Origin of the sequence: Sphingomonas phyllosphaerae (genome assembly GCF_029623345.1) — a bacterium.
GTDB classification, from domain to species: Bacteria; Pseudomonadota; Alphaproteobacteria; order Sphingomonadales; family Sphingomonadaceae; genus Sphingomonas; species Sphingomonas phyllosphaerae_C.
In genome coordinates this window covers 1-112251 of the sequence record NZ_JAPYKH010000003.1, presented here as the reverse complement: position 1 = coordinate 112251, position 112251 = coordinate 1, and the positions used below count along the sequence as shown (strand labels likewise).

The window sequence follows — 112251 nt, the reverse complement described above, 5'->3', positions numbered from 1 at the left end:
ACGGCCGCGCGGCTGTGGCGCCGCGTCGCCAGCGAGCTGCCGCGTCGCGCCCGCGCCGCCTCGGCCGCACCGCGCGGCGCCGCGACGATCGTCAGCCAGCAGCGCGCGTTGCTCGTCGGACGGCCCGAAGACGTCGAGGTGCTGCTGCGCCAGATCGAGCAGGAGGAAAGCCCCGCCTATCTGCCCGTCGGCATTCTCGACCTCGACAGCCATGACGCCACGCTGCGGCTGCGCGGCGTGCCGATCCTCGGCATGGTCGACGCGATCGACCATGCGGTCGACACGCTCACCGCACGCGATGAGCGCCCCAGTGTCGTGATCATCGCAGAAGGGCGCAACGGCAGCGGTGGGCTACCCGGCGCGCGTCGCGTCCAGCTCGTCAACGCGGCGCAGGCGCTCCACCTGTCGGTGCGCAGCGCGACGCCCGACGCCAGCGTGCGCCAGTCGCTTGACGCCGAGTCGATCGACCTCGCCGACCTGCTGGAGCGCCCCGCCACCGACCTTGACGCCACGGTCGCGGCGCGCGCGATCGAGGGCAAGCGCGTGCTGGTCACCGGCGCGGGCGGCACGATCGGCCGCGAGCTCACTCGCCAGATCGCTGCGATGAAGCCCTCCGACATCGTGCTGGTCGACTGCGGCGAGTATAATCTCTATCTCGTCGAGATGGAGCTGCGGGAGAACTACCCGCAGGTGCCGTGCACCGCGGTGCTCTGCTCGATCCGCCAGCGCCAGCACGTCATGGCGGTGTTCGAGCAGTACATGCCCGATTACGTCTTCCACGCCGCCGCGCTCAAGCACGTGCCGTTGGTCGAGCTGAACGTCTGCGCCGGGATCATGACCAACGTGATCGGCACGCGCAACGTCGCCGACGCGGCACTGCGCTTCGGCGCGCGCGCCTTCGTCCAGGTATCGACCGACAAGGCGGTCAATCCCGTCAGCGTGATGGGCGCGACCAAGCGGCTCGGTGAATTGTACGTCCAGGCGATGGACCTGCAGGGCGCCGGTCGCCCCGACAGCCCGCGCTTCATGACGGTGCGGTTCGGCAACGTGCTGGGCTCGAGCGGATCGCTGATCCCGCTGTTCCAGCGCCAGCTGGCGCGCCGCGCGCCGCTGACCGTCACTCATCCCGAGATCACCCGCTTTTTCATGACCGTCCACGAGGCGGTGCAGCTCGTGCTGCACAGCACCGCGCGCACGATGGAGCGCAACGTGCAGCGCGGGCGGATCGTGGTGCTCGACATGGGCGAGCCGATCCGCATCCTCGACATCGCGCGTCGGATGATCAAGCTGGCCGGGCTGGTGCCCGACCGCGACGTGCCGATCCACATCGTCGGGCTGCGGCCGGGCGAGAAGCTGTACGAGGAGCTGTTCGACGCGCGCGAGCAGCGGCTGCCGTCGGCGATCGAGGGCGTGTTCGAGGCCGAGCCGATCCCGGTTCCCCTGCCCGCGCTCCAGGCGCAGTTCACGCGATTGGCCGAGGCGGTCGGCGAACATGATCAGGACCTCGCGCGCGCCCTGCTGTTCGAGCTGCTCGACCCCGAGCGGATCGTCGCCGCCAAGGCCGCGGACGAGCATGCCGGCGCGGTGGTGCGCTCGCTCCACGGGAACCGCGAGGGGGCGGCGGCATGAGCGTCGGACTTCATCAAGCCGCGGCATCGGCCGCGCTGCTCCCCGCGGCGCCCGCCGTGCTACTCCACGCCGTCCCCGCGCCGATCGCGAGCCGCTGGCCACGCTACGAGGCCGACGAGATCGCCGCGGTCGAGGTGGTGCTGCGCTCGGGCAGGGTCAACGCGCTCCACCACGGTACGCTCAACGCACGGCTGCAGGACGGCTTCGCGGCGCTCTGCGCCATGCCGCACGCGATCGCTGTGGCCAATGGCACGCTCGCGCTGGAACTGGCGCTCTACGCGCTGAAGGTCGGCAGGGGCGATGAGGTGATCGTGCCCGCGCGCAGCTTCGTCGCCTCGGCGAGCTGCGTCGTCACAAGCGGCGCCACCCCGGTATTCGCCGACGTCGATCCCGAGACGCAGGCGCTCTCCGCCGAGACGATCGCGGCGCAGCTCACGCGGCGCACCAAGGCGATCATCGTCGTCCATCTCGGCGGGCGCCCGGCGGACATGGCGCCGATCGTCGCGCTGGCGCGCGCGCACGGGCTCCTGCTGATCGAGGACTGTGCCCAGGCGCACGGCGCGACGATCGACGGCCAGGCGGTCGGCGGCTTCGGCGACGCCGCGGCTTTCTCCTTCTGCACCGACAAGATCATGTCGACCGGCGGCGAGGGCGGGCTGCTGCTGCTGCGCGATGAGGCGGCATGGCGTCGTGCCTGGTCGATGAAGGACCATGGCAAGGACGTGCGCGACCTCGGCGGCGGGGGTGGCAACACCGGCTTCCGCTGGCTCCACCACGAGGTCGGCAGCAATTATCGTCTCACCGAGATGCAGGCGGCGATCGGCGTCGCACAGCTGGCCAAGCTGCCGGCGTGGCTTGACGCGCGCCGGCGCAACGCCGCGGCGATCCTCGCCCCGCTCCGTGGGCTCGACGCCGTCCGACTGGTGGAACCGCCGGCCGAGGTGGGCCACGCCTACTATAAGTTCTATGCCTTCGTCCGGCCCGAGACGCTCGCGCCGGGCTGGACGCGCGATCGGATCGTCGCCGAGGCGATCGCGCGCGGCGTGCCCTGCCTCACCGGCAGCTGCCCCGAGATCTATCGCGAGCGCGCCTTCGTCGAGCGCGGGCTCGGCCGCGACACGCCGTTGCCCGTGGCGAAGCTGCTCGGCGAGACCAGCCTGATGCTGCCGGTCGACCCGACGCTCGACGAGGAGGAATGCCGCTACATGGGCGAGACGGTGCGCGCGATCGCGCTCGAGGCCACGGGACGGACGCATGGTTGAGGGTCTGCCCAGCTTCCTGGTCATCGGCGCGGTCAAGGCCGCGACGACCTGGATCTCGCACCAGCTGCGCTGCCATCCGGAGCTATGGCTGCCCGACGCCGAGCCGCACTTCTTCAGTGACGACTACGAGCGCGGGCTCGACCACTATCGCTCGCTGTTTGCGCCCGCCCCGGCGGGGCGGCGCATCGGCGAGAAATCGGCCGACTATCTCGCGCATCCCGCGGCCGCCGCGCGCATCGCGGCGGTGCTGCCCGGCGTGCCGATGGTGGTGCAGCTGCGCGACCCGGTCGAGCGCGCCTATTCGGACTATTGCATGCTCTTCCGGCATGGTCGCGTCGTCGGCGACCCGCGCCGCTACTTGGAGAAGCTTGATCCGGCCGGCGCGCGCTTCCTCGCCGGCGGGCTCTACGCCCAGCATCTCGCCCGATTCCACGCGCATCACGCGCGCGATCGGATCGCGGTGTTCCTCTACGAGGACGTGATCGAGCAGCCCGAGCATGTCATCACGCGCGTGTGTGAGCATATCGGCGTGGCGCCGCATATCGAGCCCGCCGCGGTGGCGAGCCGCCGCAACGACGGCGCCGCGGCGATGCTGCCGCTGCCCGTCCGCCGCGTGCTGCGCCCGATGCGACCGCTGCTCGACCCGCTGCGGCGCAACCCGCTGCTGGCGCGGCTGCGCGGCACGATGGCGCGACCGGTACGCTACCCGCCGCTGACCGTGGAATTGCGCGCGCTGCTGCGCGACTATTATCGCGAGGATGTGTTACGCCTGGAGGCGATGATCGGGCGCGACCTGTCGCGCTGGCGCATGGGCGCCGCGGCGGGGGCCAATGACGATCGAGTGACGGCGGCGTCCTGACCGGACGAACGGCCGAGTAATGCGTGAGGGGGGATGGATGATGCGGACGTGGCTGGGGCTGGCGGCGGCGGGGCTGTCGCTGGCGGGATGTGCGAGCGAGTATCGTGGGCTGGCGCCGCTGCCCGAGGTGGCGGCGAGCGACTATCGGCTCGGTCCAGGCGACGAGCTGCGCGTCAGCGTCTTCGGGCTCGACGCGGTCAACAACACCTATATCGTCAGCGACTCGGGCGCGATCGCGCTGCCGCTGCTCGAGCCGATCGCAGTGAGCGGCGAGACGGTGCGCGAGGCCGAGCGCGCCATCGCCGCGGAGATCAGCCGGCGCCAGCTCGTCAACCAGCCGCGCGTCAGCGCACAGGTGCAGAGCTATCGCCCCTTCTTCATCACCGGGCAGGTGCAGAAGCCGGGGCAATACGCCTATGTGCCGGGCATGACGCTGATGACCGCGGTGTCGATCGCGGGCGGCTACACCTTCCGCGCCGACACGAACCGTGCGGTGGTGCGCCGCGGCGGCAGCAAGGGCGTGGCGCAGCCCGACGCGCGCATCCTGCCGGGCGACGTCGTCACCGTGGCCGAGAGCACGCTGTGACGGCGTCGTGCGGGGCGGAAAGGCCGCCGTGTCGCTGAAGCTGCTGCGCTGCGTGCTGCTCACCGCGGGTGGGGTGCTATGCTGCGCCCAGTCGCCCGCCGACCCGCAGCGCTCCACCGCCATCGCCGACCTGCCCCGCCCCGGCTACGAGCCGCGCACGCTGACGCTCGGCGGGATCGTGGTGACGCCGCGGGTCGATCTCGGCGCGACCTACAATGACAATATCTTCGCGACCCGGACCGGCGAGATCGGCGACGTCGTGTTCAACCTCCAGCCCGCGCTGGAGGGCCGGCGCCAGACGACGAGCAGCGACCTGCGGCTCGCCGCCAACGCCAACCTCATCCGGTACGCGCGCTACGACCGCGAGAACGTCACCACCTTCCGCGGACTGGCCGACTGGCGCGGCGACGTCGCGCCGCGTCAGTCGATCCGGGCGCGCGCCTCGTTCGACCGCAGCTACCAGCGGCGCAGCGACCCAGAAGCGGACTTCGGCGCCGGCCGCCGGCCGACCTTGATCGATGTCGCCGAGGCCGGGCTCGACTATCGCTTTACGGGCGCGCGGCTCGGCATGCTCGCGAGCGCGACCGCGACCGACTACAACTTCCTCCCCGCCGCCGACGCCGACCGTGACCTCGCGGTCTACCGCGTCGCGCTGCGCGGCTCCTATGCGGTGAGCGGGCGCACCAGCGTGTATTTGCAGGGCTATGCGGTGCGGCGCGACGCGCGGCTGCGGGTCGATCGCTACGGGATCGACCGCGACGCCTCCACCGCGGGCGCGCTCGCCGGCGTTTCCTTCGACGTCAGCTCGCGCGTGCAGGGTGAGCTCGGGATCGGCGCCTTCCGCTCCGACCCGTCCGACCCGACGCTGCGCGCCTTCTCCGGGCTCGCCGCGAGCGGGCAGCTCACCTGGCAGCCACGCGTCCGCACCGCGATCACGCTGGACGCCTTCCGCGGCGACGTGGCGACTATTCGCGCCGGCGCGATCGGGCGGGTCGATACCCGGCTGAGCCTGGCGCTCGACCAAGAGTTGCGCCACGACGTCCTCGCGCGCGCCGCGGTCGGGATCCGCGACATCGCGTATCGCGGCGCGATCAATCGCGATCAGCGCTTCCGCTTCGCCGAGCTGGAAGGCACCTACCTGCTCAACCGTCACCTAGCCGTGCTGGGCAACGGCAGCTTCACCCGCCGCGACGCCGACCAGCCGATCGAGCGGTTCAGCCGCTGGACCGCGACGCTCGGGCTGCGGCTCACCTACTAACGCGCGCACGCCGAGCAGCGAGTCGATCAGCGCGCGCCACTCGGCGGTGATCACGGCAGGAGCGTAGCGCGCCGACGCCGCCCGCGCCGCGGCCCCGATCCGCTCGCGCAGCGCGGCGTCCGCCACCAAGGTCTCCAGCGCGGCGGCGAGCGCGGCGACGTCGCCGGCGGGGACGAGCAACCCGGTCTCACCGTGCGCGATCATCTCGTCCGGACCAAAGGCGCAGGCGAAGGCCGCCGCGGGGACGCCCGCCGCCATCGCCTCGCCGAGCACGTTGGGCATGCCCTCGTAGCGTGACGACAAGCCGAATACCCCCGCCTGGTCGAGCCAGCCGCCCGGTACCGTGCTGTTGCCCGGGAGCGACGCGCGCTCCCCGAGATCGAGCGCGGCGATGCGCGCCTCGAGCGCCGCCCGTTCAGGTCCCTCGCCCCATATCACCAGCGTCCAGTCGGGATGCGAGGGCGCGAGCCGAGCGAAGGCGTCGATCAGCAGGTCGAAGCCCTTCTGGCGGTCGAGCCGCCCGACGCCGACGATCGCTCTGCCCGGCCGGCGCTCGCGCAGGGGCGCCGCCATCGGATTGGCGATCACGCGCGCGCGGCGCCGCGCGCGCGCGTCGAGCAGGCTGAGGCTCGCGCGCGTCTGCATGACGATCGCGTCGGCGCGCGGCAGCAGCGCCCGCAGCATCATGCCCCAGCCGCGGCTCGCCGGCTGCGCGCGCGGGTTGTTGCGCTCGGACACGATCAGCCGGTGCCGCCGCCCGAGTGAGGCGAGCAGAGACACCACGTTGATCTTCGTGAGGAACGACACGACCACGTCGGGGCGGAGCTCGCCTAGCGTGCCGCGCAGCGCGGCGACGCGGCGCGCGACCAGCAGCGGCCCCGGCGCCGCCCCCGGCGGCAGCCCGAGCCGGACCAGCGGCACGCCGGCGGGGAATGGATGGAACACCGGGTCGGCGGGGCGGTCGAAGCTCACCACCGTCACCTCGTCGCCGCCACGCACCATCGCCGCCGCGATCAGGCTGACGACGCGCTCGGCCCCGCCGGCGCCCAGCCCGGCGAGCACGAAGACGATCGAACGCGGCTCAGATGATGTGGAAATCGGTCGCTCCCAGCACTGGCCTGGTCGACAGCAAAGCGATCTGCACCATCGCCGCTCCGCCGGCGCCATCAGCGTCATAGTAGAGCGCGCCGGTGGTCTGGTTGTAGACGAGATGCTGGTCGGCGGTGGTCGCGGCGCCACCGATCGCCAGCTCGGACGCGGCGATCGCGCCGGTGCGCCCGGCGAAGGCGGTGAAGACCGCGCCCGCGAGCACCAGCTTGTCCTCGCCCGCCACGAAGTCCTTGACCGTGTCGCGCTCGCTCGCGGCCCCGAGATAGTCGAACACGAAGCGGTCCGCGCCCGCGCCACCGATCAGCTCGTCGCTTCCCGCGCCGCCGACCAGCGTGTCCGCCCCCGCCCCGCCCTGGAGATAGTCGCCGCCGGCCTCGCCGTAGAGCGTGTCGTTGCCCTCCATGCCGATCAGCAGGTCGCCGCCCAGCCCGCCGCGGATGAGGTTGTCGCCCGCATTGCCGGTCATCGTGTTGGCGAAGTCGTTGCCGGTGGCGCCGAGGTTGGCGCTGCCCAGCATGGTGAGCTGCTCGACATTGGCCTCCAGCGTGAAGTCCACGCTGGTGTAGACCAGGTCGGTACCCTCACCATAATATTCGATCACGCGATCGCCCACGTCATCGACGTAGAAGGTGTCGGATCCGATCCCGCCGTACAGCAGGTCGGCGCCGCCGGCGCCGTCCAATATGTCGTTGTTGGCGTCGCCGTACAGCACGTCGGAGCTGGCGTTGCCGGTCAGCACGTCGTTGCCGCCGAGCCCGTGCATGGTCCACAGGTCGTTGGTCGGCGCGACGAAGGTGTTGGCGCTGTTGCTGCCGGTATAGCTCTTCGGCTCGGGCAGATTGTTGAGCGAGATCGTGAAGCTGGCGTCGAAGGTCGCGCCGGCCCCGTCGGTGACTCGCGCCTGGATCAGGTGCGAGGTGGCGGTCTCATAGTCGAGCAGCGCGCCGTTCGCGACCGTCACCGCGCCGGTCGTCGCGTCGACCGCGAAGCGCCCGCCGGCGTCGTCGAGCAGGCGGTAGCGCAGCGTCTCGTCGTGATCGACGTCATAGCCGCTGAGCGTGCCGACGATCGTCCCCGCCGCGGCATTCTCGTCGACGCGGGCGCGATCCAGCGTCAGCGCCGAGGGCGCGTCGTTGGCGCCGACGAAGGTGAGCGTGACCGAGGCGGTGGCGGTCGCCCCCGCGCGATCGGCGACGGTATAGTCGAAGTGATCCACCACCGTCTCGCCCGCGCGCAGCGCCTGATAGCTTGCCGGGGTCGCCACCTGGATCGTCGTGCCCGCGAGCGTCAGCGCCAGCCCGTTGGCGGTGGTGCCCGCGAGCGCGGCGAGGCGCAGCGTGTCGCCGGGATCGATGTCGCGGTCGTTGGCGAGCAGCGCGGCCGCGGCGATGCTCGTCGCGCCCTCGTCGATCGAGAGCTGGTCCGCCGCTGCCACCGGCGCGTCGTTGACGTTGGCGACCTGGACGTTGACCCGCCCGATCGCGGACTCACCCGCACTGTCGGCGATCGTGTAGGTCAGCAGCGCGGTGCCGGCGAAGTTGGCCAGCGGCGTGAAGACGACGTTGCCGTCGGCGTTGATCGCGGCGGTGCCGCCCGACAGCGCCGCCACCCCGGTCAGCGCGAAGGGCGCGCCGTTGGAATCGGTGTCGTTCGCCAGCAGCGCGGCGGCGGCGATGACCGTGGTCTGGTCCTCGGTGGCAGCGACCGTGTCGGCGCGCGCGATCAGCACCGGCGGCGTGCCCTGCGAGGCGAGCGGGTCGAACAGCCGGTACTTGACGCCGGTCGCCTGATCGTCGCCGCCCTGACCGCCGTAATCGGTCCAGCTCACCAGGAACCCGCCGTCGCCGGTGCCGGTGATCGCCGGATCGACCTGGCTGCCGAGCGTCTGATGATTGACCAGGAACTCGCCACCCACCGCGGAGCCGTCGCCGGCGAACACCTGTGCCTTGATCCCGGCGGTGCCGCCCTCGGCGCCGACGCCGCTGTAATCCGCCCAGCTGATCGCGAAATTGCCGCCGGCGAGCGCGGTGATGGTCGGCGCGAGCTGACCCGCGAGCGTCGTCGTGTTGGCCAGCGTCTCGCCGCCGATTCGACCGCCGGCGGCGTCGTACAGCTGAAAGCGGATGCCGAAATAATCGGCGTCGCCCCCGCGCGAGCTGTTGTCCGCCCAGGCGATCGCGAAGCCGCCGGTCGACAGCGCCGCCACCACGGGTGCCTGCTGCGAGCCCGCGGTCTCGGTGTTGACCAGGAACTCGCCGCCGATCTTGCCGCCGTCGCTGCCGAACAGCTGCGCCTTCACCGCATCCTTGCTGGCGTCGCCGCCCTGCAGGCTGCCGTCGCGCCACGTCACGACGAAGCCGCCACCCTGCAACCCGGTCACCGCCGACGAGTCCTGCGCGCCGTTGGTGGCGGTGTTGACGAGCAGCTCGCCGCCGACATGATTGCCCGCGGCATCGTACACCTGCGCCTTGACGCTGGTGGCGCTGGCGTCGCCGCCCTGCAGGCTCGCGTCCGTCCAGGACACGACAAAGCCGCCGTTGGCCAGCGCGGCGATCACCGGCGCCTTCTGCGCGTTGAGCGTGGCAGTGTTGACGAGCAGCTCGCCGCCGACCGCCGCGCCGCTCGCGTCGAACAGCTGCGCCTTGACCGAGCTGGCCGAGCCGTCGCTGCCGGCGTTGGCGTCGCTCCAGGTCACCGCGAAGCCGCCCGAGGCGAGCGCGGTCACCGCGGGCGCGTCCTGTGCGTTCAGCGTCTGGGCGTTGACGCGGAACTCGCCGCCGATCTTGCTGCCGTCCGCCGCGATCAGCTGCGCCTTGATCCCGAACGAGCTCGTGTCGCCCCCGACGCCGCTGCCATCGGTCCAGACGATCACCGAGCGGCCGTCGGCCAGGGTCGCCACCGCGGGGGCGAGCTGGCTCGCGGCAATATTGGTGTTGGCCAGCACCTCGGGCGCGCCGGAGTAGCGATATTCGTTGACCGCGTCGGTCAGCCCGAAGGTAAAGGTCTTGTCGAAGGTGTCGCCGAACGTGTCCGTGGCGCGCACCGTGATCGAGACGATTGGGTTGGTCTCATAGTCGAGTGCGAGGCTGTCCTCGACGATCAGCTTGTTGCCCTCGATCGCGAAGGCGCCGCCGGTCGAATCGTCCACCAGGCGATAGCTGTAGCTCGCGTTGAGCGCGCCCACGCCCGAGAAGACCGCGACGATGCTGTTCTCCACCTCGGTCTCGGAGAGCGCGTTGCGCGACACCTCGATGTCGGTGATCGCCGGCGTCGTCGGCGCGAACAGCCGCGCCTTGATCCCGCCGTCGACGTCCCCCGAGGCGGTGCTGTAGTCGGTCCAGCCGACCAGCAGCGCGCCCGAGGCGAGCACCGTCACCGCGGGCATCTCCTGGTTGCCGCTCACCACCTCGTTCGCCTGGAACTCGCCGCCCAGTTTCTGCCCGAGCGAGTCGAACAGCTGGGTCTTGATGCCGAAGCCGCTGGCGTCCGCGGCGATGTTGCTGTTGTCGCGCCAGCTCACCGCGAAGCCGCCGTCCGCGGTCGCCGCGATGCTCGGCTGGTCCTGCGCGTTGAAGGTGGTGGTGTTGACGCGGAACTCGCCCCCCGTCTTCGCCCCGGCGGCGTCGTAGATCTGGCCGCGCAGCCCCGAGGCGCTGGTGTCGTCCAGTCCGCTGCTGTCGCGCCACACGATCGCGAAGCCGCCGCCGGCGAGCGCGGTGATCACCGGCTGGTCCTGCGCGCCCAAGGTCGTGCTGTTGACGAGCAACTCGCCGCCCAGCTTCGCGCCGCTGCTGGAGAAAAGCTGCGCCTTGATCGAAGTGCCGCTCGCGTCGCCGCCCAGCCCGCTATAGTCGATCCAGGTCGACACGAACCCGCCCGAGGCCAGCCCGGCGAGCGCCGGTGCGACCTGGCTGCCCGTGATGGTGCTGTTGACCAGGAACTCGCCGCCGATCTTGGCCCCGTTGGCGGAGAACAGCTGCGCGCGCACGCCGCTGCCCTTGGCGTCGGGCGCGGTCGCGCTGGCATCGACCCAGCTGACGATGAAAGCCCCGCCCGCCAGCGCGGTGATCGTCGAGTCCGATTGGCCCGCGACCGTGGTGGTGTTGACGAGGAACTCGCCTCCGACGCGCGCGCCCGCGGTGTCGTAGATCTGCGCCTTGACCGAACCGCGGTCGGCGTCACCGCCGAGCCCGCTGGCGTCGCTCCACGTCACCACGAACCCGCCGGTCTTAAGCGCGGTGACGCTGGCGCGGTCCTGGTTGTTGCCGGTAGCGCTGTTGATGAGGAACTCGGCCCCGACCGCGACCCCGGCCGAGTCGAAGCGCTGCGCCTTGACGCTGGTACCCGACGAGTCGCCGCCGGTGCCGCTCAGGTCGGTCCAGATCGCGACGAAGCCGCCGTCCGCCAGCGCGGCGAAGGACAGGTCGGTCTGCACCCCGGTCCAAGTCGAGTTGACACGAAATTCGCTGCCTGCGCTCGTGAACGCGCCGTTCGCCATACGCCCCTCCCCCGAAAAGCGCCGTCCGCCCCCAGCATGACCGCTGACGAGAGATTAGGTCCGAAGCGGTATCGCGGTAAGTGGGGTATCGGGGCGTCTGATGGCTCCGAAGGAGTAGTCCGCCTAGCGGACCGTCACCAGCGCCGAGTCGATCGCGTCACCGCCGTACCGGCCGATACAGTCGATCTCATAAATGCGCGTCGCCTTGACCCTCACGACGCGCGCGCCCGTCCCGCCCGCGCCGGCGCCGTCGAGCTTGCACGAGCGGATGTTCTCGCCGCTCCACCGCAGCGTCACCGCGCCGCCGGTCGCCAGCTGCGCCGGGTCGGCGCTGAGGGCGATCGAGGGCAGCGGCCCCGGGTCCGCGATCGCGCGACCACAGGCCGGCCGCGGCACCAGCGACGGCTGCACCGCCACCGTCGAACGGTCTCCCGCGAGGTCGGAGAGATAGGCCTCCAATTTTGTATAGCCGTCGCCGCCGAACATGTTGCGATCATTCGGGTCGGTCGGTGAAAGGCCGTGCGCGATCTCCCAATCGTCCGCGATGCCGTCGCCATCGCGGTCCGCGGGCGCGGCCCCGCCGGTGAGCGCCGGCCAACCACCGACCTGCGCCGGGTCGTCGAGCACCGCGCCGCGGCACGTCACCAGCCCGGCGACGACGCGCGCGTCGGCGGAGTCGCGGCGCGGTCGCGTCGCCCCCACCCCGGCAGCGACGCGGCGGTAGGCCGTGCCGGCGTCGTCGATCTCGCCCGCGCTCATCGATAGCGTGCCGATCGGCACGGCCGACACATAGCGCCAGTCGCCGGGCTCGAGCACCAGCCGCTCGTCGCCGCGATCCTCCGGCCGGTGGATGTCGAGGTTGCTGCGCAGGTGGAGACGGAAGCGCGCCGGATAGTCGCGGAAGTAGTTGAACAGGTAGAGCTGCGTCGTCGCCTCGGACGAGGGGCCCATGATCGCGCTGTTGCCGATCGCGTTGACGTCAAGGTCGCCGAAGCGCGTGTACAGCTCGGCGTTGTAGCTCACCGAGTTGAAGATCACGTTGTCGATCATGTCGAACTGCCCGCGCAGGTTAACCAGCGGGTTGCGGCGGACGTTGCTGGCGATGAGATTGTGGTGGAACGTCACGGCGTGCGCGCCATAGCCGAAATAGGTGCCGCGGCTGTGCGGTCCGCGGTTGGCGCGGTTGAGCCCCTCGGCCAGGATCGACCATTGCACCGTCACGTTGCGGGTCTGCCCGCACCGTCCGGTCTCATGTCCGGCGCCGACGATGTTGATCCCTTCGTCGGTCGGCCAGGAGGTCGAGAGGTGATCCAGGATCACGTCGTGCGCGCCACCGCTGATCTGGATCGTGTCGACATTGTCAGACGCGCGCGGCGAGGCGCCGGGGCGCAGGCGGAAGTGACGCAGCACCACGTCGTGCGTGCGCACCAGCATGGGCGCGTTGGCCGAGGCGCCGTTGCGCAGCGCGATGCCGCCCGGCGAGGTCTGGCCGGCGATGGTGAGGAACGGCTGGGTCACCTTGATCCAGTCGCGCAGCACGATCGTACCGCTGACGCGGAAGACGCAGGTGCGCGCGCCGCTGGCCTCGGCGCAGTCCCGCAGCGAGCCCGGCCCCGAGTCGGCGAGCGTCGTCACCGCGATCACGCGCCCGCCGCGCCCGCCGCGCGCGTTTCGGCCGAAGCCCTGCGCGCCGGGAAAGGCAGGAAGCGCGTGCGGCGCATCACTGGTGTCACAATCGACCGGGAAGCTCTCCTCCGCCGCCGCGGGCACCGCGACCCCGCCCTCGATCGCGGGGAGCAGCAGCGCGCCGAGCAGCAGCAGCGCCGCGACCAGCAGGACTCGCATCCGCGTCATCTCACGCCTCGGCGCGGCGCGAGGCCAGCGCCGCCACCGCGCGCGGTATTCGCCGCACCGCGCCGCCGTGCGCCATCGCCAGCGACAGGATCACCGGCACCGACCAGAGCCGCGCGTACATGTGCGGGCTGGCGGCCGAGAAGATCAGGAAGGTCACCAGCACCGCCAGCACCAGCCCGGCGACGTCGCGCTCGCGCCGCAATGTCGACAATGCCACCATCACCAGCACCACCAGCATGCCGAGCCAGCCGAGCAGCGCGACCAGCCCGCCCTCGACCCACACCAGCAGGTACATATTGTGTACCGGCGCCTTCAGCTTGCTGATCACGCGATGCTGGTCGACGCCGACGCCGCTGAAGGGATGCTGCTCGATCATCGACCAGGCGTCGTCGATCAGCGCGACGCGGCCGGTGAAGGTGCCGGCCTCACTGATATCACCGTTCTCGATCGCGCCGGCGACGCGCTTGTTGAAGGTCTCGGGCAGCATCAACCCGGTCTGGCTCACCACCAGCGCGGCGGCGAACAGTCCGCCGACGACCCAGCGCGGCAGCCGGATGCCCGCGATCACGCCGAAGATCGCCAGCCCGATCGCCGCGCTGGAGAAAGCGGTGAAGGAGGCGGTCAGCAGCAGCGACACCAGCAGCACCGCAAAGGCGACCAGCATCGCCGCGGTGCGCAGCCGCCCGGCACGCCACAGGAAGAGGACGAAGGGCAAGGTCATCGCGATCGCGGCGCCGTTCCAATTGGCGTCGGTGGCGAACACGCCGAGCCGGCGGTTGCCCGAGAGAAAGTCGAGCCCCAACACCTTGCGCGCGACCTCGAACGAGGCCTGGAACGAGACGTAGATGAGGATGCCGAACGCCTCCATCGCCACCATCCCCGCCACCAGCGCGCGCGCCAGCGTGGTGGCGTAGGCGCGGCCATGTCCGGCGATCGCGAAGGGCAGCACCACCCAGGCGAAGGCATATTGCATCGCCACGATCAGCCAGCGCGACGGGTCGCGTGCGCCCAGCGAGGCGACCAGCAGCCCCGCCATCATCACCGTGAACGACATCAGCCACGCCGGCTGCAGCGCGCCGAACGGCTGCAGCGGCAGGCGGTGGCGCGAGGCGAGCAGGCCGAGGCCGAGCAGGAACAGCAGGTCGCTCAGCGTGAACATGATGTCGAGCGAGGGCCGCCACGACAGGTAGGAGGACAGCGCCACCGCCAGGATGATCGGCCGCGGCACCTCGGCGCCGGTCGCGGCCCGCGGCCGCGGCATCGGAAGCGCGACGGCGGTCACGCGCGCTGCGCCGTCATGGTGGCGTCGGTCGCGGGGTCACCGCGCGCGATCCGGTCGGCGCGGTAGATGCGCTGGCGGAAGAAGCGCTCGTAGGGCCAGCGCTCGAGCCAGAGATGGACGACATGGCTCGCCACCAGCGACCCGACCGCGACCAACAGCGCGAAGGGCAGCATCGAGTGGAGCAGGTCGTCGGTGAACAGACCATGGCGAACGAACAGCTTGCGCAGCGCGAGATAGATGTAAGGATGGACCAGGTACAGGCTGTAGCTGATCGTGCCGAGATAGGCGAAGACGCGGTTGCCGAGCAGCCGCTCGGTCCAGCTCCCCGGCGCCACCGCGCAGTAGAAATAGGTGGCGGTCGACAGGATCAGCGGCACCACGACGGGGTCGCGGAAATCGCGCCACCAATATTCGTAATGCGCGCGGCTCGCCAGCGCGGTCATGCCGGCGAAGGCGAGCAGCTCGACCCAGCCAGTCGCGCGACTGCCGTCGGGATAGCGCCAGCGCAGCAGCCGGATCGCGACACCGGCAACGAAGTAAAGCGCGATCGGAAAGGCCAGCACGAAGGCCAGCGCCGCCGCGATCGCCAGTGTCCCCGTCAGCCGGTCGCGCCGTTTCACCGCCAAGGTCACCACCGCGCAGGTGAGCGCGTAGAACATCACCTCGTAGCTCAGGCTCCACGCGTTGGGGGTGAGCTGGTCGGTGCCGGTGAAGAGGTTGGTGAAGGTGAAGCCCGAGACGACCGCCAGCGGCGTGTTGATCTTGGGATAGGCGTCGGTCACCGCGTTGAGCGCGACGAACAGCACGGACAGTATTGCAAAGAGCGGGTACAACCGCAGCCCGCGCCGCAGCGCGAACTCGCCGGGGGCGTAGCGCAGCGCGCTCGGCAGGATGACGAAGCCACTGATGACGAAGAACAGCATCACCCCGAAGGTCGCGAGATGCCAGGGCGCGCGGGTGAGCGCGACATAGGCCGCATTGTCGGCATAGACGTGGCGCGCCGGGCCGCCGATGATATGCGCGAACACCACCATCGCCGAGGCCAGCCCGCGCAGCCCGTGCGCGGCGACGACATGCTCGCCGCGTGCTCCTTTACCCACCACCGACGCCGACTTCACGCGCGCGCTCCTAGCTGACACCGCGGCGCGGCGCGGCGAGCGACACCGTCGGGGCGTCGTGCGCGCGCGCGGGCTGCGAGCGGAAATGATGATAGGCGTCGAACAGGATGTCGGCGTCGCGCCGGCTCGGGGACCAGTCGAGCGCCGCGCGGGTCGCCTCGGTGTCGAGCACATAGTCCGCGTCGGCGATCGCGAACTGCTCGGGGTAGAGCAGCGGGACGCCGACCCGATCCATTGTCGCCAGCGTGCGCTGCACCAGCCTCGCCGGCGTCGGCAGCACGACGGAGCGCGAACCCGCGCGCGCGATCAGCGAGCGCAGCAGCTCGCGCACCGTCGGCGGCCCGCTCGAGCCGAGGTTGAACGGCCCGGGCGGCAACCCGCGGTCGGCGGCGCGGATCAGGGCGATGACGCAATCCTCCACCGCGATCATCTGGTAGCGGTTGCGCCCGCTCCCGATCATCGGCACCGGCAGCCCCAGCGCGATCAGCCGGAACAGCTTGGCGAGGATGCCGAGCCGCCCCGCCCCAGCGATCAGGCGCGGGCGGAAGACGGTGGCGCGCAGCCCGAACTCGTCCGCCGCGGCGGCGATCAGCCGCTCAGCCCCCACCTTGCTGCGGCCATAGGGCCCGATCGGCACCTGCTGGTGCGTCGGCGACACCGGCGTATGGACCGGCACGCCATAGGTCATGTCGGTCGAGACGAAGAGCAGCTGGCGCGTTCCGGCCGCGCGCATCGCCGCCAGCAGCGCGCGCGTGCCCTCGACGTTCACCGCGGCGAACCAGCCGTCGCGATCACGCCGCGGTACCGCGCCGTGGAACTGGCGCGCCGCGAGATGGTGCACGACGTCGTCGCGGCCGAGCCGGAGCCGCGCAAGGTCGGCGGCACTGGCGACGTCGCCGAGCACCACCTCGTCGATCGCGGTACGCGGCGCGACCTGGTCGAATACCGTGACCCGCTCGCCCCGCGCCGCGAGTGCGGCGACGAGCCGCTCGCCGAGGAAGCCCGCGCCGCCGGTGATGACGTGGCGGCGGGTCACGCCGTCTTCCCCACGACGAGCACGCCGAGGCAGATCAGCGCGATCCCGGCCGCCCGCGCCGGCCCGACGGTCTCGCTCAGAAAGAGCACGCCCAGCACCGCGGCGAGAACATAGCCCATCGACAGCATCGGATAGGCGACGCTCACCTGGGTCCGGCTCAGCACCACCAGCCACAGGCCGATGCTGGCGACGTAGCAGGCCATGCCTGCCCACAGCCACGGATTGCCGACCAGGCTGGTACCGAGCGCGATCGGCTCGGAGAGAGCGGGGAGCGCGCGGAAGGTCATCGCCTTGCGCAGCGCGACCTGGGCGAGCGCATTGAGCGAGACGCTGACGACGATGAGAGCGAACAGCGCCAGCGTCACGCCACTCGTCCCCCCACCGCGGCGAGCCACAGCCCCGCCACCGCGCCGGCGTGCCACCAGCTCACCTGGTCGCGCAGCGCGAAAATTACCGGGTCGTCGTCGAGCACGCCGCGGTGCGCCAGCAGCCACACGCGCATGACCCAGAGGCAGAGCACCGCCGGGATCACGTACAGCGCGCCATCGAGCACGTAGAGCCCGCTCGGCATCGCGTCGACCGACATGTACATCACCATCACCAGCACCGAGACGATCCCCGCGGCGACGCCGAGCGCGAGCGTCAGCGGCTCGTCGCCCGGGAGATAGCCGCGGCCGTGCACCGGCCTGCCGCTGCGCGCCGCCTGGACCAGCTCGGCCGAGCGCTTGGCCAGCGCGAGCGAAAGGAACAGCGTCGCGGTGAAGGTCGCCAGCCACAGCGACACCGGGTGACCGATCACCACCATGCCGGCGACGACCCGTAGCGTGAACAGCGCGGCGATCGCGCCGACGTCGACGAGCGGCTCGCGCTTGAGCCGGAAGGAATAGAGTAAGGTCAGCACGGCATAGCAGGACAGCGTCGCCCCGAAGGCGGGCGCGAGCAGCCAGCCGCCGATCAGCCCGGCGCCCAGCAGCCCCGCCGCGAGCGGCACCGCGGTGGCGAGCGGGATCAGGCCGGCGGCGAGCGCCCGGTACCGCTTGCTCGGGTGGCGACGATCCGCCGAAAGATCGGCGAGGTCGTTGATCAGATAGGTTGCCGACGCCACCACGCCGAATAGCACGAAAGCCGCGAGCGCCTCGAGCAGCAGCGCGGGCGCGAGGAACTCGTGGCTCAGCACGATCGGCGCGAGCACCAGCAGGTTCTTGCTCCACTGGTGGAGCCGAAGCGCCTTCACCCAGTCGCGCGCGCGGACGGCGCGGCGCGGCAGCAGCTCGGGTAGGATCCGTTCATGCGCGAGCCGCCTCGCCACCCCGCGCCGATCCCCCGCCAACAGCGCGGTCTCGGCGCAGCGCCACACGGGCACGTCGGCGAGGCTGTCGCCGACATAGTCGAAGCCGCCGGGAAAGCGCCGCGCAAGCGCCTCGGCCTTGGCTTCTGCCTTGAGGTTGGCCGTGCCGTCGCTGCCGGTCGCGCTGTCGAACAGCCCGGTCGCGGCCGCGACGCCGTCCGCGATGAGCTGGTCGGCCGCGGTGACGAGATGGACCTCGCCGCCGGACGCGCGCCGACGCGCGATCACCGCGACCACCGCCGGATCGAGCGGCAGCGCCTCGCAGTCGAGCCCGGCGTGGAGCATCGCGGCACGCTTGAAGGCGGCGCGGCCCTGCCCCAGCGCGCCCACCACCGCCGGCATCCGCCCGGGATAGCGGAAGGCGAGCGTGACCAGGCACTCGTGCAGCGTGTCGGTTCGCACCAGGCTGTGGTCGAGATCGACGACGAGCGGGCGGGATCGTGCCGGGGCGTCGCCCCGCACCTCCGCCATCGCCAGAGTCGTCCCGTCGTCCATCGGCTGCCCCCAACCCTTCGTCCCCGCCGCGAGGATGCGAGATCGCGCCGGCGAAGTCGCACGGTCAGGCGGGTAAAGCCCGGCGCAACCGGACTAATGCGATCGACGCCGGCTACCCCCAATGATCGCGCCCCCGCTCCGCCCGCGCGCTTCGTCCCGCGGCGACATCCGATACGATCCCGGCGAACACGGGTCGGGGGTGATGAATGGCGAGTGTGGCTGCGACGGTGGTACCGGCGCGCGCGGGCGGGGCGACGCGATCGCGTGCGCTGCCCGCGGCGATGGTGGCGATCGGGCTGGCGTTGGTCGGGCTGTTCGGCCGGCTGATGACCTATCCGCTGCGCCACGACGAGCAGATGTACCTGCCGGTCGCCACCATGCTGGCGCGCGGCCGGCTCTACGACGATTACGGCTTCAACAACCTGCCCAATCTGCCGCTGCTGATGCACGCGGTGCTGCGCGTGACAGGAGCGGAGCAGGTGCTGCTCGCCGGGCGGCTGACGATCTTCGCCGGCTGGCTGGTGGCGGCGACGGCGATGCTCCTGCTGGTGCGGCGGCTCACCCGCTCCTGGCCGCTCGGGGCGCTGGCCACGCTGCTGCTGCTGACCCATCCGCTGCTGCTCGGCCCGGCGGGGATGCTGGTGACCAACAACTTCCTGCCGCTCGCCGTCGTGCTGATGGCGACCTACCTCATGATCGCCGGCGCCGACCGCGACGTCCCCGCGCCACTGCTGGTGGCAGCGAGCGGGCTGTGCCTCGGGGTCGCCGCGGGCTTCAAGGCCAATTACGTCTTCGCGCTGCCGCCGTTCGCGCTCGCCGCGCTGCTGGCGCCGGCGCGGCTGCCGGCCGCGACGCGGCTACGGCGGGTGACCCTGCCCTTCGTCGCGGGCGGGATCGTCGGCGCGCTGCCGCCGCTGATCTACCTGGCAAGCGACCCCAGCGGCTTCGTCACGCACGTGCTCGGTTATCACAGTGGGCCTCATGTTGCTTACTGGACCGCCAACGCCGACCTCGACGGCGCCAAGATTCTCGACCTGCCGGGCAAGCTCGTGCTCGCCGCCAAGGTATGGCTGATCTCACCCGCCGGACTGATCGCCGCCGCCCTACTGCTCGCGGCGACTTCGGCGTGGCGGCTGCGCGGCTACGGCGCGGCACGGGTGCGCTGGCCGCATCGACTGATCGTCGCGCTGCTGCTGGGGGGAGTACTTGTGTCCTTCGTGCCCAGCCCCGCCTTCCCGCAATATTACGCACCCCCGGTCCCCTTCGCGATCGTGCTGGCGGTGACGCTGGCGGGGCGCATCAAGGGTCGCGCGCGCGCCGCCGCGCTACTGCTGCTGCTCGGCGCGCTGCTGCTGTCGGCGCCGCGGCTGGCGCTCGGCTGGCCCGACGCGGTGCGCAGCGCGCGCTGGACCGGCATCGTGACGCACGACCAGGGGCAGCGCCTCGCCGCCCTGCTCCGCGCCGAACGCCGCGGCAACACGATCGCGACGCTGGCGCCGCTCTACGCGATCGAGGGCGGGTTGACGGTGCCGGCGGCGCTCGCCACTGGGCCGCTGGTGTACCGGGTCGGCGATTTCGTGCCGCTGCGGCAGCGCCGCCACTACGCTCATTGGGTATCGCCGACCACCATCGACGAGCTACTCGCCGCGTCGCCGCCGGCGGCGGTGCTGGTCGGCTTCGAGGGAAAGCTGGACGGGCCACTCGCGTCGTTCGCGCGGTCGCGCCGGTATCGCCGGGTCGTACTGCCGTGGCTTCACGATCGTTACGGCAGCGGCACGCTCTACCTGGCGCCGACGGCTAGCATTTCGTCGTAGACCGCCATGATCGCGTCGGCGTGCGCCTGCTCCCCGAAGCGCGCGCGCGCGTCGGCCGCGGCGTCGTGTGCGATCCGTGCGGCGAGGGCCGCATCGCCCAGCACGCGCGCGCAGCCGTCGGCGAGCGCGTCGGCGTCCTCGGCCGACACCAACAGTCCGGTGCGCTCGTGTGCGATCGCCTCGACGTTGCCGCCCGAGCGGGTCGCCACCACCGGCGTGCCGACCAGCATCGCCTCCACCAGGGTGCGGCCGAACGGCTCGTCGACCGCGGGGACCATCAGCACGTCACTCGCCGCCAGCCAATAGCCGCCCGGGGTACGATGACCGAGTAGGTGGATCCGGTCGGCCACGCCCGCCGCCGCGGCGCGCGCGCGCACCCGCTCGTCCATGCCGTCGAGCGCTTCGCCGAACATCACGCCGGCGATGTCGAGCTCGGGCCGGCGCGCGTGGAGCGCTGCGATCGCGTCGACGAACAGCAGCGGGCGCTTCCGCTCGATCATCACCCCGGCATAAGCGATGTAATGCGTGCCCCCGCCGCGCGGGATCAGCGCGGCCAGGGCGGCGCGCGCCTCGGCGCGGTCGTGGTGCATGTCATGGTCAAACGGGCTGCGGATGACGCGCGTGCGCGCCGCGGCGGAGTAGCGCCCGGGCTTCGGCGCGGAGAAGGACGAGACCGACACGACGCGGTCTGCGAGCAACGGCGCCACCACACGCAGCCCCATCGCGTCCGGCGCCCCGCGGTGATGCCACAGCAGCCGCGCGCGCGCGAGCTTGGCGGCGAGCCCCCAGGTCGCGTGGCTGCGACCGTCGTTGCTGTGGACGATGCCGATCCCGCGCGCGCGCAGAAAGTCGCGCAGCCGCAGCGAGGTGGCGACCAGGCGCGCCGCCCCCGCGGGGGAGACGGCGCGGCCGTGCACCATCGCGGGTGACAGCGGCGCAGGCTCGGTCGCGATCCCGGCCTCGGCGAAGAAGCGCGCCATCGCGCCGTCGGGATGCTGCAACAGCACCAACGGTGTGTAACGCGCGCGATCGAGGCGACGGATCAACCCGGCGGCGGAGACATGGCTGCCGCCGATCAGGTCACCGACGAACGGGAAACAGACCGTCGTCACTCACTTGTCCCAGGCGGGCAGCGGTGCCTCCAGCGCGAGCCACTCGGCCTCGGCGCCGCCGTTAAAGCGATCGGCGATCTCGAGCCGTGCGCCGTCATCGGACACGCGGAACAGCGTCGCGACGTGGCGCCGCTTGAGCGTCCGCGCCAGCAGCAGCCACGCACCCGGGCCGGCGAGATAGCTCACCGTATGCGCGATGCCGAGGCGCAGCTGCTCGACGCTGAAATAGCCCGGGTGGAGCAGGTTGGCGACGCGCACCAGGTCGAAGCGGCGGTGGTAGGCCGCCGTCGGCGCGAAGATGTCGTTGCACTCGATCGTCACGCGCGGGCGTTCGGCCAACCGTGGGCTGACTAACCGCACCGCGCTGGCGCCGGAGGCGCCCGCCGCGACCAGCCGGCGTGCGCGCCCGCCCAGCGTGGCGTTGAGCGCGCTCCGCACCCCGCGCATCCCGGTGTAGCGATCGGCGCGGCGGAACCAGGGGCGCACCGGCAGGCCGAACAGATCGTGCTGGATCGGCGCGCCGCCGTCGTCGAGTAGCGTCCGGACGCCCGGCAGCACGCGGACGAGATGCCCGCTGACCGACCGGTCGGTTCCCGTCACCCGCGCGTCGATGCCCGCCTCGCGCAGCCGGTCGTAGAGCGCCAGCGTCGTCGTGCCGGAGGAGACACCAATGTCGAGCACCTCGCGAATCGGTCGGGCCGATTGCCGCAGCAGCGCGATGCAGGCGGCGTCGAGATCGGCGAAGCGATCGTGCGCCGTCGTCTTGTACGTGGCATTGCTGGTGCGCAGCTCGTTGAAGAAGCTGTCCTCCTGCGCGGGCCAGATCTCCTTTGGATCGGCCGCGAAGAAGCGCGCTGCGGTCATCGACATGTTTCATCCCCCCGGTCGCCGGGATCCTAGCGCAGCCGTCATCGCGACCGGACGGCGATTCGGGATTACGCCCGCGGGACGCCGCCGCGACCGCCCGCTTGCGCTAGAACAGGTCCGCACGAGGGGGCAGATGTGGCGGGTGAGCGGTTGAGGACGGCGGCGACGTGGGCGCTTACACCGGCGCGGTGGCGCGCGCTGCTGGGCGAACGGCGCGTCCGCGCGGTCGGGCATCTGCTCACCGGCACCGCGGCGACGGTGGGGATCACGCTGATCACGGTCGGGCTGGCGGCGCGCGCGCTCGGCCCGGCCGGCTATGGCGTGCTCGCGCTGGTGCTGACGCTCGGCCAGGCGTGCGAGCGACTGCTCAGCTTCCAATCATGGCAGCCGCTGATCCGCTACGGCGCCGCGCTCGACTCGCCGGAGCATGAAGCGGACTATCGCAGCCTGCTCAAGTTCGGGCTGCTGCTCGACCTGGGCGGCGGCGCGCTCGCCTGGGCGGTGGCGAGCCTGCTGGTGCTGGCGGGACGGCTGCTGTTCCACCTCGACGGCGGCACGGTGCTACTCGCGCTCGCCTATATGGTTTCGCTGCTGTTCAACCTGAACGGCATCAGCACCGCCATCTTCCGCCTGACCGGTCAGTTCCGGCTCGTTGCGCGGGTGCAGGTAATCAACGCGATCGTCCGGCTCGCCTGCGTCGCCGCGGCCTATGCGGCCGGCGCCGGGCTGGCGAGCTTCGTGCTGATCTGGGCGGTGACCCAGGCGCTCGGCTCGCTGGCAAATTTCATGACCGCCTGGTGGCTGCTGCGGCGGACCGGACGCCACCGGCTGTGGCGCGCCTCGCTCGCCGGGCTGCGCGAGCGTTTCCCGGGGCTGTGGCGTTTCGCGCTCGGCTCCAACCTGTCGCTCAGTCTCTGGGCCAGCGCGCAGCAGGTCGACACCTTGCTGGTCGGCTGGCTCGCCGACCCGGTCTCCGCGGGGCTCTTCCACATCGCCAAGCGGATCAGCCGCGTCGTCCAGCAGGTCGGCAGCCAGGTCGAATCGGTGGTCTACCCCGATCTGAGCCGGCTTGCGGCGACCGGCGAGCAGCGCCAGTTCAACCGCGTATTGTTGCAGACCGAGGCGATTCTGGCGGCGTTCGGCGGCGCCTGCTTCCTCGGCGCGCTGCTGCTCGCGCCGACGCTGCTGCGGCTCGCCGCCGGCCCCGGATTTGCGGCCGCGGCGCCGCTGCTGACGGTGCAGATCCTGGCGGTGTCGCTGACGATCAGCGGGGCGGCGAGCCGTGCGGCGCTGCTCGCCAAGGGGGCGCAGTCGGCGGTGCTGCGCGTCGTCGGCGCCGCAACTGCGACCTTCTATCTCACCGCGCCCTTCCTGGTGCTGTGGATCGGCGCCATGGGCGCCAATGTCGCGCACGTGCTGTTCGGCACGGTGTGGCTCGCGGGGTTGACGCTGTCGCTACGGCGCCTGCCGCGTCAAACGATCGGGGCGGCGGCGGCGGTATGAGAGGTCGGTCCTGAGCGCTCCCCTCCCCCAAGCCACGGCTCAGTAGGCGCGCGCGACCGCGAACTCGACCGCCTCGATCATCGAGTCTTTCGCGGCGCTCGCCGGAAAGAGCGCGAGCGAGTCGATGGCGAGCTGACCGTAGTGGCGCGCGCGCGCGAAGGTGTCGTCCACCGCGCGCGACTGCCGCACCAGCGCGACCGCCTGGGCGAACTCCTCGTCGCCCGCGCGGCGACCGGATACGGCGTCGCGCCAGAAAGCGCGCTCGTCCTCGCCACCGCGGGCGTAGGCCAGGATCACCGGCAGGGTCATCTTGCCCTCGCGGAAGTCGTCGCCCGCGTCCTTGCCCATCGTTCCCGAATCGCTGGTGTAATCGATCGCGTCGTCAACCAGCTGGAAGGCGATGCCGAGATTACGGCCGTAGGAGTCGAGCGCCGCCTCCTCCACCTCGCCACGATCGGCCACCACCGCGGCGATGCGGCAGGCGGCGGCGAACAGCGCCGCGGTCTTGGCGCCGATGATGTCGAGGTAGCGCTCCTCGCCCAGGTCGATCCGACGCACCGCGGTGAGCTGGTTGACCTCGCCCTCGGCAATCACCGCGCTGGCGTTGGACAGGATCTCGAGCGCGCGCAGGCTGCCGCCCTCGACCATCAGCTCGAACGAGCGCGAGAACAGGAAGTCGCCGACCAGCACGCTGGCAGGATTGCCCCAGATGATATTGGCGGTACGCTTGCCGCGGCGCAGATCGGAGCCGTCGACCACATCGTCGTGGAGCAGGGTGGCGGTGTGGATGAACTCCACCGCCGCGGCGAGCAGATGGTGGCGCGTCCCGCCATAGCCCAGCAGCCGCGCCCCCGCGAGCGTCAGCATCGGCCGCAGCCGCTTGCCGCCGCCTGCGATCAGATGCCCCGCCAGCTCGGGGATCAGCGGGATCTCCGAGCGCATGCGGTCGACGATCACGCGATTGACCGCCGCCATGTCCTCGGCGACCAGATCGATCATCGGATCGAGCGACGGCGACGTGCCGGCGAGACGGTGGAGAGTGGCGCTCATCTACGCTCGCCCTTAGGAGGTCGCACGCGCGCAACGCAAGCGCGGGCTTGCTGTTCGTCATCTCCATCAGCATGGAGACCGCGCACGCGAGGGAGCCAGCGATGACCGACGACGTCCTGAAACGCTACCGCAAGAGCATCGACAATATCGATGCCGCTTTGGTCTGCCTGCTCGCCGAGCGCTTCAAGATCACCCAGGCGGTCGGCGAGCACAAGGCCATCGCGGGCCTGCCCGCGGCCGATCCGGGGCGTGAGGAGGCGCAGATTGCGCGGCTGCGCCGGCTCAGCGAGGAAGCCGAGCTCGATCCCGAATTTTCCGAAAAATTCCTTCGCTTCATCATCGACGAGGTGATCCGCCACCACCGCGCCGCGCAGCAGGGCTGAACCAGCTCAGCGCGCCTGAATGCGCTCCAGGCGCGCCATCACCATGCCGGCCTGGCGGCGGAGATAACCGCGATCGCTGGTGGAGAAACGCTCGCGCGGCGCCCGGTCAAACACACATAGGGTGCCGAGCGGCAAGCCCGCCGCGGCGAGCAGCGGCGCGGCGGCGTAGAAGCGCAGCGAGTCGCGCTCGGTCAGCGCAGGGTTGCCGGCGAAACGCTCGTCCGCGGCGATGTCGGCGACGTGGAACACCTCGCCCGGCGATAGGATGGCGTGACCGCATAGCGAGCTGCGGCGGCTGTAGGCGCCCGGAGCGTATCCCGCCGCGGCGATAATATAATGCCAGTCCTTGTAGACGATCGACACCGCCGCGGCGTGGGTCTGCAGCGTCTCGCGCACGTCCTCGACCAGCGACTGGAGCGCGCCGTCCTCACGGACGCCGAGCGCGCCCGACCCTTCGACCAGGCGTTCGCGCGCCGGCTCGTCGGACGGCACTGACGCCGGCTCGTAGACGGTGATCCCCATGTAATCCTGCTGCCCTACCGCGGAAGGGGGTGTGTAGCGCGGGATTGATGAAGGACGCGCTTACATCGCCTCCGAAACGACAGTGATTACGTCACTTGTCGCTCGGACGTGGCACCTTGTCGCGCTCGCGCGTTGGCGGCATCACCGACGCATCCGGCGCCGGCTCCGAGGAGACTGCATGGTCACGCTTGCCGCGCGGGTGCGCGAGAATATCGTCCTGTACGGCGCGCTCGCCGCCAATGTCGGTATTGCGATCGCCAAGTTTATCGCGGCCGGGATATCGGGCTCGTCGTCGATGCTGACCGAGGGGGTCCACTCGCTGGTCGATAGCGGCAACCAGATCCTGCTGCTCTACGGCCAGAGCAAGGCGCGTCGCGCGCCGGACGCCGCGCACCCGTTCGGCTACGGGCGCGAGCTGTACTTCTGGTCGTTCGTGGTGGCGATCCTGATCTTCGCGGTCGGCGCGGGCGTGTCGATCTACGAGGGCTGGAAGCACTGGCGTGAGCCCGAGCCGCTCGCCGATCCGGTGCTCAACTATATCGTGCTGGCGATCGCCTTCGCGCTGGAGGGCACCTCCTGGTTCATCGCGATGCGTGAATTCGGCGCATCTAAGGGCGACACCGGTTGGTGGCGCGCCATTCGCGAGTCGAAGGATCCGCCGGGCTTCATGGTGCTGTTCGAGGACTCGGCCGCGTTGGCCGGGCTCCTCATCGCCGGGATCGGCGTCTGGGCGAGCCACGCCTATGCCGACCCGCGGATCGACGGCCTCGCCTCGATCGCGATCGGCCTGATTCTGGCTTTGGTCGCGGTGCTGCTCGCGCGCGAGAGCAAGGGCCTGCTGATCGGCGAGCGGGCCGATCCGGCGGTTGTCGCGACGGTGCGCGCCGTGGTGGAACGCCAGCCCGGCGTCACCGCGGTGAACCATGTCCGTACGATCCACACCGCGCCCGACAGCATCTTCGTCGCGATCAGCGCCGACTTCGACGACTCGCTCACCATGGGCGAGGGCGAGCGGATGATCGAAGCGATCGAGGACCAGCTGCGCGCGGCCGAACCGCGGCTCTCCTCGATCTACATTCGGCCGGAGCGGCGCGAGGATGCCGCTGCGCTGTCCGCCGAAGTGCGCCCGTGATCGGCCGGTCGCTCGCCACGCTGGTGGCGCTGCTGCTCGCGCTCGCCGCCTGGCCGGCGCAGGCGGCAGTGACGATGACGTTCTGGAGCCGCGATTTCGGTAACTATTTCCCGCACGCCTTCGTCCAGCTGCGCGGCACGCTCGACGCCGGCGGGGCTCCCGTCGACGCGAGCTACGGCTTCACCGCACGCTCGGTCACGCCTGCGCTGCTGTTCGGCAACGTCGCCGGGCTAATCGAGCGGCCCAAGCTCAGCTACATGGAGGGCAGCAAGGTGCGCTTCGCGGTGACGCTAAGCGACGCGCATTACGCCGCGGTGCTGGCACTGGTGCGCGAATGGGACGCGACGACCGGCGACTCGACCTACAATCTCGGCAAGCGCAACTGCGTCACCTTCGTGCGCGAGGCGGCGCGGCGGGCCGGACTGGCGACGGTCGACTTCCCCAAGCTGATGAAGAAGCCGACGAGCTTTCTCCGCGCCGTAGCGGCGGCCAACGCGGCACACATCCGCGTGATCGAACAGGACGGAAAGGCCTACTTCGCTGAGCACCCGCCGCTGGAGGGCGTCGTGCCGGTTAAGGCGCCCGTGTCGACGCCGGGCACGCTGCCGGGGAAGAAGCCGGACGGGACCGAGAAGTAGCGGCGCCCTATCCCGCGGGCACCAGCTCCACCACGTCGAGCAGCGACTCGAACGCCGGCTGCGGCAGCGCCATGCGCCAGCGGGCGGGGCCGATCCGCTCGACCCAGCCGGCCAGGTCGCGCGCCGGCTCGCGGCCGTAAGGGTAAGGCCTCGCCTCGTCGCCGAGGATCATGACCCCTAAGAAGACCGCGCGCAGCCCGTTGTCGGCGAAGATCACCCCGGTCGGGCGCTGCGAGCCGGACAATTTCTCGAGCCGCAGCAACCCGCCCTCACCGGCCGCGACGCGGCAGGGAAAGGGTGGATAGTCGACATAGTCGCGCTGCCCCGGCTGCCGCGCGCCGAGCTTGTACACGCGGCAGCTGTAATTTCCGGCCGGCGGGATCGGCTGATCCAGCGCGCGGTCATAGTCGAACAACGCGCCCTGCGCGGCAATCGACTCGGGTGCGGCGCGGCGCGCGGCGGTCAGCGCGCGCTGCCAGGTCTGGCGCCACGAGCGCAGCCGCTCGCGGTCGCTCGGCGTCGCGACGCGGCGCCAGTCGCCGCCGACGGCGACCGGGATCAGCAGCGGCGCCGCGCTGTTGCCGCAGCCGAAGAGCACGGCGGCGGCGAGCGCGAGCGCGCTGGTGCGCCTCACGCCGCAGTCCAGCCACCGTCGACCGACAAATTGGCACCCGTCATCGCGCTGGCCGCGTCGCCACACAGGAAGAGGACCAGCGCGGCGACCTGCTCCGAGGTGACGAACTGCTTGGTCGGCTGCGCCGCGAGCAGCACGTCGTCGATCACCTGCTCGCGCGTCAGCCCGCGCGCCGCCATGGTCGCGGGGATCTGCTGCTCCACCAGCGGCGTCCAGACATAGCCGGGCGAGACGCAATTGGCGGTGATGCCGTCGGCCGCGGTTTCCAGCGCGACCGTCTTGGTCAGCCCGACCAGTCCGTGCTTGGCGGCGACATAGGCGGACTTGTTGGGGCTCGCGACTAGACTGTGCGCCGAGCCGGTCGAGACGATGCGACCCCAGCCGCGCGCGCGCATGTACGGCACCGCGGCGCGCATGGCGTGAAAGGCGCTGCTCAGGTTGATCGCGAGGATAGCGTCCCATTTCTCCGCAGGAAAGTCGGCGATCGGCGAGACGAACTGGATCCCGGCGTTGTTAACGAGAATGTCCGGCCCGCCCCAGGCGTCATGAGCGCGCCGGATCATCGCAGCAATCTCCTCGGGACGGGTCATGTCGGCGGGGTCGTGCAGCGCTTGGGCACCGCTCGCCAACGTGAGCTCGGCAAGCGCGGTCGCGATCGCTTCCTCCTCGCCGAAGCCATTGATCATCACCTGAGCACCCTGAGCGGCGAGCGCATGCGCGATCGCGAGGCCGATGCCCGAGGTAGACCCGGTCACCACGGCGCTCTTACCTGTCAGGATCATCCGCTCGTCTCCTCTGACTGCCCCCATCGGTGAGCCGACACGCGCTTGCAACCCGCCAGCCCCTGAACGCATTCATGCCGTGACGGAAACGAAACGCCTGGGGGGACCCGATCGATGCGGCTCGACGATTATGATAACGACATCAATGTCGGCGAGGCGCGCGGCGGCGGTGGGCTCGGCGGCGGCGGCGGTGGCGGTGGCCTGCTCCTCGGCCTGCTGCCGCTGATCGGCAGCCGCTTTGGCTGCGGCGGCATCGTCGTCGTGCTGCTGCTGCTCGCCGTGTTCGGCGGGCTTGGCAACCTCGGCGGTCTGCTCAGCGGGGGCGGCACGACCTCGGCGCCGACCGCGCGGGTCGGCACCTCGGAGGGAGGCGGCGTTCGTCAGATCTGCGACGCCTCGCCGCAGCGGCGCGAGACCTGCCAAGCGTTCAGCAACGCGCAGAACACCTGGGAGCAGATCTTCGCCAAGGTAGGGCAGCGCTTCAGCCCGCCGATGCTGCGCTTCTTCAACGGCAGCGGGCAGTCCGGATGCGGCCAAGCGATGTCGGCAATGGGTCCGTTCTACTGTCCGACCGACAACGGCATCTATCTCGATACCGAATTCTTCGACGAACTCACCAGCCGTTTCAAGGCACCCGGCGATTTCGCGCAATATTACGTAATCGCGCACGAGTTCGGCCATCATATCCAGAAGCTGCTCGGTACCTCCGATCAGGTGCAGAAGGCTCAGGCGCGCGGCGGCGAGCGCGAGGGCAATGCGCTGTCGGTACGGCTCGAACTCCAGGCCGACTGTTACGCCGGCGTGTGGGCGGCGCAGAACCGCCAGCGGCTCGATCCGGGCGACGTCGAAGAGGGCATGCGCGCCGCGCAGGCGATCGGCGACGACACGCTCCAGAAGGAAGCGCAGGGTCGCGTCGTCCCAGACAGCTTCACCCACGGCACCTCGGCGCAGCGCCAGTCGTGGCTGCGACGTGGGATGGAGAGCGGTGATCCGGCACAGTGCGACACCTTCTCGGGAGCGATCTGAGCGAGCGCCGCCCTTCCCTCGGCCCGCCGCTCCTCACCCAGGTTAGTAGCCGCATTTTAAGCATTCTCGATCACGTACCGCGAAGATCGGCGCGCGCGACGCGCCTCCAGCTGAACGAAGATCGGGCGTGTACATGCGAGCAGTGGCGAAGACGCTGGTGGGGCGGAGCCTGTCCGCCAAGGTGACGATGCTGATCGTGCTGTCGCTCGGTCTGCTCGCGCTGGTGACCGCCGGCGTCACCGCGACGATCCTCGGCGCCAACGCCGAGCAGCGCGCCACCGAGCGCCAGGAAGCGAACATGCGCGTCGCATGGGACGTACTCCGCCGCTACGGCCGCGCCGCCCACATCGAGGGCGACGCGCTGATGATGGGCGCGCACGCGCTCAACGGCGACAATGACGCGGTCGACCATGTCAAGTCGCTGGTCGGCGGCACCGCCACGATCTTCCGCGGCGACACACGCGTCGCCACCAACGTCAAGAACCCCGATGGCACCCGCGCGGTCGGCACCACGCTCACCAGCCAGGCGGTACGCGACGCGGTGCTGCGCGACGGCAAGCCCTATCGCGGCCGCGCCGACATCCTCGGCACGCCGTTCTTCACCGCCTATGACCCGATCACCGACGCCGGCGGAAAGGTCATCGGCGTGCTGTACGTCGGGATCCCCGCGGCGCAGTTCCTCGCCGACCTGCACGAGGTGCAGCTCAGCATCGCGCTCGCCGCGCTCCTCGTCACCGTCGCGGCGGCGCTGGCGTGCCTCGCCGTGACGCGGCGCATGTTCCGCCCGCTGGGCGAGATGCGCGGCGCGATGGAGCAGCTCGCGCGCGGGCAGCTTCAGGTCACCGTACCCGGCCTCAATCGCGGCGATGAGATCGGGACCATGGCCAAGTCGGTCAGCGTGTTCCGTGAGGGCGCCTTGGCCAAGGCGCGCGCCGATGCAGAGCAGCGCGAGGTCGTCGAGACGCTCGCGCGCCACCTCGCCGCACTCGCCGCCGGGCAGCTCACCGCGCGGATCGAGGGCACCTTCCCCGACGGCTATGAGCGGCTCCGCGCCGACTATAACAATGCGCTTGACGAGATCCGCGGCGCGATCGGCGCGATCCGCGACGGCAGCGCCGCAGTGCACGGCCACACCGCCGAATTGAGCCAGGCGTCCGACGACCTCTCGCGCCGGACCGAGCACCAAGCCGCCAGTCTCGAGGAAACGTCGGCGGCGATGAGCGAGATCGCCGGCACGATGCGCCAAGCCGCCGACGGCGCGTCCAAGGCGCATGAGGCGATGGAGACGGTCCACGACGAGGCGCAGCGCGGCGGTGCGGTGGTGCGCGACGCGGTCGCGGCGATGGGGCGGCTGGAGCAGGCCTCGGCCGAGATCGGCGCGATCATCGCGGTGATCGACGCGATCGCCTTTCAGACCAATCTGCTGGCGCTCAACGCCGGGGTCGAGGCGGCGCGCGCCGGCGATGCGGGCAAGGGTTTTGCGGTGGTCGCCAGCGAGGTGCGCGCGCTCGCCGCGCGCTGTGCCGATGCCGCGACCGACGTGCGTCAGCGCATCACGCAGAGCGGCGAGCAGGTCGATGCCAGCGTCCGCCTCGTCAACGAGACCGGCGCCGCGCTGGAGCGGATCACCGGGCAGATCGGCGCGATCGGCGGCCTAGTGGCGGAAATCGCGACCTCGGCCCGCGCGCAGGCCAGCGGGCTCGACCAGATCGACGTGGCGCTCAACCAGATCGACGGGGTGACTCAGCAGAACGCCGCGATGGTGGAGGAGATCACCGCGGTCTCGCGCAACCTCGAGAGCGAAGCCGACTCGCTCACGCAAGAAGTGGCGCGCTTCGACCTCGACGCACGCGCGCTCGTCCGTGGCGAGGCACCGCGCCGCGCGCTCGCAGCCTGACCCGATCTGGATGGAATGGTGGTGACGCGCGTCGTGCGCGAGCGCTAGACTGGTCCCTAGCGGGACCAACCCGCACGGGGCGGGGCATGCGGACGATCCGGGGAGTAATGCTGGCGCTGGCGGCGACGATGGCCAGCCCCGCGACCGCCGCGCCGCGGACGCTCGCCGTGCCTGCGGACAAGGGCTGGATGCACGCGCAGACCCGCGTCGTGCTGCGCCCGCAGGTCGCCGGCATGAGCCGCTTGTCGCTGACCGACTCGACCACCACTGAGCACGACGTCACCGCTCAGTTCGCGAGCGCCGACCACGCCACTCTCGCTACCCTGTACCTGTTCCACTCGGCGGTGCCCGAGGTGTCGGTGTGGTTCGATCGCGCCCGCGCCACGCTCGAGGCGCGCGACCTTTTCCGCCACGCCGCGCCGGCGAGTGAGGCGCCGATCGCTTTCGCCGCGAGCGGCACCACAACCGCGGGACTGCGCCAGACGTATGCGATCGTCGACGGCCCCAATCGGAGCACCGCGCTGGCGGTGATGCCGCTCGGCGAGTGGCTCGTGGTGCTGCGGATGACGAGCCGCGGCAACAGCGCCGCGCTCGATCGTCAGCTCACCGACTTTGTCGCCGCGCTCGGCCTTCCCGCGGCGTCCGCAGCGCGTCCCGCCACGCCGATCGCCGCCTGCCCCAGCACACTCGCCTACGGCAAGGCGAAGATGGTCAAGCCGGAGCCCACCGATCTGCTGCTCTCCCTCATCGGTACGATAGCGGCGGAAGAGAAGACGTCTGAGGCCGTGCCTGCCCCCGCTTCCTCACGCCCATGGTGCCGCGAGGGCGAGCCCGGCAACGGCTATGCCGCCTACCGCCATGATGACGAGACCGACGGCTATGCGGTGGCGCTCCACGACGCCGGGCGGATCGCCTGGACGCGGCTGAGCGTCGCCTCCCAGTTCGCCGCACAGCAGACCGCCGGCGAGAAGTTGGTCACATCGGCCCGCTACGCCATAACGCTGAGTGACGTTGACGGGCGCACGCTCACGTTCCCGTCCTTCACCGCGCTGCCATCGCCCAAGCAAGTGTACGAGGATATCGCCAAGCAGCGGCCGCTCGGCAGCGCGCTTGGAAAGCAGGTGACGCTCGATGCCAAGGCGATCCGGTAGAGCGGGTCTTCAGCGCGCCAGCCGTGTCGCGCCACGATCCAAGCCCGACACTCTCGGCGAGCCCGAGCGCGCATAGAGAAGGCCCGGGCGTCGCCGCCCGGGGCCTCCGTGTCGTGCAGGTCACCGACCCGCACGCGCAGCCGTCTCGGTTCAGTAGGTGCCCGAGAAGCTACGGTTGAGATTGGTCGAGCCGGTGTCATCGCCGGTGGTCGCCGATCCCGATGCCGACGAGCCAGTGGTCGAGCCCGCGGCCGCCGCGCCGCTGCTCGACGTCGCGCTGGTGCCCGACGAGGTGCCGCGGCTCAGCGAACTGTCGCGCTGGCGGTCGCCGTTGTTACCGCGATCGCCGTAGCCGAACATCGCCTGGCTCTTCTCCTCGGTGCGCCAGTGCTGCTTGGCCTCGTCCGCCGTCTTGCTCAGCGTGACCTTCTTGTCCTCGACCGACTTGATCCAGCGCGACGGGATCGAGTGGTGCTGCCCACCCGCGTCGGCGTCGTTCTTGGTCAGCAGGATGCGGTCGCCGCGTACCTTGTCGACGGTCCCGACATGGCTGCCGTCCGAGCCGACCACCTCGTCATGCTCCTGCACCTTGTCGAGCGAATCGCGCTGGCCCTGACGCTCGGTCCGCCACGAGGCGAACTCGTTGTGGAACTTCGTCCGATTCTCCTGCCGATACTCGTCATAGTCGCGGTCGAACGACGCGATCTGGCTCGAACGCCAGCTGTGATAATCGCCGTCGCGATGGCGGTCGCCTTCGTCGCGCTGGTTGTCATAGCGCGCGTCGTAGCGGTTGTCGGCCTCGCGGCGGCGCTCGGCGTCCTCGTCGCCGAACCAGCTGCGGACCTCGTCGCCTGCGCGCGCCAGGAAGCCGCGCTCGTCATAGTCATAGCCCTGCGGCTGGCGACCATAATCGCGTCCGCCCTGCTGCCGGCCGCGATAGTTGTCGTCGTCGGCGTGACGGCGCGAGCCGACGTCCTCGAAACGACGCCCGTCCGAGCCATAGCTGCCGTGATACTCGGCGTTCTGACCTTGCTGGCCATAGCCGCGGCCCTGCGCCCGGTCGCCCTGCTGGCCATAACCGCGGCTGCCGTAATCCTGATTACCGTAGTCCTGGCGCTGGAAGCGGTCGCGGTCCTGGCCGTAACCGGACTGGCCGTATTGCTGCGCGCCGTAGCGGCCGCGGTCACCGCTGCCGAAGCCGCCCTCGCCATAGCCGCGATCGCCGTAGCTGCGGTCACCGCGATTGTCGTCGCGATAGCCGCTCGCATAGCCGGCGTTGCCGTACTCGCGGCGGCCATAGGAGCCGCGGTCGTCATCGTCGCGGTCGCGGTCGCGGTCCACCGCGGCGGCCTGGTAGTCGCGCGCACTCGAATAGCTCTGATTGCGGCCCGACCCATAGTCGCGACCATAGTCCTGAGTCTCACTGCGGCCGTAATAGTCGCCCTGAGGATTGGTACCGCGCGGATAGCGTTCGTAACCCATAATGGTTCTCCTGCGTGACACGTCGCGCGGCGCCTTGCGTCGTCGCGAGCGAGCAAACTGACAAGGATCAACCGGGCCGATCGTTCCTATCGTTGCGCCGGCGCAACAGCTTCTCGTCGCAGACGGCCAACGGTTCGCCCGCGCGACAGGATTTCTGAGGCATCGACAATTTCGTGTTGCGCCCCCCGAACACGCCGGCTAAGGGCGGCGCTCCCCGGCGATGCCAGGGAAGCGGGCGGGGCTGTAGCTCAGATGGGAGAGCGCTGCAATCGCACTGCAGAGGTCAGGGGTTCGATTCCCCTCAGCTCCACCACCCGCCCGATCGCTCCCCTGCTCCGCCGCTGAAGCGAACTCGCGGCGATGCGCATGACCGATCCGAACGATGCCGCGACGCTGCCACGGGCGATCCCCGCCGCGACGCTGATCGTGTTCCGCGACCGCGCGGGCTTGCCGCCCGAGCTGCTGCTGGTCGAGCGCTCACCGCGGCTCGCCTTCGCTCCCGGCGCCACCGTCTTCCCCGGCGGGCGGGTCGATCCCGGCGACGTGGCACTCGCCGAGATGCTCGGGCCGATCGCCCCGGTCGACGCCGCCGCGCGCATCGCTGCGATCCGCGAGACGATCGAGGAGACCGGCGTCGCGATCGGCGTGGCGGCGCCGCCGGGCGTCGACGCGATCCGCTCCGCCCTTCGCCATGGCGCGACACTAGGCGAGACGCTGGACGGCACCGCGCTCGACCTCGATCAGCTGGTGCCGTTCGCACACTGGCGTCCGCGCGAGCGCCACGCGCGCATGTTCGACGCGCTCTTCTATCTGGCGCGCCTGCCGGTCGACGCTCCCCCCGCCAGCGTCGACTCGACCGAGAACGTGCGGCTCGACTGGGCCGGCGCGCGCGAGACGCTCGACGCGGCCGCTCGCGGCGAGCGCACGCTGATCTTCCCGACCCGCCGCAACCTCGAGCGGCTGGCGCAGTTTGCCAGCTATGACGAAGCGGTGGCGCACGCGCGCGCCACGCCGGTGCGGCGGATCACGCCGTGGATCGAGCCGCGCGACGGAGTCGATTACCTCTGCATCCCCGACGATCTCGGCTATCCGATCACCGCCGAGCCGGTGGCAGCCGCGCGACGCGGCTGACCGCGGGCGCGCGCCTGCTTCGCGGGACGCGCCGCGCGCTCGCGACGGCGGTGGTGCTGGTGCTGCTCGCAGCGGCGGGGCTGATGGCGTGGAGCTACCTGCGCGGGCGCCCGCAGGACCTGCCCTGGGCACCGCTCGACCTCGGCCAGCCGATCGGCCTGTTCACCGGTCGCAAGCTCGCCGCGCTCGACGGCGAGCCGGCGCGCTGCGCCGCGCTGCTCGACCTGGCGGGCGTGCGGTACGCCACCGTATCGACACGGCGGCCGGCCGAGTCGCAGTGCGGCTATGACTCGGCGGTGCGCCTCGAGCGCGGTGGCGCGCGGCGGATCGCGCTGACCCCCGAAAGCGTCGCCGTCGCCTGCCCGGTCGCCGCGGCGCTGGCGATGTGGGAATGGGACGTGGTCGCGCCCGCCGCACAACGTCACTTCGGCGCGCGCGTCAGCCGGATCGAGCACCTCGGCAGCTACTCGTGCCGTCGCATGTACGGTCGCAGCAGCGGCGGCTGGAGCGAGCATGCCACCGCCAACGCGCTCGACGTCGCCGGCTTTCGACTCGACGACGGCACGCGCGTCAGCGTTCTGCGCGACTGGCGTGGCGGCGATGCCAAAGCGGCCTTCCTGCGCGACGTACGCGACGGCGCCTGTCGCGTGTTCGCAACGGTGCTCTCACCCGATTATAACGCGGCGCATCGTGATCACCTCCACCTTGATCAGGCCGCGCGCGGTGCGACGGGCTGGCGCGCGTGTCGGTAGAGCGGGGATTCCGCGATCGGAGTGGGTCGAGGTCGTCTATCGATCGGCGCGTCGGTTGTGATCGCTCTGCACGCCCGATGGCAGGCGCATGAAGCAATCCCTCACGCTGCGCCTTTATGCGCGCAAATGGGACTCGCGAGAAGCGATGTGGCGCCTGCTGCTCGATGCGCTCGGCGCACCCGAGTGGCACGGTGACAGCCTCGACGCACTGTACGACTCGTTGGTGGCGGGGCTCCATCGCGTGCGCCCGCCCCTGGTCGTGGAACTGGTCGGCGCGGCGCGTTGCCCGGCGGCGCTCGTAGCATATCTGACCCGCGTGCGCGCGGTGTTCGCCGACGCGGGCGCTGCCTTGGGTGCGCCGGTCGAGCTGCGCCTCACGCCCGTCCCGCCGCGATCGCGCCCCCCGACGCGACCACGGCGTTAGCAGGGCTCAGTTGGGCAGCGCGGTGACGTCGACCTTCTCGACCCAGGCCGGGAAGAAAGCGGGCTGCCGCGACGACCAGCCCGAGGCGGTCGCCGCCGCCTCGCTGATCGACTGAAGCAGCGCGCGGCGCAGCTCGGGATGGAGGTGCGGCATCGCGGCCGCCGCGCAGAAGGCAGAGGGCAGCCACGGCCGCACCTGCGCACCGACCAGCCGCTCGTAGAGGAAGCGATAGGCCGAGAAGGTGGTGATCCGTCCCTGCCCGAGATCGAAGGCGGAGAGCGTGACCAGCGGCGCGAGCAACTGCTCCGCCGCCTCGAGCCCGCTGTCGTCGGGCACCAGCGCGCGGATCGCGGGCAGTCGGCGGTAGTGGTGTGCCTGGGCGCGGATGCTCGCCGCCTCGACCACGTCGCGCGACCAGCGAGTCATGGCATCGTCGCGGTCGAGGCCGACGTCGAGGCTGCGCCGCACGTAGCGCTGCGTCGCCGCCGCGAAGCCCGCGAATTCCTTCATCTCGGCCAATGTCATCGAGCCCTCGGCCGGCTTTCTTCTGGCACCCATGATCCGTACCCCGCCCCAGCGTTTCAACCGGGAGGATCATGCGTGAAAAGGGTTAACGCAGCCCTTAACGCGCGTGCCTTCCGATTGTCATCAATCCATCACGATCTGTACCGCACCGCAACATGGATGCGACCAGCGGTTGTATCATGGCGGAAAAGACGCGAGGGGCGCGGCTTTCGAGCAACATTCGATCAGAGAACGTGGTTACCCGAAGTGGCGGGTCGGTCCAGAAAGGCACATGTCGCCAGGTGCGCACGAATGTCGCTTCGTGAAAACAACACGCTGAGTGGGAGGCGACGCGCTTCCCGCGACAGCCTCCCACCCGGGCCCCGGCGTGAGCCGGACCGACAACGATTTACGCGCGGGCGGCGAACGCTACGTCGCGCCCGTTACTTTCTCAAGCGTCGCGCTGACGCTCCGCTTCCTCCGCCTCGTCATAGCCCGACGAGGGCGCGGGATCGTTGCGGCCGGGTTGGGTTGCCGAGACCGGGTCAGAGGCGTCCATCGACTCGTCCAACCCCTGATCGACCTTCGCGTCGGCACTCTCAGGGTGCTTTTGCAGCCGCTTCTCGATCGAGCGATCCTGCCCGGCATCCTGGCGCGGGTCCTTCGATCCGCCCGCGTTACCAGCTTCGGGCGCCACCGAGAGGCTGTCGAGCGCGCGGTCGTCGATCGGGCTCTGGTCGGTCATGTCTCTCTCCTGTGATCCGGGCAACAGTCTGACACGCCCAACGCCGCGCCTACGGTGCGCGTTCCTGCGCGATCAATCCGCCAGCCGCTCGACGCGCACGGTCTGCGTCCACAGGTTGGCGGTGCCGAACACGGTCATGAAGGCGATGTCGGTAGCGTCGCGGCCGACGGTCACCATTGCCATCTCGTCGGCGCGCGCCATGCCGGTGGCATCGACCAGGTGCCAGCTGCCATCGAGCCACAGTTCGGCGACGGCGTGAAAGTCGGGGGGATCGACGCCGGGCGCGTAGACCGCGACGCAGCGCGCCGGGATCTCGGCCGCGCGCGCGAGTGCGACGAGCAGGTGCGCATAGTCGCGGCAGACCCCCCGCCCGGCCGCGAAGGTCTCCATCGCCGAGGTGCGAGAGTCAGTATCGTTGCCGTCGTAGCGTAGGTGCCCACGCACGAAGTCGGCGAGCGCGAGTGCCAGCGCGCCGCCGCTCAGCCCTGCGAAGCGGCGACGGACGAGATGCTCGAAACGGTTCGACTCGCAGTAGCGGCTCGGCAGCAGGTAGGGGATCGTCGCGGCGGGCAGCGACGTGACCGGCGTCGCGGATAGCGCGGCAAGGTCGAGCGCGGCACGGTCGATCGCCACCACCGCCTCGTAGCGCGCCACGAGCCGACCCTCGCCGCGTGCCCAGCAGCGTTGCCCGATCTCCTCCTCGCCTGCCACCGCGCGGATGGGATGATTCGACTCGATCACCAGCGCCTGCGACTCGAGCCGTTGCGCCGGCAGCGCCGCGGCCTCGATCTGGAGCAACACGTCGGCCGGCTCCGGAAAGCCGTAATCGAGTAGAACTTGAATGGAGAGGCGCATGGGACGGGTCTCCGGCCCGCGACCGCGAACCCACAAGAAGAGGGGCCCAGCGGTCGCCCGCCGAGCCCCTTCGTAACGCTGCCGATCGCGGATCGGCTACGCGGCTCAGTCGCGATTGCCGCCGAACAGCCGCAGGATGAAGAGGAACATGTTGATGAAATCGAGATACAGGCTGAGCGCCGACATCACCACCGCTTTGCCGACCATCTCGGGGCCATAGCCCGCGACCTGGTAGTACAGGCTCTTCGTACGCTGCGTGTCATAGGCGGTCAGGCCAGCGAAGAGCAGCACGCCGACGAGCGAGATCATCAGGCCGAGCGGGCCCGAGTTCACGAACAGGTTGATCAGGCTGGCAACGATCAGGCCGACCAGACCGATGATCAGGAACGTGCCGAACGCCGAAAGGTCGCGCTTCGTCGTGTAGCCGTAGAGGCTCAACGCGGCGAAGCCGGCCGCGGTCGCTGCGAACGCCTGCGCGATCGCGACGGGCGAGTAGACGAAAAAGATCGACGAGAGCGACAGACCCATCGCCACCGCGAAGCCCCAGAACATCGCTTTGAGCGTCGGGGTCGAGAATTTGCCCTGCCCGAAGCTCATCGCGAAGACGAAACCGAGCGGCAGCAGCGCGATCACCCAGCGCAACGGCGACTGGAACGCGGCCTGGGCATAGCCCGACAGCGCGAACGCCAGCGCGACGATGCCGGTGAGCAGCACGCCCGACGCCATGTAATTGTACACGGACAGCATGTACGACCGCAGCCCGGCGTCGAACGCCGCGTCGCGGGTGCCCGAAGCGGTTCCGCCGAACGCGGCGGCGGAGGGCCGGGGATCGGACCAGTTGGCCATTGTCTCAAAACTCCTTCGCCCGGCACTCATGCCGGTTGGGACGAATATCGCCGCGCCCTGTTTCCTTTTCAAGGAACGTGCTCCCCATTCCGACGACAGCAACCGTTCGTTACAGAGATTTCATGCACCGCCTGTTCGTCGCTTTGCGCCCTCCGCCGGCGATCCGCGCCGCGCTGCTCGCCACGATGGAGGAGGGCGTCGCGGGCGTGCGCTGGCAGGACGACGAGCAGCTTCATCTCACGCTGCGCTTTATCGGCGAGGTCGCGCGCCCCCAGGCCGAGGACATCGCCACCGCGCTCGCCGGCGTGATGGCGCCGGTGCCGACGGTGCGGGTCGAAGGCGTCGGCGCCTTTGACCAGCGCGGGCGGGTGGACACCTTGTGGGCGCGGATCGTGCCCGCCGAGCCGCTGGCCGCGCTCCACCGCAAGGTCGATCAGGTGCTGAACCGCGCTGCGGTAGCGCCCGACCAGCGCCGCTACCTGCCCCATATCACGCTCGCGCGGCTGGCGCGTCGCGGCGCCCACCCGGCCGCGGTGGCGCGCTGGACCGAGGCGCATGCGGCGCTCAGCACACCCGACTTCCGGCTCGAGCATCTGCTGCTCTGCGAGAGCCATCTCACCGCCGCGGGCGCGCGCTACGAGGCGGTGGCGCGCTGGCCGCTGGGATGAACCACCGCTTTATTCCTGCGCGCTGACCTGCACCTCGACCTCGAGGCACTCGCGCCCCTCGCCGAGTCGCGAGCCCGCCACCGGCGACGAGCCGGTCGCATCGAGCGCGACCGCGACCCGGACATGATGCTCCTCGGGCGACTCGCCCAGCGTCGGATCGAAACCGATCCAGCCGAGATCGTCGACCCAGGCCTCGGCCCATCCGTGCGGCGTGACGCGGCGGCCGTCCTGCAGGTCGCAATAGCCGGTGACGTAGCGCGCCGGCACCGCCAGCGCGCGCGCCGCCGCGACGAACAGCTGCGCCAGGTCGCGCGGCGTCGCGCTCGCGCGCGCGAAGGCGTCGGTCGCGGTGAGGCCGGGATCGGGACGCTCGGACGAGACCGTGAACCGCTCGTGCAGCGCGCGGTTGAGCGCGTGCAGCGCCGGGATCGGCGCGGCGCCGCCGACCGCGGATCGCGCGAAATCCTCGATCGCCGCGTCGGCTACGGTCGTCGGGGTCGCGCGCAGGTACAGCGCGGGCGGGAGCGGCTCGAAGGTGCCGTGGAGCACGCCGCGCGAGCTGCTCGTCACCACCTCGCCCGCCACCGCGATCTCAATGCCGTCGAGCGGCCCCTCGGCGTAGAGCATCGTGGTCCGATTGCCGAAGCCGTCGCGATGCTCGCGCAGCCGCGCGTCGCAGTCGACCGAGATGTGCCACTCGGCGACGGTCTGGTCGTGGCTGTTGCGCGGCGTCATGCGCAGCAGCTGGACGACCCGCGCTTGCGGGGCGGTGAAGCGATAGCTCGTACGATGCTCGATCGAGAGGCGCATCAGGCGAACTTGAACTGCCGGCCGATCGCGACGTGCAGGTGCGCGTTCTCGGTGATCACGGCCTGGAGGTGCTGGTGCAGCCCGGCGCTGATCACGTCGCTGGTGCGCGTGCGCGCGATCCGCGCCGAGCGCGTGCGGGCCATCCGGTCCGCCTCCCCCTGGGTTCCGCTCGAGCGCGCCAGGCCGGTGAGCGCGGTGACGGTCTCCTCGGTCGCGGCGGCGACGCTGCGCGGCAGCTCGCCGCGGCTGAGCAGCAGGTCGATGACGTTCGCCGGCGCGAGCCCGTCGCTGTAGAGCCAGCGGTACGCGGTCACCGCCGAGACGGTCTGAAGGATCGTGGTCCATTGGTCACGGTCGACCGTGCCGCCGACCGGCTCGCCCGCGGGCAGCAGCAGGTGGTATTTGACATCGAGCAGCCGCGCGGTGTTGTCGGTCCGCTCCACCGCCTGGCCGAGCCGGATAAACAGGGTCGTCTGGTTGCGCAGCATACGATGCACCGCCCCCTCGAAGCCGCGCGTCTCCGCCTTGACCGAGTCGACCAGCGCCAGCGTCGTCGCGGGGTCGAGCCGCGCGACGCGCTGGTCGAACAGCAGCCAGGCACCGTTGATCGCCTGCCACGCCTCGCGGCTGAGCGCGGTGCGCACCGCCCGGGCGTTGTCGCGCGCCATGCCGACGCAGCGCAGGATCGAGCCGGGGTGACCGGGATCGGCGAGCAGGAAGCGCGCCACCTCCTCGCGCGTCAGCTCACCCCCGACGGCGACGAAAGCGGGCTCGGTCTCGGTCACCGCCAGCGCCGAGCGCCACGCGTCCTCGCCCGCGGGGCGGGTGGAGAGCACGTCGAGCCGCAGCGTCGCCTCGACGAGCCGCGCGATGAAGTCGGCGCGCTCGACGTAGCGGCCGAGCCAGTAGAGCGAGGCGGCGGTGCGGCTGAGCATCAGCCCTGCCCGCCGAGCGTCTGGGTCATGCCGCCCATCGTCTGGGTGCCGGCCGACTGGGACATTGTCGGCGCCCCGGGCATCAGCACGAAGCTGTCTTTCGTGCCGCCGCCCTGCGACGAGTTGACCACCAGCGAGCCCTCGCGCAGCGCGACGCGGGTGAGCCCGCCGGGCACCACCTGCACCCCGCGCGCGCCGCTCAGCACGAAGGGACGAAAGTCGACGTGGCGCGGCGCGACCCCCTGCTCCACCAAGGTCGGCACGGTGGAGAGCGCCAGCGTCGGCTGCGCGATGTAGCGATGCGGCTCGGCCACCAACGCGGCGCGGAAGCGCTCGATCTCCGCCTTGGAAGCGGTCGGCCCGACCAGCATGCCGTAGCCGCCCGAGCCGTCGACCAGCTTGACGACCAGCTCGTCGAGATGGTCGAGCACGTAGCGGAGCGCCTCGGGCTCGCGGCAGCGCCACGTCTCGACGATCGGCAACTTGGCTTCGCCACCCGAGTAGAAGCGCACGATCTCGGGCATGTAGCTGTAGATCGCCTTGTCGTCCGCGATGCCATTGCCGGGCGCGTTGATGATTGCGACATTGCCCGCGGCATAGGCTGCGATCAGCCCGGGCACGCCGAGGAGCGATTCGGGGCGGAACACCAGCGGATCGAGGAAGTCGTCGTCTACGCGGCGATAGATCACGTCGACCTTCACGCGCCCGGCAATCGTGCGCATGTAGACGAGGTCGTCGTCGACCACGAGGTCGGCCGCCTCGACCAGCTCGATCCCCATCGAGTCGGCGAGAAAGCTGTGCTCGTAATAGGCCGAGTTATAGTGGCCGGGGGTGAGCAGGACGCAATTGGGATGCTGCCCGCTGCCCCGCGGTGCGACTGACTTCATCGTCTCGAGCAGCATGTCGGGGTAGCTGTCGACCGCGGCGACGCGAAATTTGGCAAAGAGTTCGGGGCACAGCCGCACCATCGCCTCACGGTTCTCGAGCATGTAGCTCACCCCCGAGGGTGTGCGCGCATTGTCCTCGAGCACGTAGAATTGATCCGGTCCGGTGCGCACCAGGTCGATGCCGCAGATATGCGCCCAGACGTCGTGCGGCGGGCGGATGCCCGCGATCTCGGGGCGGAACTGCGGGTTGCCGAGGATCAGGTCGGCGGGGAGCACGCCTTCCTTGAGGATGCGGCGCTCGCCATAGATGTCGACCAAGAAGGCGTTGATCGCCTCGACGCGCTGCACCAATCCCTCGGACAGGCGCGCCCATTCGTCAGCAAGGAACACGCGCGGCACGATGTCGAACGGGATGATGCGCTCGCTCGCCTCACTCTCGCCGTAGACCGCGAAGGTGATGCCGAGTTGGCGGAAGGTAACTTCGGCGGAGCGTTGGCGGCGTCGCAACTCATCGGACGGCGTCTCGTCGAGCCAGCGACACAAGTCCGCCAGCTCGGGGCGTGCGCCGTCCCGATCGGCCGCCCCCATGATTTCGTCGAACGCCGCTGTCCCCATCTACCCCCGTCAACGCATGAGCCGAGATTTCGCCCCATGCTGGCGAAGTTGGTTGCGCTGCACAAGCGGCATATCGCAGCCGATCCGGCTCAGCGCTCCACCGGCAGTGAAGCGAGCATCCCGCTCGTGAGCACCTGCGGCAGCACGCGTGGGGTGCCGGTGCCCGGCTTGTACCAGAGGTAAAGCGGCACGCCGGCGCGGTTGTGCGCCTCGATGAAGCGGCCGAGCACCGGGTCGCCGTCGGTCCAGTCACCCACCAGCACCGCCACCCTGCCCGCTTTGAACGCGGCGGCGGTCGTGGCGGTCTCGATCGCGACCTTCTCGTTGACCTTGCAGGTGAGGCACCAGTCGGCGGTGAAGTAGGCGAACACCGGCCTCCCCTCGGCCCGCAGCGCGGCAAGCCGCGCCTCGCTGAACGGCTCCGCGCCGGGCAGCCCCGTCACCGCGCTGGCGCCGCTCGCCGCCGGCCGCACCAGCGCGACACCGCCGAGCGCGAGCAGCAGCGCGAGGCCAGCGGGCCACCACGCTGCGCCGCGGCCGGCGTGCTGGCGCAGTCCGGTCCACCACAGGCCGACCGCGGCGAGCAGGGTCGCGGCAAGCCCCAGCGTCATCCCGTCCACCCCGGCCTGACGCCCCAGCACCCAGGCGAGCGCGAGCGCGGTCAGCCACATCGGCAGCGACAGGATGCGCCGTAGCCGCGTCATCCACGCGCCCGGCCGCGGCAGCCGGGCGCGCAGCGCGGGCACGAAGCCGATCAGCAGGAAGGGCAGCGCGATCCCCAGCCCCAGCCCGGCGAACACCGCCAGCGCCGCCGCGGCGGGCAGCACCAGCGCGGCCCCGAGCGCGGCGCCCATGAACGGTCCGGTGCACGGCGTCGCCACGAAGGCCGCCAGCGCCCCGGTCGCGAACGCCCCCGCCGCCCCACTCTTGGCAGCGAACTGGGGTGTGGGCAGTTCGAACAGCCCGGCGAGATTGAGGGCGACCGCGGTGACGAGCAGCAGCAGCGCGCCGATCACGCGCGGGTCCTGTAACTGGAACGCCCAGCCGGCGCTCGATCCCGCCGCGCGCAGCGCCAGCAGCCCCGCGCCAAGGCCGACGCACACCAGCAGCACGCCCGCAGTATAGGCCAGCGCCTCGTGCCGCGCATGTGCCGCGCTCTCGCCCGAGCGTGCGAGGCCGAGCGCCTTCAGGCTGAGGATGGGGAAGACGCACGGCATCACGTTGAGCAGCAACCCGCCCAGCACCGCCCCAGCGAAGGCGACGAGCGCGGTCGCGAGCATCCCATCGCCGCACGGCGCCGCGACCGTGCCCGGCCGCGCGGTGAGCGCCAGCCCGTCGCTCTCGCCGATCGCCAGCACGCCCGTGATCTCGCCCGTCACCGGCTGGGCCGCAGCCTTGGTCTCCACCGTCAGCGTGTCGCCGTCGCGCGTGACGGTCTGCGGCGCGGCATAATCGACCATGCCGCCACCCGCCGGGTAGAACCAGACGCCGCTCGCGGGCGCGTCCGCCGGCAACGGTACGGCGAGGCGGAAGCGGTCGCCCGTGCGCTGCCACGTCGCGGGCGTCGAGAGCGGACGCGGCAGCGCGCGGCGCCAGCCGTCGAAGGCGGCGCGACGCGCGGGATCGATCGCGCCGTCGCCCACGGTCAGGTCGAGCGTGAGCGTCTGCTTCTCGGGGACGCAGATCTCCGCGGTGCAGACGAGATAGTCGAGCTTGGCGACGAGCGGCAGCCGCGTGCCCGGTGCCAGCCCCGCGGGGACGCGCAGCGTGGTCAGCAGCGCCCAGGGCTTCTCGTAGACATAGTTCATCAGCCCCGCGATCAGCAGCCGCGACGGCACCGGATAGTCGAGCTCGCCCGCGCGCGCGCCCACCGGCAACGTCCAGGTCACTCGAGTCGGTACGCCCGCATCGCCGGGATTGCGCCAATAGCCGTGCCATCCCGGCTGCGGTACGGCGCGGAACGCCAGCGCCACCTCGCTGCCAGCGGCGGGCCGGTCGCTCTCCGCCACCAGCGCCAGCGCGACATGGCGCGCGGGCTGCGCGAACGCACCGCTCCCGGCCAGCAGTGTCACGAGGATGAAAAGCGCCACGCGCACAGCTTGCCTGACCATCGGACGCGGACCATAGCCGCGGTCGCTCCCGCATGCATCAAGGTTGGCCATGAAATCGCTCCTCCTCGCTTTGCTCGCCACCGCCGCCGCCATCCCCGCGACCGCGCAGACCGCCGCCCCAGCCGCGCCGGCGACCACCGCAGTCCCGCGCACGCCGCCCAAGCTGATCGTCGCGATCTCGGTCGACCAATTTTCCGCCGACCTGTTCGCCCAATATCGCAACCATTTCACCGACGGCATGGCGCGGCTGCTGACCGGTGTGGTATTCCCCTCGGGCTATCAGAGCCACGCGGCCACCGAGACCTGCCCGGGCCACTCGACCATCCTGACCGGCATGCGCCCGGCACATACCGGGATCATCGCCAACAACTGGCTCGACCAGAAGGTCGGCCGGGCCGACAAGACGGTCTACTGCGGCGAGGACGAGCGCGCCGGCGGCGACCACGAGCATTACACGCCCTCCGATCTCCACCTGAAGGTGCCGACGCTCGGCGACATGATGAAGCGTGCCAACCCGCAGTCCCGCGTCGTCGCGGTGGCGGGCAAGGATCGCGCAGCGATCATGATGGGCGGCCACACCACCGACCAGATCTGGTTCTGGGGCGGGCAGAAATTCATCTCGCTCGCGGGCCGGCAAGAGCCCGCTGTGGTGACCCGCGCCAATGCCGCGGTGGGTGCGCTGCTCGCGAGGCCGCAGGAGGCGCTGCCGCTGCCCGGATACTGCAAGACGCTGTCGCGCCCGATCGTGGTCGGCGCCCAGACGCTCGGCACCGGACGGTTCGAGCGTGCCGCAGGCGATGCCAAAGCGTTCCGTGCCTCGCCCGCGCTCGACGGCGCGGTGTTCGCGCTCGCAGCCGCGATGATCGAGGACATGAAGCTCGGCCGCGGCCCCGCCACCGACCTGATCGCGGTCGGCGCCTCGGCGACCGACTATGTCGGCCACTCGCTCGGCACGCAGGGTGCGGAGATGTGCATCCAGATGGCGCAGCTCGACGAGTCGATCGGCGGCTTCCTCGCCGAAATCGATCGCACCGGCGTCGACTATGAGGTGGTCCTCACCGCGGACCACGGCGCACACGACATGACCGAGCGCCAGCAGCAGCGCGCGATGCCGATGGAGCAGCATGTCGCACCCGAGGCGTCGGCGACGACGATCGGCGCCGCGATCGGCCGCGATCTCGGCATCTCGGGACCCGTGCTGCTCGGGCCTGAGGGTGACGTCTACCTCGCCGACTCGGTGCCCGCGGCGAAGCGCGCGCAGGTGCTGGCGGAGGCGAAGAAGCGCTTCCTCGCGCAGCCGCAGGTCGCCGCCGCGTTCACGCGCGACGAACTCGCCGCCACCCGCATGGCGACCACCCCGCCCGAGACCTGGACGCTGATCGAGCGCGCGCGCGCCTCGTTCGATCCGGACCGTTCGGGCGACCTGACCGTGCTGCTGCGCCCGCGCGTCACCACGATCAAGGCGCCGGGGCCGGGCTATGTCGAGACTCACGGCAGCCCGTGGGACTATGACCGCCGCGTGCCGATCCTGTTCTGGCGCAAGGGGATGGCCGGGTTCGAGCAGCCGCTCTCGGTGGAGACGGTCGACATCGCGCCGACGCTGGCGGCGACGATCGGCCTGAAGGTGAGCGGCCTCGACGGCCGCTGCCTCGATCTCGACGCGGCTGCGGGCGACACCTGCCCGGCAGGATGAGGTCAGGCGATCGGCTGGAGCGCGATCCCGTTCCGTTGGCGTCATCCTGAGCTCGTCTCAGGATCCACTGTTCCGCGAAGGCCGCACGCTTCGACCTTGCGGCTCAGTGGATCCTGAAACAAATTCAGGATGACGTAGCATGTTGGTGGTGAGAGGGGCGCCGCAGCGGCCAGCCTACCCCTCCTCCTCCCCAAGCCACACCGAGCGATCCCCGCCCGCCGCGACGATCGGCTGCGCCAAAATCTCGAGCACGGCGTAGCTGTGTAGCTCACACATGCACGCCGCGACCGCGTCGAAGCGGCGCGACAGCGTCTTGGCGGTAAGCAGCGACTCGTCGTCGCGCTGGGTCTCGCCCTCCCAACGATAGACGCTCTCCACTGCGCTGAGCTGGACTCATGCGGCGAGGCGGCGATCGACCAGCGCGTTTGGCGATGATCCGCGCCTGGTTACGCCCGGCGCGGGCGCGACTGATGGTGATCGCCCCCGCTCATCGCGTGAACCGCTGCGGCGCATAACGTACCGCGTCGATCGTCGCCGGCGGCGTGTCGCCGAGCAGCAGCGCGGCGCCGACCGCCGCCGCTGCGGGCGCGGTCTGTATGCCGAAGCCGCCTTGCCCGGCGAACCAGAAGAAGCCCGGCTCGGCGAAGCCATACACCGGCAGCCGGTCGGGCGCGAACGAGCGAAGCCCCGCCCAGCTGCGCTCGACGCGGCGGACGCGCCAGTCGACCGCCGCCTCGAAGCGGTCGATCGCCACCGCGACGTCGAGCTCCTCCGCTGCGACGTCGTGCGGGGCGACCGGATGTTCGTCATGGGGGCTCAGCCACAGCCGCCCGCCCGCCTCGGGCTTGAAGTAGAAGCCGCCGCCGGCATGGATCACGAACGGCGTCGCAGCAGGCACCGGCGGGTCGGTGGCGAGCTGCGCGACGGTGCGACGATACGGGCTGATGCCGAGCGGGCGCGCGCCGGCGAGGTGCGCGACCGGATCGGCCCAGGCGCCAGCAGCGTTGACCAAGACCGCGGCGCGCGCCTCGCGCCCGTCGGCGAGCGTCAGTCGCCAGCCGGAACCCAGCCGCTCCGCCGCGGCGAGTCGGGCCGCGGTCAGCAGCGTCGTCCCCGTGCGCCGCGCCGTACCAAGATAATCACCGTGGAGCCGCGCGGCGTCGATATAGGCGCAGCTCGGCTCGCGGACGCCAAGCGACCAGTCGTCGCGCAGCCCCGGCACGAGCGGGCGCGGGTCGACCGCGGTCAGCTCGACGCTGCTGCCATCGAACTCGGCGAGCAGCGCGTCGATCGCGCGCGCGTCCTCGGTCCGCCCGACATGCACCGCGCCGAGCGGGTCGAGGTAGCCGCCCGCACGCAGCGCCGCCTCCGACCCGGTGGTGAGCGGCTGGATCGCGGGGCCACCGTAGGTCTCGGACCAGAAAGCGGCGGAGCGACCGGTGGCGTGATAGCCTGGCTGGTCCTCGCCTTCGAGCAGCAGGACACGCGCCCGATCGCCGATCGCCGCGGCGAGGCTCGCCCCCGCGATTCCCGCGCCGACGATGGCGATGTCCGCGGCGAGAACGTCCGCGCTCACGCGGCATGCTCGGCGAGGAACGAGTCGATCGCGGCGAACGCGCGGTCGCGCACGGCGTCGCGCTCGCGCAGCAGCTCGTGCGCCGCACCGTCGCCGAAGCGTACCAGCGTGGCGCGTTTCAGCCGCGCCGCCACGCGGCGGGACGCGCGCGCATCGACCAGCCGATCGCCGTCGGCGACCAGCAGGAGCACCGGCACGTCGAGCTTGGCCAGCGCCGGGTCCCGCCTTAGCCGCGCGGTGGCGGCGAAGGCCTCGTCGAGCCACGCCCAGCTCGGCGGGCCGAGCCGCAGCGTGGGGTCGTGCTCATACCACCAGGCCTCGTCGGCGTAGCGCGCCTGGTCCCCGGTGAGCAGTCGCTGGCGCTCGGCGAGCCCAGGGCGCTCGTTCTTCCACGCCGCGCGCGCGGGATCGCCGCGCCGCCGCATCAGGTGAGCGACCAACCCGCCGAGCCAAGCCCCAACCGGCGAGGCCAGCCCGAGCATCGGCGCCACCAGCACCGCCGCGCGCGGCCGGATCGCGCCGTCGAGCAGCGCGCGCAGCGCGAGGTAACCCCCCATCGAATGGCCGACGATCACATGCGGCGGCGGCATCGTCGCGACCCAGTCGCGCCACTGATCGGTGAGGTCTGTCAGCCAGGGCGCAAAATCATCGCAATGGCCGACCTGCGCGTCGGCGCTCAGCCGCCCCGAACCGCCCTGCCCGCGCCAGTCGAACGCCGCGACGCTCCATCCCTGTGCGTGCCAGTGAGCGAACGACTCGAGATATTTCTCGAACACGTCGGCCCGCCCCGTCTGGAACAGGATCGTGCCGCGCCCGTCGCCTGGCCACTCGAACCGGCGCAGCGGCCATCCGTCGGCGGCGCGCGCGGTAGCGACTCGCGCCTCGGCGGGGATCAGGCGGCGGTTCATGGTCTCCAGCATCATCCCGATCATGGTTACGGTTTCTCAAACCCTGTCGTCTAGCACCGCCGATATGGGTCAATCTCTCCTCGCCTGGCTGCTCCCCGCGATCATGGGGGCGCTGCTGCTCTCCGCCGGCGTGGAGGATGCGCGCGTGCGCGAGATCGCCAACTGGAAGAACGCGGCGATCGCGCTGCTGGCGCCGGTCTGGTGGTGCATAATCGGGCTCTCTCCGTGGCCCGAGATGGCGCTGCAACTCGGTGTTGCCCTCGTGGTATTCGCGCTGTTCATCGGCGCCTTCGCGATCGGGCAGATGGGCGGCGGCGACGTCAAGCTGATCGGCGCGCTGTCGCTGTGGCTGCCGCCGATGCGCCTGCTGGACACACTTCTGGTCATGTCGGTGCTGGGCGGCGTGCTCACGCTCGTTTTCGTGATCGAGCGTCGCTGGAAGCCGAGCGAGACCGCGGTCGAGGTGCCGTACGGCGTCGCGATCGCAGTGGCGGGACTAATCTCGTTAACCGAACCGCTTCTTAACCAATTCCGCCCATAATTTACATGAAGTTGGCGCCGGTTGGCGCACGCAGAGGATGCTTTCCCCGATGGACAGTCGCAAGCTCATCATGCTGGTCGGCGCGCTCGTGGTCGCAGTGGTGACCGCGGTCGCCGCGCGGACGTTGGTCGCCGGCGCCGCGGCGCCCGAGGCAGCCGCGGTCGCCGCACCGGCCGCGCCCGTGGTCGACGGCCCCGAGGTGCTCGTTGCCACCCGCGCCTTGCCCGTCGGCACCATCCTCGACGCCACCGCGCTGAAGTTCCAGCCCTGGCCCAAGGAGCTGGTGGAAAACGCCTATTTTCAGAAAGACCAGACCGATCTGGCGAAACTGCTCGGCACCGTCGTACGGCTGCCGGTCACCGCCGGCCAGCCGGTGACGCAGGGTCAGTTGGTCAAGCCCGGCGATCGCGGCTTCCTCGCGGCGGCGCTGGGCGCGGGCATGCGCGCGGTCACCGTGCCGGTGTCGGCGCAGACGTCGGTCGCCGGCTTCGTCTTCCCGGGTGACCATATCGACCTGATCCTCACCCAGTCGGTCGACGGCGGCGGCGACGGCCCGCCGCTCAAGGCGAGCGAGACGGTGATCCGCAACCTGCGCGTGCTCGCCACCGACCAGCGCACCGGCGACCAGAAGGACGCGAACGGCAACACGATCGTGCAGACCTTCTCGAACGTGACGGTCGAGGCGACCCCGAAGATTGCCGAGCAGATCGCGGTGGCGCAGACGATCGGCACGCTGTCGCTGTCGCTGCGCTCGATCGCGGACAATGCCTCCGAGCTGGACCAGGCGATCGCCTCGGGCGCGATCAGCCCCGGCGACGCCAAGGACCCGAAGGCCGAGGAGGCGATGCTCAGCCGCCTGGCCAATACGCCGCAGGCGGGCGACAGCACCTATGCGGTCGGCGCCGACGTGTCGCGCTTCCAGCGTCGCACCGTGCCGGCCAAGTCGGCCGCGCCGGCGGGGCCGGTGGTCCCCGGCGCCCCGATCGCCGCCGGCGCCGCGCCGTCGCCCGCCACGCCGATGGTGCGGATCGCACGCGGCAACAACGTCACCGAAGTCTCCGTCGCAGGGAAGAACTGAGATGCGCCTCCACTCCCTCCTCGCGCGCGGTGTCGCGCTGGCCGCGCTGGCCGGCGTCGCGCTGCCCCCGGCGGGCGCCGCCCCCGCGACCCGCCGCAACGTCTCCGCGAGCGCGGCGGCGACCGGCCGGCCGGCGCGCGCCGGCCTTCCCCCCGCGGGCGTCGCCAAGCCGACGGTCGAGAAGTGGTTCTCGATCGGCGAGGGCGAGCTGATCACCTTGCCTTCGACCGTCAGCGAGGTGTGGACCTCCAACCCCGAGACCGCCGACGTTTACGTCGCCAACCCGCGGCAGATCCACCTGTTCGGCAAGGCGTTCGGCGAATCGACGGTGTTCGCGACCGATCGCAGCGGCGCCGTGATCTTCTCCGCCAGCGTCCATGTCGCGCAGAACTCGACCTCGATCGACCGCATGATGAAGGCGGCGATGCCGGGGGCGGACATCCACATCACCCAGGTCGGCCAGATCGCCGTGCTCAACGGCACTGTCGACTCCCCCGCCGATGCCGAGCAGGCGCAGCGGCTGGTGGCGGGGCTGCTCAACCCGGGCGTGGACGCCAGCGCGGAGAATGCGGTGCTGAAGATCGGCGTGGTCAACCGGCTGCGTACCGCGACGCCACTACAGGTCAATCTGCAGGTCAAGTTCGCCGAGGTGAGCCGCTCGTTCCTGAAGAATTTCGGAAACAACTTCATCACTCGCGACAAGAGCGGCGGCTTCACCTTCGTTGGTCAGTCGGGGCGTAATCCGGGTAGTATCTCCAACCTCGACACGTCCAACCTGCCGACCCTCGACGCCTCGTCGCTCTACGGCCTCCCCGCGGGCTCGATCTCGCTGCCGTTCGACCCGGTCAAGCGCCAGTTCGTCACCGGCGGCTCGCAGTTCAGCACCACCAAGGACAATAGCGGCACGCGCACGACCCTGGGCCTGGCCGGACGTCTGCTCGGCATGGACGTGCTATCCGCGATCGACCTCGGCGAAACGATGGGCCAGGTGACGACGCTCGCCAACCCGAACCTCACTGCGCTATCGGGCGAGACCGGCACCTTCCTGGCAGGCGGCGAGATCCCGATCCCGGTGAGCCAGGCACTCGGCACCACCACGATCGAGTACAAGCAGTTCGGCGTCAGCCTCGCCTACACGCCGACGGTGATGTCCGACGGGCGCATCTCGCTGCGCGTCCGCCCGGAGGTGTCGCAGCTCGACTATGCCAATGCCGTGACGGTCGGCAGCGGTCGCGTCCCCGCGCTCACCACGCGGCGCGCCGAGACGACGGTCGAGCTCGGCTCGGGCCAGAGCTTCATGATCGCGGGCCTTATGCAGAACACGCACAACAACACATACGACAAGACACCGGGCATCGCCGATCTGCCGGTGATCGGCGCGCTGTTCAAGTCGAACGGCTTTCAGCGCAACGAGACCGAGTTGGTGATCGTGATCACGCCGTATCTGGTGAAGCCGGTCAACGGCAACGACATCAAGCTGCCGACCGACAGCTATCGCGCGCCGAGCGATCTCGAGCGCGTGTTCGTCGGCTCGCTGGAAGGCGGCAACCGCGCCGCCGATCGGCCGAAGCCGGTAATGCAGGCGCCCACTCCTTCGGCCGCTCCGGCGGTCGGCGCGGTCGCGCCCGCTCCGCTCCTCCCGAGCCCCGCCGCTCCGACCGAGGCGCCCGCCGACCGCAAGGCGGTCAAGCCGTCGAACCGCAAGGCCGCGGCGCCAGCGCCCGGCTTCTCGATCAACTGAGGTCCCAGACGATGCTTCACCGCCCGCTCCTCCTCACCGCGCTCGCGCTCGCGGTGCCGCTCGCCGGCTGCAACAGCTATCGCGGCGTCGAGTCGATCCACCAGCCGGTGGTGTCGCGCAGCGACTATGCGCTGGACGTGCAGACGACCCCGGCCGGCCTCGCTTCGGGTGAACCGGAACGGCTGCGCGGCTGGCTCGACGCGCTGCGCGTGAGCTATGGCGACATCGTCACGCTCGACCAGGGCGGCACCGAGAACGACGGCGCGCGCGCCGATGTCACCGCCATCGCCGGTCGCTACGGCCTGCGCCTCGCCGAGGCGGCGCCGCTCGCCGGCGCCGCGGTCGCACCGGGCACCGCACGGGTCACGGTGAGCCGCACCACCGCGGCGGTGACGAGCTGCACGCCGCAGAGCAACCGCGGCATCCTCAACTTCGACTCGCATACCAGCGGCGATTACGGCTGCGCCGTCAACGGCAATCTCGCCGCGATGGTGGCCAATCCGAGCGATCTGGTGCGCGGCGTGGCCGACAGCGGCGGCTATGACAATGTGACCGGCGGCAAGGCCGTCTCTGCTCGCCGACGCGCCGCGCTCACAGGTGGCGGAGGTGCCGCGGTCAAATCCGAGTCGACGGGAGGCAAGTGAGATGAACGCACCCTGGAAGCCCGGCGTCGCCGGCAGCCGCGCACCCTTCCTGGCCTTTGCCTGCGACGATGGCTCGGTCGAGGCGTTGCGCCCGATCGCGGCCGAGCTCGGCTGGCCGACAGAGAACGTCTACAAGGGCGGACTGCGCAACGCGGTGCAGACGCTCTCGGTGACGTCGAGCCCGCACGTGCTCTTCGTCGACCTCGCCGAGTCGAGCGACCCGCTCGGCGACATCAACGGGCTCGCCGAGGTCTGCGAGCCCGGCACGATCGTGATCGCGGCGGGCCAGGTCAACGACGTCAGGCTGTACCGCGACCTGCTCGCCAGCGGCATCCACGACTATCTGCTCAAGCCGCTGCACCCCGATGCGGTGCGCGACGCGTTCGGCCAGGCGCAGGCGATGCTCAACGCGCCCAAGCCGGTCGAGGTCTCGCTCGACCGCCCGCACTGCTCGGTGGCGGTGATCGGCAGCCGCGGCGGCGCGGGTGCCTCCACCATCGCCACCTCGCTGGCATGGCTGATGAGCGAGCGCGGCAAGTGCGCCACCGCCCTGCTCGATCTCGACGTGCATTTCGGCACCGGCGCGCTCGCGCTGGATCTCGAACCCGGCCGCGGCCTCACCGACGCGATCGAGAATCCCAGCCGCATCGACGGCCTGTTCATCGAGCGCGCCATGGTGCGCGCGTCGGACAAGCTGTCGGTGCTCTCGGCCGAGGCGCCGATCAGCGCACCGGTGATCACCGACGGCGCCGCTTTTTACCAGTTGCAGGAGGAGATGCGCGCCGCCTTCGAGGCGACGGTGATCGACCTGCCGCGATCGATGCTGGTGCAGCACCCGCACCTGCTCGCCGACGTCAACGCCGCGGTGCTGGTGACCGAGTTGACGCTCGCGTCGGCACGCGACTCGATCCGGCTGCTGTCATACCTGCGCAGCAACGCGCCGCAGGTGCAGGTGACGGTGCTCGCTAATCGCGTCCACACCGGCGCGCAGCCCGAGATCTCGCGCAAGGACTTCGAGGGCTCGATCGAGCGCAAGATCGACCTAGTCGTTCCCTTCGACCAGAAGCTGGCAGCGCAGGCGGCCAAGCTGGGCAAGCCGCTCGCCGAGGCGGGCAAGGCGAGCAAGACCATCGCGCCGCTCGCCGACCTCGCCGACCAACTGCTGCGCAGCGCCGAAGACGGCGAGATGCCGTCGGGCTCGTCGCGCGGCGGCTCGCTGATGTCCAAGTTCGCCGACCTCAAGGGACTGATCCCCAAGAAGACGGCCAAGGCGAAGTGACCGCCCGCCCGATCGCCCCGGAGCCGCCATGCCGATCCTGCCGCTGATCCTGCTCTTCGCCGGCGCCGCGCTGACGCTGCTGCTGCTCGTCACCGCGCTCGCCGGCCCGTCGACGAACAAGGCGACGACGCGCCGGCTCGCTGCGCTGCGCGAGCGCCACACTGCCTCGCCGATCAACGCCATCGAGGCGCAGATGCGCCGGATCACCGGTAAAAGCGCGACCCGCGCCGACCTCGCCGCGATGCGGCTGCTGCCCAACGTGGCGCAGTTGCAGAAGCGGTTGTCGATGACGGGAAAGAGCTGGACGGTGGGCCATTACGGCGGCGCCACGGTCGGCGTCGCCGTGGTGGTGGCGTTGCTGCTGCTGCTGAAGGGCATGCCGCTGCTGCTCGCGCTGTTCCTCGGTGTCGCGCTGGGCGGTCTGGTGCCGCATCTCGCGGTCGGCATGCTGATCAAGCGCCGCATCGCCGGCTTCACCGCGAAGTTCCCCGACGCGATCGAGCTGCTGGTGCGCGGCCTGCGCTCGGGCTTGCCGATCTCGGAGACGATGCAGGTGGTCGGCGCCGAGGTGCCGGGACCGGTCGGCGACGAGTTCCGCTCGGTATCCGACAAGATGAAGATCGGTCGCGCAATGGACGTCGCCTTGCAGGAAACCGCCGACCGCCTCGGCACCCCGGAGTTCCAATTCTTCGTCATCACCATCGCCATCCAGCGCGAGACCGGCGGCAACCTCGCCGAGACGCTGCAGAATCTCGCCACGGTGCTGCGCCAGCGCGGGCAGATGAAGCTGAAGATCAAGGCGATGTCGTCCGAGTCCAAGGCCTCGGCCTATATCGTCGGCTCGCTGCCCTTCCTCGTCTTCGGCGTGATCTACACAATCAATGCGCCCTACATGCTCAACTTCTTCGCCGATCCGCGGCTGATGGTGGCGGGTGGCGGCGGACTGATCTGGATGGGGATCGGCGCCTTCATCATGGCCAAGATGGTGAGCTTCGAGATCTGATATGGAACCTGTGCACGCCACCTTCTTCGGCATCGACGTGGTCTGGGCCGCGACCTTGCTCTCCGGCATCGCCGCCGCCGCGGTGTTCGTCGCGATCTACGCCGCGCTTGGCGTCCGCGACCCGATGAGCAAGCGCGTGCGCGCGCTCAACGATCGGCGCGAGCAGCTCAAGGCGGGAATCACCGCCTCGACGAGCAAGCGCCGCGCCAAGCTCGTCCAGAAGAACGAGGCGGCCGACCGGATGCGCAGCTTCCTGTCGTCGCTGCGCGTGTTGCAGGACGAGCAGCTCAAGGTCGCGCAGCGCAAGCTGATGCAGGCTGGCATCCGCAAGAAGGAATGGGCGGTCGGGGTCATCTTCGGCCGGCTGGCGCTGCCGATCGTCTTCGGCGGCCTGATGATCGTCTACGTCTACCTGCTCGACGGCTTCCCTGACTGGAGCGCGCTCAAGCGCTACGGCCTCGTCGCCTCGACGCTGGTGCTCGCCTACAAGGCGCCCGACCTGTTCCTGAAGAACAAGATCAACAAGCGCAGCGACGCGATCCGCAAGGGCCTGCCCGACGCGCTCGATCTGCTGGTGATCTGCGCCGAGGCGGGCCTCACCGTCGACGCCGCATTCCACCGCGTCTCGCGCGAGCTCGGCAAGGCCTATCCCGAGCTGGGCGAGGAGTTCGCGCTCACCGCGATCGAACTGGGCTTCCTCACCGACCGCCGCCAAGCGTTCGAGAATCTCGCGATGCGGGTCGATCTCGACGCAGTGCGCGGCGTGGTGACGACGATGATCCAGACCGAGAAATACGGCACCCCGCTGGCCAGTGCTTTGCGCGTGCTGTCGGCCGAGTTCCGCAACGAGCGGATGATGCGCGCCGAGGAGAAAGCCGCGCGGTTGCCCGCGATCATGACGGTGCCGCTGATCCTGTTCATCCTGCCGGTGCTGTTCATCGTCATCCTCGGTCCGGCGGCCTGCTCGCTCAACGACTCCTTCATCAACGCCAAGTGACCTGGCGCGGTGTTCCGGTGCGATCCAGTGCGCCGGAACACCGCGTCGGCGCCGGTCGTTGCTATGTCGTTATGGAGGCGCTGCGGGCGTCTTCAACGGCAGGGAGGATGCCATGCTGTTCACGACGTCGACGCAATATATCGCGCTTGCGGTGGCACTGATCGCGGGCTGGCTGTTCGGATTGGCCAGCCATCCGGGCGGGCGCAAGTGGAAGACACGCTACGCTGCCGAGCGTGATGCGCACGCCGCCACCGCCAAGCGCGTGGCCGAGCTGGAGCGTGATCACGGTCGCCTCGCCGAGCTGGAGCGCGACAACGCGCGGATCGGCGACCTGGAGCGAGAGAACGCCCGTATCGCCGAGCTGGAGCGCGAGAACGAGCGGCTGCGCGCGGCACCGCTCGCGGTGGAGGAGCGAGTCGCTCGCGACGAGCGGCCGATCCTGGGCGACCGGCCGGGCTACGACGAACGCGTGGTGCGCGATGAGCGCGCTTTCCGCGACGAGCGGGATTATCGCGACGAGGGCGTGGTGCCGCGCTCCTCTGCGGCACCGGCGCACCCGACCGACCGCCGCATTATCTGATGGTGAGATCTTCCCCAGTCAGGGGGGGTGGCAGCGCGAAGTGCTGACGGAGGGGTGTCGCGGGCGGCGGGTGTCGACGACAGCTGCGACACCCTCCACCACGCCCAACGGGCGCGGTTCCCCTCCCTTGAAGCGGAGGATCACCTCGCCGCCAGCGCCGCCTGTGCCGCCGCGAGCCGCGCGATCGGCACGCGATACGGCGAGGCGGAGACGTAATCTAGGCCGACCTGCTCGCAGAAGGCGATCGAAGCCGGGTCCCCGCCATGCTCGCCGCAGATGCCGAGCTTGATCCCCGGTCGCGTCGCGCGCCCGCGCTCTGCCGCGAGTGCGACCAGCTCGCCGACGCCCTCGATGTCGAGGCTGACGAACGGGTCGCGCGCGTAGATACCCTGCTCGACGTACGCGCCGAGGAAGCGCGCCGCGTCGTCGCGGCTCACCCCCAAGGTCGTCTGCGTCAGATCGTTGGTGCCGAACGAGAAGAACTCGCCACTCTCGGCGATCTCGCCGGCCTTGAGCGCGGCACGCGGCAACTCGATCATTGTGCCGACCAGATAGTCCACCCGGCGCCCGCGCTCGGCGAACACCGCCTCCGCGGCGCGGTCGACCACCGCCTTCATGAGGTCGAGCTCGCGCTTGGTCGCGACCAAGGGGATCATCACCTCGGGGATCGGCGCCTCCCCGCTCCGTTCCGCCACGTCGAGCGCCGCCTCGAAGATCGCGCGTGCCTGGGTCTCGTAGATCTCGGGATAGGTCACCCCGAGCCGGCACCCGCGATGCCCCAGCATCGGGTTGAACTCGTGCAGCTCGGCCGCGCGCCGGCGGAGCACGTCCACCGCCACCCCCGCCGCCTCGGCGAGCTCGGCGAACTCCTTCTCCTCGTGCGGGAGGAACTCGTGGAGCGGCGGGTCGAGCAGCCGCACCGTCACCGGCAGCCCCGCCATCACCTCGAAGATCGCGGTGAAGTCGGCGCGTTGCGCGGGCAGCAGTTTCTCCAGCGCGGCGCGGCGGCCGCGCTCGTCGGCCGCCAGGATCATCTGGCGCACCGCGGTGATGCGGTCGCTCTCGAAGAACATATGCTCGGTGCGGCAGAGGCCGACGCCTTCGGCGCCGAAGTCGCGCGCCACGCGACAATCCGCCGGGGTCTCGGCATTGGCGCGCACCCTGAGGCGGCGCACGGCGTCGGCCCATACCATCAGCGTACCGAAGTCGCCCGCGAGCTCGGGCTGGATCGTCGCCACCTCGCCCGCCATCACCTCGCCGGTGGCGCCGTCGATCGTCAGCACGTCGCCCTCGCGCAGTTCGCGCCCGCCCACGCGCGCCACCTTGGCACGCGCGTCGATCGAGAGTGCGCCCGCGCCCGAGACGCACGGCCGACCCATGCCGCGTGCCACCACCGCAGCGTGGCTGGTCATCCCGCCGCGCGCGGTGAGGATGCCCTTGGCGGCGTGCATGCCGTGGATGTCCTCGGGGCTGGTCTCGGTGCGCAGCAGGACCACCGCGCGCCCATCCGCGGCCCAGCGCTCGGCGGTGTCGGCGTCGAATACCGCCGCGCCCGAAGCCGCGCCCGGCGAGGCGGGCAGCCCCTTGGTGAGCACGTCGCGCACGGCCGCGGGATCGAGCGTCGGGTGGAGCAACTGGTCGAGCGCGGACGGGTCGACGCGCGCGATCGCCTCTTCGCGCGTGATCAGCCCCTCCTCTGCCATGTCGACCGCGATCTTGAGCGCGGCCTTGGCGGTGCGCTTGCCCGATCGCGTCTGGAGCATCCACAGCACGCCCTGCTGCACCGTGAACTCGATGTCCTGCATGTCGCGATAGTGCGTCTCGAGCGTGTCGAACACGCGCGCGAGCTCGGCGTACACCTCGGGCAGCGCCTCCTCCATCGACAGCGGCTTGGCCCCCGCCCGCTCCCGCGCCGCGCGCGTCAAATATTGCGGCGTGCGGATGCCCGCGACGACGTCCTCGCCCTGCGCGTTGATGAGGAACTCGCCGTAATAAGCGCGCTCGCCGGTCGAGGGATCGCGGGTGAAGGCGACGCCGGTGGCGCTGGTGTCGCCCATGTTGCCGAACACCATCGCCTGGACATTCACCGCGGTGCCCCAGTCGCCGGGGATGTGGTTGAGCCGGCGGTACACTTTGGCGCGCTCCGACTGCCACGAGCCAAACACCGCGCCCACCGCGCCCCACAATTGCTCGTGGACGTCCTGCGGGAAGGCCCGTCCCCACAGCTGCTCGACCAATTGCTTATACTCGCCGACCAGCCCGCGCAGATCGTCCGCCGACAGCTCGGTGTCGAGCGTGTAGCCGCGGTCCTCCTTGGCGATCTCCAGCGCTTCCTCGAAGGCGCCGTGATCGAGCTCGAGCACCACGTCGGCATACATCTGGATGAAACGGCGGTAGCTGTCCCAGGCGAAGCGCGCGTCGCCGCTCGCCGCCGCGAGCCCCTGTACGGTGGCGTCGTTGAGCCCGAGGTTGAGAACGGTGTCCATCATCCCCGGCATCGACACGCGCGCGCCCGAGCGGACCGAGACGAGCAATGGGTCGGCGGCGTCGCCGAAGCGCTTGCCGGTGACACTTTCGATATGCGCGATCCCGGCGGCCACCTCGGCGCGCAGCGAGTCGGGGAAGGTCTCGCCCTCCTCATAGTAACGCGCGCACATTACGGTGGAGATGGTGAAGCCCGGCGGCACCGGCAGGCCGATCGACGCCATCTCGGCAAGGTTGGCGCCCTTGCCGCCGAGCAGGTTCCGATCGCCCGCCTTGCCCTCCGACACCCCGCCGCCGAAGCGATAGACGTATTGGTCGGTCATGCTTCCAAGTCCTTGTTTCGGCGAGGGCGGACGCGCGAATGTTGTGTAAGTTGAGTCGCTGGCGCGGTGTGACTCAACCTTCGATCTTGGCGAAATCGGCGACAGTGTGGACCGCGGCGCGGACGCGCGCGAGCAGCGCCAGCCGCGCCGCGCGTTTGGCCGGATCGGGATCGTTGACGGTCACATGGTCAAAGAAGGCGTCGATCGGGGCGCGGAGCGTCGCGAGCGCGGCCATCGCGCCCTCGAAGTCCTCGCGCGCGACCGCGTCGGCGGCGGCGGGCTCGGCCGAGTCGAGCGCGGCGATCAGCGCGGCTTCGTCCTTTTCGGGCGTGTAGGACAGGGGCGCGTGCAGTGGCGCCGGTACGGCGTCGCCGACGCCCTCCTTCTTGAGGATGTTGGCGGCGCGCTTGTAGCCGGCCAGCAAATTGGCGCCGTCCTCGGTGCCGACGAACGACTGAAGCGCACGCACGCGCGCGAGCAGGCGGACGAGATCGTTCTCGCCGCCCAGTGCGAAGACGGCGTCGATAAGGTCATGACGTACGCCGGCCTCGCGCTGCTGGACCTTGAGGCGGTCGGCAAAGAAGTCGAGCACGTCGCGCGACGCGACCTGGCTTAGCGGAAAGCGTAGGCCGTTATCGAGGATCAACGCGATCACGCCCAGCGCCGAGCGACGCAGCGCGAACGGGTCCTTGGATCCGCTCGGGCGCAGGTCTGCGGCGAAGAACTGCGTGATGCTGTCGAGCTTGTCGGCGAGGCTCACCGCCACCGTCACTGGAGCGGTCGGCACGTCGTCGCCCTGCCCGACCGGCTTGTAATGGTCGCGCACCGCCTCGGCCACCGCAGCCGGCTCGCCCTGCGCCGCGGCGTAATAGCCCCCCATCAGTCCCTGGAGTTCGGGGAACTCGCCGACCATGCCGGTAACGAGGTCGGCCTTGGCGAGCCGTGCCGCACGCCCCGCCATGTCGGCAAGCGACGCTAGATCCTCCCCGCGAGCGGAGAGGATCACACCCTCTTCCACCAGCCAACGTGCCAGCCTGGCGACGCGCTCCACCTTGTCCGTCACCGTGCCCAGCTTCTCGTGGAACACGATCTTCTCGAGCTTCGCCGCCTGTTGCTCGAGCGGCACCTTGAGATCGGTTTCGTAGAAGAAGCGCGCGTCGCTCAGCCGCGCCGCGAGCACCTTGCGGTTGCCGTCGACGATCTTCGCACCGCCGTCGCTCGCGGCGATGTTGGCGGTGCACACGAACGCGTTCGCGAGCCGCCCGTCAGCGTCGCGGCACACAAAATACTTCTGGTTCACGCGCGCGGTGAGCTGGATCACCTCGGGCGGGACGTCGAGGAAGGCAGGATCGAAGCGGCCGAGCAGCGGCACCGGCCACTCGGTCAGCCCGGCATTCTCCGCCACCAGCCCTTCATCCTCGACCAGGACCAGCCCCGCCTCGGCGGCGAGCGCGGCGGCGCGCTCACGGATCAGCGCGGCGCGCTCGTCCTGGTCGACGATGACGTGGCAGGCGCGCAGCTTCTCGACGTAATCCGCCGCCGAGCCGATCGTGATCGCGCCGGGATGGTGGAAACGATGGCCGCGTGTCGCCGCGCCGCTCTCGACCCCCGCGACGCTCACCGGCACGACCTGCTCGCCGAACAAGGCGATGATGCCGTGCAGCGGACGGACCCAGCGCAGGCTTTCGGTCGAGCGCGACTCCGCGCCCCAGCGCATCGACTTGGGCCAGGGAAAGCCGCGGATCACCGCGGCGACTGCCTCGGCGAGCACCTCGGCGGTAGCGCGGCCGGGCTTCTCGCTGATCGCGTAGAGCACGCCGTCGCGCTCGGTGAGCTGCTCGCGGGTGAGTCCGGTCTTGCGCAGGAAGCCCTCAAGCGCCTGCGGCGGGGCGGAGGCGCGCGGGCCCTTGATCTCCTCCGAGACGGCGGCGGTCGCCTCGGGCAGGCCGCGCGCGATCAGCGCGAGCCGACGCGGTGTGGCGTAGGTGACGGTCTCGCTCGCGGTGAGCCCGGCGCGCGCGAGCTCGGCGGCGAACAGGCGGGCGAGGTCCTCGCGCGCCCTGGCCTGCATGCGGGCGGGGATCTCCTCGGAGCGGAGTTCGAGCAGGAAGTCGGTCATGTGGTTCACGCCGCCCACCCGTTCTTCTCCATCCATGCCCCGCACGCGCCCTTCGCCAGGTCGCGCACGCGGCCGATATAGGCCTGGCGCTCCGCCACCGAGATCACGCCGCGCGCCTGGAGCAGGTTGAACGTGTGGCTCGCCTTGATCGCCTGCTCATAGGCCGGGATCGGCAGCCCTGCGGCGAGGCTGTTCTCGCACTCGGCCGCGGCCTTGCGGAAGGCGTCGAACAGCGCGTCGGTGTTCGCTACCTCGAAGTTCCACGCGCTCATCTGGCGCTCGTTCTCGAGGAACACGTCGCCGTAGCTCACCCCCGCATCGTTGAAGCGCAGGTCATAGACGTTGTCGACGTCCTGGATGTACATCGCCAGCCGCTCGAGCCCATAGGTCAGCTCGCCCGCCACGGGCTTCATGTCATAGCCGCCCATCTGCTGGAAATAGGTGAACTGGGTCACCTCCATCCCGTCGCACCAGACCTCCCAGCCGAGCCCCCAGGCGCCCAGCGTCGGGCTCTCCCAATCGTCCTCGACGAAGCGGATGTCGTGGACGCCCATGTCGACCCCGATCGCGGCGAGGCTGCCGAGGTACAGCTCCTGCAGGTCGGGCGGGCTCGGCTTCAGGATCACCTGATATTGGTAATAATGCTGGAGCCGGTTGGGGTTCTCGCCGTAGCGCCCGTCGGTCGGGCGGCGGCACGGCTGGACGAAGGCCGCGTTCCACGTGTCCGGCCCGAGCGCGCGCAGCGTGGTGGCGGGATGAAAGGTGCCCGCGCCCATCTCCATGTCATAGGGCTGGAGGATCACACAGCCGCGCTCCGACCAATATTGGTGGAGCCGCAGGATCATCGCCTGGAAGCTGAGCGGGCGGGTGGCGCTGGGGTCGGTCACCGCGGCGCTGTGGCGGAAGCCCGGCGCGGAATCAAGCGAGCGGCGGCGCTCACCGCGCGCTATCAATTCAGCCGCCCACCGCCAAGTCGTTGACGATGTTAGCGCAAAATCGTTCCCGTCCCTATCAAGGTACGCGAGGGCGCCAGATATCCTAAGCAAGTTCAGTCGGCCGAGGTTCAGCCAGCCGTTGCTAACGCTATCATCCCCTGATCTGCGAAAGGAATGATCCTCTTGGCCTATCCCTTTCTCTTCGTTGCGCTTCTCCTCGGCGTCACGCCGATACCGTCGCCCTCCAACTCTCCCGTGGCCGCCGCGCGCGCGGCACATGCTCTCCCGGCCTGCCGTCCGCTCGGGCTCGCCCGCGGCGTCGTGCCGGCGACCTCGGTGCTGGCGACGCGCGCAACCGTGCTCCAGGCCGATATCGCCGCGGCGCGCAAGGCGCGCTCCGTGCCGCAGCAGCAGGCCGATGCGCTGTGGCAGCAGGCCGACCAGGTGCGGCAGCGCGTCGCAGGCAAGGTGCGTCTCCCGGTCGCCACCCGCGCCGAGGCGCATCGCACGCTCGAGTCGATCGCGGCACAGCTCTGCCGCCGCTGACGCCATGCCGGCGCGCGCGCCGCGCTTGCCCGGCGCGACGCTCGCGCCGATAGCGCACCCTTTCCTTCGCCGAGACGTCGCCGCATGAACGCTGCCATGAAGATCGCTCTCTCCGCCCTCGCGCTGCTACTCGCGCTCCCCGCCTGCGCGCAGCAGGCCCCCGCCCCCACCACCCCGGCCGACGCCGATCCCGCGCTTTGGGTGGTGAAGGACAAGGATACGACGATCTACCTGTTCGGCACGATCCACGTGCTGAAACCCGGTCTGTCGTGGTTCGACGAGGGCGTGAAGAAGGCATTCGACCGCTCGCAGACGCTGGTGCTCGAGATGGTCGAGCCCGACCCGCAGACTGCGCAGCAGATCGTCGCGGCCAAGGCCTTCGCCCCGGGGGGCAGCGCCCTGACGACGCAGCTGCCGCCGAATTATCGCCCCGCCTTCGCCAAGGCGATGAGCGAGGGCGGCGTCACCGCCCAGGCCTATGACAAGATGCGCCCGTGGTTCGCCGCAGTGACGCTGTCGCTGCTGCCGGTGCAGAAGCTGGGCTACCAGGCCGCCAACGGCCCCGAGAAGGTGCTGACCGAGGCCGCGCGCGCGGCGGGCAAGCAGGTGGTGGGGCTGGAGACGTTCGAGGGCCAGCTCGGCATCTTCGACCTGTTGTCGCAGCCGGCGCAGCTCCAGCTGCTCGAGAGCACGCTCGACGAGCTGCCCACCGCCGAGCGGACCTTCGACACGCTGGTTTCCGCTTGGTCGCGCGGCGACCCCGACGGCGTGGCGCGCGAGATGAACGATTCGCTCAAGGATTCACCCGAGGTCGCCAAGGCGCTGCTGGTCGATCGCAACAAGCGCTGGGCCGCCTGGATCGCGGAGCGCATGAAGCGGCCCGGTACCGTCTTCGTCGCGGTCGGCGCGGGGCATCTCGCCGGGGCGCAGAGCGTGCAGGCGCAGCTCGGCGCGTATCGGCTCAAGGCGGTGCGGGTGAACTACTGATTGCGTTTCGGGCGCGTCGCGGCTAAGCGCGCGCACTTCCGTCATGGTCATCCCTGGAGGCGTGGCGGGAGCATATCAGTCATTCTACGTTTCGGAGCACCAACATGAGCGATACCATCACGCTCGCGGCCGAGACGCGTGACCGGGTTGGCAAGGGAGCCTCCCGCTCGCTGCGTCGCGAAGGCCGCGTCCCCGCCGTGATCTACGGCCAGAACCAGGCGCCGTCGGCGATCCACCTCGAGGAGAAGGCGCTGGTCAAGGCGCTGTCGTCGGGCCACTTCATGAACTCGGTGATCATGGTCGACGGGCAGCGCACGCTGGCCAAGGACGTCGCCTTCCACCCGGTGACCGACCGCCCCACCCACGTCGACTTCTTCCGCATCTCCGCCGACGCGACCGTTACCGTCGCGGTGCCGGTGGTGTTCGTCGACGAAGAGGAATCGCCCGGTCTCAAGAAGGGCGGCGTGCTCAACGTCGTGCGCCACGAGCTCGATCTGGTGGTCGATGCGGGCAACATCCCAAGCGAGATCAGCGTCTCGGTCGCGGGCAAGGACGTCGGCGACTCGATCCACATCAGCGAAGTGACGCTGCCGCAGGGCGCGCACCCGGCGATCGAGGACCGCGACTTCACCGTCGCAACGCTGGTCGCGCCGTCGGCGCTGCGCTCGGAGGGCGCGGCCGACGAGGACGCCGGCGAGGATTCGGCCGAGGGCTGACCGTCTCGCTCCGCGTGAGCCATGCGAGGGGCAGGGTGGCGGCGACGCTCCCCTGCCCTTTGGTTTTGTGGAGGCTCGGCGACGCGTTCACGCCCATCATGAAGGGCCTGACCCGACACCCATGAGGCCGCAGACGAACGGACGACGACGCTCGCGACGGCATGGATCCCGGCTCAAGGCAGGGATGGCGCCGCCGGCGAGAGAGCCGCTGACCTGCCCCCCATCAGGAGATGATCACCGTGCAACTCTGGGTCGGCCTGGGAAACCCCGGGGCGCAATATGCGATGCACCGGCACAATGTCGGCTTCATGGCGATCGACTCGATCGCCGAGGTTCATGGCTTCGCGTCGCCGGCCAAGAAGTTCCAGGGCTGGCTCCAGGAAGGGCGCGTGGACGGCATGAAGGTGCTGCTGCTCAAGCCCGCCACCTTCATGAACGACAGCGGCCGCTCGGTCGGCGAGGCGCTGCGCTTCTACAAGCTTGGTGCCGAGGCACTCACCGTGTTTCACGACGAGCTCGATCTCGCGCCGATGAAGGTCAAGGTGAAGCAGGGCGGCGGCACCGCCGGGCACAACGGCTTGCGCTCGATCGATCAGCATCTCGGGCCGGACTTTCGCCGCGTGCGGATCGGCATCGGCCACCCCGGCCACAAGGACCGCGTCACCGGCCACGTGCTCGGCAATTACGCCAAGAGCGAGATCGACCCGCTCAGCGACCTGCTCGGCGCCGTCGCGGGCGAAGCGGGCTGGCTGGCCAAGGGCGATGACGTGCGCTTCATGAACGACGTCGCGCTGCGGCTGGGAGCGTGAGCAAATCCCCCTCCCCGTGCCGGGAAGGATTTTGCACCGACCCAGGCTAAACCCTGCGCGACAACAAGGACCCACCATGCCGACGCGCCAGCTCTTCCCCACGCATTTCTACGAGGTGCGGCTCGACCAGCCCGCGCTGCTCGACGGGCTGGCCGACTCCTGCCGCGCGCTCGCCGCCGAGGACGTCGCCGGCAGGCGCTGGTCCAAGGCGCACGGCTATCGCGGCTACACCAGCTATGCCTCGCTCAACGACCTGCCGCAGCGCGACCCCGCCTTCGCCGACCTCAAGCGGCTGCTCGACCGCCATGTCGCGACCTTCGCCGCCGAGGCCGGGTTCGATCTCGGCGGGCGCAAGCTCAAGCTCGACAGCCTGTGGGTCAACGTGATGAAGCCCGGCGGCACGCACTCGGGCCATCTCCACCCGCACAGCGCGGTGTCGGGCACCTTCTACGTCGCGGTGCCGCCCGGCTCGGGCGCGCTCAAGTTGGAGGACCCGCGGCTGGCGATGCTGATGGCGGCGCCGCCGCGCGACGGCACCTTCGTCTATGCCGAACCCGCACCGGGCACACTCTTCCTGTGGGAGAGCTGGCTGCGCCACGAGGTGATGCCTAGCACCGCCAAGGAGGAGCGCGTCTCCGTCAGCTTCAACTACCGCTGGTAGCGTCGGCCGGGAAGTCGGCGCCGAGCGCGGCGTCACGCTGCGCCTCGATCTCCGCGACGCGCGCGCGCAGCCGCTCGGTCACCGCGTCATAGCCCCACTTCCCGAGCACGAGATGCCGCGGCGGCGTGTCGCGCTCGACCGCTTCGATCATCGCCTCGGCCGCGCGTACCGGGTCGCCGGGCTGGTTGCCCGAGACGCCCTTGGTCGATTCCATCCGCGCCTTGGCGGTCTCGGCATAGTCCGCGATCGTGCTCGGCGTCTGGCGCAGCGAGCGGCCCGCCCAGTCGGTGCGGAACGGCCCTGGCTCGACGCAGGTGACCGCGATGCCGAGCGGCGCCACCTCGGCGGCGAGCGAGTCGGAGAAGCCCTCCACCGCGTGCTTCGACGCGGCGTAATAGCCGGACGACGGGAAACCGACGAGACCGGCGACCGAGGTGATGTTGACGATCGCGCCGGCGCGGCGCTCGCGCATCCCGGACAGCACCGCGCGGGTCAACGCGAACAGGCCGAAGACGTTGGCGTCGAACTGCGCGCGGATCTCGCCGTCGTCGCCCTCCTCGATGCTCGACTGATAGCCATAGCCCGCGTTGTTGACGAGCACGTCGATCCGGCCGAAGCGAGCGGTCGCGGCGTGGACCGTGTCGGCGATCTGCGCCTGATCGACCACGTCGAGCGACAGCGCAAGCGCGCGGTCGCCGTATTGCTCCACCAGATCGGCGACGCGGTCCGAGTCGCGCGCCGTCACCACGGCGCGCCATCCGCGCTCCAGAACCAGCCGAGCGAGCTCGCGCCCGAAGCCGGTGGAGCAACCGGTGATGAACCAGACGGGGTCGTTGACGAGCGCCATGTCGCGTCTATCCTGCCGTGATAGGGAGAAAAGCGCCGAACGTCCCGGCTGCGGCACCGTTCCCACTGGCAATTTTCCGCCATCGCGCCCATGTGCGCTGTCCTCATGGACTTTCCGAATCTTCCTGCCGCGCTGGGCAGCGCGCTCGCCGCGCGTGGCTATACCGCGCTCACTCCCGTCCAGTCCGAGGTGACGGCCGATGCCGCGCACGGCCGCGACCTCCTCGTTTCCGCACAGACCGGCTCGGGCAAGACCGTCGCCTTCGGCCTCGCGATGGCCGAGCAGTTGCTGAGCGAGGACGGTGCGCTGCCCCCGGCCGCAGCGCCGATGGCACTGGCGATCGCACCGACGCGTGAACTCGCGCTTCAGGTCGCCAAGGAGCTGGCGTGGCTCTACGCCGATGCGCGGATCGCCACCTGCGTCGGCGGCATGGACGCCAGCCGCGAGCGGCGCGCGCTCAACCATGGCGCGCACATCGTCGTCGGCACGCCGGGCCGGTTGCGCGATCACGCCGAGCGCGGTGCGCTCAAGCTCGGCCAGCTTCGCGTCGCGATCCTCGACGAGGCCGACGAGATGCTCGACATGGGCTTTCGCGACGACCTCGAAGCGCTGCTCGACCAGACCCCGCCCGAACGCCGCACCCTGCTCTTCTCCGCGACGCTGCCGCGCCCGATCGTCCAGCTCGCCAAGACCTATCAGCGTGACGCGCTGCGCATCTCCACCGTCAGCGAGCAGCGCGGCCACGGCGATATCGCCTATCGTGCGGTCACCGTCTCGCCCGCGGACATCGAGCATGCGGTGATCAACCTGCTGCGCTTCTACGAGGCGGAGACCGCGATGCTGTTCTGCGCGACGCGCGACAATGTCCGCCACCTCCACGCCGGGCTGGTCGAGCGCGGCTTCGCCGCGGTGGCGCTGTCGGGCGAGCATTCGCAGAACGAGCGCAACCAGGCGCTCCAGGCGCTGCGCGACCGCCGCGCACGCGTCTGCGTGGCGACCGACGTGGCGGCGCGCGGCATCGACCTGCCGACGCTCAGCCTCGTCATCCACGTCGAGATGCCGCGCGACGCCGAGGTGCTCCAGCACCGCTCGGGCCGCACCGGGCGTGCGGGCAAGAAGGGCACCGCGGTGCTGATCGTGCCCTATCCGCGGCGGCGCCGCGTCGAGATGATGCTGCGCGGCGCGCGCATCGCGACCGAATGGGGCGAGGTGCCCAGCGCCGAGGAGATCCGTGCCAAGGACCGCGAGCGCCTGCTCGAGACCTTGCTCGCGCCGGTCGAGGTCGACGACGACGATCGTGCGCTCGCCGCCGAGCTGCTGGCGCAGCGCTCGCCCGAGGACATCGCCGCCGCGCTGGTGGCGGCGCAGCGTGCCGCGCTGCCCGCACCCGAGGAGCTGACCGGCCAGGCGCCGAGCGAGAACGCGCAGAAGGGGCATCGCGACGGCTTCGACGACGTCGTGTGGTTCCGCATGAACATCGGCCGGCGCCAGAACGCCGATCCGCGCTGGGTGCTGCCGCTGCTGTGTCGTCGCGGTCACGTCACCAAGAGCGAGATCGGCGCGATTCGGATCGGGCCGATGGAGACGCAGTTCCAGGTGCCGAGCGCGCTCGCTGGTCGGTTCGCCGCGGCGGTCCGCGCTTCGGCCAACAGCGACGGCGAGGACGAGAACGGCGTCCGTATCGAGCAGATGGAGGGCGCTGCGCCGCCGCGCGCCGCGCGCGTGCCGCAGCGCCGGCCGGGTGGCGGCGCGCCGACGGCGCGCGGGCCGCGGCGGCGGTAAGCGGGGCGGTGAGGCCATTGTCGCGCCTCGCCTAAGCTGTTCCCCGGCGCAGGCCGGGGCTCAGTTGGGACGGCGCTCGTAAGATCCACTGACGTTCCCGACTGGGCCCCGGCCTGCGCCGGGGAACAGCAGTGGACGTGCACGTTCCTCATGACGCGCCCTCCCTCGTCGCCTACAGCCGGCGCCTCCACCATCGAGGCGCCACCATGACCCTCCCCCGCGCGCTGGCGCTCGCGTTCGCGGCCGCCCCCACGCTCGCCGCGACCGCACCCTCCGTCATCGTCGCCAGCGAATTCATCGACCCCGCCCCGCCCTATCCACAGGCGCACGCCTCGACGATCGTCCAGCTCGCCGACGGCGCACTCGCCGCGGCGTGGTTCGGCGGCAGCGGCGAGGGTCGCGCGGACGTTCGCATCTGGTTCGCGCGCCGCACCGCCGCCGGCTGGGAGAAGCCGCGCGCGGTCGCCGCTGGCGACGGGCAGCCAACGTGGAATCCCGTATTGTTTCAGCCGGCGGGCGCGCCGCTCCAGCTCTACTACAAGGTCGGGCCGAACCCGCGCGACTGGTGGGGCATGGTGAGCGATTCGCGCGACGGCGGCCGTCATTGGGGCGTGCCCCGCCGTCTGCCCGCCCGCGTGCTCGGCCCGATCAAGAACAAGCCGATCGTCGCGCCCGACGGCGCGTGGCTGGCGCCGTCGAGCCGCGAGGTCGGTAGTGCCGCGCACAACCGCTGGTACGCGCTGGTCGAGCGCTCCACCGACCGCGGGCGTACATGGCGCGCGCTGCCTGCGATCGCCTCGCCACGTGGGCTCGAGGCGATCCAGCCAAGCCTGCTGACGCTGCGTGACGGGCGACTGCTGGCAGTGGCGCGGACGCGGCAGAGCGTGCTGGCAGCAAGCTGGTCCCGCGACGCGGGGCGACATTGGTCGCCGCTGACCGCACTCGCGCTGCCCAACCCCAATGCCGGCACCGACGCGGTGACGCTGGCCGACGGGCGCCAGCTGCTGGTCTACAACGACAGCAGCAACCGTCCCGGCAGCGATATCGGCCCGCGCTGGCCGCTCGCGGTGGCGCTGTCCGACGATGGGGTGCGCTGGCGCAAGGTGCTGACGCTGGAGAGCGAACCGCGGCCGGACGGCTACGCCTATCCAGCGGTGATCCAGGCGCGCGACGGGCGAGTGCACGTGACCTACACCTGGAACCGCGAGCGCATCCGCCACGTCGCGATCGATGTGCGACGGCTGCGGTAGAGTGCGCGTCGACGGGATCCGGTGACCATCACCGCGCTATCACCGCACCGAGACCGTCGGAACAGCACCGTCGCGCCAACACCCAACGTCATCGCTCCGCGGGAGCAACGCCCGCGGCCCGCGCGGCACCATGGAGTCCGGGTCGGGCCCGAGATGACGGGTGGGCGAGCCGCTTCCGCGACAATGAACGTTGCACGACCGGGCGTATGGATCCTGCCTCACGACCGGGATGACAACGGCGGGTTGCGCCACGGATCCACGACTCAGGCAGCGACGATAACCTGTGCGCTACATCAGAGTTTTTTTACCCCGGCTCGCTCACCGCCGCGTCGGGCAGCGTGATCCCCGGCCCTTCCTCCGCCGGCGCGCCCGGCGCGATCCATGCCGCATGGGCGTGTGCGCTCGCCACCGTTTCCCACCCACGGTCCTCGGGCCAGGCGCGCACGCGCACCAGCTGGCGCGCGCTCGCACGGTCCGGCTCCATCATCACCCAGGCGAGCGGGCGCTCGCGCGTCGCGCGTGCCCCCGCCGCGGTCATTGCCGCTCGGATCCGGTCGGCGCTGTCGACCGGCAGATACTGCCACACCACCGAGTGGAGCAGCACGCGAGTCACGCCCGCCGCCTGCGGCTCGGCCAGTCGCGCCTCGAGCCAGGCGGCGGCATCGGCGCGGTCGAGCGCGACGCCATGCTCGCGCACCATCGCCACCGCCGCGCGCAGCCGCTCGAGCCGCTCGGGCGCCTCGGGCCACACATAGGATTCGAGCCGCCGCGCCTGCGCCGGGTCGCGCACGTCGAGCGGGGCGACATCGCAGCCGCGCGTCGCGATGATGTCGAGCGGCACTGGCGCGGGCGGGTCGCCGCGCCACTCGGGACGAAGCGTCAGCGGCGCGTCCGCAGGGCCGATCACCGTCCCGCCGAGATCGAAACGGTAGCGGTCGATCAGCAGGTTGAGGCCAGCGCTCGCGCCGATCTCCAGCGTCTCCAGCCGCGATCCGAGATGTCGCGCCACCGCGATCAGCCCGACCATCAGCGCCGCCGCGCGCCCGGGCTCGTTGGTCTGCGGCGGTCCGTCGAGATATGGCAGCAGCCGCGCGGCGTGGCGCTCCAGCGTCGCGGCGAGCACCGCGGCGACCGCGTCCGGCTCGGTCACCGCGCCCGCGAAGACCGCCGCCAGCGCGTCGTCGGTGCGGTCCAGCACCAGCGCGTGCAGCCCGCCGATCAGCCGGAGCGGCAGCGCGTCACGCGTGGGCTCGCCGGACCAGTCGAGCACGCGCCGCGCCACTTCGCCGTCGCGCTCAAGCCGTTCGGCCAGTAGCTCGCACAGGCGCGCGTAGATCGGCGCGTCCATGCGGGCGCAGTAGAAAGCCTGGATCCGGAACGCCTCGCGCACCGCCGCTTCGTTCATGGTCGCTTCCTCCTGCCCTGCCCGTTGCTCCCGCTCGGGTGCCGCCGTAAAGCCCCGTCATGTCCGAGCCGTCCGTCTCTTCCGACCCGATCGTCATCGCGGTGCCCAAGGGCCGCATCCTCGGCGAGGCGCTGCCGCTGCTCGCCGCCGCGGGGATCGTGCCCGAACCCGCCTTCGGCGACGATAGCAGCCGCGCGCTGCGCTTCCGCACCGCCGATCCCAGTATAGAGCTGATCCGCGTCCGCGCGTTCGACGTCGCCACCTTCGTCGCGCACGGCGCCGCGCAGCTCGGCATCGTCGGCTCGGACGTGCTCGCCGAGTTCGACTATCCCGAGCTGTACGCGCCGGTCGACCTCGACATCGGCCATTGCCGCCTGTCGGTCGCCGAACCCGCCGAGCTGGCCGCGCGCGACGACCCGCGCGGCTGGAGCCACGTCCGCGTCGCGACCAAATACCCCCACGTCACCGCGCAGCATTTCGCGCGCCGGGGCGTACAGGCCGAGTGTATCAAGCTCAACGGCGCCATGGAGCTGGCGCCGACGCTCGGGCTCGCCGCGCGCATCGTCGACCTCGTCTCCTCGGGGCGGACGCTCCAGGAGAACGGGCTGGTCGAGGTCGAGCCGATCATGGCGGTGTCGGCGCGGCTGGTGGTCAATCGCGCCGCGATGAAAACGCGCGCGCACGTCTTCCCGCTGGTGGAGGCGTTCCGCGCAGCGGTGGGGAAGAAGGCGGCATGATCTGGCTCGACACAAGCGACGGCGATTTCGCCACCCGCTTCGACGCGCTGGTCGACGCGCGCCGCGAGGCCGCGACCGACGTCGCGCGCGATGTTGCCACGATCGTGCGCAGCGTGCGCGACGAGGGTGACGCCGCGCTCCATGCCTTTACGCAGAAACTCGACCGCCACGATCTCGACCAGACCGGCTGGCGCGTCGACCGCGCCGCCTGCGCCGCGGCGTTCGACGCGGTGGAGCCGGAGTTGCGGGTCGCGCTCGAGCTCGCCGCGGCGCGCATCCGCGCTTATCACGAGAAGCAGCGGCCGACTGATACCGACTTCACCGACGCCGCCGGCGTGCGGCTCGGCGCGCGCTGGCGCGCGGTCGACGCCGCGGGCGTGTACGTGCCGGGCGGGCGCGCCGCTTACCCCTCGACGCTGCTGATGAACGCGATTCCGGCCAAGGTCGCCGGGGTCGAGCGGCTGGTGGTGGTGACGCCGACCCCCGACGGCGTGATCAACCCGCTGGTGCTCGCCGCCGCGCATCTCGCCGGCGCGGACGAGGTATGGCGCGTCGGCGGCGCGCAGGCGATCGCCGCGCTCGCCTACGGCACCGAGCGGATCGCGCGGGTCGACGTCGTCACCGGGCCGGGCAACGCCTGGGTCGCCGAGGCCAAGCGCCAGGTCTATGGCGTGGTCGGTATCGACATGGTGGCGGGGCCGAGCGAGATCGTGGTGGTGGCGGACGGCGCCAACGACCCCGAGTGGATCGCCGCCGACCTGCTCAGCCAGGCCGAGCACGACACCACCACGCAGTCGATCCTGTTCACCGACGACGCCTCCTTTGCCGAGCGCGTCGCCGCGGCGGTCGACCGCCAGCTCACCGCGCTGCCGACCGAGGCGGTGGCGCGCGTCGCGTGGGAGGACAATGGCGCGATCGTGGTGGTGCCCACGCTGGCCAAGGCGATGCCGCTGGTGGACCGGCTCGCGCCCGAGCATGTCGAGCTGGCGTGCGACGACCCCCAGATGCTGTTCGACCGGCTGCGCCACGCCGGCTCGGCCTTCCTCGGGCGGCACACGCCCGAGGCGATCGGCGACTATGTCGCGGGGCCGAACCACGTGCTGCCGACGGGGCGGCGCGCGCGCTTCGCCAGCGGGCTGGGCGTGACCGACTTCATGAAGCGCACGAGCTTCCTCCAGCTCGACGAGAGCGCGCTCAACGAGCTGGGCCCGGCGACGATCGCGCTGGCGCGCGCGGAGGGGTTGCCGGCGCACGCGCAGTCGGTGGCGCTGCGGATCCGCACGAACCGGTGAGGTGCTCTCCCCTCCTCTTCGGGGGACCGGTCGGGGGTGGAGCGTCACCGCACGCGAGACGCTCAAGGAAGCGCCCCACCCCGGCCCTTCCCTCAAGGGGAGGGAGTGCCAAGTGTTAAGCTAACTCCTCCCTGAGCCCCAGGGAGGATCTAAGTCTCCACTCCGCTCGATCAGCCGCTTATCCCGTAGCGGCGGCACCTCCTCAGAACGCCAGCCCCATCGCGGTCTTCACGCCCGGCAGCGCCTTGATGCGCGCGAGCAGCTCGGCGTCAACCGGCTGGTCGACCGAGAGCAGCAGCACCGCCTCGCCGCCCGCCTGGCGCCGGCCGAGGTGGAAGGTGCCGATGTTGACACCCGCCTCGCCCAGCAGCGTGCCGATGCGACCGATGAAGCCCGGCGCGTCCTCGTTGACGACGTACAGCATCGCGCCGGTGAGATCGGCCTCGACCTTGATCCCGAACAGCTCGACCAGCCGCGGCGCCGAGTCACCGAACAAGGTACCCGCGACCGAGCGCTCGCCGTCGGCGGTGCGCACCGCGACGCGCAGCAGCGTGTGGTAATCGCCCTCGCGCTCGGTGCGGATCTCGCGCACCTCCATGCCGCGGTCGCGCGCCAGCACCGGCGCGTTGACCATGTTCACCGTGTCGGTCTGCTGGCGCAGGAAGCCGGTGAGCACCGCGCTGGTGAGCGGCTTGGGGTTGAGGTCCGCCGCGGCGCCCTCGCGGTGGATCGACACGCGGTCGATCGCGCCGGTGGCGAGCTGGCCGACGAGCGAGCCGAGCTTCTCCGCCAACCCCATGTACGGGCGCAGCTTGGGCGCCTCCTCGGCCGAGAGGCTCGGCACGTTGAGCGCGTTGGTGACGCCGCCCGAGACGAGATAGTCCGCCATCTGCTCGGCCACCTGGATGGCGACGTTGACCTGCGCCTCCGTCGTCGAGGCGCCGAGGTGCGGGGTAGAGACGAAGTTGGGCGTGCCGAACAGCGGGCTGTCCTTGGCGGGCTCGGTCACGAACACGTCGAGCGCGGCGCCGGCGATATGGCCCGAGTCGAGCCCTTGCTTGAGCGCGACCTCGTCGACCAGCCCGCCGCGCGCGCAGTTGACGATGCGCACGCCCTTCTTGGTCTTGGCGAGGTTCTCGGCCGAGAGGATGTTGCGCGTCTGGTCGGTCAGCGGCGTGTGCAGCGTGATGAAGTCGGCGCGCGCGAGCAGCTCGTCGAGCGTCACCTTGGTCACGCCCAGCTCGACCGCGCGCTCCTCGGTGAGGAACGGGTCGAACGCCACCACCTTCATCTTCAGCCCGAGCGCGCGGTCGGCGACGATCGAGCCGATATTGCCCGCGCCGATCAGCCCCAGCGTCTTGCCGGTGACCTCGACGCCCATGAAGCGGTTCTTCTCCCACTTGCCCGCCTGGGTCGAGGCGTCGGCCTCGGGCAGTTGGCGCGCGAGCGCGAACATCAGCGCGATCGCGTGCTCGGCGGTGGTGATCGAGTTGCCGAACGGCGTGTTCATCACCACCACGCCCTTGGCCGAGGCGGCGGGAATGTCGACGTTGTCGACGCCAATGCCGGCGCGGCCGACCACCTTGAGGTTGGTGGCGTGCTCGAGGATGTCCTTGGTCACCTTGGTCGAGGAGCGGATGGCGAGGCCGTCATACTGGCCGATGATCGCCTTGAGCTCGTCCGGCGTCTTGCCGGTGATCTCGTCCACCTCGACGCCGCGCTCGCGGAAGATCTCGGCGGCGCGCGGGTCCATCTTGTCGGAAATGAGTACCTTGGGCATTCAGGTGCCTTTCGATTTCGGTCGTCATCCCCCGCGGAGGCGGAGATCCAGAGCCGCTGACGATGCGGCTCCTGCGACGACCTGCGTGTCTGGATTCCCGCCTTCGCGGGGATGACGAGGAGTGTGTTAAGCTGCCGCGCTCGTCGCGGTGGCGTAGGCCCAGTCGAGCCACGGGCCGAGCGCCACGATATCGGCGGTATCGACGGTAGCACCGCACCAGATGCGCAGCCCCGGGGGCGCGTCGCGATAGCCGCCGACGTCATAGGCGGCGTGCTCCGCCTCGAGCAGCGACACCATCTTCTTGATGACCGCCTCGTCGGCGTCAACCGTGAGACAGACGCTGGTCTTCGACCGCGAGGCCGGGTCACCGGCGAGGTGCCCGAGCCAGTCGCGCTCGGCGACGATCTGGTCGAGCGCGGCGGCATTGGCGTCGGAACGCGCGATCAGCCCGCCTTCACCAAGCGACTTGGCCCATTCGAGCGACCAGATCGCGTCCTCCACCGCCAGCATCGACGGCGTATTGATCGTCTCGCCCTTGAACACGCCTTCGGTCAGCTTGCCCTTGGAGACCAAGCGGAAGACCTTGGGCAGCGGCCAAGCGGGGGTGTAGCTCTCCAGCCGCTCGACCGCGCGCGGGCCCAGGATCAGCACGCCATGTGCGCCCTCGCTGCCCAGCACCTTCTGCCAAGAGAAGGTGGCGACGTCGATCTTGTCCCACGGCAGGTCGTACGCGAACACGCCGCTGGTGGCGTCGGCGAAGCTCAGCCCCTCGCGGTCGGCGGGGATCCAGTCGCCGTCGGGCACGCGCACGCCGCTCGTAGTGCCGTTCCAGGTGAACAGCACGTCGTTGCTCCAGTCCACCTGCGCGAGGTCGGGCAACTGGCCATAGTCAGCGCGAATGACGGTGGGATCGATCTTGAGCTGCTTGACCGCGTCGGTCACCCAGCCCTCGCCGAAGCTCTCCCAGGCGAGCGCGGTGACCGGACGCGCGCCCAGCATCGTCCACATCGCCATCTCATAGGCGCCCGTGTCGGAGCCGGGGACGATGCCGATCCGGTGCGTGTCGGGCAGGTTGAGCAGCTCGCGCATCAGGTCGATGCAATATTGCAGCCGCTGCTTGCCGAGCTTCGAGCGGTGCGAGCGTCCGAGGACGTCGGTGGCGAGCTTGGCGGGATTGTAGCCGGGCGGTTTGGCGCAGGGGCCGGACGAGAAATGCGGGCGGGCCGGCCTGGTGGCGGGCTTTGCGGGCGCAAGGGTAGCGTCGGCGGCGGTCGTATCAGTCATGTCTGACTCTCCTCACAGAGAGCACGCGCGGCGTTGGGACCGCGTGGCCCGTCGATCGCGCTACAGAGGCGCGCGTCAGCTGGCAAGCCGGGTCATCGTCTAAAATAGGAGGTTGGCAGGCGGAGCAGGCAGCGGCGTGAGCGAGACGGAGGACCGGGCGTGTAACCAGATCGCTTGGGGCATCGCGGCGATTGCCGCGTGATGGCTGTGGCTTGTCGATGAAGCGATCCGCTCCATGGCGGCTCTCCTCGCGATCAACCGGCACGGCGGGATCGGTGGCCATGTCCTGCCGCTGCCGCCCCTGTCGCCGTGGCTGCTGCATCACGCGCTGGACGTCGATCTCAATCTGCTGCTCTTCGCGATCGCCGCCGTAGCGCTGCTGTGCTGGCTCGATGCCATCGGGCGCAACGCGCATCTTCTCGCGGCGACGTCGCGCTACCGGCCGAGATACAGGCCGCACTCGGCGGTGATCTGGTTCTTCGTGCCGTTCGCCACCCTGATCCGCCCCTTCCAAGTGGTGCTGGAATTCTGGCGGATCAGCCACGACCCCGCCGCGCCGACGCGCGTACCAGTCCCCGCTCTGCTGCGTTGGCGGTGGGGATTGTGGCTGCTCGACCTGACGATCGACTATGCACATTCGCAGCTGTGGGAAAGCGTCTGGGTGGAGGAAGAGCTGTTCACCCTGGCATGGCTGACGACTGTGCGCGCGATCGTGCAGACCCCGCGCGTGGTCGTCCTCACGATCATCATCCTCCACCTCTCCGTTCGGCAACGCACCACTTTAGCTCGGCGCGATCCGTCGTTACACAATCCCGATGGCGTCGTGGCGTAACCACCGTTTCCTCATCCTCCTTGTCGCGCTGCTGCTCGCCGGCTGCGGGCGGACCGAGCGCCCCGCTCCGCCGAGCGCCCGCGGAGAGGTAGAGGGCCCGAGCCTGCGCGAGACGCGCCAGTGTTTCGCCGACCTGCGCGCGCTGGGAGTCGATTTCCAGCCGCTGCCCGACAAGCAATATGGCGGCGGCTGCGCGCTGATCGGCACGGTCAAGCTGCTCGACATCGGCGTGCCCACCGCCAATCTCGGCGCGGTGCGCTGCGGCGAGGCGCGCACCTACGCCGCCTGGGCGCGCAACGGCGTCGCCCCCGCGGCCTATCAGATTCTCGGCTCCGAGCTGTCGCGCATCGTCAGCATGGGCAGCTACGCCTGTCGCAACACAATCGGCACCAAGGGTCCGGCGCGACGCTCCGGCCACGCGCTCGCCAACGCGATCGACATCGCCGCGTTCGAGTTAAAGGACGGCCGCCGCATCTCGATCGTGAACGACTGGCGCTCGCCCGACCCGCAGGTGCAGCTGTTCCTGCGCACCGTCCACGCCTCGGCCTGCCGCCGCTTCGGCACAGTGCTGTCGCCCGATTACAACGCCGTGCACCGCGATCACCTGCACCTCGAGGACGACGGCGCGCGCTTCTGCCGCTGAGGCGTCCCATGTTCTTGCGACCGTCATCATCCCGTCCTATCGATCCGCGATGACAGACACCCGCGTACCCAGCCGCGTCTTCCCGCGCGCTTCGCAGGATGCCGAGGTCGCCAAGACCAACGTCTCCACCCCGCAGACCGAGAGCCCTGCCTACAAGCTCGCCTTCCAGGACATGGACTTCCTGCTGCGAGAGGATCTGCGGCCGGTCCGCTTCCAGCTCGAGCTGCTCAAGACCCAGCTGATCTTCGAGGAAGCGCATATCGGCTCCACCTTCGTCTTCTACGGCTCGGCCCGCATTCCCGAGCCCGCCAAGGCGCAGGCGCTGCTCGATCTCGCCACCGACGAGAAGAGCCGCCGCATCGCCGAGCGGCTGGTCGCCAAGAGCAAATATTACGACATGGCGCGCGAGCTGGCGCAGCTCTGCTCCAACTTCCCGCGCGACGAGGCGGGCAAGCGCCACTTCGTGGTCTGCTCGGGCGGTGGCCCCTCGATCATGGAGGCGGCCAACCGCGGCGCGGCGGACGTCCACGCCGAGTCGATCGGGCTCAACATCGTGCTGCCGCACGAGCAGGCGCCGAACCCCTATGTCACGCCCGCGCTGAGCACGCAGTTCCACTATTTCGCGCTGCGCAAAATGCACTTCCTGCTCCACGCGCGCGCGCTGGCGGCGTTCCCGGGCGGGTTCGGCACGTTCGACGAGCTGTTCGAGCTGCTGACGCTGATCCAGACCGGCAAGGTCGAACCCATTCCGGTACTGCTGTTCGGGCGCGAGTTCTGGGAGCGCGTGATCAACTTCGAGGCGCTGGTCGAGGAAGGCGTGGTGTCCGAGCGCGACCTCGGCATCTTCCGCTACGTCGAGAGCGCCGCCGAGGGTTGGGCCGTGGTGCAACAATTCTACCGCGAGCGGCACGAGCGCGGCGACGTGCCGCGGTAATGGGCGCGGCGGGGAGGATGCTTGTCATTCAACCCAGCGTCCGTCCTGCATCGCCGCCGCCGTGGTCCGTTGCCTTCCACTTCGTCCTTCCTGCGCAGGTAGGCAGGAATCCAGACACGCCTAGGCAAGTGCAAGAGGCGCAACGTCAGTCCGTCTGGATCCCCGCCTTCGCGGGGACGACGGCTCGGGGGAGGGCCTGCTCTCCGGTCTGCGCCGGGGTCGATTCCGCGTCGCTCGCCCTCTGCCCGCCGACCCAGCGTGGCGCCGGATCACGCACCGCGGCGTGGATCAGCCACAGCAGCGCCACCGCGCGGACGCTCGCGGCGACGAGCACGTCCGCCTGAGTCGCCGAGACATTCGCCCCCTCCCAGCCGGCAAATAGCCAGAACTCGGCGAAATATGCGGCGAGGTCACCGAGCAGGAACAAGGCAAGTGGTCGCGCGCGAGTCGCGGTGAGCACCAGCAGCGGCCACAGCCATAGGTCGAACTGCGGCGAATAGACCTTGTTGGTCAGCAGGAACCAGGCGAGCACCGGGGTGAACAGCAGCCACGGCTGCGCGCTGTGGCGGCGCCAGCCAATTGTCACGATCGTCACCGCGCCGCCGACGAACAGCAGCAGCGACCACAGATTGCGCGCCGCCACGTCGGTACGCCACCAGCCGAACTGCGCCAGCAGCTCCCATACGCTGGCCGCGGTGCCGCCGCGTTCGCCCGAGAAGGCGTAGAACTCGCGCCAATTGTCGAAAGCGAACCATGCCACCGGCAGGTTCACCGCGCCCCAGGCGCCGATCGCCACCGCGACCAGCAACGCCGTGCGAGACACCCGCAGCGGGAGCGCGCCGCGCCCGACCAGCGCGCCGAGACCCAGCAGCGGGAGCAGCAGCACGGGGAACAGCTTGGCCGCGCCCCCCAACGCCGCGAGCGCAGCCGCGCGCGCCGCCTGGCCGCGCGACGCCGCGCGTATTGCCGCGACCGCGAAGGTGGCGGCGAGCAGGTCCCAATTGTGGCCGAGGTAGAGTATGAGCGGCGGCGCCAGCGCCCAGGCATATTGACGCGAGAGGCCGGCACCCGCGCCGCGGATCAGCTCCAGCACCACGAAGGCGAGAAGCGCGTTGCCGAACGTCACCGCCAAAAGGAAGTCCGCCGCGTCGGCGCGCGCGCCCCCGATGAGATGGGCAAACAAACCCTCGATCCAGATCAGTGCGCCGGTGAGCACGGGATATTCCATCCGCGCCTCGAAATAGGGCACCTGCCCGGCCGCTACCCCGCGCAAGCCCCAGAACGGCACCGCATCGCTGTAGCAGCCGGTGACATATTGCTCGCTGCCGTTCCATGCCGCGCCGCAATGCGCCTTGAAGCTCCAGCCGAGCAGGCAGGTCAGCGCCAGTGCGAGATAAGGACCATTGGGTCCGAGCCGATCGCTGATCCTCCGCACGGCACTGATCCATGGCAGGTCGCTTCGCCCTCGACAAGCCGGCGAAGTGAACATACATCGAACACATGGCGCAGCTCGACGTCCGCCAGAAACTGGAAATCCTCGCCGACGCGGCGAAGTATGACGCGTCGTGCGCATCGTCCGGCACCTCCAAGCGCACCTCGGCCGACGGCAAGGGGCTAGGCTCGACTGAGGGCATGGGCATCTGCCACGCCTACGCGCCTGACGGCCGCTGCATTTCGCTGCTCAAGATCCTGCTGACCAACAGCTGCGTGTTCGACTGCCATTATTGCATCAATCGCAAGAGCTCGAACGTGCGTCGCGCGCGGTTCAGCGCGCAGGAGGTGGTGAACCTCACGCTTTCCTTCTATCGCCGCAACTATATCGAGGGTCTGTTCCTCTCGTCGGGCATCATCAAGTCGTCGAACTACACGATGGAGCAGCTGGTCGAGGTCGCGCGGTCGCTGCGGGAGGATCATCAATTCCGCGGCTATATCCATCTCAAGACGATCCCCGACGCCGATCCCGAGCTGGTCCACCAGGCCGGGCTCTACGCCGATCGCGTGTCGATCAACGTCGAGTTGCCGACCGTGGGTGGACTGCGTCGGCTCGCACCCGAGAAGGACGGCGCCCGCATCGAGGGTGCGATGGGAGAGATGAAGGCGGCAATCACCGATACCGCCGATGCGCGCACTCGCTACAAGTCCGCGCCGCGTTTCGCACCGGCGGGGCAATCGACTCAGATGATCGTCGGCGCCGATGCCGCGACCGACGGCGACATCGTCCGCAAGGCGTCGACGCTGTACGATCGTTTCGGGCTGCGCCGCGTCTATTACTCGGCATTCAGCCCGATCCCCGACGCCTCTGCGGTGCTGCCGTTGCAGCGCCCGCCGCTGATGCGCGAGCATCGATTGTATCAGTCGGACTGGCTGATGCGCTTTTACGGCTTCTCGACCGACGAGGTCGTCGCCGCGGCGGACGAGGCGACGGGCATGCTGCCGCTCGACATGGATCCCAAGCTCGCCTGGGCGCTCAAGTTCCGCGATCGCTTCCCGGTCGACGTCAATCGCGCGCCGCGCGAGCTGCTGTGGCGCGTGCCGGGTCTCGGCACCAAGGCGGTGAAGAGCATCCTGGCAGCGCGGCGTTGGCGTCGGCTGCGGCTGGACGACGTGGCGCGGCTGACGGTCTCGATCGCGCGGGTGCGGCCGTTCATCGTCTGCGAAGATTGGCGACCAGTGGTCCTCGCCGACCGCGCCGAGCTTAGGCCGCTGGTAGCGCCCAAGGCGAAGACGCAGCAGCTGGAGCTGTTCGCGGCGTGAGAGTGATTCGCGGGTGAAACGGATTGCCGCGGTGGCGCGCTGTGGCGGGGTAATGATGCGCGACACACTTACCTCCTCTCCTCCCCTCTCCTTTAGGGGAGGGGTCGAGGGTGGGGCGTTGCCGCGAGCGGTGCGCCTGCGGGAACGCCAGACCCCAACCTCTCCCCCGCAGGGGAGGGGCTTAGACCTGCGCTAGCAATGCGCGTCGTCACCCTCTCCGCCCCCGACGACGTCGACGGCTGGCGCGACGCCGCACGCCGGCTGCTGGCCGAGCATGTCGCGCCCGATGCCGTCGTGTGGCAGGTCGGCACCGCCGCCACCGATCTCTTCGCCGCGACGCCTACCGATCCGTCCCCTGCCCCGCGCCATGACGCCACCGCGCCGGCGATGCGCGTGCCGCGCGCCTTTCTCGATCTCGCCAACAGCGCCGCGCTTCACCGTGACGCGGGGCGGTTCGCGCTGCTCTACGCGATGCTCTGGCGGCTGCGCGAGACCCCGCGGCTGACCGACGATCATGCCGACCCGCTCGTCCGCAGGATCGAGACGCTCGCCAAGTCGGTGCGGCGCGACATCCATAAAATGCGCGCCTTCCTCCGGTTCCGCTCGGTCAGCGACGACGCGGGCGAGCGCTACGTCGCCTGGTTCGAGCCCGAGCATCATATCGTCCGCGCCAACGCCGCCTTTTTCGTCAACCGGTTCGCGAGCATGCGCTGGTCGATCCTGACGCCCGAGGTGTCGCTCCACTGGGACGGCGCGGCACTCCAGGAGGGGCCGGCGGCGGAGCGCGGCGACGCGCCCGAGGGCGATCCGATCGAGGAGGTGTGGAAGACCTATTACGCCAGCATCTTCAATCCGGCGCGCGTGAAAGTCGGCACGATGCTCCGCGAGATGCCGCGAAAATACTGGAAGAACATGCCGGAGACCGCGCTGGTGCCGCAGCTGCTGGCGACCGCGCAGGCACGGGAGAGCGGGATGATCGACAAGGCGCGTGCGCGGGAGAGCGCGGTCGGCGACAACGCGCGGGCGGCGTGGGAGGCGCTGCGCGACGAGGCGTCGGCGTGCACGCGCTGCCATCTCTACAAGTCGGCGACGCAGACGGTGTTCGGCGAGGGTCCGGTCGACGCGACGATGATGTTCGTCGGCGAGCAGCCCGGCGATCAGGAGGATCTCGCCGGCCATCCGTTCGTCGGCCCCGCGGGGCAGGTGTTCGACCGCGCGCTCGCGGCGGCGGGGATTACCCGCGCCGAGACCTATGTCACTAATGCGGTCAAGCACTTCAAGTTCGAGCCGCGCGGCAAGCGGCGGATCCACGCCAAGCCCGACGCGGGCGAGATCGAGGCATGCCGCTGGTGGATCGAGCAGGAGCAGATGCTGCTGCGTCCGAAGGTGACGGTCGCGCTGGGCGCGACCGCAGCGCGCAGCCTGTTCGGCAAGGTGATGACGATCGGCCGCGAGCGCGGCCGCGAGCTGCGCCTACCCGAGGGCGGCGCGGCCTGGATCACCGTGCACCCGAGCTACCTGCTGCGGCTCCCCGACGAGGCGGCGAAGGCAAGTGAATATGAGCGCTTCGTCGAGGATCTCAGGAAGGCGCATGCGGCGGCGGGGTGAGATGGACGATTGATCCTGCGGGATCCTCCCCGGAACGGCGAGGATCCCATGCCGCGCCTTACAGCTCGCGCGGGTCCGGCCCCATCCGGCCGTCGGGATCGTCCATCGCGTCGATCGCGGCGACATCGTCGTCGCTCAGGCTCAGCTCGGTGGCCTGCCAGTTGCTCGCGAGATGCTCCGGGTTACCCGCCTTGGGAATTACCGCCAGCCCCTTGGCGAGATGCCAGGCGATCAGCACCTGCGCCGGGGTCGCGTCGAGCCGCTCGGCGATTGCCACCACGCGCTCGTCGCGCAGCGTCTCGCCCTGCCCCAGCGGCGACCAGCTTTGGGTCACAATGCCACGCTCGCGGTTGTACGCCTGCACCTCACGCTGCTGGAAGGTCGGGTGGAGCTCGATCTGGTTGACCGCGGGCACCACGCCGGTCGCGTCGATGATGGCGTCGAGATGCTCGGGCAGGAAGTTCGACACGCCGATCGACCGCGCCTTGCCCATGTCGCGCAGCGACACCAACGTCTGCCACGCCTCGACGTAGCGCTCGCCCGCGGGGTGCGGCCAGTGGATCAGGTACAGGTCGACATGATCGCGCCCGAGCAGCGCCAGGCTGGCGTCGAGCGCCGCCTCCGCGTCGCCGTGCTGGTCGTGCCACAATTTGGTGGTGAGCCACACGTCGTCATGCGCCAGCCCCTCACCGACGCCCCGCTCATTGTGGTATAGGGCGGCAGTGTCGACGAGGCGGAAGCCGAGGTCGAGCCCGGCGCGCACCACCGCGGCGACCTGCGAATCGGGGATCTGGTAGGTGCCGAGCCCGAGCTGGGGCAGAACGCGGCCGTCGTTGAGCGTGAGGTCAGTCATGCGCGTCGAACCGTTGCTGGACGGCACGGTTCCACTTTGCGGCTTCCCTTTCGCACCCGCGTGACGCAAGCGCCGCATCATGGTCGAGAAGATCCTTGCCGCCCTCGCCGGCTTCGCCATCGCCGTGATCTCCGCCGGCGGTTATTGGGGCATCGCGCTGCTGATGGCGATCGAGAGCGCGTGCATCCCGCTGCCGTCCGAGATCATCATGCCCTTCGCGGGCTATCTCGTCTCCACCGGCGAGCTCAACCTGTTCCTCGCCGCGACCGCGGGCGCGATCGGCTGCAACATCGGCTCGGTCGTGGCCTATGAGATCGGTCGCCGTGGCGGACGGCCGATGGCGGAGAAGTTCGGCCGCTACGTGCTGGTCGGGCCGGGCGAACTCGACCTCGCCGACCGCTTCTTCAATCGCTGGGGCGGCTGGGCGATCCTGATCGGCCGGATGCTGCCGGTGATCCGCACCTTCATCGCCTTCCCCGCCGGCATGGCGCGGATGAAGCTGATCCCGTTCCACGTCTACACCTTCGTGGGCTCGTGGCCGTTCTGCCTGCTGCTCGCCTGGATCGGCATGACGCTGGGCGACAAGTGGAACAGCGACCCGCGGCTGAAGGCCTTCTTCCACCGCGCCGACGCGGCGATCGGCGTGGTGCTGGTCGCGGCGATCGCCTTCTACGTCTGGCACCGAGTGCGCGGCCTCAAGAAGCACGGTTGAACCGTCAGCGCGGGCGCTCCCCGCGCCGCGGCCCCGGCCCGCGATCCGATCGGTCCGGCCGCGGCGCCCGATAGCCCTCGGCGCGATTCTCGCGGCGCATCTCGCGATACTCGCGTCGGACGTCGCCGCGATACTCCTGCCGCGCGTCGCGTCGCCCCTGGCGGAACTGGTCGCGCGTGATCGTGCCGTCGCGATAGGCGTCGCGGTTGGCGCGGAGGTCGCCGCGATGATCGCGCCGCTCGCGTCCGACGTCGCGGCGGAACCCCTGCCAATTGTCGCGTACGTCGCGACCGCCGTAGCCGCCGCGGCGCTGCTGCCAGTAGCGCTGTTGGTTGCCGTTCCAGCGAAACGGCCGGCGGTATCGATCGTAGACGTAGACACCCGTGCCCGGGTAATAAAAGCCGTCGTTCCAGCCGTAGTAGCTCGGCGCGTAGCCGTAGCCGCCGTAGCCGTAACCGCCGTACGGGTCGTCGTAATAACCGCCGCTGCCGACGCCGAAGCCGACTCCGCTATAGCCATAGCCGGTGGAGCAGGCAGAGGTCATGGCCGCCAGCCCGCCGAGCAGGCCAGCGGCGACGATGTGGGTCCATCTCATCGGAACTCTCCATACCTCGGAGGAAGCGGCTGATACGCGCCGCCAATACGAAGCCAACGGCGCTGGGGCGCAAGCGGTTCCGGCGCGGCTCAGTGGCCCTCGAACGCCACCAGCGCGCTGACCGCGATATCGTCGGCGCGCAGCCGCTCGGCACCCCCTAAGTCGGGCAGGTCGACGACGAACTGCGCCTGGCGCACCTCGGCGCCGGCCTTGCGCAGCAGCCGCACCGCCGCCCGCGCCGTACCGCCGGTGGCGATGAGGTCGTCGACGAGCAGCACGCGCGCTCCCGGCGCGCAGGCGTCGGCGTGGATCGCGATCCGGTCGCTGCCGTACTCGAGCGCATAATCCTCGGCGATGGTCGCCCCGGGCAGCTTGCCGTCCTTGCGGATCAGCAGCACGCCGGCGCGCAGCGGCACCGCGAGCGCCGCGGCGAAGAGGAAGCCGCGCGCCTCGATGCCAGCGACCAGATCAACCGGCCGCTCGGTCGCCGCCACCATCCGCTCGACACAGGCGGCCACGCCGGCAGGATCGAGCAACAGCGTGGTAATGTCGCGGAACTGGATGCCGGGCTTGGGAAAGTCGGGGATGGTGCGGATCAGGGCCCGAAGATCGTCGTTCATGCGCGGCTCCGCTGCAGCGGGAGAGAAGAAGGCGCGCCGGAGCGCAGCCGTCGCGGGTTCCTAGCCGGTGCGGGGCGGAAGTCCATCGCCGGCGCGTCGCGCGCTTGCCCAAGCACCTGAGAACGCGCGAGGATAGGTGCGAACGATGAGGAGCGATCGATGCGCGCGACGATGACGGCTATGGTTCTCACCGGGAGCCTGCTGGCGGTGCCCGCGGTCGCGGCGCCGCAGGTGGAGGAAGTATCGCTCGAGCAGCTGAGCGCGCAGCTCGCCGCCGGGACGACCAGCAGCGCGGCGCTCACCCGCGCCTATATCGCCCGGATCGCCAAGATCGATCGCAGCGGCCCGACGCTGCGCAGCGTCATCGCGCTCAACCCCGACGCGCTCGCCCAGGCGCGCAAGCTGGACGCCGAGCGCGCCGCCGGCCTCGTCCGCGGGCCGCTCCATGGCGTGCCGATCCTGCTCAAGGACAATATCGAGACCGCCGACCCGGTCGCTACCACCGCCGGCAGCCTCGCGCTCGCGGGCAACGTGACCCGTCGCGACGCGCCGCTGGTGGCGCGGCTGCGCGCCGCGGGCGCGGTGATCCTCGGCAAGACCAACCTGTCGGAATGGGCCAACATCCGCTCGACCCGGTCGATGAGCGGCTGGAGCGCGGTCGGCGGGCTGGTGCGCAACCCCTATGCGCTCGATCGCACCGCATGCGGCTCCTCCTCCGGCTCGGGCGCCGCGGTCGCCGCCAGCCTCGCCGCCGCGGCGGTGGGCACCGAGACGGACGGCTCGGTCACCTGCCCCTCCTCGCTCAACGGGCTGGTCGGGCTCAAACCGACCTTGGGGCTGGTCAGCGCCGAGCGGGTGGTGCCGATCAGCCACAGCCAGGACACGCCCGGTCCGATGGCGCGCAGCGTGCGCGACACCGCGCTGCTGCTCGGCGCCATGACCGGCGGCACCACCGACTATGCCGCCGCGCTCTCCACCAGCGCGCTGAGCGGCGCGCGCGTGGCGGTGATTCGCCCGCCCGAGCTGCGCCCCGCGCTCGCCGCGCGCTACGACGCCGCACTGGCGGTGCTGCGCGCCGTCGGCGCCGAGCTGGTCGAGGTCACGCCGCCCAAGCTCGAGGGGCTCGGCGAGGCCGAGCTGCTGGTGCTCAAGACCGAGCTCAAGGCCGATCTCAACGCCTATCTGGCCACGACGCCGGCGACCGTCACGACGCGCACGCTCGCCGAGGTGATCGCCTTCGATCGCGCCCATGCCAGCGCCGAGATGCCCTATTTCGGCCAGGAGCTGTTCGAGGCAGCGGAGCAGACCAAGGGGCTCGACGACCCGGCCTATCGCGCCGCGCGCGCGACCTCGCTGCGGCTCGCCGGGGCGCAGGGGATCGACGCGATGCTGCGCCAAGCGCGCGCGACGCTACTGGTGGAACCGAGCTACGACGCCGCCTGGCCGAGCGATCGGGTCTATGGCGACCAATATGGCGGCCCCTCGGCATCGCAGCTGCCCGCGATCGCGGGCTATCCGCATCTCACCGTGCCGATGGGGCTGGCCGACGGCCTGCCGGTAGGCCTCTCGTTCATCGCCACGCGCGGCGGCGACCAGGCGGTGCTCGGCGCGGGCTATGCCTATGAGCAGCGCGCACGGGCGCGGGTGGCGCCACGTTACCTCGCGCAGGCCGCCGTGAACGCCACGGCCGATGCCGGCGCAGCACGCTGACCCGCTCAACGCGGCGTCGCGACCCGCTCATCGCGACAACAGGGAGACGGTGCGCATGCGCCGCGTTGAGTGCGCATCATCCTCGCGGAGACCAACCCATGAAGATCACGCGCAGCGGCGACATCGCGTCTTCGCGCGGCCCGGCGGACTATTTCACCGGCACTGTTCGGCTCGACATGCCCTTCGAGGGTAGCGGCGCGCTCACCGCCGCCACCGTCACCTTCGAGCCAGGCGCGCGCACCAACTGGCACACGCACCCGCTCGGCCAGACGCTGCTCGTGACGTTCGGGCGCGGGCGGGTGCAGCGCGAGGGCGGCGCCGTCGAGGAGATCGCGCCAGGCGATATCGTCTCGTTCGCGCCCGACGAGCGCCACTGGCACGCCGCCGCACCCGAAACCGCGATGACGCATATCGCCATCGCCGAGAAGAAGGACGGCAGCGCGGTCACCTGGCTCGAGCCGGTCAGTGACGCCGATTATCGCGGCGAGGCAGCCGCATGACCCGGCCGCGCCTCACCTGTCTGATGGCGGGCTCGCTCGATGGCCGGCTCCACCCGAGCCGCTGGACCGACAGCCCCGACGGCACCGCGACCGACTGGACCGGCGCCTATGAAGCGATCCACGACCGCTATTCCGCGGACGGCTGGATCGTCGGCCGCGTGACCATGGCGGAGATGGCCAAGGGCACCCCGCACCCGCCCGCCGATGCCGGCACGCCGCTGCGCCCAATCCATGTCGCGCGCGACCACGGCCCCTATGCGATCGCGCTCGACCGCGGCGGAAAGCTTCACTTCACCGCGAGCGAGCTGCACGGCGACCATGTCGTGGTACTGCTCGGCCCCGATGTCTCGGACGAGCACCTGGCCGAGCTGGCCGGCGACGGCGTCTCCTACATCGTCTGTGAGGAGCGCGACGGCGGGCTCGGTCTGGCAGAGGCGCTCGACCTGCTGGGCGAGCGGTTCGGCGCGCGCCACCTGCTGCTCGAGGGCGGCGGCGGGGTGAACGGCAGCTTTCTCGCCGCCGGCCTGGTCGAGCAGTTCGACCTCGTCCTCGCGCCAGCGCTGGACGGCGGCGACAGCCGCGCGATCGTCGAGGCGGGCGACGCGGGGCTGAAGGGCAAGGTCAGCCTCAAGCTGATCGGCGTCGACCAGCTCGACCACGGCGCACTGCACCTGCGCTACGCGGTCGCCGCGGCTCAGGACGCGGTGTAGCGGTCGCAGGTGTAGCGCTGCGCCGCCGGCGCGGGATTGTAGACCATGTCGAAGGTGCGACGGTCGCGCACGATGAACGAGGCGGTGAAGCGCATCTGCTGCACGCCCGTGCTCAGCCAGCGGCTGCTGATGATCGGGTTGTAGAGGTAATTGACCTCGACGAACATCACTCCGGTGCCCGGCGGCGCGGTGACCTGCGCGCCGGTCTTGCCCATCCCGGTCACCACCGTCCCGGCAAAGCCGCTACCAGTCTGGGTGCCGGCCGTTACCGGCGTGGTGCCGAAATGCGAGTCAAACTCGGTGCCGCCTTGCGTGCCGAGGCAGCGCTGCCAGTGAATATATTGCTTGCCGCCGCTCTCCTCGAGCGAGGAGACGATGATGCGCCCCCGGGTCGTGAGCCCCAGCTTGGCCCCCTGGAGGCGCGCCGCGGTGAGCACGTCGTTGATGTCCACCTCGCGCAGCTGGGTCGAGTTGTCGCTCTGCATGCTGCCGACACGCGAGGCATTGTCGGCGAGGTTGAGCGCGAGCTGGCTGACCTGAAGCGAGGTCAGCGCCAGGTTGCTGGTCTCGATGCCGTAGCAGCCGAGCGTCAGCACCACGGGCAAGGTGAGCGCGAACTCGATCATCGACACGCCCGAGCGATCGCGCCACAGCCGCGCGGCGAGCGGGGTGAGGCTCAGGTGCATATCGACTTCACCACGCTGCTGGTCTGGGTCTTGTACGGCTGGTTCTTGAGCAGCGTACTCGCCGTCAGCGACTGCACCCTGGGCCAGCCCGCCAGCGCCGCCATCGGAAAGATGCGGTTGTAGGTCAGCGTGACGGTGTAGTTGGTGACATCGTTGGCGCCGCCCTGCCCGCCGACGCCAGGGTCGGCGTCCCATACGCCGTTGCCGTTGACGTCGTCGAAACACTCGCCGGCATCGCGCACGCCGTTCCGGTTCTGGTCGTCGAACGCTTCGGGCTTGACCAGCGAGAAGCTGGCGTAGCTCTTGCGCGACGTGGTGATCGTCATGCCCCCGCCGAGCGACGCGAGCATCGTGCGCACTTTGGCGTCGATCACGCTCTGGTCGGCGGCGTTGTTCTCCAGCGCGCTGTCGCGCCCCGCCTTGACCACCGCGCCTTCCAGCACCGAGCGGACGTAGACGCCGTACATCAGGTCGAAAAGGCCGAGCACCACCATGAACAGGACGGGCGCGAGCAGCGCGAACTCGATCGTGCTGACGCCGCGACGGTCGAGCGCCACGGAGCGCCGCGCGCTCACTGGTCGATCCGTAGCATGGCGACCTGCTTGGCGATCTTCTGGAAGATCGCGGAGAGCCCGCTGCCGGTGGTGGTGTACAGCGCCTGCGAGCTGTTGCGGGCGCATTGCGTCAGCTGGTCGCTGGAGCTGGTGTCGATCGCCACCGTCCACACGTCGATGCCGAGCTGGCGCGCGCGGCCGCACTCGTAGAGGAAGCGCGCGTTGTGGTAGGTCGTGAGGTTACCGGTGTCGCCGTTGCTGACGCGGCGGTCGAGGCTCTCGACGCCGTACAGACCGTAGAGCGTGGCGTTCGGCGACATGTCGCCGTCGGTGAGGAAGACGATCACCTTGCGGGGCGCCGGCTGGCCGGTTCGGCCCGAATTGTCCGAAGCGAAGATGCCAGCGGAGCTGAGCAACCGCGTGCCCCAGATCATGCCGGTGTCGTGATAGGTGCCACCGAGCGGCTTGAAGTCAGGTGCGTCGACGTAGTTGGCGATCTGAGCGGTTGTCATCGTCGATAAGCGATGGACCGGCTTACCGCAGGAATAATAGCCAAGCTGCCGACGGCTGGCGCCACCGAGGTTGTTATGATCTTCGCCGTTGCCGACTTCGCCGCCGTAGTTCGCGCGATTATACTCGACGTCGGCCCACATCGGCCGCCACTTGGTCTTCGTATCGCTGGTCGGGACCAGCTCCGGCGTGAGGTCATAGGAGTCCGAGGTGAAGTTGGTCGTACCCGCCTGTGTATAGCGTTCTTCGATGCAGCCATCCCAAACCGAGGTTGCGCCGGTTATCTTGCTCGGATCGGGGACCGAGACACCGGTTAGAAACTTGGAGATATCCAGTTCCTTGCGTGCATAATCGTAGGTCGGCACCATGTTCCGGGTGACGTTTCCGTAACATTTGCCGTTGCTCCACAGCTGGCCGCCCGTATAGTTCGCGGTAGCGCTGGTGTTAAACGTTCCGGCCGTTCCATAGGACCGCGTGCCCATCACCGTCGTACAGTCGGCCTGTGCCTTGGAGTTGAGGCTACCAGTGAAGCTCTCCTGCGCCTCGCCCCCGTTGAATGAGCGCGTCTGATAGAACCACGTCTTGTCAGACGTTGTGCCGCCCGACAGATACGCGGGAGAGACCTGATTGATCGCCTTACCAGCGTTGATCGTCGAGGTATAGGTGACGAACCCGTAACGCACGCGCGTGCTGCTATCGACCGACGAGGCGATCACAGCCGCGAAGTCCTTCACTGCTTGGCGCAGTGCCTTGATCCGAGAACCGTTGCCGGTGGTGGTCTCGGGCACGGCGTAGCTGGTCGAGCCGAGATAGCCCGGCATCGCGTCGGGATCGCTGCTCGGGCGCGTGTACGGCTGAGCCGGATTAGCGTTGGTATAGCTACTGCACTGCGCATCGGTATCCTCCGGCCGACACGCCATCGATCCGGTGGTGTCGAGCACGAAGACGATGTCGGTATCCGCGATGTCGAAGCGCGCCTTGCACGTCACCGAGAGATTGGCGGTGGCCATGGAGAACATCTTCATAACGGTCATCGGCACCTGCACCGAGGCAGTGCCCGCGACCTGCTGGTCACTCGTCTTGGTGGGGGTGAAGCTGGCGCCGGTCGCGCCGAAGAAGCCGGCGCCGAAGTTGTTGGTGAAGAACGTCTTAGCCTGCGCCGTGGCGCTGGCGTCGAGCGCGGCGTTGTCATCGCTGTCCATGAAGCGCCGACCCGCGAGTACGCCGGCGTCGCACGCCTGCTGCAGCCGCGACTTGACCACGTACATGCGCGACACGTCGAGCGCCGAGCCGGCGAGCGCGGCGAGCGGGATCATCGCCACCGCCATCAACGCCGCGACGTTTGCGCCGCGGTCGCGGGCTAGGCGGGTTAACCAGGAAAAGCTCGTCATACACATGCGACCGCGTCGGGGCCCGACGCGTCGCTGGCGCGCGCGGCGAGCGGGGGGAGGACAGCCGCCCTTCCCCGTTCACGGAGCCGAGAGCGACGCGGGTCTACGACCTCGTCGCTTCCTTCTATGTCATTCGTACTTAAGGATTCGTTCGCACAGCGGTATACAATGCGCCGCGCATCATTCGTCGGGGGCACCGCGGACGCCGACGGTCGCGACAATCACGTTGAGCAGCGGGCGGCGGCTCGAGTCCTCCACCGTCACGCGCCAATGGCCCTCCTCGGCATAGCCGGGATGGTCGGAGAGATAACCTCCGAGCTGTCGCACCGCCTCGTTGCGCGCCCCCGCCACGTCAGCGCAGTCGATCCCGGTCGCATCCCGCTCACGACCGGCAAACTGGATATAAAACCGAGCCATAATCCTCAGAAGCGCGGGAAAGGTCGATCGTTCCGACGACTGATCCAGGGCAGCGGCTCGGCAGCCGCCGCCCCGGGCCGGATCACCGCGCAGCGCCGATCCGGCGCAGCTTGACGTTACGGAAGGCGACCGGCTCGCCATGGTCCTGCAGCGCGATCACGCCGCTGGTGAAGGTACCGTACAGCGGCATCTTGGCGAACTTCGACTTGGCCACGCGCGCCTTCCACGCCGCGTCGCCGTAGGAGACGTCGGCCGTCGGTACCCCGTTGAGCCACTGGCGGATGCGGCCTGGCTCGACCAGCAACCGGGCATGGTTCCAGCTTCCCGCCGGGCGCGATGCGCCCGCCGGTGGCACGGTGATGTCGTAGAGCGAGCCGGCGCGATGCGACGGGATCTTGCCGTCGGGGTGGCCCTGATCGTCGAGCACCTGCATCTCGAGCCCGGTCTCATAGCTCTGCGTCGTCTCGGGCACGTTGCGCGCAAGATAGATCACACCGCTGTTGCCGCCCTTCTCCACCTTCCAGTCGAGCGTGAGCTCGAACGGGCCGTAGCTCTCCGCGGTGGCGAGATCGGCGCCGCTCATGTGACCGCCCGAGGCGGTGAGCTCGAGCGCGCCGTCGCGCACCGTCCAGGACGGTGTGGGCGCGCCACCCTTGAACGAGCGCCATCCGGTCAGATCGCGGCCGTTGAACAACAGGGTCCAGCCGGCCGCCCGCTCCCGGGCGCTGAGCGTATTGGGCGCCGATGCGCCGCGCTGCGCCACGCTCGGCGTCGCCGACAGTGCCAGGGCGAGCGCAGCCAGACCGGCCTTGGTCAGATTTCGCATCATGTCTCTCCTTCTCGTCGGCACCGTCCCATCGTCGGGGCGATGCCGGTGCGATCCACAAGCACCCAAGCGCATGCGCCGGCTTCGCGCAACGCCGCTCAGCGCTTCTCCGCGCGCAGCGTGCGTTCGAAATCGGCTCGCGCCGCGCGTGCCATGTCGCCGAGCAGCCGCGGCGCGACGAGCGTCCCCGCGCGCGCGCGGGCGAACACGTCGGCCGCCTCGGGGTGCATCGGCAGCACCACGTCGGCGCGCAGCCGCTCGATCCGGTCGAAGGTGGCGCGATAGTCGCGCACGATCGCGGGATAGCGGCGGTTGCCGACCAGTCGATTACCGGCGACGGTCATGCTGCCGGCGAAGACCACCTGGCGCACGCGGCCGTGATCGACGACGCGCGTGACCCAAGTGGTACAGCCGGGCGTATGTCCCGGGGTCGCCACTGCCCGCAGCGTGACATCGCCGAGCCTGACACGCTCGCCGTCCGCTACCGGCGACACGCGCGCCACCGCGGGGAAGCGGTGGACGCCATAGTCGGTCACGCCCGGCGGCGTCCCGCTGCGCAGCGCGGCGACGTCGCCGCGGCCGGCGAGCACGCGTGCGCCGGTGTCGCGCCGCATGCGCTCGAGCCCGCCGACATGGTCGAAATGCGCGTGGCTGACGAGGATGAGCTTGACGTCGCTGAGCTTCAGCCCGAGCGAGCGGATGTTGCGTTCGATCGCGGGGACGTTCTCGGCCATCGTTGCGTCGACCAGGATCGCGCCTTCGCTGGTCCGGATCAGATAGGCGCCGAGCCCGCGCGTGCCGACATAGGTGATCGGGCCGAGCAGGTGCAGCGGCGGGCGCGGCTGGGTCCACGCGGGCGGATCGCCGCTCGCCGCAAGGGCGGGAGCGGCGGGGAGCGCGAGTGCGGCTGCGAGAAGCGCGATCGTGGCGCGAACGGTCCGCACGACGGACGTGCTCTTTGCCTGGATCGGTCTTCGGTCGTGTGACGCGCCCGCGTGCTCCTGCGCACGCCGGAGGCGAGAGCCACGTAGCTCACGCCCGCGGCGCTGGGCTCCGGCGTCCGCCTGACCACGGTCACGCTCGAGCGCACCAGTCACCAGCGTACCGCCGCGCGCGCGGCGGCTTGCGCCGCCGAATGACGCGGGCGAGCAGCCCCCGGCTGCTTCATCCGTCCGCGCGCCGCGGCGGCTTGCGCCGCCGAATGACGCGGGCGAGCAGCCCCCGGCTGCTCGCTCTTCCCGCGTCATTCCCACTCGATCGTACCCGGTGGCTTGGAGGTGTAATCGTAGGTCACCCGGTTGATGCCCTTTACCTCGTTGATGATCCGCGTCGCCACGCGCGGCAGGAAGTCGCCCGGGAACTGGAACGCCTGTGCCGTCATCCCGTCGGTCGAGGTCACCGCGCGCAGCGCCAGCACCGAGTCATACGTCCGCCCGTCGCCCATCACGCCGACCGAGCGCACCGGCAGCAGCACCGCGAACGCCTGCCAGATCGTGTCGTACAGCCCTGCCGCGCGAATCTCCTCGAGATAGATCGCGTCGGCCTTGCGCAGGATATCGCAGCGCTCCTTGGAGACCTCGCCCGGGATGCGGATCGCGAGACCCGGCCCAGGGAACGGGTGGCGGCCGACGAAGGCGTCGGGCAGCCCCAGCTCGCGGCCGAGCTCGCGCACCTCGTCCTTGAACAGCTCACGCAGCGGCTCGACCAGCTTCATGTTCATCCGCTCGGGCAGGCCGCCGACATTGTGGTGGCTCTTGATCGTTACCGAGGGGCCGCCGGTGAAGCTCACGCTCTCGATCACGTCAGGGTAGAGCGTACCTTGTGCGAGGAACTCGGCGCCGCCGATCTTGCGCGCTTCCTCGTCGAACACGTCGATGAAGGTCTTGCCGATGAACTTGCGCTTGGCCTCGGGATCGGTGATCCCGGCCAGCCCGCCGAGGAACAGCGTCTCCGCGTTCACGTGCACGAGCGGGATGTTGTAATGATTGCGGAACAGGCCAACGACCTGATCGGCCTCGCCCGCGCGCAACAGCCCGTGATCGACGAAGACGCAGGTGAGCTGGTCGCCGATCGCCTCGTGGATCAGCACCGCCGCCACGGCGGAATCGACCCCGCCCGAGAGCCCGCAGATCACGCGCCTGCTGCCGACCTGCGCGCGGATCTCGGCGATCTTGGTGGCGCGGAACTCGGCCATCGTCCAGTCGCCCGCCAGCCCGCAGACGTGACGCGCGAAATTGGCGATCAGCTTGCCGCCGTCGGGCGTGTGGACCACCTCCGGGTGAAACTGCATGCCATAATAGCGCCGCGTCTCATCGGCGATGAGCGCGAACGGCGCCCCCCTGGACGAGGCGACGGGCGTGAACCCGGGCGCGAGCGCGGCGACATGGTCGCCGTGGCTCATCCACACCTGGTGGCGCTCGCCCGACTGCCACAGCCCGTCGAACAGCCCGCAGGCGGCGTCGACCTCGACATAGGCCTCGCCGAACTCGCCGGCATTGCCCTTCTCGACCTTGCCGCCGAGCTGCTCGTTCATGACTTGCTGGCCGTAGCAGATGCCGAGCACCGGCACGCCCGAGTCGAACACCGCCTGCGGCGCGCGCGGGCTGCCCGCGTCGACCACCGAGGCGGGCCCGCCGGAAAGGATCACGCCCTTGGGGCGCATCCGTTCGAAGGCGTCGGCGGCGGACTGGAAGGGTGCGATCTCGCTGTAGACCCCCGCCTCGCGCACGCGGCGCGCGATCAACTGGGTCACCTGGCTGCCGAAATCGACGATGAGGATGCTGTCGGGATGCTCCATGGCGGGCGTGTAGCGGCTGTGCCCCGGGCTTGGAAGGGGCGCGAATGTTGCGAATGTTGAGTCCGAAGCGAGGTGCGCGCCGGCGAACGCGGCGAATGTTGAGCCGATCGCAGCGCGTCGCGTCACAGCGTGCCGCACTGCCCGACGTCACGCCGCGGCGACATCCGCCGCCATCGCCACCAGCTTCGCCACGGTGTTGAGGTTGCGCGCGGTTCCCGCTGCCGCCGCCGGCAGCTTGAGCCGTGACCGCCCCATGCCAGCGCCATAGGCAACGTAGATCTCGCGCGCGCCGAGGGCGAGCCGTTCGCCACCCGGCGCCACCACGCGCCCGAGCGTGTCGGCCGGGGGCGGCGTGTCGAGAAAGATGATCACGGTGGTAGACGGCGGCGCGTCGGCGAAGGGGTTGGCAGCGAGCGTGGCCGCCAGTGCATCCGCGGTGCGCACCGCGACTCTCACCTGCCGCCCGGTCGCTTCGTGCAAGGCCTCTTCCAGTCGTCGCTGCACCGCCGCCGCGTCGAGCGCGCTCGTGAAGACCACGTTGCCGCTCGCGATATAGATCCGCACCGTGGCGAAGCCCGCCGCCTCGCACAGCCGCCGCAGCTCGGCCATCGCCAGCGCACCCGTGCCGCCGACGTTGACCGCACGGAGCAGTGCCACATAGACCGTCATCCCCGGCTCACCGCGCACAACTTGTTGCCGTCCGGATCGCGGACATAGGCCAGCACCGCGCGTCCGAGGCTGGTATCGCGCGGGCCGGGCGCGTCTTCAATCGAGGTGCCGCCGTTCGCCACCGCGACGTCGTGGAAGCGCTGCACCTGCTCGGGCGAGTCGCAGCGGAAGGCGACCGTGCTGCCGTTGCCGACGCTCGCCGCCGCACCGTCGATCGGCTGGCTCACCCCGAACATCGTGCCGTTGTGCCGATAGAACAGGCGCTGATGCCCGCTCGGCGCGGTGTCGCGGCGCGCCGGTGGTGCGCCCAGCACGCCGAGCACCGCGTCGTAGAAGCGTGCCGATCGCGCGAGGTCGTTCGACCCGACCATGACGTGGTTCAACAAGATCGCTCTCCTTCTCTCCCGGCGTTACCCCGGTGACAGATCGCGCCGCGGTAGGACAGCCCGCCGCCCATGCCGGCGTGACCATCGGCTGAGCAAAGAAGCCGGCCCAGCGCGCCGTTCATCGCCTCCGTCCCGCTACATAGCGTCGGTGGGGGCGCGATGAACTTCTGGCAGGACCTGGAGCGGCACGCGGGCCGCGTCGCCTTCGTCACCGCCGCCGGCGACACGCTCGATTATGTCGCGCTGGCACACGCGGCCGACGCGGTGTTCGACCTGCCGCGCGGCACTCCGGTGCTGCTGGCGCTCGACAACGACCTCGCCGCGATGAGCGCCTATCTTGGCGCGCTGCCACGGGGTCTTCCCGCGATCGTCACCGCCGCGGGGGAGACCACCGCCGACCGTGAGCGCGCCGACCGGCTGATCGCCGCATTCCGGCCGGCGGCGCGCTGGTCGAGCGCGCGCGGCGTGGAGCGGCTGCGCGACCCCGGCCCCGCGCCCGCGACACACCCCGATCTCGCGCTGCTGCTGTCGACCTCGGACACCACCGGCGCGACGAAGCTGGTGCGGCTGTCGGCGCGCGCGATCGACGCCAACGCGCGCGCGATCGCCGCCAGCCTTGCGCTGACGCACGACGAGCGCGCGATGACGACGCTGCCGCCGAGCTACGCTTATGGCCTGTCGGTGATCCACTCGCATCTCGCGGCGGGGGCGACGACGATCCTCTACGCCGGCTCGGTGCTCGATCCGGGCTTCCGCGCCGCGATCGAACGCCATGGCGCGACCTCGTTCGGCGGGGTGCCGCACAGTTACGAGCTGCTCGACCGCGCCGGCTTCCTCGACACGCTGCCCGGATCCCTGCGCACGCTGACTCAGGCCGGCGGCCGGCTCACCCCCGAGCTGGTCGCCTCGGTCGCGACGCGCGCGCGCGCAACCGGCAAGCGGTTCGTGGTGATGTACGGCCAGACCGAGGCGGTGGCGCGGATCGCGATGCTCGAGGTCGATCCCGATCACGTCGTCGCGGGCGGGATCGGGCGCGCGATCCCAGGGGGCACGCTCGCTTTGGTCGATCCCGAAACCGGCACCCCGGCGGCGACCGCGGGCGAGCTGGTCCATACCGGCCCCAACGTCATGATGGGCTATGCCGAGGCGGCCGCCGATCTCGCGCGGGGTCACGAGCTGACCGTGCTGCACACGGGCGACCTCGCCGAACGTCTGCCCGACGGCGGCTATCGCGTGACCGGTCGGCAAAGCCGCTTCATCAAGCCGTTCGGGCTGCGCGTCGCGCTGGATGCGGTGGAGCAGCGACTCGCTGCCGCGGGAGTCTCCGCGGTGGCCGCGGGCGACGACTCGCTGCTGGTGGTGGCGGTGCTGGCTCCGGGCGACGTCGCCGCGGCGGAGCGGTTCGTCACCGACGAGGTCGGTCTGCCGGCGAGCCACCGCGCGGTGCTGGCGCTCGACGCGGTGCCGCGGCTCGCCTCGGGCAAGGTCGACTACCCCGCGCTGCGCGCCGGGCGCGCGGCGGCGCGAACCAGCCGGACCGCCGCGTCGGCGGGCGCGCTGCGTGCCGCGCTCGCTGCGGCGCTCGGGCGCGAGCGGGTGGAGGACGGCGACTCGTTCCGCTCGCTCGCGGGCGACTCGCTCAGCTACGTCCGCGCCAGCCTGGCGATCGAGGAGGTGCTCGGCACGCTGCCCGAGCGCTGGGAGGAGCTGACCGTCGCGCGGCTTGAGGCACTCGCCCGCCTTACGGTCTCGCGCGCCGATCCGGGCTTCCGCTGGGTCGCCACCGACGTGCTGCTGCGCCCAGCCGCGATCGCGTTGGTGGTCGCCAGCCACGTGCTCGGCGATCCTGCCAACCGCGCGTTCAAGGGCGGCGCGCTCGCGCTGATGATCCTCGCCGGCTACGGCCTGGCCCCCTTCCAGTCGCGGCGGATGCTCGGCGCCGCGCGCTGGGGCGTGATCCGCGACTATCTGCTGCGCGTGGTGACACCCTATTGGGCGATCCTGCCGCTCTACCGCGCGCTGACGCCCAATCGCTTCGGCTGGGAGACGTTGCTGCTGCTGGGCAACGTCGTGCGCGATCCCGGCGTGCGGACGATGGCGCAATTTGGTTCATCCCGGCGCTGTTCCACTGCACGCTGGCGCTGCTGCTGCTGCTGGCGGTTCCAGCGATGCGGCGCCGCGCCGAGCGCTCGGGCTGGGCGATCGGTTTTCCGCTGCTCTCCCTGGCGTTCGCGGCGAAGGTCGCCGGGCTCGCGCTGCGCGGCCCCCCGACTGCGGACGATTTCAGCACCGACGCCTCGGCCTATGCGATCGCGCTCGGCTGGCTGGCGAGCTACGCCGAGACGGGGGCGCCGCGCTGCACCGTGATCCTCGTCACCGCGCTGGTCGCCGCGCTCGGCTGGGGCGCGAGCGACTCGCACGTGCTGATCGCGGACGCGGTCGTCGCCGCGCTGCTGCTCGCGCCGCGGGTGCTGGTGCGGCGCGAGGTCGCGACGGTGCTGGGCTATCTCGCGCGCAGCAGCCTCTTCGCCTATCTCACGCACGGCATCACCATCTACCTGCTGCGCGATCGCCTGGGGATCATCGGCGTGGCGCCCACGTCGTCGCAGCGTTGGCGGTGGGAGCGCTGGCCTATGCGGCGTGGGAGCGGCTGACGCGGCGGCTCGGCGATGGTATGGCGCGGGCGCGGGCGGCGCTGGCCTGCGTGCCGCGTCGCCCCGGCGGTGTGGCGCGCGGGACTCGCGGCGTTCACCGACCGCCTCACACCGCGGTCTTGCCGTAATCCTGCCGGGTCACCGGATGGCTCGACGATAGTCCGCCGTCGACCACGATCGCCTGGCCGTTGACGTAGCTCGCCTCCTCGCTGGCGAGGAAGAGCGCGACGCGCGCCAGTTCCTCGGGTTGCGCGCCGCGCCGCAGCGGGTTGAGCCGGCCGAGCCGATCGAGCTTGCCCGCCTCGCGCGCGTAGTCGAAGGTGGGGCGCGTCATCCCCGTCTCGGTCAGGCCGGGGCAGATCGCGTTCACCCGCACGTTGCTGCCGCTGAGCTGCTGCGCCGCCACCTGCGCGAGGTTGATCACGCCCGCCTTGCTGGCCGAATAGGCCGGCGACCCCGCGCCCGAGCGCAGCCCCGCGACGCTCGCGGTGAGCACGATCGCGCCGCCGCCGCGCGCGGCGATCAGCGGTGCGGCGTGCTTGATGGCGAGGAACGGTCCGATTAGATTGACGCGCAATACCTCGGTAATCAGCGCCACGTCGGTGTCGAACAGATTGGCGAGCCCGCCCGAGATGCCGGCGTTGGCGAACATCACGTCCAGACCGCCGTGCCGCTCGGCCGCCAGCGCGACCAGCCGCGCGACGTCGCCCTCGTCGCCGGCGTCGCCGCGGAACGCCAGCGCGGTGCCGCCCGAGTCGGCGATCGCGGCGGCGGTCGCGTCGGCGCCCTCGCTGACGTCGGCGACGACGACGCGGCCGCCCTCGCGCGCGAACAGCAGCGCGGCGGCGCGGCCGATGCCCGATCCCGCACCGGTGACGACGATCGACTTGCCCGCGAACCGCATCCGCTCCCCCTCCGCGCTCATGCCCCGGCGCGCCCGGCGAAGTGCCAGGCCGCGCTCACGAGCATCGGCAGCCGCGCCGCGGTCTCCTGCGCACGCGCGTTGGCGGCGGTGCCGACCAGCACGCGCTTGCGGATGCCCTGAACGATGCTGGCGAGACGGAAGAGGTTGAAGGCGAAATACCAGTCGATCGCGACCGGCTCGTCACGCCCGGTCCGTGCCGCGTAGCGCGCCAGCATCTCGTCGAGCGTGGGGATGCCCGTGGCGTCGCCGGTCAGCCCCATCACGCCCGAGCGCCCCTCGGGCGCGGTAACCCAGCTCATCAGATAATAGGTCAAATCGGCGACGGGATCGCCCAGGGTCGACAGCTCCCAATCGAGCACCGCGGCGACGCGCGGCTCCTCGCCCGGCGCGAAGCGCATGTTGTCGACGCGATAGTCGCCATGAACGATCGCGGTGCGGGTCTGCGGCGGCACGGTGCGCGGCAGCCACTCGATCAGCCGCTCCATCTCGGGCAAGGTCTCGGTCTCGGCGCCGCGATATTGCTTGGTCCAGCGCGTGACCTGGCGCTCGAAGTAATTGCCCGGCCGGCCATAGTCGCCGAGCCCGATGGCGCTCGGATCGATGTTGTGGAGCTCGGCGAGCGTGTCGATCATCGCGTGATAATGCGCCCGGCGTGCCGCAGGGGTCAGCTCGGGCATGGCGCCGTCCCAGATCGTCCGCCCCTCCACCATCTCCATGACGTAGAAGGCCGAGCCGATCACCGCGGCGTCCTCGCACAAGGCATAGGGCCGCGGCACCGGGAAGCCGCTGGGGTGGAGCGCGGCGATGACGCGATACTCGCGCTCGACCTGGTGCGCCGAGGGGAGCAGCTCCCCTTTCGGTTTGCGCCGCAGCACGTAGCGTCGCGCGGGCGTGTCGAGCCGGTAGGTCGGGTTCGACTGGCCGCCCGCGAACTTGGCATAGTCGAACGGGCCGGTGAAGCCGGGCACATGCTCGGCCATCCACGTGCCGAGGCGCGCGGTGTCGAGTCGGTCGCGCTCGGCGAGATCGCGCGGAAGCGAGGAATCGTCGCTCATGCGAAAACGATCACGCTGCGCGTCGAGTCGCCGCGGCGCAGTTCGTCGAAGGCATGGTTGATCCGCTCAAGCGGCAGCCGCTCGGCGATCAACGTGTCGAGGTCGAGCAGGCCGCGGCGGTAGAAGTCGACCAGCCGCGGCATGTCGATCGGGAAGCGGTTGGAGCCCATCAGCCCGCCCTGCAGCTTCTTGCCCGAGAGCAGGTCGAGCGCGGAGAGGCCGACCGACTCGGCCGGCGGCAGCATGCCGAGGATCGTCGCGGTGCCGCCGCGGCGCAGCACCGCCACCGCCGTCGCGGCCGACTGCGGCCGGCCGACCGCCTCGATCGCATGGTGGACGCCGCCGCCGGTCACCTCGACCACCGCCGCGGCGACGCCCTCGGCGGCGCTGTCGAACGTGTCGGTCGCGCCGAGCCGCGCGGCGATGGCGCGTTTTTCGGGCACCGGATCGAGCGCGACGATCCGCCCCGCCCCCGCGATCCGCGCGGCGTTGACCGCGGCGAGCCCGATCCCGCCGCAGCCGACCACGCACACCGTCTCGCCCGGCGACACGTCGGCGGTGTTGAACACCGCGCCGGCGCCGGTCGTCACCGCGCAGCCGATCAGCGCGGCACGGTCGAGCGGCATGTCGCGGTCGATCGCGACGCAGGCGTGCTCGTGTATCAGCATCTGCTCGGCGTAAGCGGAAAGGTTGAGCATCTGCGCCACCGCGCCGCCGTCAGCGAGGCGCAGCCGCGGCTCGGCGCCGCGCGGGCGCCGCGTCGCGCCGCTCACGCACAGCGACATGCGGCCGCTGAGACAGAATTCGCAGTGGCCGCAGAAGGCGGAGAGGCAAGTGACGACGTGATCGCCGGGCTTGACGGTACGCACCTCGCTGCCGACCGCCTCGACCACGCCCGCCGCCTCATGGCCCGGGACGGCGGGGAGCGCGTGCGGGTAGAGTCCGTCGACGAAGTGCAGGTCGGAGCGGCACACACCGACCGCGGCGGTGCGGATCAGCACCTCGTGCGCGAGCGGCTTGCTGACGGTCACGTCGGCGATCGTCAGCGGTTCGCGCGTGGCGGTGAGGACGGCGGCTCTCATGGGTGAGCGCCGCCAGAGAAGGATGCTGACGGTCCCGCATCGCTTAGCGTCATCCCGGACTCGTTTCGTGTTCGCGCTTTGGCTCGCCCCCAGCGAGCCAAGATCGTGTCCGGGGGACACGTTCTCGCGCGAACACCACGGCGCCACGTTCCTGGAACCCGCGGCGCTCGCGGGACGGTGGATCCTGGAACAAGTTCAGGATGACCGCAGCAAGGAAGGGCGACGCACAATTTCGCTCCGGACGATCGCGGAACGGCGACTTTCAAGCCAGTCGCAGCACGACGCCGGAACAAGCGGCAAGCTGGCGCCCCCGCAACCCTCACCGGCTCACTCCGACGTCGCCGCTCGACGGCGCCCCCCGTCCGCCGCCCTCACCGTACTTACCGAACTCATGCCGTGCGATCGCGCGACAATGCACCTCGTCGGGTCCGTCGGCGAAGCGCAGCGTCCGCACCGAGGCCCAGGCGTGCGCCAGCCCCGCATCGTCCGCCACGCCGGCGCCGCCGAACGCCTGGATCGCATCGTCGAGGATCTGCAATGCCATCGTCGGCGCCTGCACCTTGATCATCGCGATCTCCTGCTGCGCCGCCTTGTTCCCCGCTCGGTCCATCATGTCCGCGGCCTTGAGGCAGAGCAGCCGGGTCATCTCGATGTCGATCCGCGCGCGCGCGATCCGTTGTTCCCACACGCTGTGATCCGCAATCCGCTTGCCGAAGGCGACGCGGGAGAGCAGCCGCCGCGCCATTTTCTCGATCGCCACCTCGGCGACGCCGATCGTGCGCATGCAATGGTGGATCCGCCCGGGCCCGAGCCGCCCCTGCGCGATCTCGAAGCCGCGTCCCTCGCCCAGCAGCACGTTCTCCACCGGGACGCGCACGTCGGTGAAGCTCACCTCGCCGTGGCCGTGGGGGGCGTGATCATAGCCGTAGACCGAGAGCAGCCGCTCGACCTTCACGCCCGGCGTGTCGAGCGGCACCAGCACCTGGCTCTGTTGCTGGTGGCGCGAGCCCTCCAAGCTGGTCTTGCCCATCAGGATGCCGATCTTGCAGCGCGGGTCGCCCACCCCTGACGACCACCATTTGCGTCCGTTGATTACATAATGGTCGCCGTCGCGCTCGATCCGGGTCTCGATGTTGGTCGCGTCGGAGGAGGCGACCGTGGGCTCGGTCATCAGGAAGACCGAGCGGATCTCGCCGTCCATCAGCGGGCGCAGCCAAGCGTCCTTCTGCGCGCGCGTGCCATAGCGGTGGAGCACCTCCATGTTGCCGGTGTCGGGGGCGGAGCAGTTGAAACACTCGCTTGCCCAGCCGATCCGCCCCATTTCCTCGGCGCACAGCGCATATTCGAGGTTGGTCAGCTGCGTGCCCTGAAACGCAAAGCTGTCGTCGACGTGCTGCTGACCCGAGTGCGGCGGCATGAAGAAGTTCCACAGCCCCTCGGCGCGCGCGGCGCGCTTGACCTCCTCGATGACCGGGATGACCTTCCAGCGCTCGCCGCTGCCGAGCTGCTGCTCGTACTCGTGGTCGCGCGGCGCGATATGGCGCGCGATGAAGGCGCGGACGCGGTCGCGGAAAAAGGTTTCGCGCTCGCTCAGCGTGAAGTCCATCGCCACCCTCTCCTCTGCGGTAATGATCGGGCTTAGGCCATACCGCGTTTTCGGTAAAGCGCGCTTGATCTCGGCGCCGCAGTTACGATCCAGCTGAATGAAAAGGGGACTGTATCTTCGAAAGCGACGTGCTACCGATCGCGCCATGGGGGATGTGAGGACCGACGACGCCACCGCGACACGGCGCTTCCGCGAAAAGCGCGAGGCGATCCTGGCCGCGGCGGCGGATGCGATCAACGAGCAGAGCGCCAAGGGCATGACCTTCGCCGACGTGGCACGCCGCGTCGGGCTCAACACCACCAGCGTCACTTATTATTTCAAGCGCAAGGAGGACCTCGCCGCCGCCGCGTTCGAGCACACGCTCGATTATCTGCTGGCGATGCTCGACGAAGCCGCGACCGAGGCGACGCCGTCCGATCGGGTCGAGAAGCTCGTCACGCTCAACCTCGCGCGGCTCGCCCGGATCGAGCGCGGCGAGGAACGCGCCTTCGCGGTGCTCTCCGACCTGCGTGCGATGGACGAGCCGGTGCGCGCGCGGCTGATGGCGCGCTGGCGCGAGGTCTTCCGCCGCACCCGCGCTTTGTGGGGCGAGCAGCGCGCGCGCGGCGCGGTCGACCTCGCCGGTGCGCGCGCGCACGTGCTGCTGGAGAACATGTTCTGGCTGCCAGCCTGGCTGCCACGCTACGACGCCGACCAATATCCGCGCGCCGCCGAGCGGCTGATGGACCTGTTCCGCCACGGCCTGGCCGGGACGGATGCGCGCTGGGCGCCGCGCCCGCTGACGCTCGAGCGCGACGACGCGGTGCCGGGGCGTGACGCCTTCCTGCTGGCGGCGACGCGGCTGATCAACGAACTGGGCTACCGCGGCGCCTCGGTGCAGCGGATCGCCTCCGAGCTGAACGTGACCAAGGGCAGCTTCTACCACCATCTCGACGCCAAGGACGATCTGGTCGCGGCCTGCTACCGCCGCAGCTTCGACACGATCGCGGCGGCGCAGCGCAGCGCCGACGCGCGCGGTGGCACGCACTGGCAACGGCTGTGCGACGCGGTGGCGACGCTGGTGCGGGTGCAATTCTCCGACAGCGGCTCGCTGCTGCGCACCACCGCGCTGAGCGGTCTGCCGTCGGGCGAGCGCCAGCAGATGGTCGACCGCTCCACCCGGATCGCGCGTCGCTTCGCCGGCACGCTGATGGACGGGGCCGCTGAGGGGACGATCCGCGCGGTCGACAGCCTGATCGCGAGCCAGGCACTGATGGCGTTGCTCAACGCCGCCTTCGACATGCGCAAATGGGCCTCGACCATGGCACGCGAGCGTGCGGTAGGGCTCTATGCCTCGACGCTGCTGTTCGGCATGTTCGACGACCGTCTGCTCGGGGAGTGAGCGAGTGAACCTGGCCGTGCTCCGGCGGACGCCGGAGCCCATGGCGGCAGGGGCCACGCTCGAGGCCCTGGGCTCCTGCGTGCGCAGGAGCACGGCTTTTCAAGCGAAGCTGCTACTCTCCGTCGCTCACTTCAGGAACGCTGCGCTTCGGCAATCCCGCACGGCCCCGCCTCCTCCAATCTACACCGGTTCGCCCAGCGCCTCGGTCCGCGCGCGGATCGCAAGCTGGTTGTGCGGGCCGCGTCGGCGCGAGAACTCGCGTACCGAGCAGCCGAGGAAGAGGTGGCTGTCGCGCAGGAAGTGCGAGCGGTCCCAATAACCCGCCTCCTCCAATGCCAGCGGCGCCGCGTCGGGTTGGGTCAGCACCAGGCTCAGCGCGCGCAGGAAGCGGGTACGCCGCAGCAACAGCTTTGGGGTGAAGCCAAAATTGAAGCGGGTCAACGCGGCGAGCGCGCGTGGCGTCATGTCGAGCGCGTCGGCCACTGCCTCGATCCGCGTCGTGGCGGGATCGCGCAGCATCGTACACAGCCGGTCGATCCGCGGATCGGCCGGGGGACGGCGCTGCAACCGCGCCTCGAGCCAGGTGTCGAACACCTGCTGGAACGGTTCGCCGGCCTCGAGCGCGTCGCGCAGCATCTCGGCGCCGGGGTCGAGCTCGTCGAGCGGGACGACCCGGTTCGACAGCCGCGACACGTCGCCGCCAAACATCTGTGCCCAACCGTAAGGCAGCAGACCGGCGCCCACCAGGGTGCCGCCCGAGCTTGTGACATAGCCGGCGTAGCTGGTCGGCCCGGTCAGCGCGACGGTCGGCATCGGATCATAGGTGCGGCTGCCGATCCGCAGCGCCCACGGCGGGCTACCCGCCAGCGTCACCCGGATCGTCGCGACGCTGGGGAAGAAGGCATCGTGGAAGACGTGCCCCGGCACCACCGGCGCGGCGAAGCGATGATAGCCCGTGACATGATGCGTCAAGGCGTCGCCCGGGCGGTGATAAGCGACCGCGACGCTCTCCTGATCCCCCACCGGCGCCCCCCAGCAACCCTTATTTACATCTCATTACCGCGACCGGCGCGGAGGGCAAGCCTTGGTACCGGTTTGACCCATATACTTCTTACTTAGATCAGCTTGTTGGCCATGCCGACAGCGCGCGCCCGTCGCGCTATGATGCCGCCATGCCCCGCTTCCCGCATCGCGCCGTGCCGATCGTCCTCGCCGCCGTCACGGTCGACGTGATCGGTTTCGGCATCGTCATGCCGGTGCTGCCGGGGCTGATCGTCGCGCTCGGCCACACCGACCTGGCGCATGCCACGCTGATCGGCGGGTGGATGCTCGCCGCCTTCGCACTGGCCCAATTTGTCGCCGGGCCGATCCTGGGCAACCTCGGCGACCGCTTCGGTCGGCGCCCGGTGCTGGTGGCGGCGATGGTCGCCTTCGCGCTCGACTATGCGCTGATGGCGGGCGCGCCGACGCTCGCTTGGCTGTTCCTCGGCCGCGTCATCGCCGGCGCGGCGGGGGCGAGCTACGGGCCCGCGGGCGCGGTGATCGCGGACGTCACTCCGCCCGAGCAGCGCGCCGCGGGCTACGGCCTGCTCGGCGCGGCGTTCGGGCTGGGCTTCATCGTCGGACCCGCGCTCGGCGGGCTGGTGGCGCATTGGGGAGCGCGCGCGCCGTTCGCGCTCGCCGCCGCGCTGGCCGCGCTCAACGCGCTGGCGATGCTGCTCTTCCTGCCCGAGACGCTAGGTCGCGAGCAGCGCCGCCCGTTTCGGCTGCGCGACGCGCATGTCATCGGCGCGTTCCGCCCGCTGTTCGCCGCGGGCAATGCCGCGCCGCTGCTGCTCGCCTGGTTCCTGTGGCAGCTCGGCGGCATCGTCTACCCGGCGGTGTGGAGCTTCTGGGCGACGCTGCGCTTCGGCTGGAGCCCTGCGGCGATCGGATGGAGCCTCGCCTGGGTCGGCTTCCTCCAACTGCTCGTCCAGCTCTTCCTCACGCGCCGTGCGGTGGCGCGGCTGGGCGAGCGGCGCGCCGCGCTGATCGGGCTGGTGGCGGGCGCCGCGACGCTGCTCGCCTACGCCTTCGTGACGCAGGGCTGGCAGGTTTACGCCTTCTTCCTGGTCGGCGCGCTGGGCGCTCTGGCGTGGCCGGCGCTGAACGGGCTGCTCAGCCGGCTGGTCGATGCGACCCGCCAGGGCGCCTTGCAGGGCGGCCTCGGCAGCATGAACTCTGTGGCCGCAGTGATCGGGCCGCTGATCGCGACTCAGAGCCTCGCCTGGGGCGCGCGGCGCGGCTTCGACGGGCTCGCCTTCGTCGTGGCGGGTACGCTGATCGGCGCGGCGGCATTGATCGTGGCGGTCGGCGTCCCCACCCTTCGCGCACACGACGGAGACGCGCGATGATCGACCTGCATTACTGGCCCACGCCGAACGGGCACAAGATCACGATCTTCCTGGAGGAGGCCGAGGTCGATTACACCCTTCACCCGGTCAATATCGGCAAGGGCGAGCAGTTCCGCCCCGAGTTCCTGGCGATCTCGCCCAACAACCGCATGCCCGCGATCGTCGACCATGCGCCGAGAGACGGCGGCGCGCCGGTCAGCGTGTTCGAGAGCGGCGCGATCCTGCTCTATCTCGCGCACAAGACGGGGCAGTTCGGCGGGGCGACGCCGCGCGCGCACGTCGAGGTGCTCGAGTGGCTGATGTGGCAGGTCGGCGGGCTCGGCCCGATGCTGGGGCAGAACCACCATTTCACCCGCTACGCGCCCGAGCGCGTGCCCTACGCGATCGAGCGCTACCTCAAGGAGACCAACCGGCTGTACGGCGTGCTCGAGCGGCGACTGGCGGGTCGCGACTTTGTCGCGGGCGGCGAGTACAGCATCGCCGACATGGCCTGCTTCCCCTGGATCCTACCCGAGCCGCAAGGGCAGGACATCAACGACTTCCCCAATGTCGCGGCGTGGCACGCGCGGATCAAGGCGCGCCCCGCGGTGGTGCGCGCCTATGAGCAAGGCGCGCGCGTGCAGGCGCAGCCGGCAGAGTTGAGCGAGGACGAGCGGCGCGTGCTGTTCGGCCAGGCCGCGCGGTGACGGTGGATTGATCATTCCGCGAGAAGGGGAGCTCGGCTCAGGCAGGCATGCCGCCGCCGGCGCTCGCCTGGCTGGCTCTTGGCCTGCACCTACTGCCGTCATGTCGGGCCCGTTCCGGAATTCACTGATACGCGATCGGAGACGGTGCTCCCGCAGAGAAGTTAATCGCGAAGGCTCCCCTGTGCTTGGCGACAAGTTCGGGATGACGAGGGTGTTAGGCGGCGCGCTCCTCGCCGACCCTCGCGCATCAGAGCCGCGTCTCCTGCACGGTGCAAGCACGAGCGCCCACCTCCACGGCGGCAACCTTCCCGGGAGCGGGAAGGCCCGCCCTCACCCTTCCCGCGTCGGCCATATATCGGTCGCCGTGACGACCGGGATCTTCGAGGCCAGCGCGGCGAGCGCGACCTGATGGACATAGTCGGTCGGCGCGGTGCACAGGTCGCCGATGACGCGCCGATCGAGCACCGTCGCCTCGGGCGCGAGCGCGGTGTAGGTGACGCAATTCTGCGTCATCATGCCGCAAACGAAGAGCTCGCCGGTGTCGAGCAAATGCGCGCCGAGATCGGTCTCCTGGAAGGCGTCGGGGTAGCTCTTGGTGATCACCGCCGCGCCCCCCGCCACCGCCATGATCGCGGGGCGGATCACGCTGCCGGGCTCGTCCTCGGCGAAGGGGCCGCCGGCGGCGACGTGGCGCACCAGCACGACCTGATCGCCCGCCGCCTGTGCCGCGGCGATCGCGGTGACGATCCGCTCCTCCACCGCCTCGGCGCGCCACAGCGGCAGCGCGCCGCGCGCGAAATAGGCGTTCTGGACGTCGATCACCAGCAGCGTACGCCTCATGTCATCTCCTCGTCGTCGCAGTTTCCTTCATAGCGAGCCCTAGGGTGTCGACGTGTCGCGAGACCGACTCTTCTCGCCCCGCGGTGGCGCGCGGCATTGATCCGTCGCGATCCGCGGCTAGCGTGACGCGATGACCGACCCCGCCGCCGCCACCTCGCTCGCTCAGCTGCTCGCCGCGCTCGTCCGCGACGGCGAGGCGGCGCGCTGGCACGGCGCGATCCCGCCCGACTGGCAGCAGGGCCGCACCGCCTTCGGCGGCCTCTCGGCGGCGCTGGCGCTGCACGCGGCGCACCAGCTTGAGCCCGGGCTGCCGCCGCTGCGCTCGACGCAGGTAGCGTTCGTCGGGCCGCTCGCCGGCGCGGTGACGGTTTCCGCCACGCTGCTGCGTCGCGGGCGCAATGCCGCCTTCGTCGCGGCCGAGGTGAGCGGCGAGGCCGGGCTCGGCGTCCGCTGCACCTTCGTCTTCATGCGTGCGTTGCCCGACGCGCTGGCGCACGCGCGCGGCGCCGCGCCTGCGGTCGCGCCGCCCGCGCCCGAGGACCGCGTGCTGCGCGGCGGTCACCCCCAGGTGGCGTTCACGCGCCATGTCGAGTTCGTCGACCCGCCCGGCCAAAGCGATCCGGCGGCGTGGCTGCGCTGGGCGCGGCTGGCCGAGCGCGACGGCCTCCATCCCGAGGTCGAGCTGCTGGCGATCGGCGACTGTCTGCCCCCCGCGGCGCTGCGGCTGCTCGGCGTCGGCGCGCCGGTGAGCTCGATGACCTGGCAGCTCAACCTGCTCGCCCCCGCCCCGGCGACGCGGGACGGCTGGTGGCTGCTGCGCTCGGCCACCGATCACGCGCGCGACGGCGCCTCGTCGCAGCAGATGGCGATCTGGGACGCGGACGGCCGTGCGGTGGCCGAGCAGATCCAGTCGGTCGCGATCTTCGGCTGATACAAATCGCGACAATATTCCGGCGCTTCGACATTCCGGCGCGACACGCACGGCCTAGTGCCACGACAATGACGGGGCCCGAGCCGCGTCGAATGTGTCGAGGGGTGTATCCATGAAGACCTTGTTCTCCGCGGCGGTGCTCGGCGCCGCCGCGCTCGCCGGTGCCGTGCCGCTGCTCGCGCAGAACCTGCCTGCCCCGCAGGCCGATGCGCCGCCCGCGGGGGCGATGGGACCGCGCGACCCGCTCACCGCCGCCGACGCCGACCGCGACGGCGTGGTGACGCGCGAGGAAGCTGCGGCCGACGCCGACCGCCGCTTCGCCGCGATCGACGCCAACGGCGACGGCAAGATCGACCGCGACGAGCGCCGCGCCCTCCGCCCGC

101 protein-coding genes, 1 tRNA gene and 2 pseudogenes (1 of these 104 only partly in view) are annotated in these 112251 nt (G+C 70.4%); 52 read left to right on the top strand and 52 right to left on the bottom strand.

Annotated elements, in window-relative coordinates; genetic code table 11:
- The 5 genes in view from QBJ89_RS04080 to QBJ89_RS04060 are tightly spaced (at most 37 nt apart) and all read left to right on the top strand, a layout consistent with a single transcriptional unit that may run on beyond the window.
- Positions 1-1629: the 3' portion of a polysaccharide biosynthesis protein gene (locus tag QBJ89_RS04080; RefSeq protein ID WP_277979269.1), read on the top strand. Its footprint begins 381 nt before the window's first position; 1629 of the gene's 2010 nt are visible here — the last part of the coding sequence; the start codon falls outside the window, past its left edge; its stop codon occupies positions 1627-1629.
- Positions 1626-2891, top strand: a complete 1266-nt coding sequence (locus QBJ89_RS04075) for a DegT/DnrJ/EryC1/StrS family aminotransferase (RefSeq protein WP_277979268.1) — start codon at positions 1626-1628, stop codon at positions 2889-2891. Before QBJ89_RS04080 ends, QBJ89_RS04075 begins: the two co-directional genes overlap by 4 nt.
- Entirely contained in the window at positions 2884-3750 is an 867-nt protein-coding gene (locus tag QBJ89_RS04070) for a sulfotransferase family protein (protein WP_277979267.1), read from the top strand. Before QBJ89_RS04075 ends, QBJ89_RS04070 begins: the two co-directional genes overlap by 8 nt.
- Positions 3751-3787: 37 nt before the next feature.
- Positions 3788-4336: a polysaccharide biosynthesis/export family protein gene (locus QBJ89_RS04065; protein ID WP_277979266.1), complete on the top strand. Its 549-nt coding sequence runs from the start codon at positions 3788-3790 to the stop codon at positions 4334-4336.
- A gap of 28 nt (positions 4337-4364) precedes the next feature.
- Complete coding sequence (locus tag QBJ89_RS04060; RefSeq protein WP_277979265.1) at positions 4365-5594, top strand: outer membrane beta-barrel protein; 1230 nt, start codon at positions 4365-4367, stop codon at positions 5592-5594.
- Here the strand turns inward: QBJ89_RS04060 and QBJ89_RS04055 are convergent.
- The 8 genes from QBJ89_RS04055 to QBJ89_RS04020 all read right to left on the bottom strand — a co-directional run bounded on the left by QBJ89_RS04055 (position 5490) and on the right by QBJ89_RS04020 (position 18335).
- Positions 5490-6656: a glycosyltransferase gene (locus QBJ89_RS04055; protein ID WP_277979264.1), complete on the bottom strand. Its 1167-nt coding sequence runs from the start codon at positions 6654-6656 to the stop codon at positions 5490-5492. The two genes, QBJ89_RS04060 and QBJ89_RS04055, sit on opposite strands and share 105 nt — an antisense overlap.
- Positions 6657-6675: 19 nt before the next feature.
- Entirely contained in the window at positions 6676-11202 is a 4527-nt protein-coding gene (locus QBJ89_RS04050) for a beta strand repeat-containing protein (RefSeq protein WP_277979263.1), read from the bottom strand.
- Between the two features lie 123 nt (positions 11203-11325).
- Positions 11326-13056: a hypothetical protein gene (locus QBJ89_RS04045; protein ID WP_277979262.1), complete on the bottom strand. Its 1731-nt coding sequence runs from the start codon at positions 13054-13056 to the stop codon at positions 11326-11328.
- Position 13057: 1 nt separating this feature from the next.
- A complete protein-coding gene (locus QBJ89_RS04040; RefSeq protein WP_277979261.1) occupies positions 13058-14317 on the bottom strand; it encodes an O-antigen ligase family protein in 1260 nt (419 codons plus the stop codon).
- 17 nt (positions 14318-14334) lie between these two features.
- On the bottom strand, positions 14335-15456 hold the full coding sequence (locus QBJ89_RS04035; RefSeq protein WP_277979260.1) for an acyltransferase family protein: 1122 nt from the start codon (positions 15454-15456) through the stop codon (positions 14335-14337).
- 10 nt (positions 15457-15466) lie between these two features.
- Complete coding sequence (locus QBJ89_RS04030; protein WP_277979259.1) at positions 15467-16492, bottom strand: NAD-dependent epimerase/dehydratase family protein; 1026 nt, start codon at positions 16490-16492, stop codon at positions 15467-15469.
- Positions 16489-16857, bottom strand: a complete 369-nt coding sequence (locus QBJ89_RS04025; protein ID WP_277979258.1) for an EamA family transporter — start codon at positions 16855-16857, stop codon at positions 16489-16491. The genes QBJ89_RS04030 and QBJ89_RS04025 overlap by 4 nt, the downstream gene beginning before the upstream one ends.
- On the bottom strand, positions 16854-18335 hold the full coding sequence (locus QBJ89_RS04020) for a UbiA family prenyltransferase (RefSeq protein WP_277979257.1): 1482 nt from the start codon (positions 18333-18335) through the stop codon (positions 16854-16856). The genes QBJ89_RS04025 and QBJ89_RS04020 overlap by 4 nt, the downstream gene beginning before the upstream one ends.
- 206 nt (positions 18336-18541) lie before the next feature.
- Here QBJ89_RS04020 and QBJ89_RS04015 point away from each other — a divergent pair, with 206 nt between their 5' ends.
- Complete coding sequence (locus QBJ89_RS04015; protein ID WP_277979256.1) at positions 18542-20149, top strand: hypothetical protein; 1608 nt, start codon at positions 18542-18544, stop codon at positions 20147-20149.
- On the opposite strand, the gene QBJ89_RS04010 is transcribed toward QBJ89_RS04015, so the two are convergent.
- Both QBJ89_RS04010 and QBJ89_RS04005 read right to left on the bottom strand, forming a co-directional pair.
- The gene (locus tag QBJ89_RS04010) at positions 20116-21261 is read right to left on the bottom strand and encodes a glycosyltransferase family 4 protein (RefSeq protein WP_277979255.1); all 1146 of its coding nucleotides are present in this window, start codon (positions 21259-21261) and stop codon (positions 20116-20118) included. The two genes, QBJ89_RS04015 and QBJ89_RS04010, sit on opposite strands and share 34 nt — an antisense overlap.
- Positions 21262-22131, bottom strand: coding sequence for a hypothetical protein (locus QBJ89_RS04005; RefSeq protein WP_277979254.1), 870 nt, complete (start codon positions 22129-22131; stop codon positions 21262-21264).
- A 147-nt stretch (positions 22132-22278) separates the two neighbouring features.
- Here QBJ89_RS04005 and QBJ89_RS04000 point away from each other — a divergent pair, with 147 nt between their 5' ends.
- Entirely contained in the window at positions 22279-23631 is a 1353-nt protein-coding gene (locus QBJ89_RS04000; RefSeq protein WP_277979253.1) for a lipopolysaccharide biosynthesis protein, read from the top strand.
- A 39-nt stretch (positions 23632-23670) separates the two neighbouring features.
- On the opposite strand, the gene QBJ89_RS03995 is transcribed toward QBJ89_RS04000, so the two are convergent.
- Positions 23671-24681 carry a polyprenyl synthetase family protein gene (locus tag QBJ89_RS03995; RefSeq protein WP_277979252.1) on the bottom strand — a complete coding sequence of 337 codons (1011 nt, stop codon included), beginning with the start codon at positions 24679-24681 and terminating at the stop codon, positions 23671-23673.
- 101 nt (positions 24682-24782) lie between these two features.
- On the opposite strand from QBJ89_RS03995, the gene QBJ89_RS03990 reads away from it, so the two are divergent.
- Complete coding sequence (locus tag QBJ89_RS03990; protein WP_277979429.1) at positions 24783-25064, top strand: chorismate mutase; 282 nt, start codon at positions 24783-24785, stop codon at positions 25062-25064.
- A gap of 6 nt (positions 25065-25070) precedes the next feature.
- Here QBJ89_RS03990 and QBJ89_RS03985 read toward each other — a convergent pair whose 3' ends face one another.
- Positions 25071-25586 (bottom strand): GAF domain-containing protein, encoded by a 516-nt coding sequence (locus QBJ89_RS03985; protein WP_277979251.1) that lies wholly within the window; start codon positions 25584-25586, stop codon positions 25071-25073.
- Between the two features lie 178 nt (positions 25587-25764).
- On the opposite strand from QBJ89_RS03985, the gene QBJ89_RS03980 reads away from it, so the two are divergent.
- On the top strand, positions 25765-26718 hold the full coding sequence (locus QBJ89_RS03980; RefSeq protein WP_277979250.1) for a cation diffusion facilitator family transporter: 954 nt from the start codon (positions 25765-25767) through the stop codon (positions 26716-26718).
- Positions 26715-27356: a hypothetical protein gene (locus tag QBJ89_RS03975; protein WP_277979249.1), complete on the top strand. Its 642-nt coding sequence runs from the start codon at positions 26715-26717 to the stop codon at positions 27354-27356. The genes QBJ89_RS03980 and QBJ89_RS03975 overlap by 4 nt, the downstream gene beginning before the upstream one ends.
- 7 nt (positions 27357-27363) lie before the next feature.
- On the opposite strand, the gene QBJ89_RS03970 is transcribed toward QBJ89_RS03975, so the two are convergent.
- Positions 27364-27990 carry a DUF4893 domain-containing protein gene (locus QBJ89_RS03970; protein ID WP_277979248.1) on the bottom strand — a complete coding sequence of 209 codons (627 nt, stop codon included), beginning with the start codon at positions 27988-27990 and terminating at the stop codon, positions 27364-27366.
- Complete coding sequence (locus tag QBJ89_RS03965; RefSeq protein ID WP_277979247.1) at positions 27987-28772, bottom strand: 3-hydroxybutyrate dehydrogenase; 786 nt, start codon at positions 28770-28772, stop codon at positions 27987-27989. The genes QBJ89_RS03970 and QBJ89_RS03965 overlap by 4 nt, the downstream gene beginning before the upstream one ends.
- A gap of 114 nt (positions 28773-28886) precedes the next feature.
- Between QBJ89_RS03965 and ypfJ the strand changes: the two genes are divergently transcribed.
- From ypfJ to QBJ89_RS03950, 3 genes are all read left to right on the top strand, one after another.
- Positions 28887-29798, top strand: a complete 912-nt coding sequence (gene ypfJ / locus QBJ89_RS03960) for a KPN_02809 family neutral zinc metallopeptidase (RefSeq protein WP_277979246.1) — start codon at positions 28887-28889, stop codon at positions 29796-29798.
- A gap of 133 nt (positions 29799-29931) precedes the next feature.
- On the top strand, positions 29932-31695 hold the full coding sequence (locus QBJ89_RS03955; protein WP_277979428.1) for a methyl-accepting chemotaxis protein: 1764 nt from the start codon (positions 29932-29934) through the stop codon (positions 31693-31695).
- Positions 31696-31781: 86 nt separating this feature from the next.
- On the top strand, positions 31782-32846 hold the full coding sequence (locus QBJ89_RS03950) for a hypothetical protein (RefSeq protein ID WP_277979245.1): 1065 nt from the start codon (positions 31782-31784) through the stop codon (positions 32844-32846).
- A gap of 150 nt (positions 32847-32996) precedes the next feature.
- On the opposite strand, the gene QBJ89_RS03945 is transcribed toward QBJ89_RS03950, so the two are convergent.
- Complete coding sequence (locus QBJ89_RS03945; protein ID WP_277979244.1) at positions 32997-34328, bottom strand: DUF2171 domain-containing protein; 1332 nt, start codon at positions 34326-34328, stop codon at positions 32997-32999.
- A 237-nt stretch (positions 34329-34565) separates the two neighbouring features.
- Here QBJ89_RS03945 and QBJ89_RS03940 point away from each other — a divergent pair.
- The 4 genes from QBJ89_RS03940 (at position 34566) to QBJ89_RS03925 (ending at position 36635) form a co-directional block, all read left to right on the top strand.
- Positions 34566-34641 (top strand) — tRNA-Ala (locus tag QBJ89_RS03940).
- A 53-nt stretch (positions 34642-34694) separates the two neighbouring features.
- Positions 34695-35459, top strand: a complete 765-nt coding sequence (locus QBJ89_RS03935) for an NUDIX domain-containing protein (RefSeq protein ID WP_277979243.1) — start codon at positions 34695-34697, stop codon at positions 35457-35459.
- A gap of 83 nt (positions 35460-35542) precedes the next feature.
- Positions 35543-36211, top strand: coding sequence for an extensin family protein (locus tag QBJ89_RS03930; protein ID WP_277979427.1), 669 nt, complete (start codon positions 35543-35545; stop codon positions 36209-36211).
- Between the two features lie 88 nt (positions 36212-36299).
- Positions 36300-36635, top strand: coding sequence for a barstar family protein (locus QBJ89_RS03925; protein WP_277979242.1), 336 nt, complete (start codon positions 36300-36302; stop codon positions 36633-36635).
- Between the two features lie 6 nt (positions 36636-36641).
- On the opposite strand, the gene QBJ89_RS03920 is transcribed toward QBJ89_RS03925, so the two are convergent.
- The 4 genes from QBJ89_RS03920 to QBJ89_RS03905 form a co-directional block, all read right to left on the bottom strand.
- The gene (locus QBJ89_RS03920; protein WP_277979241.1) at positions 36642-37193 is read right to left on the bottom strand and encodes a hypothetical protein; all 552 of its coding nucleotides are present in this window, start codon (positions 37191-37193) and stop codon (positions 36642-36644) included.
- Between the two features lie 397 nt (positions 37194-37590).
- Positions 37591-37884, bottom strand: a complete 294-nt coding sequence (locus QBJ89_RS03915; RefSeq protein ID WP_277979240.1) for a hypothetical protein — start codon at positions 37882-37884, stop codon at positions 37591-37593.
- A 72-nt stretch (positions 37885-37956) separates the two neighbouring features.
- Complete coding sequence (locus QBJ89_RS03910; protein ID WP_277979239.1) at positions 37957-38739, bottom strand: transglutaminase-like domain-containing protein; 783 nt, start codon at positions 38737-38739, stop codon at positions 37957-37959.
- A 105-nt stretch (positions 38740-38844) separates the two neighbouring features.
- On the bottom strand, positions 38845-39585 hold the full coding sequence (locus QBJ89_RS03905; protein ID WP_277979238.1) for a Bax inhibitor-1/YccA family protein: 741 nt from the start codon (positions 39583-39585) through the stop codon (positions 38845-38847).
- Between the two features lie 122 nt (positions 39586-39707).
- Here QBJ89_RS03905 and thpR point away from each other — a divergent pair, with 122 nt between their 5' ends.
- Complete coding sequence (thpR, locus tag QBJ89_RS03900) at positions 39708-40253, top strand: RNA 2',3'-cyclic phosphodiesterase (RefSeq protein ID WP_277979237.1); 546 nt, start codon at positions 39708-39710, stop codon at positions 40251-40253.
- A gap of 9 nt (positions 40254-40262) precedes the next feature.
- On the opposite strand, the gene QBJ89_RS03895 is transcribed toward thpR, so the two are convergent.
- The 4 genes from QBJ89_RS03895 to QBJ89_RS03880 form a co-directional block, all read right to left on the bottom strand.
- Positions 40263-41063 carry a transglutaminase family protein gene (locus QBJ89_RS03895; RefSeq protein WP_277979236.1) on the bottom strand — a complete coding sequence of 267 codons (801 nt, stop codon included), beginning with the start codon at positions 41061-41063 and terminating at the stop codon, positions 40263-40265.
- Entirely contained in the window at positions 41063-41998 is a 936-nt protein-coding gene (locus QBJ89_RS03890; RefSeq protein ID WP_277979235.1) for an alpha-E domain-containing protein, read from the bottom strand. The genes QBJ89_RS03895 and QBJ89_RS03890 overlap by 1 nt, the downstream gene beginning before the upstream one ends.
- Complete coding sequence (locus QBJ89_RS03885; protein WP_277979234.1) at positions 41998-43500, bottom strand: circularly permuted type 2 ATP-grasp protein; 1503 nt, start codon at positions 43498-43500, stop codon at positions 41998-42000. The genes QBJ89_RS03890 and QBJ89_RS03885 overlap by 1 nt, the downstream gene beginning before the upstream one ends.
- 89 nt (positions 43501-43589) lie before the next feature.
- Positions 43590-45611: a protein-disulfide reductase DsbD family protein gene (locus tag QBJ89_RS03880; protein ID WP_431522506.1), complete on the bottom strand. Its 2022-nt coding sequence runs from the start codon at positions 45609-45611 to the stop codon at positions 43590-43592.
- Positions 45612-45660: 49 nt separating this feature from the next.
- On the opposite strand from QBJ89_RS03880, the gene QBJ89_RS03875 reads away from it, so the two are divergent.
- Positions 45661-47304, top strand: coding sequence for an alkaline phosphatase family protein (locus QBJ89_RS03875; RefSeq protein WP_277979233.1), 1644 nt, complete (start codon positions 45661-45663; stop codon positions 47302-47304).
- A gap of 174 nt (positions 47305-47478) precedes the next feature.
- Here the strand turns inward: QBJ89_RS03875 and cutA are convergent, their stop codons facing one another.
- The 3 genes from cutA to QBJ89_RS03860 all read right to left on the bottom strand — a co-directional run bounded on the left by cutA (position 47479) and on the right by QBJ89_RS03860 (position 49800).
- A complete protein-coding gene (cutA, locus tag QBJ89_RS03870) occupies positions 47479-47682 on the bottom strand; it encodes a divalent cation tolerance protein CutA (RefSeq protein ID WP_277979232.1) in 204 nt (67 codons plus the stop codon).
- Between the two features lie 109 nt (positions 47683-47791).
- Positions 47792-48880: an NAD(P)/FAD-dependent oxidoreductase gene (locus QBJ89_RS03865; protein ID WP_277979231.1), complete on the bottom strand. Its 1089-nt coding sequence runs from the start codon at positions 48878-48880 to the stop codon at positions 47792-47794.
- Positions 48877-49800 carry an alpha/beta hydrolase gene (locus QBJ89_RS03860; RefSeq protein WP_347342815.1) on the bottom strand — a complete coding sequence of 308 codons (924 nt, stop codon included), beginning with the start codon at positions 49798-49800 and terminating at the stop codon, positions 48877-48879. Before QBJ89_RS03860 ends, QBJ89_RS03865 begins: the two co-directional genes overlap by 4 nt.
- On the opposite strand from QBJ89_RS03860, the gene QBJ89_RS03855 reads away from it, so the two are divergent.
- The 8 genes from QBJ89_RS03855 (at position 49787) to QBJ89_RS03820 (ending at position 57651) form a co-directional block, all read left to right on the top strand.
- Positions 49787-50329 (top strand): A24 family peptidase, encoded by a 543-nt coding sequence (locus QBJ89_RS03855; RefSeq protein WP_347342814.1) that lies wholly within the window; start codon positions 49787-49789, stop codon positions 50327-50329. The genes QBJ89_RS03860 and QBJ89_RS03855 overlap by 14 nt on opposite strands.
- 49 nt (positions 50330-50378) lie before the next feature.
- Positions 50379-51407, top strand: a complete 1029-nt coding sequence (gene cpaB / locus QBJ89_RS03850) for a Flp pilus assembly protein CpaB (RefSeq protein WP_277979229.1) — start codon at positions 50379-50381, stop codon at positions 51405-51407.
- Position 51408: 1 nt separating this feature from the next.
- The gene (locus QBJ89_RS03845) at positions 51409-53148 is read left to right on the top strand and encodes a type II and III secretion system protein family protein (RefSeq protein ID WP_277979228.1); all 1740 of its coding nucleotides are present in this window, start codon (positions 51409-51411) and stop codon (positions 53146-53148) included.
- An 11-nt stretch (positions 53149-53159) separates the two neighbouring features.
- A complete protein-coding gene (locus QBJ89_RS03840) occupies positions 53160-53792 on the top strand; it encodes a CpaD family pilus assembly lipoprotein (RefSeq protein WP_277979227.1) in 633 nt (210 codons plus the stop codon).
- Position 53793: 1 nt separating this feature from the next.
- Positions 53794-55071 (top strand): AAA family ATPase, encoded by a 1278-nt coding sequence (locus tag QBJ89_RS03835; protein WP_277979226.1) that lies wholly within the window; start codon positions 53794-53796, stop codon positions 55069-55071.
- 28 nt (positions 55072-55099) lie between these two features.
- The gene (locus QBJ89_RS03830) at positions 55100-56074 is read left to right on the top strand and encodes a type II secretion system F family protein (RefSeq protein WP_277979225.1); all 975 of its coding nucleotides are present in this window, start codon (positions 55100-55102) and stop codon (positions 56072-56074) included.
- A 1-nt stretch (position 56075) separates the two neighbouring features.
- A complete protein-coding gene (locus QBJ89_RS03825; protein WP_277979224.1) occupies positions 56076-57071 on the top strand; it encodes a type II secretion system F family protein in 996 nt (331 codons plus the stop codon).
- 112 nt (positions 57072-57183) lie between these two features.
- The gene (locus QBJ89_RS03820) at positions 57184-57651 is read left to right on the top strand and encodes a hypothetical protein (protein WP_277979223.1); all 468 of its coding nucleotides are present in this window, start codon (positions 57184-57186) and stop codon (positions 57649-57651) included.
- 140 nt (positions 57652-57791) lie between these two features.
- On the opposite strand, the gene ppdK is transcribed toward QBJ89_RS03820, so the two are convergent.
- The 3 genes from ppdK to QBJ89_RS03805 all read right to left on the bottom strand — a co-directional run bounded on the left by ppdK (position 57792) and on the right by QBJ89_RS03805 (position 63422).
- Positions 57792-60458, bottom strand: a complete 2667-nt coding sequence (gene ppdK / locus QBJ89_RS03815; RefSeq protein WP_277979222.1) for a pyruvate, phosphate dikinase — start codon at positions 60456-60458, stop codon at positions 57792-57794.
- A 73-nt stretch (positions 60459-60531) separates the two neighbouring features.
- Positions 60532-62577: a glycine--tRNA ligase subunit beta gene (gene glyS / locus QBJ89_RS03810; RefSeq protein WP_277979221.1), complete on the bottom strand. Its 2046-nt coding sequence runs from the start codon at positions 62575-62577 to the stop codon at positions 60532-60534.
- A gap of 5 nt (positions 62578-62582) precedes the next feature.
- Positions 62583-63422 carry a glycine--tRNA ligase subunit alpha gene (locus QBJ89_RS03805; RefSeq protein ID WP_277979424.1) on the bottom strand — a complete coding sequence of 280 codons (840 nt, stop codon included), beginning with the start codon at positions 63420-63422 and terminating at the stop codon, positions 62583-62585.
- A 273-nt stretch (positions 63423-63695) separates the two neighbouring features.
- Here QBJ89_RS03805 and QBJ89_RS03800 point away from each other — a divergent pair, with 273 nt between their 5' ends.
- The 5 genes from QBJ89_RS03800 (at position 63696) to QBJ89_RS03780 (ending at position 67231) form a co-directional block, all read left to right on the top strand.
- On the top strand, positions 63696-64058 hold the full coding sequence (locus tag QBJ89_RS03800) for a hypothetical protein (RefSeq protein WP_277979220.1): 363 nt from the start codon (positions 63696-63698) through the stop codon (positions 64056-64058).
- Between the two features lie 96 nt (positions 64059-64154).
- Positions 64155-65045: a TraB/GumN family protein gene (locus QBJ89_RS03795; protein ID WP_277979219.1), complete on the top strand. Its 891-nt coding sequence runs from the start codon at positions 64155-64157 to the stop codon at positions 65043-65045.
- A gap of 104 nt (positions 65046-65149) precedes the next feature.
- Positions 65150-65761 carry a 50S ribosomal protein L25/general stress protein Ctc gene (locus tag QBJ89_RS03790; protein ID WP_277979218.1) on the top strand — a complete coding sequence of 204 codons (612 nt, stop codon included), beginning with the start codon at positions 65150-65152 and terminating at the stop codon, positions 65759-65761.
- A 239-nt stretch (positions 65762-66000) separates the two neighbouring features.
- Complete coding sequence (gene pth, locus QBJ89_RS03785; RefSeq protein WP_277979423.1) at positions 66001-66570, top strand: aminoacyl-tRNA hydrolase; 570 nt, start codon at positions 66001-66003, stop codon at positions 66568-66570.
- 76 nt (positions 66571-66646) lie between these two features.
- Positions 66647-67231 carry a TIGR02466 family protein gene (locus QBJ89_RS03780; protein WP_277979217.1) on the top strand — a complete coding sequence of 195 codons (585 nt, stop codon included), beginning with the start codon at positions 66647-66649 and terminating at the stop codon, positions 67229-67231.
- On the opposite strand, the gene QBJ89_RS03775 is transcribed toward QBJ89_RS03780, so the two are convergent.
- Positions 67215-68078, bottom strand: a complete 864-nt coding sequence (locus QBJ89_RS03775) for an oxidoreductase (protein ID WP_277979216.1) — start codon at positions 68076-68078, stop codon at positions 67215-67217. The two genes, QBJ89_RS03780 and QBJ89_RS03775, sit on opposite strands and share 17 nt — an antisense overlap.
- A gap of 105 nt (positions 68079-68183) precedes the next feature.
- On the opposite strand from QBJ89_RS03775, the gene QBJ89_RS03770 reads away from it, so the two are divergent.
- Together QBJ89_RS03770 and QBJ89_RS03765 are read left to right on the top strand one after the other, a co-directional pair.
- The gene (locus tag QBJ89_RS03770) at positions 68184-69860 is read left to right on the top strand and encodes a DEAD/DEAH box helicase (RefSeq protein WP_277979215.1); all 1677 of its coding nucleotides are present in this window, start codon (positions 68184-68186) and stop codon (positions 69858-69860) included.
- A gap of 206 nt (positions 69861-70066) precedes the next feature.
- Positions 70067-71110: a sialidase family protein gene (locus QBJ89_RS03765; RefSeq protein WP_277979214.1), complete on the top strand. Its 1044-nt coding sequence runs from the start codon at positions 70067-70069 to the stop codon at positions 71108-71110.
- A 304-nt stretch (positions 71111-71414) separates the two neighbouring features.
- On the opposite strand, the gene QBJ89_RS03760 is transcribed toward QBJ89_RS03765, so the two are convergent.
- A complete protein-coding gene (locus QBJ89_RS03760; protein WP_277979213.1) occupies positions 71415-72515 on the bottom strand; it encodes a DUF2332 domain-containing protein in 1101 nt (366 codons plus the stop codon).
- A 59-nt stretch (positions 72516-72574) separates the two neighbouring features.
- Between QBJ89_RS03760 and hisG the strand changes: the two genes are divergently transcribed.
- On the top strand, positions 72575-73252 hold the full coding sequence (hisG, locus tag QBJ89_RS03755; protein ID WP_277979212.1) for an ATP phosphoribosyltransferase: 678 nt from the start codon (positions 72575-72577) through the stop codon (positions 73250-73252).
- Positions 73249-74544, top strand: a complete 1296-nt coding sequence (gene hisD, locus QBJ89_RS03750; RefSeq protein ID WP_277979211.1) for a histidinol dehydrogenase — start codon at positions 73249-73251, stop codon at positions 74542-74544. The genes hisG and hisD overlap by 4 nt, the downstream gene beginning before the upstream one ends.
- 202 nt (positions 74545-74746) lie before the next feature.
- Here hisD and serA read toward each other — a convergent pair whose 3' ends face one another.
- Together serA and QBJ89_RS03740 are read right to left on the bottom strand one after the other, a co-directional pair.
- Positions 74747-76324: a phosphoglycerate dehydrogenase gene (gene serA / locus QBJ89_RS03745; protein ID WP_277979210.1), complete on the bottom strand. Its 1578-nt coding sequence runs from the start codon at positions 76322-76324 to the stop codon at positions 74747-74749.
- A 126-nt stretch (positions 76325-76450) separates the two neighbouring features.
- A complete protein-coding gene (locus tag QBJ89_RS03740; RefSeq protein WP_277979209.1) occupies positions 76451-77608 on the bottom strand; it encodes a phosphoserine transaminase in 1158 nt (385 codons plus the stop codon).
- Positions 77609-77843: 235 nt separating this feature from the next.
- On the opposite strand from QBJ89_RS03740, the gene QBJ89_RS03735 reads away from it, so the two are divergent.
- The 3 genes from QBJ89_RS03735 to QBJ89_RS03725 are packed head-to-tail and all read left to right on the top strand — an operon-like array spanning position 77844 to position 80017.
- On the top strand, positions 77844-78440 hold the full coding sequence (locus QBJ89_RS03735; protein WP_277979208.1) for a DUF4328 domain-containing protein: 597 nt from the start codon (positions 77844-77846) through the stop codon (positions 78438-78440).
- Entirely contained in the window at positions 78424-79083 is a 660-nt protein-coding gene (locus tag QBJ89_RS03730; protein ID WP_277979207.1) for an extensin family protein, read from the top strand. Before QBJ89_RS03735 ends, QBJ89_RS03730 begins: the two co-directional genes overlap by 17 nt.
- A 49-nt stretch (positions 79084-79132) precedes the next feature.
- Complete coding sequence (locus QBJ89_RS03725; protein WP_277979206.1) at positions 79133-80017, top strand: LOG family protein; 885 nt, start codon at positions 79133-79135, stop codon at positions 80015-80017.
- A 145-nt stretch (positions 80018-80162) separates the two neighbouring features.
- Here the strand turns inward: QBJ89_RS03725 and QBJ89_RS03720 are convergent, their stop codons facing one another.
- On the bottom strand, positions 80163-81452 hold the full coding sequence (locus QBJ89_RS03720; protein WP_277979205.1) for a hypothetical protein: 1290 nt from the start codon (positions 81450-81452) through the stop codon (positions 80163-80165).
- A gap of 65 nt (positions 81453-81517) precedes the next feature.
- Between QBJ89_RS03720 and QBJ89_RS03715 the strand changes: the two genes are divergently transcribed.
- Complete coding sequence (locus QBJ89_RS03715) at positions 81518-82771, top strand: putative DNA modification/repair radical SAM protein (protein WP_277979204.1); 1254 nt, start codon at positions 81518-81520, stop codon at positions 82769-82771.
- A 198-nt stretch (positions 82772-82969) separates the two neighbouring features.
- A complete protein-coding gene (locus QBJ89_RS03710) occupies positions 82970-84379 on the top strand; it encodes a UdgX family uracil-DNA binding protein (protein WP_277979203.1) in 1410 nt (469 codons plus the stop codon).
- 58 nt (positions 84380-84437) lie between these two features.
- Here QBJ89_RS03710 and QBJ89_RS03705 read toward each other — a convergent pair whose 3' ends face one another.
- Positions 84438-85232: an aldo/keto reductase gene (locus tag QBJ89_RS03705; RefSeq protein ID WP_277979202.1), complete on the bottom strand. Its 795-nt coding sequence runs from the start codon at positions 85230-85232 to the stop codon at positions 84438-84440.
- A gap of 79 nt (positions 85233-85311) precedes the next feature.
- Between QBJ89_RS03705 and QBJ89_RS03700 the strand changes: the two genes are divergently transcribed.
- On the top strand, positions 85312-85944 hold the full coding sequence (locus tag QBJ89_RS03700) for a DedA family protein (RefSeq protein WP_277979201.1): 633 nt from the start codon (positions 85312-85314) through the stop codon (positions 85942-85944).
- A 4-nt stretch (positions 85945-85948) separates the two neighbouring features.
- Here QBJ89_RS03700 and QBJ89_RS03695 read toward each other — a convergent pair whose 3' ends face one another.
- Together QBJ89_RS03695 and QBJ89_RS03690 are read right to left on the bottom strand one after the other, a co-directional pair.
- Complete coding sequence (locus QBJ89_RS03695; RefSeq protein ID WP_431522502.1) at positions 85949-86539, bottom strand: hypothetical protein; 591 nt, start codon at positions 86537-86539, stop codon at positions 85949-85951.
- An 89-nt stretch (positions 86540-86628) separates the two neighbouring features.
- Complete coding sequence (locus tag QBJ89_RS03690) at positions 86629-87159, bottom strand: adenine phosphoribosyltransferase (protein ID WP_277979200.1); 531 nt, start codon at positions 87157-87159, stop codon at positions 86629-86631.
- Between the two features lie 159 nt (positions 87160-87318).
- On the opposite strand from QBJ89_RS03690, the gene QBJ89_RS03685 reads away from it, so the two are divergent.
- The 3 genes from QBJ89_RS03685 to QBJ89_RS03675 all read left to right on the top strand — a co-directional run bounded on the left by QBJ89_RS03685 (position 87319) and on the right by QBJ89_RS03675 (position 90079).
- A complete protein-coding gene (locus QBJ89_RS03685; RefSeq protein WP_277979199.1) occupies positions 87319-88869 on the top strand; it encodes an amidase in 1551 nt (516 codons plus the stop codon).
- A gap of 98 nt (positions 88870-88967) precedes the next feature.
- On the top strand, positions 88968-89369 hold the full coding sequence (locus QBJ89_RS03680) for a (R)-mandelonitrile lyase (RefSeq protein ID WP_277979198.1): 402 nt from the start codon (positions 88968-88970) through the stop codon (positions 89367-89369).
- Positions 89366-90079, top strand: a complete 714-nt coding sequence (locus QBJ89_RS03675; protein WP_277979197.1) for a RibD family protein — start codon at positions 89366-89368, stop codon at positions 90077-90079. Before QBJ89_RS03680 ends, QBJ89_RS03675 begins: the two co-directional genes overlap by 4 nt.
- Here the strand turns inward: QBJ89_RS03675 and QBJ89_RS03670 are convergent.
- The 9 genes from QBJ89_RS03670 to QBJ89_RS03630 all read right to left on the bottom strand — a co-directional run bounded on the left by QBJ89_RS03670 (position 90064) and on the right by QBJ89_RS03630 (position 98315).
- Entirely contained in the window at positions 90064-90765 is a 702-nt protein-coding gene (locus tag QBJ89_RS03670) for a TadE/TadG family type IV pilus assembly protein (protein WP_277979196.1), read from the bottom strand. The two genes, QBJ89_RS03675 and QBJ89_RS03670, sit on opposite strands and share 16 nt — an antisense overlap.
- Positions 90756-91340: a TadE/TadG family type IV pilus assembly protein gene (locus QBJ89_RS03665; RefSeq protein WP_277979195.1), complete on the bottom strand. Its 585-nt coding sequence runs from the start codon at positions 91338-91340 to the stop codon at positions 90756-90758. The genes QBJ89_RS03670 and QBJ89_RS03665 overlap by 10 nt, the downstream gene beginning before the upstream one ends.
- Positions 91337-93157, bottom strand: coding sequence for a pilus assembly protein TadG-related protein (locus QBJ89_RS03660; protein ID WP_277979194.1), 1821 nt, complete (start codon positions 93155-93157; stop codon positions 91337-91339). Before QBJ89_RS03660 ends, QBJ89_RS03665 begins: the two co-directional genes overlap by 4 nt.
- 243 nt (positions 93158-93400) lie before the next feature.
- Entirely contained in the window at positions 93401-93637 is a 237-nt protein-coding gene (locus QBJ89_RS03655) for a DUF6894 family protein (protein ID WP_277979193.1), read from the bottom strand.
- A gap of 82 nt (positions 93638-93719) precedes the next feature.
- Entirely contained in the window at positions 93720-94466 is a 747-nt protein-coding gene (locus tag QBJ89_RS03650) for a 3-keto-disaccharide hydrolase (protein WP_277979192.1), read from the bottom strand.
- Positions 94467-94561: 95 nt separating this feature from the next.
- Complete coding sequence (gene bla / locus QBJ89_RS03645; RefSeq protein WP_277979191.1) at positions 94562-95407, bottom strand: subclass B3 metallo-beta-lactamase; 846 nt, start codon at positions 95405-95407, stop codon at positions 94562-94564.
- 299 nt (positions 95408-95706) lie between these two features.
- The gene (gene guaA / locus QBJ89_RS03640) at positions 95707-97260 is read right to left on the bottom strand and encodes a glutamine-hydrolyzing GMP synthase (protein ID WP_277979190.1); all 1554 of its coding nucleotides are present in this window, start codon (positions 97258-97260) and stop codon (positions 95707-95709) included.
- Positions 97261-97407: 147 nt separating this feature from the next.
- Positions 97408-97929 carry a DUF1697 domain-containing protein gene (locus QBJ89_RS03635; protein WP_277979189.1) on the bottom strand — a complete coding sequence of 174 codons (522 nt, stop codon included), beginning with the start codon at positions 97927-97929 and terminating at the stop codon, positions 97408-97410.
- Positions 97926-98315, bottom strand: a complete 390-nt coding sequence (locus QBJ89_RS03630; RefSeq protein WP_277979188.1) for a VOC family protein — start codon at positions 98313-98315, stop codon at positions 97926-97928. Before QBJ89_RS03630 ends, QBJ89_RS03635 begins: the two co-directional genes overlap by 4 nt.
- Before the next feature lie 159 nt (positions 98316-98474).
- Here QBJ89_RS03630 and QBJ89_RS03625 point away from each other — a divergent pair.
- A pseudogene (locus tag QBJ89_RS03625) lies at positions 98475-99443 on the top strand (AMP-binding protein); the annotation flags it as partial.
- Positions 99444-100306: 863 nt separating this feature from the next.
- Positions 100307-100969: an acyltransferase family protein gene (locus QBJ89_RS03620; protein WP_277979187.1), complete on the top strand. Its 663-nt coding sequence runs from the start codon at positions 100307-100309 to the stop codon at positions 100967-100969.
- Between the two features lie 106 nt (positions 100970-101075).
- On the opposite strand, the gene QBJ89_RS03615 is transcribed toward QBJ89_RS03620, so the two are convergent.
- The 4 genes from QBJ89_RS03615 to QBJ89_RS03600 all read right to left on the bottom strand — a co-directional run bounded on the left by QBJ89_RS03615 (position 101076) and on the right by QBJ89_RS03600 (position 105637).
- Entirely contained in the window at positions 101076-101894 is an 819-nt protein-coding gene (locus QBJ89_RS03615) for an SDR family NAD(P)-dependent oxidoreductase (RefSeq protein WP_277979186.1), read from the bottom strand.
- Complete coding sequence (locus QBJ89_RS03610) at positions 101891-102949, bottom strand: phosphotransferase family protein (protein WP_277979185.1); 1059 nt, start codon at positions 102947-102949, stop codon at positions 101891-101893. Before QBJ89_RS03610 ends, QBJ89_RS03615 begins: the two co-directional genes overlap by 4 nt.
- Positions 102946-104031 (bottom strand): Zn-dependent alcohol dehydrogenase, encoded by a 1086-nt coding sequence (locus QBJ89_RS03605; protein WP_277979184.1) that lies wholly within the window; start codon positions 104029-104031, stop codon positions 102946-102948. Before QBJ89_RS03605 ends, QBJ89_RS03610 begins: the two co-directional genes overlap by 4 nt.
- 319 nt (positions 104032-104350) lie before the next feature.
- The gene (locus QBJ89_RS03600; protein WP_277979183.1) at positions 104351-105637 is read right to left on the bottom strand and encodes an acyl-CoA dehydrogenase family protein; all 1287 of its coding nucleotides are present in this window, start codon (positions 105635-105637) and stop codon (positions 104351-104353) included.
- Between the two features lie 145 nt (positions 105638-105782).
- Between QBJ89_RS03600 and QBJ89_RS03595 the strand changes: the two genes are divergently transcribed.
- Positions 105783-107018 carry a TetR/AcrR family transcriptional regulator gene (locus QBJ89_RS03595; RefSeq protein WP_277979182.1) on the top strand — a complete coding sequence of 412 codons (1236 nt, stop codon included), beginning with the start codon at positions 105783-105785 and terminating at the stop codon, positions 107016-107018.
- Positions 107019-107198: 180 nt separating this feature from the next.
- On the opposite strand, the gene QBJ89_RS03590 is transcribed toward QBJ89_RS03595, so the two are convergent.
- Entirely contained in the window at positions 107199-108041 is an 843-nt protein-coding gene (locus QBJ89_RS03590; RefSeq protein ID WP_277979181.1) for a helix-turn-helix domain-containing protein, read from the bottom strand.
- 149 nt (positions 108042-108190) lie between these two features.
- Between QBJ89_RS03590 and QBJ89_RS03585 the strand changes: the two genes are divergently transcribed.
- Positions 108191-109411: an MFS transporter gene (locus QBJ89_RS03585; RefSeq protein WP_277979180.1), complete on the top strand. Its 1221-nt coding sequence runs from the start codon at positions 108191-108193 to the stop codon at positions 109409-109411.
- Positions 109408-110097 (top strand): glutathione binding-like protein, encoded by a 690-nt coding sequence (locus QBJ89_RS03580; RefSeq protein ID WP_277979179.1) that lies wholly within the window; start codon positions 109408-109410, stop codon positions 110095-110097. The genes QBJ89_RS03585 and QBJ89_RS03580 overlap by 4 nt, the downstream gene beginning before the upstream one ends.
- A 330-nt stretch (positions 110098-110427) precedes the next feature.
- Here the strand turns inward: QBJ89_RS03580 and QBJ89_RS03575 are convergent, their stop codons facing one another.
- Complete coding sequence (locus tag QBJ89_RS03575; RefSeq protein ID WP_277979178.1) at positions 110428-110937, bottom strand: cysteine hydrolase family protein; 510 nt, start codon at positions 110935-110937, stop codon at positions 110428-110430.
- Between the two features lie 130 nt (positions 110938-111067).
- On the opposite strand from QBJ89_RS03575, the gene QBJ89_RS03570 reads away from it, so the two are divergent.
- Entirely contained in the window at positions 111068-111868 is an 801-nt protein-coding gene (locus QBJ89_RS03570) for a thioesterase family protein (RefSeq protein ID WP_277979177.1), read from the top strand.
- Between the two features lie 112 nt (positions 111869-111980).
- Positions 111981-112251: pseudogene (locus QBJ89_RS03565) on the top strand (EF-hand domain-containing protein); the annotation flags it as partial.

Excerpts from the sequence above, each read along its gene's own strand:
- QBJ89_RS04075 (WP_277979268.1), top strand. The coding sequence starts at position 1,626 with ATGAGCGTCGGACTTCATCAAGCCGCGGCATCGGCCGCGCTGCTCCCC.
- QBJ89_RS04070 (WP_277979267.1), top strand. The coding sequence starts at position 2,884 with ATGGTTGAGGGTCTGCCCAGCTTCCTGGTCATCGGCGCGGTCAAGGCC.
- QBJ89_RS04065 (WP_277979266.1), top strand. The coding sequence starts at position 3,788 with ATGATGCGGACGTGGCTGGGGCTGGCGGCGGCGGGGCTGTCGCTGGCG.
- QBJ89_RS04050 (WP_277979263.1), bottom strand. The coding sequence starts at position 11,202 with ATGGCGAACGGCGCGTTCACGAGCGCAGGCAGCGAATTTCGTGTCAAC.
- QBJ89_RS04045 (WP_277979262.1), bottom strand. The coding sequence starts at position 13,056 with ATGACGCGGATGCGAGTCCTGCTGGTCGCGGCGCTGCTGCTGCTCGGC.
- QBJ89_RS04040 (WP_277979261.1), bottom strand. The coding sequence starts at position 14,317 with ATGCCGCGGCCGCGGGCCGCGACCGGCGCCGAGGTGCCGCGGCCGATC.
- QBJ89_RS04020 (WP_277979257.1), bottom strand. The coding sequence starts at position 18,335 with ATGGACGACGGGACGACTCTGGCGATGGCGGAGGTGCGGGGCGACGCC.
- QBJ89_RS04015 (WP_277979256.1), top strand. The coding sequence starts at position 18,542 with ATGGCGAGTGTGGCTGCGACGGTGGTACCGGCGCGCGCGGGCGGGGCG.
- QBJ89_RS04005 (WP_277979254.1), bottom strand. The coding sequence starts at position 22,131 with ATGTCGATGACCGCAGCGCGCTTCTTCGCGGCCGATCCAAAGGAGATC.
- QBJ89_RS03995 (WP_277979252.1), bottom strand. The coding sequence starts at position 24,681 with ATGAGCGCCACTCTCCACCGTCTCGCCGGCACGTCGCCGTCGCTCGAT.
- QBJ89_RS03990 (WP_277979429.1), top strand. The coding sequence starts at position 24,783 with ATGACCGACGACGTCCTGAAACGCTACCGCAAGAGCATCGACAATATC.
- QBJ89_RS03985 (WP_277979251.1), bottom strand. The coding sequence starts at position 25,586 with ATGGGGATCACCGTCTACGAGCCGGCGTCAGTGCCGTCCGACGAGCCG.
- QBJ89_RS03980 (WP_277979250.1), top strand. The coding sequence starts at position 25,765 with ATGGTCACGCTTGCCGCGCGGGTGCGCGAGAATATCGTCCTGTACGGC.
- QBJ89_RS03965 (WP_277979247.1), bottom strand. The coding sequence starts at position 28,772 with ATGATCCTGACAGGTAAGAGCGCCGTGGTGACCGGGTCTACCTCGGGC.
- ypfJ (WP_277979246.1), top strand. The coding sequence starts at position 28,887 with ATGCGGCTCGACGATTATGATAACGACATCAATGTCGGCGAGGCGCGC.
- QBJ89_RS03955 (WP_277979428.1), top strand. The coding sequence starts at position 29,932 with ATGCGAGCAGTGGCGAAGACGCTGGTGGGGCGGAGCCTGTCCGCCAAG.
- QBJ89_RS03950 (WP_277979245.1), top strand. The coding sequence starts at position 31,782 with ATGCGGACGATCCGGGGAGTAATGCTGGCGCTGGCGGCGACGATGGCC.
- QBJ89_RS03945 (WP_277979244.1), bottom strand. The coding sequence starts at position 34,328 with ATGGGTTACGAACGCTATCCGCGCGGTACCAATCCTCAGGGCGACTAT.
- QBJ89_RS03935 (WP_277979243.1), top strand. The coding sequence starts at position 34,695 with ATGACCGATCCGAACGATGCCGCGACGCTGCCACGGGCGATCCCCGCC.
- QBJ89_RS03930 (WP_277979427.1), top strand. The coding sequence starts at position 35,543 with ATGGCGTGGAGCTACCTGCGCGGGCGCCCGCAGGACCTGCCCTGGGCA.
- QBJ89_RS03925 (WP_277979242.1), top strand. The coding sequence starts at position 36,300 with ATGAAGCAATCCCTCACGCTGCGCCTTTATGCGCGCAAATGGGACTCG.
- QBJ89_RS03920 (WP_277979241.1), bottom strand. The coding sequence starts at position 37,193 with ATGGGTGCCAGAAGAAAGCCGGCCGAGGGCTCGATGACATTGGCCGAG.
- QBJ89_RS03915 (WP_277979240.1), bottom strand. The coding sequence starts at position 37,884 with ATGACCGACCAGAGCCCGATCGACGACCGCGCGCTCGACAGCCTCTCG.
- QBJ89_RS03910 (WP_277979239.1), bottom strand. The coding sequence starts at position 38,739 with ATGCGCCTCTCCATTCAAGTTCTACTCGATTACGGCTTTCCGGAGCCG.
- QBJ89_RS03905 (WP_277979238.1), bottom strand. The coding sequence starts at position 39,585 with ATGGCCAACTGGTCCGATCCCCGGCCCTCCGCCGCCGCGTTCGGCGGA.
- thpR (WP_277979237.1), top strand. The coding sequence starts at position 39,708 with ATGCACCGCCTGTTCGTCGCTTTGCGCCCTCCGCCGGCGATCCGCGCC.
- QBJ89_RS03895 (WP_277979236.1), bottom strand. The coding sequence starts at position 41,063 with ATGCGCCTCTCGATCGAGCATCGTACGAGCTATCGCTTCACCGCCCCG.
- QBJ89_RS03890 (WP_277979235.1), bottom strand. The coding sequence starts at position 41,998 with ATGCTCAGCCGCACCGCCGCCTCGCTCTACTGGCTCGGCCGCTACGTC.
- QBJ89_RS03885 (WP_277979234.1), bottom strand. The coding sequence starts at position 43,500 with ATGGGGACAGCGGCGTTCGACGAAATCATGGGGGCGGCCGATCGGGAC.
- QBJ89_RS03880 (WP_431522506.1), bottom strand. The coding sequence starts at position 45,611 with ATGGTCAGGCAAGCTGTGCGCGTGGCGCTTTTCATCCTCGTGACACTG.
- QBJ89_RS03875 (WP_277979233.1), top strand. The coding sequence starts at position 45,661 with ATGAAATCGCTCCTCCTCGCTTTGCTCGCCACCGCCGCCGCCATCCCC.
- QBJ89_RS03855 (WP_347342814.1), top strand. The coding sequence starts at position 49,787 with ATGGTCTCCAGCATCATCCCGATCATGGTTACGGTTTCTCAAACCCTG.
- QBJ89_RS03860 (WP_347342815.1), bottom strand. The coding sequence starts at position 49,800 with ATGCTGGAGACCATGAACCGCCGCCTGATCCCCGCCGAGGCGCGAGTC.
- cpaB (WP_277979229.1), top strand. The coding sequence starts at position 50,379 with ATGGACAGTCGCAAGCTCATCATGCTGGTCGGCGCGCTCGTGGTCGCA.
- QBJ89_RS03845 (WP_277979228.1), top strand. The coding sequence starts at position 51,409 with ATGCGCCTCCACTCCCTCCTCGCGCGCGGTGTCGCGCTGGCCGCGCTG.
- QBJ89_RS03840 (WP_277979227.1), top strand. The coding sequence starts at position 53,160 with ATGCTTCACCGCCCGCTCCTCCTCACCGCGCTCGCGCTCGCGGTGCCG.
- QBJ89_RS03835 (WP_277979226.1), top strand. The coding sequence starts at position 53,794 with ATGAACGCACCCTGGAAGCCCGGCGTCGCCGGCAGCCGCGCACCCTTC.
- QBJ89_RS03830 (WP_277979225.1), top strand. The coding sequence starts at position 55,100 with ATGCCGATCCTGCCGCTGATCCTGCTCTTCGCCGGCGCCGCGCTGACG.
- QBJ89_RS03825 (WP_277979224.1), top strand. The coding sequence starts at position 56,076 with ATGGAACCTGTGCACGCCACCTTCTTCGGCATCGACGTGGTCTGGGCC.
- QBJ89_RS03820 (WP_277979223.1), top strand. The coding sequence starts at position 57,184 with ATGCTGTTCACGACGTCGACGCAATATATCGCGCTTGCGGTGGCACTG.
- ppdK (WP_277979222.1), bottom strand. The coding sequence starts at position 60,458 with ATGACCGACCAATACGTCTATCGCTTCGGCGGCGGGGTGTCGGAGGGC.
- glyS (WP_277979221.1), bottom strand. The coding sequence starts at position 62,577 with ATGACCGACTTCCTGCTCGAACTCCGCTCCGAGGAGATCCCCGCCCGC.
- QBJ89_RS03805 (WP_277979424.1), bottom strand. The coding sequence starts at position 63,422 with ATGATCCTGCGGCTCCACCAATATTGGTCGGAGCGCGGCTGTGTGATC.
- QBJ89_RS03795 (WP_277979219.1), top strand. The coding sequence starts at position 64,155 with ATGAAGATCGCTCTCTCCGCCCTCGCGCTGCTACTCGCGCTCCCCGCC.
- QBJ89_RS03790 (WP_277979218.1), top strand. The coding sequence starts at position 65,150 with ATGAGCGATACCATCACGCTCGCGGCCGAGACGCGTGACCGGGTTGGC.
- QBJ89_RS03780 (WP_277979217.1), top strand. The coding sequence starts at position 66,647 with ATGCCGACGCGCCAGCTCTTCCCCACGCATTTCTACGAGGTGCGGCTC.
- QBJ89_RS03775 (WP_277979216.1), bottom strand. The coding sequence starts at position 68,078 with ATGGCGCTCGTCAACGACCCCGTCTGGTTCATCACCGGTTGCTCCACC.
- QBJ89_RS03770 (WP_277979215.1), top strand. The coding sequence starts at position 68,184 with ATGGACTTTCCGAATCTTCCTGCCGCGCTGGGCAGCGCGCTCGCCGCG.
- QBJ89_RS03765 (WP_277979214.1), top strand. The coding sequence starts at position 70,067 with ATGACCCTCCCCCGCGCGCTGGCGCTCGCGTTCGCGGCCGCCCCCACG.
- QBJ89_RS03760 (WP_277979213.1), bottom strand. The coding sequence starts at position 72,515 with ATGAACGAAGCGGCGGTGCGCGAGGCGTTCCGGATCCAGGCTTTCTAC.
- hisG (WP_277979212.1), top strand. The coding sequence starts at position 72,575 with ATGTCCGAGCCGTCCGTCTCTTCCGACCCGATCGTCATCGCGGTGCCC.
- hisD (WP_277979211.1), top strand. The coding sequence starts at position 73,249 with ATGATCTGGCTCGACACAAGCGACGGCGATTTCGCCACCCGCTTCGAC.
- serA (WP_277979210.1), bottom strand. The coding sequence starts at position 76,324 with ATGCCCAAGGTACTCATTTCCGACAAGATGGACCCGCGCGCCGCCGAG.
- QBJ89_RS03740 (WP_277979209.1), bottom strand. The coding sequence starts at position 77,608 with ATGACTGATACGACCGCCGCCGACGCTACCCTTGCGCCCGCAAAGCCC.
- QBJ89_RS03735 (WP_277979208.1), top strand. The coding sequence starts at position 77,844 with ATGGCGGCTCTCCTCGCGATCAACCGGCACGGCGGGATCGGTGGCCAT.
- QBJ89_RS03730 (WP_277979207.1), top strand. The coding sequence starts at position 78,424 with ATGGCGTCGTGGCGTAACCACCGTTTCCTCATCCTCCTTGTCGCGCTG.
- QBJ89_RS03725 (WP_277979206.1), top strand. The coding sequence starts at position 79,133 with ATGACAGACACCCGCGTACCCAGCCGCGTCTTCCCGCGCGCTTCGCAG.
- QBJ89_RS03715 (WP_277979204.1), top strand. The coding sequence starts at position 81,518 with ATGGCGCAGCTCGACGTCCGCCAGAAACTGGAAATCCTCGCCGACGCG.
- QBJ89_RS03710 (WP_277979203.1), top strand. The coding sequence starts at position 82,970 with ATGCGCGTCGTCACCCTCTCCGCCCCCGACGACGTCGACGGCTGGCGC.
- QBJ89_RS03705 (WP_277979202.1), bottom strand. The coding sequence starts at position 85,232 with ATGACTGACCTCACGCTCAACGACGGCCGCGTTCTGCCCCAGCTCGGG.
- QBJ89_RS03700 (WP_277979201.1), top strand. The coding sequence starts at position 85,312 with ATGGTCGAGAAGATCCTTGCCGCCCTCGCCGGCTTCGCCATCGCCGTG.
- QBJ89_RS03695 (WP_431522502.1), bottom strand. The coding sequence starts at position 86,539 with ATGAGATGGACCCACATCGTCGCCGCTGGCCTGCTCGGCGGGCTGGCG.
- QBJ89_RS03690 (WP_277979200.1), bottom strand. The coding sequence starts at position 87,159 with ATGAACGACGATCTTCGGGCCCTGATCCGCACCATCCCCGACTTTCCC.
- QBJ89_RS03685 (WP_277979199.1), top strand. The coding sequence starts at position 87,319 with ATGCGCGCGACGATGACGGCTATGGTTCTCACCGGGAGCCTGCTGGCG.
- QBJ89_RS03680 (WP_277979198.1), top strand. The coding sequence starts at position 88,968 with ATGAAGATCACGCGCAGCGGCGACATCGCGTCTTCGCGCGGCCCGGCG.
- QBJ89_RS03675 (WP_277979197.1), top strand. The coding sequence starts at position 89,366 with ATGACCCGGCCGCGCCTCACCTGTCTGATGGCGGGCTCGCTCGATGGC.
- QBJ89_RS03670 (WP_277979196.1), bottom strand. The coding sequence starts at position 90,765 with ATGCACCTGAGCCTCACCCCGCTCGCCGCGCGGCTGTGGCGCGATCGC.
- QBJ89_RS03660 (WP_277979194.1), bottom strand. The coding sequence starts at position 93,157 with ATGGCGGTGGCGATGATCCCGCTCGCCGCGCTCGCCGGCTCGGCGCTC.
- QBJ89_RS03655 (WP_277979193.1), bottom strand. The coding sequence starts at position 93,637 with ATGGCTCGGTTTTATATCCAGTTTGCCGGTCGTGAGCGGGATGCGACC.
- QBJ89_RS03650 (WP_277979192.1), bottom strand. The coding sequence starts at position 94,466 with ATGATGCGAAATCTGACCAAGGCCGGTCTGGCTGCGCTCGCCCTGGCA.
- guaA (WP_277979190.1), bottom strand. The coding sequence starts at position 97,260 with ATGGAGCATCCCGACAGCATCCTCATCGTCGATTTCGGCAGCCAGGTG.
- QBJ89_RS03635 (WP_277979189.1), bottom strand. The coding sequence starts at position 97,929 with ATGACGGTCTATGTGGCACTGCTCCGTGCGGTCAACGTCGGCGGCACG.
- QBJ89_RS03615 (WP_277979186.1), bottom strand. The coding sequence starts at position 101,894 with ATGAGCGCGGAGGGGGAGCGGATGCGGTTCGCGGGCAAGTCGATCGTC.
- QBJ89_RS03610 (WP_277979185.1), bottom strand. The coding sequence starts at position 102,949 with ATGAGCGACGATTCCTCGCTTCCGCGCGATCTCGCCGAGCGCGACCGA.
- QBJ89_RS03605 (WP_277979184.1), bottom strand. The coding sequence starts at position 104,031 with ATGAGAGCCGCCGTCCTCACCGCCACGCGCGAACCGCTGACGATCGCC.
- QBJ89_RS03600 (WP_277979183.1), bottom strand. The coding sequence starts at position 105,637 with ATGGACTTCACGCTGAGCGAGCGCGAAACCTTTTTCCGCGACCGCGTC.
- QBJ89_RS03595 (WP_277979182.1), top strand. The coding sequence starts at position 105,783 with ATGGGGGATGTGAGGACCGACGACGCCACCGCGACACGGCGCTTCCGC.
- QBJ89_RS03585 (WP_277979180.1), top strand. The coding sequence starts at position 108,191 with ATGCCCCGCTTCCCGCATCGCGCCGTGCCGATCGTCCTCGCCGCCGTC.
- QBJ89_RS03580 (WP_277979179.1), top strand. The coding sequence starts at position 109,408 with ATGATCGACCTGCATTACTGGCCCACGCCGAACGGGCACAAGATCACG.
- QBJ89_RS03575 (WP_277979178.1), bottom strand. The coding sequence starts at position 110,937 with ATGAGGCGTACGCTGCTGGTGATCGACGTCCAGAACGCCTATTTCGCG.
- QBJ89_RS03570 (WP_277979177.1), top strand. The coding sequence starts at position 111,068 with ATGACCGACCCCGCCGCCGCCACCTCGCTCGCTCAGCTGCTCGCCGCG.